At 56.6% G+C, this 115343-nt stretch carries 98 protein-coding genes, 1 tRNA gene and 1 pseudogene (1 of these 100 running past the window's edge); 34 read left to right on the top strand and 66 right to left on the bottom strand.

Translation table 11 applies throughout. The annotated features are described in order from the left end of the window. The 11 genes from R0J87_RS07020 to R0J87_RS06970 all read right to left on the bottom strand — a co-directional run. A protein-coding gene (locus tag R0J87_RS07020) for a VWA domain-containing protein (protein ID WP_498885235.1) crosses the window boundary here: on the bottom strand, nucleotides 1–1260 show its 5' portion. The gene continues 45 nt to the left of window position 1, outside the view; only the first 1260 of its 1305 coding nucleotides appear in the window; it begins with the start codon at nucleotides 1258–1260; the stop codon falls past the left edge of the window. Nucleotides 1261–1275: 15 nt separating this feature from the next. Beyond that, nucleotides 1276–1770: a putative periplasmic lipoprotein gene (locus R0J87_RS07015; protein ID WP_498885234.1), complete on the bottom strand. Its 495-nt coding sequence runs from the start codon at nucleotides 1768–1770 to the stop codon at nucleotides 1276–1278. Between the two features lie 30 nt (nucleotides 1771–1800). Then, complete coding sequence (locus tag R0J87_RS07010; protein ID WP_498885232.1) at nucleotides 1801–2565, bottom strand: hypothetical protein; 765 nt, start codon at nucleotides 2563–2565, stop codon at nucleotides 1801–1803. Between the two features lie 20 nt (nucleotides 2566–2585). Then, nucleotides 2586–4049, bottom strand: a complete 1464-nt coding sequence (locus R0J87_RS07005) for a formylglycine-generating enzyme family protein (RefSeq protein WP_498885230.1) — start codon at nucleotides 4047–4049, stop codon at nucleotides 2586–2588. 100 nt (nucleotides 4050–4149) lie between these two features. After that, a complete protein-coding gene (locus R0J87_RS07000; protein WP_498885228.1) occupies nucleotides 4150–5379 on the bottom strand; it encodes an ABC transporter permease in 1230 nt (409 codons plus the stop codon). Beyond that, nucleotides 5363–6061 (bottom strand): ABC transporter ATP-binding protein, encoded by a 699-nt coding sequence (locus R0J87_RS06995; RefSeq protein ID WP_498885227.1) that lies wholly within the window; start codon nucleotides 6059–6061, stop codon nucleotides 5363–5365. Before R0J87_RS06995 ends, R0J87_RS07000 begins: the two co-directional genes overlap by 17 nt. Nucleotides 6062–6093: 32 nt before the next feature. After that, a complete protein-coding gene (locus R0J87_RS06990) occupies nucleotides 6094–8094 on the bottom strand; it encodes a vWA domain-containing protein (protein WP_498885225.1) in 2001 nt (666 codons plus the stop codon). Beyond that, the gene (locus R0J87_RS06985; protein WP_498885223.1) at nucleotides 8091–9233 is read right to left on the bottom strand and encodes a hypothetical protein; all 1143 of its coding nucleotides are present in this window, start codon (nucleotides 9231–9233) and stop codon (nucleotides 8091–8093) included. Before R0J87_RS06985 ends, R0J87_RS06990 begins: the two co-directional genes overlap by 4 nt. Further along, on the bottom strand, nucleotides 9223–11964 hold the full coding sequence (locus tag R0J87_RS06980; RefSeq protein ID WP_498885222.1) for a putative virulence factor: 2742 nt from the start codon (nucleotides 11962–11964) through the stop codon (nucleotides 9223–9225). Before R0J87_RS06980 ends, R0J87_RS06985 begins: the two co-directional genes overlap by 11 nt. Next, entirely contained in the window at nucleotides 11961–15050 is a 3090-nt protein-coding gene (locus R0J87_RS06975) for a virulence factor SrfB (RefSeq protein WP_498885221.1), read from the bottom strand. The genes R0J87_RS06980 and R0J87_RS06975 overlap by 4 nt, the downstream gene beginning before the upstream one ends. A 30-nt stretch (nucleotides 15051–15080) precedes the next feature. After that, complete coding sequence (locus R0J87_RS06970; RefSeq protein ID WP_498885219.1) at nucleotides 15081–16505, bottom strand: SrfA family protein; 1425 nt, start codon at nucleotides 16503–16505, stop codon at nucleotides 15081–15083. 576 nt (nucleotides 16506–17081) lie between these two features. Here R0J87_RS06970 and ltaE point away from each other — a divergent pair. Continuing rightward, nucleotides 17082–18089 carry a low-specificity L-threonine aldolase gene (gene ltaE, locus R0J87_RS06965; RefSeq protein WP_498885218.1) on the top strand — a complete coding sequence of 336 codons (1008 nt, stop codon included), beginning with the start codon at nucleotides 17082–17084 and terminating at the stop codon, nucleotides 18087–18089. A 16-nt stretch (nucleotides 18090–18105) separates the two neighbouring features. Here the strand turns inward: ltaE and R0J87_RS06960 are convergent, their stop codons facing one another. Both R0J87_RS06960 and fhuB read right to left on the bottom strand, forming a co-directional pair. Continuing rightward, the gene (locus R0J87_RS06960; RefSeq protein WP_498885216.1) at nucleotides 18106–18717 is read right to left on the bottom strand and encodes a LysE/ArgO family amino acid transporter; all 612 of its coding nucleotides are present in this window, start codon (nucleotides 18715–18717) and stop codon (nucleotides 18106–18108) included. Nucleotides 18718–18833: 116 nt separating this feature from the next. Beyond that, on the bottom strand, nucleotides 18834–20816 hold the full coding sequence (gene fhuB, locus R0J87_RS06955) for a Fe(3+)-hydroxamate ABC transporter permease FhuB (protein ID WP_498885214.1): 1983 nt from the start codon (nucleotides 20814–20816) through the stop codon (nucleotides 18834–18836). Nucleotides 20817–20983: 167 nt separating this feature from the next. On the opposite strand from fhuB, the gene R0J87_RS06950 reads away from it, so the two are divergent. The 3 genes from R0J87_RS06950 (at nucleotide 20984) to fhuF (ending at nucleotide 23294) form a co-directional block, all read left to right on the top strand. After that, complete coding sequence (locus R0J87_RS06950; protein ID WP_498885213.1) at nucleotides 20984–21565, top strand: cytochrome b; 582 nt, start codon at nucleotides 20984–20986, stop codon at nucleotides 21563–21565. A gap of 66 nt (nucleotides 21566–21631) precedes the next feature. Then, on the top strand, nucleotides 21632–22399 hold the full coding sequence (locus tag R0J87_RS06945; protein ID WP_498885211.1) for an ATP-binding cassette domain-containing protein: 768 nt from the start codon (nucleotides 21632–21634) through the stop codon (nucleotides 22397–22399). A 121-nt stretch (nucleotides 22400–22520) separates the two neighbouring features. After that, a complete protein-coding gene (gene fhuF, locus R0J87_RS06940; RefSeq protein ID WP_498885209.1) occupies nucleotides 22521–23294 on the top strand; it encodes a siderophore-iron reductase FhuF in 774 nt (257 codons plus the stop codon). Between the two features lie 8 nt (nucleotides 23295–23302). Here fhuF and R0J87_RS06935 read toward each other — a convergent pair whose 3' ends face one another. Further along, a complete protein-coding gene (locus tag R0J87_RS06935; protein ID WP_498885207.1) occupies nucleotides 23303–24958 on the bottom strand; it encodes a multidrug ABC transporter permease/ATP-binding protein in 1656 nt (551 codons plus the stop codon). A 156-nt stretch (nucleotides 24959–25114) separates the two neighbouring features. Here R0J87_RS06935 and R0J87_RS06930 point away from each other — a divergent pair, with 156 nt between their 5' ends. Continuing rightward, the gene (locus tag R0J87_RS06930) at nucleotides 25115–25981 is read left to right on the top strand and encodes a LysR family transcriptional regulator ArgP (protein ID WP_498885205.1); all 867 of its coding nucleotides are present in this window, start codon (nucleotides 25115–25117) and stop codon (nucleotides 25979–25981) included. A gap of 158 nt (nucleotides 25982–26139) precedes the next feature. Further along, nucleotides 26140–27933 (top strand): 7TM diverse intracellular signaling domain-containing protein, encoded by a 1794-nt coding sequence (locus R0J87_RS06925; RefSeq protein ID WP_498885203.1) that lies wholly within the window; start codon nucleotides 26140–26142, stop codon nucleotides 27931–27933. Between the two features lie 21 nt (nucleotides 27934–27954). Here R0J87_RS06925 and R0J87_RS06920 read toward each other — a convergent pair whose 3' ends face one another. Next, nucleotides 27955–28512, bottom strand: a complete 558-nt coding sequence (locus R0J87_RS06920; protein ID WP_498885201.1) for a cytochrome b — start codon at nucleotides 28510–28512, stop codon at nucleotides 27955–27957. 88 nt (nucleotides 28513–28600) lie between these two features. Next, nucleotides 28601–29473: a LysR substrate-binding domain-containing protein gene (locus tag R0J87_RS06915; protein ID WP_404344948.1), complete on the bottom strand. Its 873-nt coding sequence runs from the start codon at nucleotides 29471–29473 to the stop codon at nucleotides 28601–28603. Nucleotides 29474–29614: 141 nt separating this feature from the next. Here R0J87_RS06915 and R0J87_RS06910 point away from each other — a divergent pair, with 141 nt between their 5' ends. Further along, nucleotides 29615–30493 (top strand): DMT family transporter, encoded by an 879-nt coding sequence (locus R0J87_RS06910; protein ID WP_498885199.1) that lies wholly within the window; start codon nucleotides 29615–29617, stop codon nucleotides 30491–30493. Here R0J87_RS06910 and R0J87_RS06905 read toward each other — a convergent pair. The 3 genes from R0J87_RS06905 to R0J87_RS06895 all read right to left on the bottom strand — a co-directional run bounded on the left by R0J87_RS06905 (nucleotide 30476) and on the right by R0J87_RS06895 (nucleotide 33435). Further along, nucleotides 30476–30955 carry an NUDIX domain-containing protein gene (locus R0J87_RS06905; protein WP_498885197.1) on the bottom strand — a complete coding sequence of 160 codons (480 nt, stop codon included), beginning with the start codon at nucleotides 30953–30955 and terminating at the stop codon, nucleotides 30476–30478. The two genes, R0J87_RS06910 and R0J87_RS06905, sit on opposite strands and share 18 nt — an antisense overlap. 128 nt (nucleotides 30956–31083) lie before the next feature. After that, complete coding sequence (locus R0J87_RS06900; protein ID WP_404344945.1) at nucleotides 31084–31869, bottom strand: RsiV family protein; 786 nt, start codon at nucleotides 31867–31869, stop codon at nucleotides 31084–31086. Between the two features lie 117 nt (nucleotides 31870–31986). Beyond that, nucleotides 31987–33435 carry a hypothetical protein gene (locus R0J87_RS06895; protein ID WP_498885195.1) on the bottom strand — a complete coding sequence of 483 codons (1449 nt, stop codon included), beginning with the start codon at nucleotides 33433–33435 and terminating at the stop codon, nucleotides 31987–31989. A gap of 333 nt (nucleotides 33436–33768) precedes the next feature. On the opposite strand from R0J87_RS06895, the gene R0J87_RS06890 reads away from it, so the two are divergent. From R0J87_RS06890 to R0J87_RS06880, 3 genes are all read left to right on the top strand, one after another. Further along, on the top strand, nucleotides 33769–34161 hold the full coding sequence (locus R0J87_RS06890) for a septal ring lytic transglycosylase RlpA family protein (RefSeq protein ID WP_404344943.1): 393 nt from the start codon (nucleotides 33769–33771) through the stop codon (nucleotides 34159–34161). Nucleotides 34162–34384: 223 nt separating this feature from the next. Beyond that, on the top strand, nucleotides 34385–35389 hold the full coding sequence (locus R0J87_RS06885; protein WP_404344942.1) for an NADP-dependent oxidoreductase: 1005 nt from the start codon (nucleotides 34385–34387) through the stop codon (nucleotides 35387–35389). A 278-nt stretch (nucleotides 35390–35667) separates the two neighbouring features. After that, nucleotides 35668–38262: a glucose/quinate/shikimate family membrane-bound PQQ-dependent dehydrogenase gene (locus R0J87_RS06880; protein ID WP_498885193.1), complete on the top strand. Its 2595-nt coding sequence runs from the start codon at nucleotides 35668–35670 to the stop codon at nucleotides 38260–38262. Nucleotides 38263–38485: 223 nt separating this feature from the next. Here R0J87_RS06880 and R0J87_RS06875 read toward each other — a convergent pair whose 3' ends face one another. After that, a complete protein-coding gene (locus R0J87_RS06875; protein ID WP_498885192.1) occupies nucleotides 38486–40528 on the bottom strand; it encodes a TonB-dependent receptor family protein in 2043 nt (680 codons plus the stop codon). Nucleotides 40529–40714: 186 nt separating this feature from the next. On the opposite strand from R0J87_RS06875, the gene R0J87_RS06870 reads away from it, so the two are divergent. Continuing rightward, nucleotides 40715–40888, top strand: coding sequence for a YqaE/Pmp3 family membrane protein (locus R0J87_RS06870; RefSeq protein WP_044629799.1), 174 nt, complete (start codon nucleotides 40715–40717; stop codon nucleotides 40886–40888). A gap of 103 nt (nucleotides 40889–40991) precedes the next feature. On the opposite strand, the gene R0J87_RS06865 is transcribed toward R0J87_RS06870, so the two are convergent. Together R0J87_RS06865 and R0J87_RS06860 are read right to left on the bottom strand one after the other, a co-directional pair. Then, on the bottom strand, nucleotides 40992–41468 hold the full coding sequence (locus R0J87_RS06865; RefSeq protein WP_498885190.1) for a nucleoside deaminase: 477 nt from the start codon (nucleotides 41466–41468) through the stop codon (nucleotides 40992–40994). 29 nt (nucleotides 41469–41497) lie between these two features. Beyond that, entirely contained in the window at nucleotides 41498–42763 is a 1266-nt protein-coding gene (locus R0J87_RS06860) for a dicarboxylate/amino acid:cation symporter (RefSeq protein ID WP_498885188.1), read from the bottom strand. A gap of 200 nt (nucleotides 42764–42963) precedes the next feature. Here R0J87_RS06860 and R0J87_RS06855 point away from each other — a divergent pair, with 200 nt between their 5' ends. Both R0J87_RS06855 and R0J87_RS06850 read left to right on the top strand, forming a co-directional pair. Beyond that, nucleotides 42964–43179, top strand: a complete 216-nt coding sequence (locus R0J87_RS06855) for a TIGR02450 family Trp-rich protein (protein ID WP_404344938.1) — start codon at nucleotides 42964–42966, stop codon at nucleotides 43177–43179. A 222-nt stretch (nucleotides 43180–43401) separates the two neighbouring features. Next, complete coding sequence (locus tag R0J87_RS06850) at nucleotides 43402–43608, top strand: cold-shock protein (RefSeq protein WP_009095703.1); 207 nt, start codon at nucleotides 43402–43404, stop codon at nucleotides 43606–43608. Nucleotides 43609–43715: 107 nt separating this feature from the next. Here R0J87_RS06850 and R0J87_RS06845 read toward each other — a convergent pair whose 3' ends face one another. Next, complete coding sequence (locus R0J87_RS06845; protein WP_498885265.1) at nucleotides 43716–44570, bottom strand: putative RNA methyltransferase; 855 nt, start codon at nucleotides 44568–44570, stop codon at nucleotides 43716–43718. After that, nucleotides 44570–45340, bottom strand: coding sequence for a helix-turn-helix domain-containing protein (locus tag R0J87_RS06840; protein ID WP_498885185.1), 771 nt, complete (start codon nucleotides 45338–45340; stop codon nucleotides 44570–44572). The genes R0J87_RS06845 and R0J87_RS06840 overlap by 1 nt, the downstream gene beginning before the upstream one ends. 134 nt (nucleotides 45341–45474) lie before the next feature. Here R0J87_RS06840 and R0J87_RS06835 point away from each other — a divergent pair, with 134 nt between their 5' ends. Next, complete coding sequence (locus tag R0J87_RS06835) at nucleotides 45475–48957, top strand: acyl-[ACP]--phospholipid O-acyltransferase (protein ID WP_498885183.1); 3483 nt, start codon at nucleotides 45475–45477, stop codon at nucleotides 48955–48957. 41 nt (nucleotides 48958–48998) lie between these two features. Here the strand turns inward: R0J87_RS06835 and R0J87_RS06830 are convergent, their stop codons facing one another. The 4 genes from R0J87_RS06830 to R0J87_RS06815 form a co-directional block, all read right to left on the bottom strand. Next, nucleotides 48999–50768 carry a mechanosensitive ion channel family protein gene (locus R0J87_RS06830; RefSeq protein ID WP_498885182.1) on the bottom strand — a complete coding sequence of 590 codons (1770 nt, stop codon included), beginning with the start codon at nucleotides 50766–50768 and terminating at the stop codon, nucleotides 48999–49001. 198 nt (nucleotides 50769–50966) lie between these two features. After that, the gene (locus R0J87_RS06825) at nucleotides 50967–51494 is read right to left on the bottom strand and encodes a GDYXXLXY domain-containing protein (RefSeq protein WP_498885181.1); all 528 of its coding nucleotides are present in this window, start codon (nucleotides 51492–51494) and stop codon (nucleotides 50967–50969) included. Further along, nucleotides 51484–52557 carry a DUF4401 domain-containing protein gene (locus R0J87_RS06820; protein WP_498885180.1) on the bottom strand — a complete coding sequence of 358 codons (1074 nt, stop codon included), beginning with the start codon at nucleotides 52555–52557 and terminating at the stop codon, nucleotides 51484–51486. The genes R0J87_RS06825 and R0J87_RS06820 overlap by 11 nt, the downstream gene beginning before the upstream one ends. After that, nucleotides 52554–53528 (bottom strand): DUF2157 domain-containing protein, encoded by a 975-nt coding sequence (locus tag R0J87_RS06815; RefSeq protein WP_498885179.1) that lies wholly within the window; start codon nucleotides 53526–53528, stop codon nucleotides 52554–52556. Before R0J87_RS06815 ends, R0J87_RS06820 begins: the two co-directional genes overlap by 4 nt. A 263-nt stretch (nucleotides 53529–53791) precedes the next feature. On the opposite strand from R0J87_RS06815, the gene msrP reads away from it, so the two are divergent. Both msrP and msrQ read left to right on the top strand, forming a co-directional pair. After that, a complete protein-coding gene (msrP, locus tag R0J87_RS06810) occupies nucleotides 53792–54808 on the top strand; it encodes a protein-methionine-sulfoxide reductase catalytic subunit MsrP (RefSeq protein WP_498885178.1) in 1017 nt (338 codons plus the stop codon). Continuing rightward, nucleotides 54808–55425, top strand: a complete 618-nt coding sequence (gene msrQ, locus R0J87_RS06805; RefSeq protein ID WP_498885176.1) for a protein-methionine-sulfoxide reductase heme-binding subunit MsrQ — start codon at nucleotides 54808–54810, stop codon at nucleotides 55423–55425. Before msrP ends, msrQ begins: the two co-directional genes overlap by 1 nt. 70 nt (nucleotides 55426–55495) lie before the next feature. On the opposite strand, the gene R0J87_RS06800 is transcribed toward msrQ, so the two are convergent. After that, nucleotides 55496–56074, bottom strand: coding sequence for an NAD(P)H-dependent oxidoreductase (locus R0J87_RS06800; protein WP_498885175.1), 579 nt, complete (start codon nucleotides 56072–56074; stop codon nucleotides 55496–55498). A gap of 170 nt (nucleotides 56075–56244) precedes the next feature. Between R0J87_RS06800 and R0J87_RS06795 the strand changes: the two genes are divergently transcribed. Both R0J87_RS06795 and R0J87_RS06790 read left to right on the top strand, forming a co-directional pair. Beyond that, a complete protein-coding gene (locus tag R0J87_RS06795; protein WP_498885173.1) occupies nucleotides 56245–57153 on the top strand; it encodes a LysR substrate-binding domain-containing protein in 909 nt (302 codons plus the stop codon). A 298-nt stretch (nucleotides 57154–57451) separates the two neighbouring features. Next, a complete protein-coding gene (locus tag R0J87_RS06790) occupies nucleotides 57452–58816 on the top strand; it encodes a metal-dependent hydrolase family protein (protein ID WP_498885171.1) in 1365 nt (454 codons plus the stop codon). A 39-nt stretch (nucleotides 58817–58855) separates the two neighbouring features. Here R0J87_RS06790 and R0J87_RS06785 read toward each other — a convergent pair whose 3' ends face one another. After that, complete coding sequence (locus tag R0J87_RS06785; protein ID WP_498885170.1) at nucleotides 58856–59878, bottom strand: SO_0444 family Cu/Zn efflux transporter; 1023 nt, start codon at nucleotides 59876–59878, stop codon at nucleotides 58856–58858. A 70-nt stretch (nucleotides 59879–59948) separates the two neighbouring features. Here R0J87_RS06785 and R0J87_RS06780 point away from each other — a divergent pair, with 70 nt between their 5' ends. From R0J87_RS06780 to R0J87_RS06765, 4 genes are all read left to right on the top strand, one after another. Beyond that, nucleotides 59949–60401: a MerR family transcriptional regulator gene (locus R0J87_RS06780; protein ID WP_498885169.1), complete on the top strand. Its 453-nt coding sequence runs from the start codon at nucleotides 59949–59951 to the stop codon at nucleotides 60399–60401. Nucleotides 60402–60437: 36 nt separating this feature from the next. Beyond that, complete coding sequence (locus R0J87_RS06775) at nucleotides 60438–60965, top strand: hypothetical protein (RefSeq protein WP_498885167.1); 528 nt, start codon at nucleotides 60438–60440, stop codon at nucleotides 60963–60965. 82 nt (nucleotides 60966–61047) lie between these two features. Next, nucleotides 61048–61344, top strand: a complete 297-nt coding sequence (locus tag R0J87_RS06770) for a DUF1330 domain-containing protein (RefSeq protein WP_404465346.1) — start codon at nucleotides 61048–61050, stop codon at nucleotides 61342–61344. A 122-nt stretch (nucleotides 61345–61466) separates the two neighbouring features. Then, the gene (locus R0J87_RS06765) at nucleotides 61467–61631 is read left to right on the top strand and encodes a hypothetical protein (RefSeq protein WP_498885164.1); all 165 of its coding nucleotides are present in this window, start codon (nucleotides 61467–61469) and stop codon (nucleotides 61629–61631) included. 16 nt (nucleotides 61632–61647) lie between these two features. Here R0J87_RS06765 and R0J87_RS06760 read toward each other — a convergent pair whose 3' ends face one another. The 6 genes and pseudogenes from R0J87_RS06760 to R0J87_RS06735 form a co-directional block, all read right to left on the bottom strand. Next, on the bottom strand, nucleotides 61648–61797 hold the full coding sequence (locus tag R0J87_RS06760) for a hypothetical protein (RefSeq protein WP_498885162.1): 150 nt from the start codon (nucleotides 61795–61797) through the stop codon (nucleotides 61648–61650). Nucleotides 61798–62308: 511 nt separating this feature from the next. Further along, nucleotides 62309–62785: an NYN domain-containing protein gene (locus R0J87_RS06755; protein ID WP_498885161.1), complete on the bottom strand. Its 477-nt coding sequence runs from the start codon at nucleotides 62783–62785 to the stop codon at nucleotides 62309–62311. 83 nt (nucleotides 62786–62868) lie between these two features. After that, the gene (locus tag R0J87_RS06750) at nucleotides 62869–63858 is read right to left on the bottom strand and encodes a virulence RhuM family protein/type II toxin-antitoxin system death-on-curing family toxin (protein WP_498885159.1); all 990 of its coding nucleotides are present in this window, start codon (nucleotides 63856–63858) and stop codon (nucleotides 62869–62871) included. Between the two features lie 166 nt (nucleotides 63859–64024). Beyond that, nucleotides 64025–64952, bottom strand: a pseudogene (locus tag R0J87_RS06745) (DUF808 domain-containing protein). Between the two features lie 169 nt (nucleotides 64953–65121). Further along, nucleotides 65122–65925 (bottom strand): PhzF family phenazine biosynthesis protein, encoded by an 804-nt coding sequence (locus R0J87_RS06740; RefSeq protein WP_498885157.1) that lies wholly within the window; start codon nucleotides 65923–65925, stop codon nucleotides 65122–65124. Nucleotides 65926–66296: 371 nt separating this feature from the next. Beyond that, nucleotides 66297–66878: a DedA family protein gene (locus tag R0J87_RS06735; RefSeq protein WP_498885155.1), complete on the bottom strand. Its 582-nt coding sequence runs from the start codon at nucleotides 66876–66878 to the stop codon at nucleotides 66297–66299. Between the two features lie 254 nt (nucleotides 66879–67132). On the opposite strand from R0J87_RS06735, the gene R0J87_RS06730 reads away from it, so the two are divergent. Then, nucleotides 67133–67441: a hypothetical protein gene (locus R0J87_RS06730; protein ID WP_498885153.1), complete on the top strand. Its 309-nt coding sequence runs from the start codon at nucleotides 67133–67135 to the stop codon at nucleotides 67439–67441. 33 nt (nucleotides 67442–67474) lie between these two features. Here R0J87_RS06730 and R0J87_RS06725 read toward each other — a convergent pair whose 3' ends face one another. The 4 genes from R0J87_RS06725 to guaB form a co-directional block, all read right to left on the bottom strand. Continuing rightward, on the bottom strand, nucleotides 67475–68587 hold the full coding sequence (locus tag R0J87_RS06725; protein ID WP_498885151.1) for a Fic family protein: 1113 nt from the start codon (nucleotides 68585–68587) through the stop codon (nucleotides 67475–67477). A gap of 316 nt (nucleotides 68588–68903) precedes the next feature. After that, the gene (gene hyoA / locus R0J87_RS06720) at nucleotides 68904–73211 is read right to left on the bottom strand and encodes an NACHT domain-containing antiphage protein HyoA (protein WP_498885149.1); all 4308 of its coding nucleotides are present in this window, start codon (nucleotides 73209–73211) and stop codon (nucleotides 68904–68906) included. 319 nt (nucleotides 73212–73530) lie between these two features. Then, complete coding sequence (guaA, locus tag R0J87_RS06715) at nucleotides 73531–75108, bottom strand: glutamine-hydrolyzing GMP synthase (RefSeq protein ID WP_188637765.1); 1578 nt, start codon at nucleotides 75106–75108, stop codon at nucleotides 73531–73533. Between the two features lie 89 nt (nucleotides 75109–75197). Further along, nucleotides 75198–76667, bottom strand: a complete 1470-nt coding sequence (gene guaB, locus R0J87_RS06710; RefSeq protein ID WP_253506399.1) for an IMP dehydrogenase — start codon at nucleotides 76665–76667, stop codon at nucleotides 75198–75200. A 217-nt stretch (nucleotides 76668–76884) separates the two neighbouring features. Between guaB and xseA the strand changes: the two genes are divergently transcribed. From xseA to R0J87_RS06695, 3 genes are all read left to right on the top strand, one after another. After that, on the top strand, nucleotides 76885–78243 hold the full coding sequence (gene xseA / locus R0J87_RS06705; RefSeq protein WP_498885147.1) for an exodeoxyribonuclease VII large subunit: 1359 nt from the start codon (nucleotides 76885–76887) through the stop codon (nucleotides 78241–78243). Nucleotides 78244–78377: 134 nt separating this feature from the next. Further along, nucleotides 78378–78629 (top strand): helix-turn-helix domain-containing protein, encoded by a 252-nt coding sequence (locus R0J87_RS06700; RefSeq protein ID WP_498885146.1) that lies wholly within the window; start codon nucleotides 78378–78380, stop codon nucleotides 78627–78629. After that, on the top strand, nucleotides 78619–79896 hold the full coding sequence (locus R0J87_RS06695; RefSeq protein WP_498885144.1) for a type II toxin-antitoxin system HipA family toxin: 1278 nt from the start codon (nucleotides 78619–78621) through the stop codon (nucleotides 79894–79896). The genes R0J87_RS06700 and R0J87_RS06695 overlap by 11 nt, the downstream gene beginning before the upstream one ends. A gap of 69 nt (nucleotides 79897–79965) precedes the next feature. On the opposite strand, the gene R0J87_RS06690 is transcribed toward R0J87_RS06695, so the two are convergent. The 4 genes from R0J87_RS06690 to R0J87_RS06675 all read right to left on the bottom strand — a co-directional run bounded on the left by R0J87_RS06690 (nucleotide 79966) and on the right by R0J87_RS06675 (nucleotide 82278). Further along, nucleotides 79966–81003 (bottom strand): DUF3618 domain-containing protein, encoded by a 1038-nt coding sequence (locus R0J87_RS06690; protein ID WP_498885142.1) that lies wholly within the window; start codon nucleotides 81001–81003, stop codon nucleotides 79966–79968. Further along, entirely contained in the window at nucleotides 81000–81428 is a 429-nt protein-coding gene (locus R0J87_RS06685) for a phage holin family protein (RefSeq protein ID WP_498885140.1), read from the bottom strand. The genes R0J87_RS06690 and R0J87_RS06685 overlap by 4 nt, the downstream gene beginning before the upstream one ends. 71 nt (nucleotides 81429–81499) lie before the next feature. Beyond that, a complete protein-coding gene (locus tag R0J87_RS06680) occupies nucleotides 81500–81955 on the bottom strand; it encodes a hypothetical protein (protein ID WP_498885138.1) in 456 nt (151 codons plus the stop codon). Nucleotides 81956–82155: 200 nt separating this feature from the next. Next, nucleotides 82156–82278 carry a hypothetical protein gene (locus R0J87_RS06675; protein WP_404344903.1) on the bottom strand — a complete coding sequence of 41 codons (123 nt, stop codon included), beginning with the start codon at nucleotides 82276–82278 and terminating at the stop codon, nucleotides 82156–82158. Between the two features lie 371 nt (nucleotides 82279–82649). Between R0J87_RS06675 and R0J87_RS06670 the strand changes: the two genes are divergently transcribed. Beyond that, on the top strand, nucleotides 82650–83504 hold the full coding sequence (locus tag R0J87_RS06670; RefSeq protein WP_498885137.1) for an SDR family oxidoreductase: 855 nt from the start codon (nucleotides 82650–82652) through the stop codon (nucleotides 83502–83504). Between the two features lie 84 nt (nucleotides 83505–83588). Here R0J87_RS06670 and argA read toward each other — a convergent pair whose 3' ends face one another. The 3 genes from argA to R0J87_RS06655 form a co-directional block, all read right to left on the bottom strand. Further along, nucleotides 83589–84905, bottom strand: a complete 1317-nt coding sequence (argA, locus tag R0J87_RS06665) for an amino-acid N-acetyltransferase (protein WP_404344901.1) — start codon at nucleotides 84903–84905, stop codon at nucleotides 83589–83591. Between the two features lie 157 nt (nucleotides 84906–85062). After that, nucleotides 85063–86328, bottom strand: coding sequence for an inorganic phosphate transporter (locus R0J87_RS06660; protein ID WP_498885135.1), 1266 nt, complete (start codon nucleotides 86326–86328; stop codon nucleotides 85063–85065). Nucleotides 86329–86337: 9 nt separating this feature from the next. After that, complete coding sequence (locus R0J87_RS06655; protein WP_498885134.1) at nucleotides 86338–87018, bottom strand: TIGR00153 family protein; 681 nt, start codon at nucleotides 87016–87018, stop codon at nucleotides 86338–86340. A gap of 136 nt (nucleotides 87019–87154) precedes the next feature. Here R0J87_RS06655 and R0J87_RS06650 point away from each other — a divergent pair, with 136 nt between their 5' ends. Then, complete coding sequence (locus R0J87_RS06650) at nucleotides 87155–88054, top strand: CYTH domain-containing protein (protein WP_498885133.1); 900 nt, start codon at nucleotides 87155–87157, stop codon at nucleotides 88052–88054. A 42-nt stretch (nucleotides 88055–88096) separates the two neighbouring features. Next, entirely contained in the window at nucleotides 88097–88999 is a 903-nt protein-coding gene (locus R0J87_RS06645; protein WP_404344897.1) for an ion transporter, read from the top strand. A gap of 62 nt (nucleotides 89000–89061) precedes the next feature. Here the strand turns inward: R0J87_RS06645 and R0J87_RS06640 are convergent, their stop codons facing one another. After that, on the bottom strand, nucleotides 89062–89685 hold the full coding sequence (locus R0J87_RS06640; protein ID WP_404344896.1) for an L-threonylcarbamoyladenylate synthase: 624 nt from the start codon (nucleotides 89683–89685) through the stop codon (nucleotides 89062–89064). A 54-nt stretch (nucleotides 89686–89739) separates the two neighbouring features. Continuing rightward, the gene (locus R0J87_RS06635) at nucleotides 89740–90696 is read right to left on the bottom strand and encodes a PHP domain-containing protein (RefSeq protein WP_498885131.1); all 957 of its coding nucleotides are present in this window, start codon (nucleotides 90694–90696) and stop codon (nucleotides 89740–89742) included. A gap of 134 nt (nucleotides 90697–90830) precedes the next feature. On the opposite strand from R0J87_RS06635, the gene R0J87_RS06630 reads away from it, so the two are divergent. Together R0J87_RS06630 and mnmC are read left to right on the top strand one after the other, a co-directional pair. Continuing rightward, entirely contained in the window at nucleotides 90831–91130 is a 300-nt protein-coding gene (locus R0J87_RS06630) for a YciI family protein (RefSeq protein ID WP_498885129.1), read from the top strand. Nucleotides 91131–91288: 158 nt separating this feature from the next. Then, entirely contained in the window at nucleotides 91289–93337 is a 2049-nt protein-coding gene (mnmC, locus tag R0J87_RS06625) for a bifunctional tRNA (5-methylaminomethyl-2-thiouridine)(34)-methyltransferase MnmC2/FAD-dependent 5-carboxymethylaminomethyl-2-thiouridine(34) oxidoreductase MnmC1 (protein ID WP_498885128.1), read from the top strand. Here mnmC and R0J87_RS06620 read toward each other — a convergent pair. The 13 genes from R0J87_RS06620 to ccmA form a co-directional block, all read right to left on the bottom strand. After that, nucleotides 93331–93603 carry a YheU family protein gene (locus R0J87_RS06620; protein WP_062372376.1) on the bottom strand — a complete coding sequence of 91 codons (273 nt, stop codon included), beginning with the start codon at nucleotides 93601–93603 and terminating at the stop codon, nucleotides 93331–93333. The genes mnmC and R0J87_RS06620 overlap by 7 nt on opposite strands. Then, nucleotides 93600–95648: an NAD-dependent DNA ligase LigA gene (ligA, locus tag R0J87_RS06615; RefSeq protein WP_498885126.1), complete on the bottom strand. Its 2049-nt coding sequence runs from the start codon at nucleotides 95646–95648 to the stop codon at nucleotides 93600–93602. The genes R0J87_RS06620 and ligA overlap by 4 nt, the downstream gene beginning before the upstream one ends. A gap of 89 nt (nucleotides 95649–95737) precedes the next feature. Next, nucleotides 95738–97636 carry a cell division protein ZipA gene (zipA, locus tag R0J87_RS06610; RefSeq protein WP_498885124.1) on the bottom strand — a complete coding sequence of 633 codons (1899 nt, stop codon included), beginning with the start codon at nucleotides 97634–97636 and terminating at the stop codon, nucleotides 95738–95740. Between the two features lie 658 nt (nucleotides 97637–98294). Beyond that, complete coding sequence (gene smc / locus R0J87_RS06605; protein WP_498885123.1) at nucleotides 98295–101795, bottom strand: chromosome segregation protein SMC; 3501 nt, start codon at nucleotides 101793–101795, stop codon at nucleotides 98295–98297. Between the two features lie 33 nt (nucleotides 101796–101828). After that, a complete protein-coding gene (gene ccmI, locus R0J87_RS06600) occupies nucleotides 101829–103070 on the bottom strand; it encodes a c-type cytochrome biogenesis protein CcmI (RefSeq protein WP_498885122.1) in 1242 nt (413 codons plus the stop codon). Then, complete coding sequence (locus tag R0J87_RS06595; protein WP_498885120.1) at nucleotides 103067–103537, bottom strand: cytochrome c-type biogenesis protein; 471 nt, start codon at nucleotides 103535–103537, stop codon at nucleotides 103067–103069. Before R0J87_RS06595 ends, ccmI begins: the two co-directional genes overlap by 4 nt. After that, the gene (locus R0J87_RS06590) at nucleotides 103528–104055 is read right to left on the bottom strand and encodes a DsbE family thiol:disulfide interchange protein (RefSeq protein WP_498885118.1); all 528 of its coding nucleotides are present in this window, start codon (nucleotides 104053–104055) and stop codon (nucleotides 103528–103530) included. The genes R0J87_RS06595 and R0J87_RS06590 overlap by 10 nt, the downstream gene beginning before the upstream one ends. Then, nucleotides 104052–106058 carry a heme lyase CcmF/NrfE family subunit gene (locus tag R0J87_RS06585; RefSeq protein WP_498885117.1) on the bottom strand — a complete coding sequence of 669 codons (2007 nt, stop codon included), beginning with the start codon at nucleotides 106056–106058 and terminating at the stop codon, nucleotides 104052–104054. The genes R0J87_RS06590 and R0J87_RS06585 overlap by 4 nt, the downstream gene beginning before the upstream one ends. Before the next feature lie 61 nt (nucleotides 106059–106119). Further along, nucleotides 106120–106629: a cytochrome c maturation protein CcmE gene (ccmE, locus tag R0J87_RS06580; RefSeq protein ID WP_404344885.1), complete on the bottom strand. Its 510-nt coding sequence runs from the start codon at nucleotides 106627–106629 to the stop codon at nucleotides 106120–106122. Next, nucleotides 106619–106873 carry a heme exporter protein CcmD gene (gene ccmD, locus R0J87_RS06575; RefSeq protein WP_498885116.1) on the bottom strand — a complete coding sequence of 85 codons (255 nt, stop codon included), beginning with the start codon at nucleotides 106871–106873 and terminating at the stop codon, nucleotides 106619–106621. The genes ccmE and ccmD overlap by 11 nt, the downstream gene beginning before the upstream one ends. Beyond that, the gene (locus R0J87_RS06570; protein ID WP_498885114.1) at nucleotides 106873–107613 is read right to left on the bottom strand and encodes a heme ABC transporter permease; all 741 of its coding nucleotides are present in this window, start codon (nucleotides 107611–107613) and stop codon (nucleotides 106873–106875) included. The genes ccmD and R0J87_RS06570 overlap by 1 nt, the downstream gene beginning before the upstream one ends. Nucleotides 107614–107627: 14 nt before the next feature. Then, nucleotides 107628–108320, bottom strand: coding sequence for a heme exporter protein CcmB (gene ccmB, locus R0J87_RS06565; protein WP_404345976.1), 693 nt, complete (start codon nucleotides 108318–108320; stop codon nucleotides 107628–107630). Between the two features lie 55 nt (nucleotides 108321–108375). Beyond that, nucleotides 108376–108996, bottom strand: a complete 621-nt coding sequence (gene ccmA, locus R0J87_RS06560) for a cytochrome c biogenesis heme-transporting ATPase CcmA (protein ID WP_498885112.1) — start codon at nucleotides 108994–108996, stop codon at nucleotides 108376–108378. A gap of 261 nt (nucleotides 108997–109257) precedes the next feature. Here ccmA and R0J87_RS06555 point away from each other — a divergent pair, with 261 nt between their 5' ends. Together R0J87_RS06555 and R0J87_RS06550 are read left to right on the top strand one after the other, a co-directional pair. After that, nucleotides 109258–109716 carry a LexA family protein gene (locus R0J87_RS06555; RefSeq protein ID WP_498885111.1) on the top strand — a complete coding sequence of 153 codons (459 nt, stop codon included), beginning with the start codon at nucleotides 109258–109260 and terminating at the stop codon, nucleotides 109714–109716. A 29-nt stretch (nucleotides 109717–109745) separates the two neighbouring features. Then, complete coding sequence (locus R0J87_RS06550; protein ID WP_498885109.1) at nucleotides 109746–110369, top strand: IMPACT family protein; 624 nt, start codon at nucleotides 109746–109748, stop codon at nucleotides 110367–110369. A gap of 97 nt (nucleotides 110370–110466) precedes the next feature. Here the strand turns inward: R0J87_RS06550 and R0J87_RS06545 are convergent, their stop codons facing one another. The 3 genes from R0J87_RS06545 to R0J87_RS06535 form a co-directional block, all read right to left on the bottom strand. After that, nucleotides 110467–111789, bottom strand: a complete 1323-nt coding sequence (locus R0J87_RS06545) for a sodium ion-translocating decarboxylase subunit beta (protein ID WP_404465284.1) — start codon at nucleotides 111787–111789, stop codon at nucleotides 110467–110469. Between the two features lie 12 nt (nucleotides 111790–111801). After that, nucleotides 111802–113604, bottom strand: coding sequence for a sodium-extruding oxaloacetate decarboxylase subunit alpha (gene oadA, locus R0J87_RS06540; RefSeq protein WP_404465282.1), 1803 nt, complete (start codon nucleotides 113602–113604; stop codon nucleotides 111802–111804). Nucleotides 113605–113696: 92 nt separating this feature from the next. Next, the gene (locus R0J87_RS06535) at nucleotides 113697–113954 is read right to left on the bottom strand and encodes an OadG family protein (protein ID WP_498885107.1); all 258 of its coding nucleotides are present in this window, start codon (nucleotides 113952–113954) and stop codon (nucleotides 113697–113699) included. A 127-nt stretch (nucleotides 113955–114081) separates the two neighbouring features. Here R0J87_RS06535 and R0J87_RS06530 point away from each other — a divergent pair, with 127 nt between their 5' ends. Continuing rightward, entirely contained in the window at nucleotides 114082–115086 is a 1005-nt protein-coding gene (locus R0J87_RS06530; RefSeq protein WP_404344876.1) for a tRNA dihydrouridine synthase, read from the top strand. A gap of 180 nt (nucleotides 115087–115266) precedes the next feature. Here R0J87_RS06530 and R0J87_RS06525 read toward each other — a convergent pair. After that, nucleotides 115267–115343: transfer RNA gene (locus R0J87_RS06525), tRNA-Arg, on the bottom strand.

The following is a 115343-nucleotide window of genomic DNA, read 5'->3' as shown; positions in this document are numbered from 1 at the left end:
CAGCATGCTGCTAATCTCAATGGCATTCTGTGAGCTGAATACTTGCCCACCGGTCTGTTCTGCCAAGCAATTTGAGAGGCCGCCTTTAGTAACATCGACGACGTTAATTGTGAGTCGTGGCTGATCTTGGGCAATCTCTGCGGCTACTTGGCACGGGTCTTGTTCGCAACCGTCGGTTCCATCGACAAACGCGATAATGGTGGCATCCCGCTCCCGGCCATCCACTAAACCGGCTGCGGCCACCAAGCTTTCGGCAAGGGGGGTACCATCATAAGCATGTAACGACTGGATACCGGCAATCAGCTGCTCCCGTTGATCCCGACTGAATATGCCTTGTTTGACCGGAACCCCACAGCCTGCATAGGTAATGAGCCCAGTATCAATATCCGGATGAAGCTGGTTAATAATATGAGATACAGAATCCTTGGCGACCTCTAGTCGAGAGGTTCCTGTCTCCAATGATAAGAGACGTTCATTGCCCATATTACGCAGCATCATCTGACGGAACTCAGACAAGCCGAAATACCACTCTTCGTCCTCCTGTGTTGCTGCAATATTGATATTCATCGAACCGGACGTGTCAAAAATCAACACAAACTCTGGCGGCAAGCCCTTCTCATCCTCACGGCAAGCATAAGGCACGGAGCCCACACCGTTCCCAAATCCGCTGGGCCAGTAGCGATCCAAAGGCCAAAGTAGATACAGCAGCCACCCTAGCGCAAGAAGCAGAAGCAGCGGCAACAACCACAGTAGCGGCCTGAACGACCTGCGACGTGACGCCGCTGCCACCGGGGCAGCGGGTGTCGCTATCGGAGCAACCGGCCTAGGCGCTGGAGCCTGCGTAACGCTGGGCGCAGCCGCTTTCACCATTCCAGCTCCCCAGCGAATTACTACTGGTTCGCCATTGAGGCTATAGAGGTGCTTTTTTTCAGCGGGGCCAATCAAGGTTCGCAAGCTTTCGCCAGCGTCCGTATCACCGCGCCTTACCAGTTCATCGGCTAGGCGTACTAGGCTCTGCTGGCGTTGCTCATAACGCTCTAACAAGAGAGATTGCTCGTCTCTTGTTAATGTATCAAACGCTAGCGGCTGTCCCGGCAGTTCCGTCCACCACTCCAACGTATCCCCCTGACCGTTACGCGGTAGGGCGAACATATTGCCGATGCTAGGAGGAAAGTGGCGATGAATTAGCGCCACTTTAGCCTGATAGCTTTCAAAGGTGCCGCCCAGCATTACTTGGGAATCACGCAGAATCCGTTGCATTGTTAAGCGTCCGCCTTATTCGTAGCCCAGGCTTTGCTGAAGGCGGCTTACCTGCTGCTCAAGCTCTGCCAAACGTGCCCTTTTGGCCTCCATCTCAGCTTCATCACGGGCTGGCGCTTGATTCGCGTGCAACTGCTGCTCAATGTCATTTAGACGATGCTGAAGCCCGAGTTCCTCACCGGTACGCGCTTGCAAGCGGGTTAGGAGTGTTTGCAGGGAGCTATTAAGCGCTTGCTGCTTTTCCTGCTGTACACTCAGCTCTTCGCGGGTCGCCTGCTGCTGGGCTCTAATATCTCTATAGACTTGATGAAACAGGGCATTTTCTTCTTGATCCAGACGAACCTGCTGCTCGCGCTGCTCAACCTGGGCACGGTAGGCTCCAGATGTATCACAAGAGAGTTTTGCCACAAGGCTCGCATCACGATTATAGGGATCGCACTGTTCCGGTGTGGTCGCACAACCGGCCAGCAGCACCATGCTGCTGGCAATCATTATGGTTTTAGTCATCATGGCGTTATTCATAATGTGTCGGTCGACCCCTTAGCCCAGAGTGATCGCAGAGCGCATGTTGTAGAGTTCATCCACTTCTTGCTGTAGCGCCAGCACTTGCTGGTTCATGAGATCAATATCCTGCTCGATACGTACCATTTCTGCAGGACTGGCTTCGGCGCGTTCTGCAGCAGCAACTTCTTGATAACCGTCTGCTTTCTTGCGCATATTGGCCAGTTCACGGCGCAAAATATCAATATTGCTATCAATCGCGGCTAACTCACGTTCAGCGGCAGCCTGATCTAATTGCTGGGCTGCCATGTCCGTTTGAATGCGCTCAATACGCGCCTTATCTTCCTCCATCACCTCACGCGCTGTTTCAGTACGTGCGATGACATTACGGGTATCGGCTTGAATATCCGCACTCATTGCCTCTAAGCGCTCGCTGGTATTGGCGTATTCACTGCGACGTTGATCCAGATAAAAGTTGGCCCCCATCGCAACGCCACACGCCCCTAACCCTGCAATAATCATGCACTGAGTGCGGTTGCCTGGATTGGTGATAGCACATCCCAACATGCCTGCGGCAGCACCTGCAGCGCAGGCTTGATAGCCTGAACGGCTAAAAAACTTGGCGTCATTGCCCTGGGTTAACCGCGGATCTGCAGCCGCGCCATTACCGTTACCGGATAGCATTGAGCTTCCCGTCGTGACACAGCCGCTGAGCACTAGCAGACTGCCCGCCACTGCCGACATCATGAGTGCTTTTTTCCAACCTAGCGTGTTGCTCGTAAATGAAATGCGCTTGCTTTGCATAGTACGTTCCCTTGCGTTTTTTAATTAGCCATGGCTTTACAGTTTTCCAGCCAGGCATCGGTGGAGATATGTTGCTGTTGCAGGTAATCGCGCTGGTTTTCCCAGTGCGTGTGTAAATAAGGTTTAAGTTGGGTGAGCTGACGATTACGGGTAATGATTTCTTCAAATACGGCAACTTGCTCTTCGAGCAAGCTTTCCCCGTAAAGCGTGGCTGATTCAACCAAACTACTGGCGTAGTAACGGCTTAATGCCTGTAATCTCGCATCTTGTTCTTCTAAACGCTGTTGGCGCATGCCGCAGCTTGCATCTGCATTGCCAGATTCGCAGTTAATTTGGTAATTATTGTGGAGAAAATCGAGGAAAACGCCGTCATCCTCTAGCTTGGTGCAGAGAAAGCTTCCCAGGTTAAGACTGGCGCGCACGGCTAAGTTACGCGCTTCTTCTTGACGCTGATTACTGGCTCTTAGCTGGTTTTCTAAGTCGCGTAACTGCTCTTGTAATGCAGTGTCTTCAAGCTCGGACGCCAAACTGTTCAGTTGTTCAACTGTTCCAGGGGTTTCTTGAGGCGCATCACTCGTCTCTAGGTCTGCCCCCAGCTCTTGCCAACTGGCTTCAATCGCAGCAATTCGATCCCGCGAGGTCAAGGTAGGCGCCACCAGGGACAGGCGAAAACCTACTTGTCCACTTTGGGCTTGGCCGCTGTCGCGGTAATACGGTTCTTCGCCGCGCAGTGCTGTGCGAATATCACTCTGGGGTGTTAAATAGCTGCCCCCGCGTACAACGAATCCCCCCGCCTGCCCATGCTGTCGATCTAATTTATTGAGGCGAAACGGCTCGAACATCATTTCACCCGCATTACCCAACATATCATGCAGCCCCAACGGATTAGGGTGCAGTAAACCGGCTAGTTGCAGCTGTCCGTTAGCGGACTGCGGGCCTGCAAACCACTCATGACCGTTTAAGCCCTCTGGCATTGGGTATCGGCTATCGCGAAACTCGGCAGCATCGACTTCTAATCCTCCACGGGCGGCATACTCCCACTCAATTTCAGTAGGCAACCGCACAAACCCCAACACGCCATCCTCTTGAGGCAAGACATCTTCGCGGTTCTCACGCAGCCACAGGTTGTAGCGATCCGCTGCCGCCGTTGCATCGAACCAACTCACTGATACCACCGGCAAGCGCAAGCGCGTCGACGGTGACGGGCACTCCTCCCCCATCAAAGCTTCATACTGCAACTGCGTCATTTCGTACTTGGCCAGCAAGTAGTAGCGCGATACCCCTTCGCTCTCACTGAAGTTACCGGAAACGTAAGAGGGGCGGCGCTGCTCGACATACCCCCAACCAGTACCGTCCTGCCCGATATTAATGGGGTAATCATCCAGCGGTCCCGTAGCGGGAATATGCACTTTGCGAAACACCATGGCGCCATCACAAGGCATCGGCAAAATGACGTCGTCTTCTTGGGGCATGGGGTTATACAACCGCTCCTCCCATTCGGCTGAGGCAGTGCCTACCTGAACAAGCAATACAGCCGCGCACCCAGCACGACGCCACCAGTGTCGGGAAACATTTTTAAGAGATTTACAATTCACGCAGACTCTCCGCAGGTTCAATACTGAAAGCACGCAGCATGCCGATAAACGCCACTACGAGGGCAACCAACAACGCCAACAAAAGGGCCATCACGCCGTGCATAAAGGTGATCCGGCAGACAACGTTTCCGGTTGTCGTGCTCATTGCCAAGGCCTGGTTGAATATCTGGCTTCCCAGCCCATAGAGCGCAAGCCCAACCCCGTAAGCTGCCAGTGTTAGCGTGCTGGCCTGCAAGACGATATATCCCGCGATGGCCGGACGATCGAAACCCAATAGGCGAAGCACGGCTAAATCCTTGCGCTTACGGTCAATGTTGGCCAAAAAAGCCCCTAGCATTGACGCTAAACAGCCCACCAGCGCAGTGCTCGCAATGACCCCAAACACAAGCCCCAGCACATGGTTGATAGCCTTGACGTTCTCGATCTCAGCGAGGCGGCTAGCCGTGTCGATATGCTGCGCATTCAACCACTGCTCCAGCTCGGCCACTTGATCGATGTCAGCGGCGTAAAGGCGAGCACGGGCAAAATGCGTTTCCCGCTCGCCTCGCTCCTCACCCGTATCGACACCAACGCCATCAACACGGTAGCCATCGCGAAAATCTTCAAGAGCAATCAGCAGCGGTAGTGCGACAAAGGCAGCCGGTCGAGGAAAGACATCCGCGGGTAAAATACCTTTCACAATGACAGATTGCTGGCCACGCTCTGCTCGGCCACCCAGACGACGGCTGACAAACAAGCTCAGCTGTTCATCGACGCCCACATTTAAACGACGTGCAGCCGACTCACTCAGCACCACCGCTTGGCCTTGAAGGGGGGCAGAAAGCGAAAGGGATGCCAGCAGAGGATCGCCTGCCGCTGTGGGAATAATTTCGGCGTTATCCACAAAGTGGCGGCGATCCCGCACTAAGTCTGCCTGGGTATTGAGTGAGCGTGTCATGCCAATCGCAAAGCCCACCTCAGAGCGGTTACGCAGTCGTTCAAGCCAGTCGGCATCATAACGACCGCTGGAAATCATACGAATTTCCAAGTTGCGAGGGTCGTTAAGTAGCTCTGACTGTAATTGGCTGACAACCCCATGCTTAAGCCCGAACAGCAATAATAAGGGCGCAATCACGGCAACCAGCGCCGCCGCAATACACATCGAAACCTTGCGGTCATGCCAGAGGTCTTTTAGTGCTAACGATGCCAGCAGTCGAAAACGCTCAGTCGCGGGGTTCAAAGACGGTCTCCCCTTTTACCGTGATGGCATCGAAACGCGCCAAACCGAATGTCTGAACGAGATCCCAGTCGTGGGAGACGACTAGTGCAGCGAGCTGTAGCTCTTCCACCACGTCCATAAATAGCGCAAAGAGTCCATGTGCGCTGTGAGGATCTAAGGCAGCCGTGGGTTCATCAGCCAGCAACAGCTGTGGCTCGTGAGCCAGTGCGCGCACAAAGGCGACCCGTTGGCGCTCGCCAATGGAAAGCATGGCCGGACGTTTATCCATCAGCGGCGTTAACCCCAGGCGTTTGACCGCTTGCGTAATACGCTCGCTTTCGCGGGGTAGCCCCTGCAAACGGCGCGGCAGGGCAATATTGTCAGCCACATTTAAGAACGGCAGTAACCCGCCGCTTTGCAGCACAAACCCTAGGTCACGCGCACGAAGCTTTGCCAGTTCACCTTGCTCGTTATTACGCCAAAGCATGGCAACGTCTTGCTGCGATTTTCCCAGCATAAAATGCTCAAGCTTGCTTGGTGCCAGCAGCAGCCCCACCGCTTCTAATAAGGTGCTTTTACCACACCCACTAGGGCCAGTAATCGCCAGGCATTCCCCTGGCGACAAGCATAACTCTGGCAAGCGTATTTTATGTGCTTGCGTGCCCAGACCACGCTGAACCACCATGTCCTGTATTGCCAACATCCTGTTGTCTACCTTAAGTGGTTTTGCCGGTATCAGGGCATCATTTCAAGAGGAACAGGATAGACGTCGTCGCGTGGGTCACTGCCTTCGGCAAGCGAAACCCAACGGTCGACATCTTCGTTATAGCGTTGATAGTGGCGCAGCTTAATACTTAGATTACGAATGAAGCGTTCCTGGGATAACCCATCCCAGCTTTTCCAGGTGGCTTCATCTAAGTTGAGCACTTCGCTCTGATAAGGCAGGTCTTCCAGATACTCTCCCATCAACCCCAAATCGGCCAGCTGCGTGGCTTCGCTTTGCTGCAGCTGATTAGGGTCGGTGCCCATGGCCGCTGCCACCGAACGCAGTCGATCAAACATGTCGGTGGGTGAAATCAAGCCCTGGTTGGCAGCATCCAAAATCTGTGCGACGACATCACTAAGATCGCTCAACTGGGACTTAGTCAGCAGCACTCGCACGTCGGTACTGGGCCGGTTTTGCTGTACTAAGTCGCGGTCGCTAATCCAGGCCTGGAAGACCGGTGGGGCGACACTCCCCGTCTGCTGGCCAAGGTAAGCAAGCTGCATAGCGTGGCCAATAAGGCTTGCATCTTCCAGCAGGCGCTGCTGATCAGGGTCAGTCTCATCAGGATCAGGCTGTTGCGCGTTTAAAGCACTGCCGATAGCACCATCGCCAAGGTAGGCGGCTCGCACTTGGGAGGTGATGGCCTCGGCCAAGGCATCCACCTTAGCGCCGAACGCGTCGACATCCCCCGCTTCCACCGGATAGTACAAAGAGGTATTGGTACCCGCATAGGTCGAAAGGTTAGCGTATTGCGCCTCCGCCCTGGCATGGTCGTTAAAGCGCTCACCACTCGCGGTTTTCAAGTGAAGCGTGTAAATCGCCACCCCCGGATTGGCAGCCTCGAGCCGCACTTGGTCAGCACTTAACCCGGTAGAAGAGCGCTCGTTATCACCTTCAATGGCGCTGGCATCGGTAATCAACACGATATAGCGAGCGCCATATTGGCTCCAATCCACTTCATCGATGGCCTGCATTACTCCGGCGTAAGCATCTTCTTCGAAACCCGGCGTGGAGACATTGGCTTCATGGAGCTTGTCCATGCGCTCCATCAAGTCTTCCCTGCCTTGAACGTCCATCGGGTTGGCATACATGCGGCTGATGTACTCGAGCTCAGGCACACTTTCCACGCTGTCACGATAAGATACCAAGCCAAATTTCACCTGCTGATCGAGGTTTTCCGCCTCGATTCGATCAAGTATCTTGCTTACTGCCTCGCGCGTACGCTCGATATACGGCCCCATGGAAATCGTCGAGTCGATGACGAATACGACGCCTGCGTTGAACTCACGCAGCTGACTAGCTGGCGTATCTCCGGCAGGGTCCGTTTCAGCACCAGCAGGGTCTGGCTCCCCCGCTTTACTCACTGACGCCACGTTCAATAAGCGTGTGCGAAAGCCAGCTTCGGTAAAAACCTCTTCACCTTCGAGTATGGGCAACAAGTAAAACTGTTCCTGAAGATCGACAAAGTACTCCGGCTCCCGTGCCAGAACGGCAGGCACCTCCTCCTCACGATCCAAGGCAGCATGCAAAGGAACGACCTGACTGGATGGCTCGTATTCATCGAGAATGTTTTGGAGGTCATTTCGCTCACGGAAGAACAGCAGGCGCTGACGGTTTGCCGGATTGGTGAATGCCAGCGTTAGCTGCATTTTCCACTCGACGCTACAGTCCGCCGGTAACCAGCCGCTCGTTTCACCATAGCTATCCGGGCCGACTTTCAGCCATTCACGCCCATCAATATCGCTGCGGTCATAAACATAGAAACGGGTAAACGCGGGCTGCAGTTCGCCACCGGCTCCCGCTGTTGGCGTTAACTCACACCCGGGTGTCGTCAAGACACGCTGGTACAGCGTTTGCTTGCCTTCCTGCAGCAGCGGCCGTGGGTCGGCAAACGCTTCAGTGGCACCCAGCCCCATGCCTGATAAGGTAACTGTCGAACACACTAAGATCGCAAGCGTTTTACGGATCATCCGCCCAACTCCTCAAAACGTGCCTGTGCTTCACTATTTTCAGGCTCAATATCGAGGACGATCTGGTACCAATAGCCCGCGGTTTCCGCATCGGCTGCGCTAAAGCAGGTGCTTGCCTGGTGATAGGCCGGGTCGTATTCACGCGCATAGGCCAGTGCAATGGTGGCATCACCAGCGATAGCACGGTTGGCGTATAGCCGCCGCGCTATTCCGCAGTGATTGGCATCGCGTGCGGCTTCGATCACTGTCAGCAGTGCTTCTGAAGTCATGTCTGCTTGGGAACAGCCTTGAACAAATGTCAGCTCATCCTGCTCACCTAGCGCTTCTACCGAGCATGCCATTGCCGGGCCAGCCAATGATTCAGCACTGTTTTCATCAGCACTTGCATCGGCACTGGTATCAATCGTTTCGTCAATGCTCTCTTGTACGCTTTCTTCAGAGGAAGCTTCGGTTTCTTCTTCACTAATGTCGCTGTCTTCTTCCTCGGTGCTCTCTTGGGTGACCGGTTCGGCTCCTACACTATTGGCATTATTGCTGAACCAATACCAGGCACCGAATGCCACGGCGGCAAGAAGCAATAGCCCGAGCAGTAAAAACAGCAACGGCCCCCGTTTGCTTGTTTGAGACGGGGGGGCCGCCACCGGTGCAGGTTCAGGGGCGGGCTCAGGCTCATGCTCAGGTGGCACTTTTACTTCAGGTTCTGGCACTGGTGCCGGGTCGGGCGTTTTTTCCACAACAGAAGGTGAATGCAGCGCAGTATTAGAACCCGCAGACGGCATAGAACCCGCAGCACTAGACGGCATCAGGCCGCGTGCTAGCCGTATCACCCCTTGGGCTTGTACTCCCTGAGCATCCTGCAGTGTCAGCTGATATTGGGTAGATCCAGAGAGTTCCAACAAAGGGTCAATAATCGTGCCGTCGAGTACTACCTGGAGAAACTCGCCACCAGCTTCTTCCAGGCTCGCCACGTCAAACGAATGTGGTTTGGTACTCCAGGTTTTGCCTGGGTGCAGAAACTGTTGATCCTGGCTCTCTTGAATCGTCAGTTGCAGTGTCGTTGTTGCTCCTTCCCATCCCTTGAGCAGTAAACGGCCTTGCCCCGGCGTACCGGATTCCAGCGGACGCAGTTCAACCCGCATGGGTCACCTCCGGTTGGCGAAACGTTGACAGTACAGCACCCAGGCGCTCGTTTTGTTCCATGGTAATTTCCCGTCCGGCGGTATGGCCCGCATTTTCCTGCGTCACGATACAAAGTCCTGAAAGCCAGTCGGCCAAGTAAAGTACGGCTTGATTAACCGGTTGAGGTGCTAGATGTGGCAGCTCACCCGGCAAAATGGGGGAGTTTGGCAAAAACAACTTTTCTTTTTTACCCGCTAGGCTGTTAGGACGCTGGTCAACCGGCACATTCTGATACCCCAGCCAAGCAATAAAGTCGCGCAGCACTAGCTGGGCGGCTAAAACTTGACGCTCTACCAACTGATCACGTTTAGCACTACTTTGGGCACGTCTAAGAAGCGCTTGGTCTAAACGCTGCTGTAGCTCCATACGATTAGCGGCTGTGATCAGCTCGTCGGTCAGCGACTCAACCACGGCTTTTTCTAACCCCAACAGTTGAAGCAACGCCTGCCGCCCGGGTATTTCTCGCAAATGAGCCACCCACGCCTGGAAAACCTTGCGCGCGAAGCGGTGATCCGCACCTTGCAACACTGGCGCGTTATTGGCAGCAGGAGCGGCCGCGGCATCATCATCAAACGGAGAGCCAGCCGAGAAGGGGTCATCATTCAGGCTAAAACCGCTATTGCAGTAGAGGCTATCGGCCTGTTTGGCTTCTTCGTTATTCGCTTCGCCTTCTGCGGCTGGCACTCCATCTTCTTCACTGTCGCTCAAGTACAGGTCGCGGACTGCTTGCTGGGGTAGTTCCAGCTGGTGCTGCAACTCACCCAGGGTTGCCAGGCGTTGCCCCAGGCTTTGCCACAACAGCTTGGCGGCCTCGCGCTTTTTAGCCACTTCGCCGCTGCCATCGGTGTGATGAAGAGGAGCCAAGCGTTTTTCAACCAAGCTGGCCAGTGTTTCCGTTAACTGCTTTTCGATACTGGCCAGCTTAAAATCCAAGGTGGCGATACGGCCCAAGTACTGGCTAATACGCTTGATGCCGCCATCGTTAAGCGCCAGCATCGCCTCCCAAGCCTCTCCAGGCGCATGCACATGTTTTTTAACGCTGGCATTCTCCGCAAAGGTAGAAGCCATGCGTACAAGAGGCGTTGCACAGTCAGCGTTAATACTTAGCTCTTCGTTATCACGGCTATCCAGGAAAGGAACGGGGAGCCGCGGCTTGCGCACTAAAAAGGTATTATTGAAGGGTTCTCCCGGCGCCCACTGGCTCATCCAGTCGTACTGACCAAAGCGCTCCAACAGGGTCATCTTAATTAACCCTTCCCACCCTTCGCGCAGCTGGCTTTCCGTCAGGTTCAACGCGCCACTGATACGCTTATCAAACATCGTCAGCGTCCAGATTAGCCCCGGTGCTTTACCCGCGCGGTCTTGGCTGCTGACGCCTTGGGTCTTTTCAATCCAGCGCGTTAACACCGGGCCAACCGAGGTCACGTCACTTTGTTTATCCGAGCTCGTACACACCACCAGGGCATTCATTTCCTGGCTGTCTGTATAGCGTTCAAATAGGTAGGCCACCTTGCCGCGCAATACTAGCTGAGAAACAGGATTACCCCCTTCGCTACTGGCTTGACTGGCAGCTTCGGTAACGCTCTTCAGGCTGAGGCGGCCGCGATAGCCGGGGAAATCCAGCAGGTCGACTTTTTCAACGTGAGGGTCTTGGGTTGGCTCAATCAGCGGGAACGTTAGCTCTGCCGTCAACGCGGCTAACTGGGCTACCGATACCGCTACCGCTTGGCCGGGCGCTTCCTGCATTACCGGGCGCACCTCCAAGCTATGGTCATCGACACTCCCTAAACGCTCGAGAATATCCACGTTCATAATGCTGTCACGCTGGCTGTAGCCCTCGCCTTCGGGGGTCACGAGACACGTCAGCGGCGCATAAACGGTAGGGGCGTTGCCAAGGCGGCGCAGGGTGGACGCCAACTGCACATAGAGGCGAGTAAGCTCTTCTTGCTCGCCCCACAGCAGGGAAAACAGATCAGCACGCTGTTCGCAGGAGAGGCGCGGCGCTAATTTGAGAACCCGCGGCCAATAGCGCGCTTCCAGCTTGCTAATCGATTTTTTAAAGCTACCCGTGAGGTAGTCCCATAATGACACTACATCATCACCGCTTAACCCTGACTGTGTATCTGCGGCAATGTCGACGCCTTCGAACGGTCTGAGAATACGCTCGATACGCGCTTCATCTAGCTCATAGTGCAATTGTTCATGATCGAAATCGTTGAACCATGCATTGGCCAAAATCTTCGCAACCTCAACCTCACGAAATAGGCGAAGCTCTACCGGGGTATCGGCCGGCCCGCTAGTGGCCGTGCGACTGAAGCGGGTCACTAGTCCCGTCGCTTCTTTCCCTCCGCCAACAGGATTCACGTGCTCAATGAAGTCAAGACGCTTACCACCGTAATCGGTTTCCAGCTTGCCGTTGTGCCCCGCAGCCAGTGCCGAAATCAGGTACGACTTACCCGCTTGTGAAAGCCCAAAAAAACCGATGGTCATGGGAGTGCCTGCAGCACGCCCCAGGCTAGATGCCAGATTGCGCGATTTGTGCAATTCCAGGATCAAATTATCAGCTTCACTGTCCAGGCGCGGGGCATTGCCACGCACGTTTTCGATCCACTCGATGGCCTGACCGGCACCGGCGTGCACAGCTTCCCAGCCTTGGCCCAGTTGGTGTTGTTTAGCCGTCAGATTGCTCATTTGCGCTTCACACTCCCGCTGTCAAGCCAATAATTGGAATCCCCTAGACCCGCATCAATCATGGTATTGAGCTGAAGATCAATATCTGATTTGCTAAATGGCCTTTTGGTATTGGAACTAACTCGGCTAACTTTTAGCTCATCACTGATCAGGCCGGCTTTGTCTTTTTTATCGACGACTTTAAGTTCCACTTCGACCACCGGCTGGCTGCCGTTTCCATCATTCACCGCGGCTTTTCTGTAATTATCCTTGCCATCCTGAGTCAGCTCTAAGGTATAGAGCGGTGAGGCTACCCAGCGCTCGGCATCCAACTGACGGTAACCAAGTCGCACAATGCCCCCGCGCAGCTGTACTTTTGGCGCGTCGTCTTCTGGCAGCTCAATCGCCGTGCCGTTTTCATTGGCTTTGATGTCACGATAAACCACGTCATCGCTCTTCATGACGTTGTTGTTATCAATCGAGCCTAGGTGGCGAATGAGTGAATACGGCTTTAGCTCCTGGGTACGGAAGTAAAAGCTGGGTAAGTCTAACTGATCACACAACAGGCACAGCATGGCACCGACCGCCGCGGTACTCTTAGGGTCATCGATCTCGCCATTGCAATGGAAGGGGTACCAGTTACCGGTGCGATAGTTCTGCATAGGCAAAATACGCCCTGGGGGCAGCGGCAACATCTTGCGTAAAAACGCTTGGATACCGGGTAGCCGTGACGGACGACCCGTTAGCAGCAACATGTCGCAGCTATATTGATGGATCACCTCACACAGGGCGCCAAGAGTCTTGCCAATGTTAATGCCATCGCCCAGGAAGGCTTTGTGAACGAGAGGCAAGTTAAACGTTATGGGTGTATCCATTAGCTCAAACGATGAGGCGTTACTGTTTTTCACGTCACGTCGTACGGCTCCATGCACATACTCTCTAACCGCCTCGCTTGCCGCGTGATCTCCTAAGAGCTCTCGGTACGTGGCGGTGATAATGTGCGGATTCTCCTCGCTTTCTTTTTCTTGAGGATCAAACTTTTCGTAGTAGCTCAGTAGCTTCAACCCCAGTGGTGTGAAGACCTGCAAATTGAGCTGCTGACGTAATACTTGGTTCTGAGCACTCAGGCTTTCCCCACCTAACAGCTGCGACATCATGGCATCTGGAGAAGATACCCCTGCCCGCCGGAGCGCCTCCTCAAAGCTTTTCAGTATGAAGGTCTGGATGACATCAAGCAGAATGTCATCCCCGGCAATACGAAAGCCGTCTCGAAAGCGTTGATCGGGCACGATATGCACATTACTGCTGTTGCCACCCCCTTGATCTCTCGCAATACGATAATCAGTGATCACTAAATCAGTAGTGCCCCCACCGATATCAATACTGGCAAGGGTTATACGGTCGCGCTGCTGTTTTTCTGGGCGTGATAATGTATCGAAAAACTCTTCAGGATGGCCTGCAAAGTTTTCGTTGATTTCGGTATACAGGTACACCAGCTGACCGCAGGTGGCCTCGTCCCACTCCACTCGAATCTGTGGCAAAGGGGGGATCGGTGGAGCTGCCTCAAGCTGCTCAGGTTCCCCAAATGGGTCATCCTCACCTTGATACCACCCCATACCCTGCCAAATCAGCCCCACCGCTTCACGCATACGCTCATCCAGGATGCTGCGCTCTGCAAGCGGCATAGCCGGGGGCACCGTCAAAATAATGGAGCGTAGGCGGCGAGGAACATCAATATTGCCCTGGCGAGAGCGCTGGGCCGGGCTATTGATCTGCATCAACGCCTGTGCCAGCACCTCCGAAAGCATGAAGGTCATCAAAGAGCTGCGGGAGTAGTGCGGCTTGAAGACCGGCAAATCATCCTCTTCACCATCACGCATCACCGCATAGATCGCTTTACCGCGCTCATTGATAAGGTTCGAAAAAGGAGCGGCCGTGGCGAAGGGTTCTTTATCCGCTTTTACATAAGCACTATTAAAACGCCAGCCATGCGTATAGCGGCTGCCGTCCCACAAATAACGCTTAGGGCTTGACAGCCCAGTGGAGCCTTCGGTACCGCGACGGCGACTAGCCAGACGACCCGCTTCCCCGCCTACTCTTGCGATGGTGGGCCAGCGAAAAGCATCATGGCGGCCGCTTTTAACCGAAAGGTGGTCTTTACCGAAGAAGGTTTGAGAAAACTCGACACGGCTTTCAAAAGGTTCGTTGTAAACGTACTCTGGATCGACTAAATCACGTAGTTCCAGCACATAGTTCTGCTTTAATCCAGAGCCCGACTGCTCGTGGTGTTCAATTAAAATACCGCACGTGCGCGAGTTCCCTACATCCAGAACAAGATCTACATCTATAGGCGTTTTCTGGCTGGCGTCTTTTCCTACCAAGCGAACTTCTGGCACGCGTACCTTGGGCTTTCGCTGCGTGCGCTCGGCGGGAATCGGTTTCCATAACAGACTCAGTAGGTTCAAATAGTGCGCCTGAGGATGCAGCGCCTTAATGTCATCCTCCAGCTCGTTCTGATCCATTTCAGGATGACCTTCCCGATATAGATCGTTGAGCCACTCTTTAACCCACGCCAAGTCCATGAACCAACCCATTTCATGGGGGGTTAAAGCAAGCTTGAACAACTCTCCCGAACGCACATCTTCTTCGTTGGGCGCTAAGTACGCGGTACCCTCACGTTTGGGCATACTCCGCGTATCAAACGCGAGCGTTAAGCGGTGGGTATGGCCATCAACATCGGGGGTGTCTAGCGCAACCAAGCGCAGGCGCGCCCAGTTGCTGGGCCCCTCATCAAAACGGTGCGGCGGCATGTGTCGAAAAAACGGTATCGGCACCCATTGGCGATCCAACAACGCCAAGCTCGACTCCATATCCATATCGAGATACGGCTTATTCACCCGCTCAACTTTGTTAGGTTCCGGCTCATAAAAAGTGGTGCCATCTTCCTCATTAGTGAGCAGGCGTACCAAGAGGTCATCCGCCAATTTGGCAAACTCACCGCCGGTTTCCTTACGAGGCTCAAGCGTCAGGGCAAAATCTAGAAACTGAACGCCGGTGTCGTTGATCAACGGCACAACGTCTTGGAACTGAGTAACTTCAGGCAACATGTCGCAACTCTTCTTTCAACTATTCCGCAGTTATTCGTTGTCTTTCCACATTTGCATGGGAAAGGTCTCGTTGGCGTAGCTGACAGCACAGTCGGCCATGTCAGTGGCACCCTGCTCGCAAAGCACTTGGGGCATATCGTAAAGGCTGCCATCTTCACAGCTTGCCTGACCCTGACTTTGGATTGAAAGTGCGCCCCCCTGCATTGCCGCATCGATTGGGCCTGTGCAGGTAACCCCACCTTGACGTAACTGCACCTGCCCCCTGCCCTCTTCAAATTCATACGAGACACGTAATGGACGTCCTGTCTCGCTATCCATGACGCCCGCTGCACGCCAGTTACCATTTAGAAACTCAGCGGGGCCATCCGCCGCCTGAGAAGGAATCGTAAGCGGCTCAAACGATGCCGGTGGAGTATCCGGTAACATTTCTTGCCCCAGCTCAGGTGGCGCCATCGGCGTTTCGGGCTGATTGTCGGGTAGCTCACTTACCGGCCCTTCGCCCTCAGGCAGCGATGGCGTTTCAGGCATACCGGCTTCCGGCTTGCCTACGTCAGCAGCACCACTATTATTCACACCACTACTAGACCCTCCCCGCCATCGCGGGCTGGAAAGATCAGGCATGGAAAACGCCGGAAAACGCAGATCGGGTATCGTAGGCATACGTAAATTGCTCACGCCCACGTCAGGTGCTTGAAAGTCAGGTGTTTGCACATTGCCAGTACCAACGCCAGGCAAGTTGGCGTTGGGCGTGCAACTGCGCAGCCCAAAGAAACCCAGAAGAAGTAGCAACGGCAACAGGAGAGCTAACGGCCACCAACGTCGCCACCAGGGTCGTCGTTCTTCCAATACGGGGGCTGGTTCAACAGCAGTTTCAACCGATGGCGTTACCGCGAGCGGTATCGCAGGCTTCGGGATAGCAGTGGCTGCTGGAGCAGGATCCTGCGGATAAAGAAAATGTAAGGGGTCGGTAGACCGCTTGGCATCCGGATGTTCAAACCCCCAAAAGGTAAGTACCGGCGTGCCATTGACTAGATAAACGTAGTCTTGATCAGGAATTCGAATGACTTGTTTGAGTAATTTAGCAAGCACACCGCGATCATTATGGGCCCCATCTGCTTTGGCCATCGAAGCGTCACTGAAGCTTTTTAGAAAGGTTTCAAATTGACGTAACTCTTGCCGGGCGGGTGCTCGCTCTTCTTCACTGGCCGCACTCCACGGGATAACATCGCCTTCAATTGCGCTATACCAATCCAGAAGCTCACCCTGTTGATCGCTCTGGGGAATGGCGAGATAACGCTCCATATTCGGAAAGTCAGGCGCTTGAGACTTCCGTTTCAGTGATTCGCGTCGGATAGACTCACGAAGTTGATGAGCCGAGCGAAAGACAGGTTGCCCAGTCTCTCCTAATGCTGAGAACTGCTCACTTTTACCGCTGCGTAGTAATACGCCCTGCATACTAGAACCCTTGAAATTTTATTTTACATACAGAACGTGTAGACACTCGTTGAAGAATTATGCCACTTTCTCTAGCGTTAAAAGAGCGTATAACTGCATTCCAAAAAATGCTGTTTTAACTCATGAGAGTCAGTGCAGTTTGATGCTATTTTCGCGTTCTATTACTTAGATTATGAGTGACATTTTTTATAACTCCACGGACATTGAGCTTATGAGGACGACCACCCTACGCTGACCATGTTCCCATTAAATCAACCTCAAAAATCTAGCAAATAGTAACTAAATATTTTTAGTAAATAAATAGCCTTTTTCCTTGCAGGAGCTAGTAAAAATTTGGGTTCACCATACGCATAACATGGTTTTGAATTGTAACCACCTATCAGAATGTCAAAAAAAACCAATCTTTACAAAATGATAGATATGTCAAGAGAATAATAAAAATTGCTCTTCACTAACAATTTTATGCCTATAGGAGCTTGCCACACCCTAGAGGTAGGCAGTACAAAGCTGAATGACGCGCGTTGAGTAATGAGTATTCATTGCTGTATAAATTGCCCCCTGTCAGGGAAAAATCATATGATCGACTTACGTAGCGATACGGTGACACGCCCTACCGCCGCCATGCGAGACGCCATGATGTCAGCACCGCTGGGCGATGATGTGTGGGGCGACGACCCAACGGTGAATGCCTTTCAAGCCACGCTGGCCGAGCGAGCGGGTAAGGAAGCCGCGCTGTTATTCCCCAGCGGCACCCAGAGCAACCTGGTGGGATTGATGGCTCACTGTGAGCGAGGCGATGAATATATCGTGGGCCAGAGCGCCCACACCTATCGCTATGAAGGGGGCGGTGCCGCTGTGCTGGGCAGCATTCAGCCGCAGCCGATTGAAAACGCCCCAGACGGCAGCCTACCACTCGAAAAAATCGCCGCCGCCGTAAAAGCCGACGATTTTCACTTTGCTCACACCCGGCTCTTGGCGCTGGAAAACACCATTGGCGGCAAGGTACTGCCGACCGAATACGTTCAGCAGGCCACCGCGCTTGCACGCACACACGGGCTGGCCACTCACTTGGACGGCGCCCGGCTCTTCAATGCCGCTGTCGCAACGGACACCTCACTAAAACAGCTCTGTCAGCCCTTCGATAGCGTTTCACTGTGCTTTTCAAAAGGGTTAGGCACGCCGATGGGCTCGGCACTGGTGGGCTCTCAGGCATTGATCGACCGCGCTCGGCGCTGGCGTAAAGTAGTGGGAGGCGGAATGCGTCAAGCAGGCATTATTGCTGCCGCCTGCCAGCACGCGCTGGATCATCACGTAGCAGATTTGGCACACGATCACCGCCGTGCGGCCAGCTTGGCAGAAGGCTTGGCCGCCTTTCCCGCCATCGAGGTGACCTCACAGGCTACCAACATGGTGTTTGTGCAGATCGACAAAGCGCATATCGCGCCGCTGGCCGCTTGGCTTAAAGAGCATGGCGTGCTGATAGAGCTGCTCTACGCGACGCGTATGGTAGTGCATCGCGATATCAGCGACAGCGATATTGAACAGGTATTACATATCATCAAGCGCTACTTCGATCAGGCTTAACCGGGCGATTCGTCCCTTACAAAAGCGCCGAGCCAAGCGCGAGGTGCACCGTGATGGCGGCCATCATCAGGCCAATCAGCCCATCGATGGTGCGCCAAGCGCCGGGGCGAGAGAGCCAGGGCGACAGCGCCGCGCCGCCCCAGGCCAGCAAGCTAAACCAGAGAACCGACGCCGTTGACGCCCCGGCGACGAATACACCGGCGCTTTCCTGCTGGGCACCAATGGCGGGAATTAACAGCAGCGTATCGAGATAAACTTGCGGGTTAAGCACCGTGACTGCCAGCGTCGCCAGTAACACGCCGCGCAAGCTGCGCGCTTTGGCACTGTTGGCTTTTAAACCTTCGCGGCCGCTGGCAGCGCGCCATAGTGCTTGTGCGGCCAGCCAGCTCAAAAACAGCACGCCTACCCAACGCATGGCTTCCATGGCGTTGGGCATGGTGAGCAAAAACGCACTGGCACCAAACATACCCGCCGTGAGCAGGATGATGTCCGCGCTCATACACAGCCCCGCCGACCACCAGTGATACTCGCGACGAACGGCCAGCCCCAGCACATAGGCGTTCTGCGCCCCAATCGCCATGATGATACCGCCGCACACCACTAAGCCCGTTAGGTAGCTTTCCAACATCGCCGCTCGCCTTATGCTTGAGTTAAGAAGGCGCTAGAGTAAGGGAAGGCTCACATAACGAAAAATCATCTTGCTAATGGTGCATTAGCACAGCTTATACATACTTATATAAGTGCTTATAAGCGCCGTAGCCCCCACATAAAGTAGGCCCCACCGATCAGCGAAGCCACTAGGCCTGCGGGAATCTCATAAGGGAACATGATTTGTCGGCCTACCCAGTCGGCCAGCACCATCAACAGCATACCAATCAAGGCAGCGCCTACTAAGTGCTGGCGGGCGCGGGAGAAGCCCATTAGCCGAGCCATATGCGGGGCCAACAAGCCAATGAAGGAGAGCGGCCCCACCACTAGCGTGGCGCAGGCGGTAAGCAGAGCGACCAGCAGTAACAGCGCTAGGCGCGCACGGTTCAGACCAATGCCCAGCGAACGCGCTGTGGCGGTACCCAGCGGCATGATATCTAGCCAGCGGGTGAACGGCAGCGATACCAACGCAAGTCCCGCCGCAATACTGCCCACGAGCAGCGCGCTGCCTACATCCACGTAATAAGTAGAGCCTGCCAGCCAAGCAATAACCTGCTGGCCGCGCGGGTCACCGCCCGCCAGCAGCACGCTGCGCACCGCATCGAACAGCGCGCTAATCGCTACGCCGCTGAGCAGTAAACGCTCAGGCACAAAGCCACTCTTACGGTTGAGCGCTACCAGCACCAACAGCGTCGCCAACGCCCCCAGCGTTCCTATCGCTACCAGCATGGCATTGCTGGGGGCGGGGAGCAGGTAGATTCCTAAAATCAGCGCGATGGCGCAGCCACCACTGATACCCAGCACTTCGGGACTCGCCATAGGGTTGGCCGAAAGGCGCTGCAGAATAGTGCCCGCTATTGCCAGCATCAAACCGCTGGCCGCTGCCGCCATTACGCGCGGAAAGCGCCACTCGATCACGCCCCAATTCGTCGGGGCAATGATGCTCCAGCCGTTGGCACCCTGCCCCACTAAATGGCCCGCTACCATGGCCGCCAATAGCGCCAGCAGTAGCCCTATCGCCAACCGATGTGGCGCGGCGTGGCGCGTGATCGCCACGCCGGTTGCTTGGGGAGGACGGTCGCCCTGCAGTTTAAGGCGCGGAATTAACCACATCAGCAGCGGTGCGCCTAAGGCGCCCGTCACGGCCCCGGTGGGAATCAGCGTCGCCACCATGCCGGAAAAGCGCTGCAGTAATAGATCCGTGGTGGCCAGCAGCACGGCGCCTAATAACGTCGACCAGAGCAAGCGCGCACGCAGCGTGCGTGCTCCCGCCATACGCACGATATTGGGGGCCGCTAACCCAATAAAACCGATGATGCCCACCACGCTCACCACGCTACCGGTAATAAACACCGCCAGCCCTAACCCGGCAAAGCGCAAATGCTTCAGCGAAATCCCCAGGCTTTTGGCGCTGGCGTCATCTAACTCTAAAACCGCCAAAGGACGCAGCAACAGCCACGCCGCCAAGCCACAAATGGCCAGCCTAGGAGCCAGCGACGCCACGCCATCCCAACCATTTTGTGCCAGGGAGCCAGCACCCCAAATCAGCAGCCCCGCCAGGGTTTCATGGTTGAACAGCAGCAGGGCTGTAGAGAGCGCTCCCAGGTAAAGATTGACCACCAACCCCGCCAGCACCACCGCAATGGGTGCCAGCCCGCGCCGCCAAGAGAGTGCAAACACCAGCCCCATAGCGGCAGCGCCACCCAGCAGCGCAATCCATTCACCGCCTATCGCAAGCACGCCGGGGGCCAACAGCGTGGCTGCCATCAGCGCCAAGTTAGCGCCCGAGGCAACGCCCAAGGTAGTGGGCGATGCCAGCGGGTTGCGGAGTACTTGCTGCATCAGCACCCCAGCCAGCGCTAGACCGCCACCGGCTAATAGCGCAATGGTAAAACGCGGCCACCAAGCAAAGTGCAGCAGCAGCTCATCGACGTTATCGAGCGTGGGAAACAGCAGCGCCTGAACGCTCTGCGCGATACCGCCCTGCTGCTGAAGGCTCAGCACCAGCAGCACCATTAAGGGTAAACTTAGCAGTAAGCAGGTTTGAGCGGGGGAGCCGCCACGGCGCATCAGCCTCATGACAATATTCCGTCAGCGACGACAGCAGAGACACGGGCAGGCATTGTCATTGGCGTGACCTTGGCAAACGGAAGGAGTTGGAAAATACATCAAAGAACGAGATTCTAAATGATAAGTATTCACACTACAATCTTGCCCACCGTCCACTACCCATAAGCCTCATCGTTATGAAAGCAGCTCCCCACTCTGCCGCATTGTCTAACACCTGGTGCGATACGCCTGAACGTTACGGCCTCGTCAGCCGTCTACTGCACTGGCTCACTGCGCTGTTAGTACTTACTCAGTTTTTTGTCGTGGCTATGTGGCGAGTGTTCGGCGAAACGAGCGTGACGTTCATGCTGTCACGGTTAGCACCACATGGAGCGATCGGCTTGCTGCTCCTAATCATCACCTTGGTGCGTCTGGCATGGTGGTTCAGCCAGCGTGGCCAGCGCCCATCGCAGCCGCAAACGGTACGTGGCCGACTGGCTCGTAGCGTGCACGGTTTGTTTTATGTGTTGTTAGTGCTGATATCCAGTCTTGGGTTAATCAGGAACTACGCCGGCGGCTGGCCACTCAAGGTCTATGGCATTGAAGTGATTCCTGGTGCCGATAATGACATCCCAGCGCTTATGCTGCCTGCCGACCTGCTACACAGCCCTCTCTCTTGGCTACTGCTCCTGCTGGTGGCCGGTCATATCGTGATGGCCATCGCACACAAACGCCTGCCGCGAATAACAAAAGCAGCCCTCATCACGAAACATTTCTAAATGATAACTATTAACGATACAATGCGTTTTTCATTAGCGCGATGTCGGCTCGGCCAGGAGTGACGCATGTTTAACGTTCAGGGTGCTACCTTCTCCATTAACGGCAAGCCCCTTCTTCAGCCAATCCACCACTCCTTCGAAGAAGGCAAGGTGTATGGCCTGATTGGTCATAACGGCTCTGGCAAATCGACACTGATCAAGCTGCTAGCGCAACAACAGCCTGTCAGCGAGGGCGATATTCACTTTGATCAACGCCCTTTACAGGCGTGGGGCAACCGCGAGTTTGCACGCCAGGTCGCCTACCTGCCCCAGCATCTACCCAGCGCCGAAAACCTTACCGGCCGTGAACTAGTGGCGTTTGGGCGGTACCCCTGGCACGGCCTGCTGGGTCGACATAACCAAACAGACAAAGACGCGATTGAACGCGCCATTGCCCTCACCCACACGGAAGCCTTCGCCGACCGCTTGGTAGATACGCTTTCAGGCGGTGAACGCCAACGGGTGTGGCTCGCCATGCTGATCGCCCAAGGCAGCCGTTTTTTACTGCTGGATGAGCCGCTGGCAGCGCTGGATATCGCCCACCAAATGGAAGTGTTGGCGCTGATTCGTAAGCTATGCGACGAGCTAAATTTGGGCGTGATTATTGTGCTACACGATATCAATATGGCCTCGCGCTACTGCGATGAACTCATGGCGCTTCACAGCGGCCGCCTGCTGGCTCACGGCACGCCCGATGCCCTGATGCAAAACACCACGCTGGAAGCCATTTACGGGCTACCCATGCAGGTCATTCAGCACCCAAACGGTGGGCACCGCATTGCCGTGGCTCAATAATCGCCATTAGCGAGCGGTAGCCTGAAGAAGAGTCGTTCTCAATTAACTCTTCAACTGATAAGCATTATCGCTTATGCTGCCACCCTGCCCTCGTGCTCTTATCACGTCTTGGAGTTCGGTTATGCCTCTCGCCTTGCGCCAGCCCGACACCGCCATGCCACTTACGCTCGCTGATTGCTATCAGGGGCCGCTTGAGCACTTTACGCCGCCATTGATCGGTGGTGCAGTGCCGCATGGGGCGATCAAGGCATCTCGTTGGCGCAACGCTGCACTGCTCGAAGAAGATATGGCGCGCTACGCCAGCCGCTACCCCGGCGGAGATAAGCGAGCCATTGCCTCGCTCTGGTCGAAGTGGCACTTCAGCACCGTCACCATCCCCACGCTGACCGCTCATCTACTGCTGAACCGCGACCTACCCGTCGGGCTGGACGATCTTTATGTGATCCAAAATGAAGATGGCTGCGCTCAAGGGCTTTGGCTGCCCCATGAAGGCGAGCGCTTTACCACGCAGGACACCACCGAGCGCTTTACCACGCTCATTGAGCAGCACTGGGCACCGCTCATCGAGCGTCTATCGGCCATTTCCGGGGCTGCACCACGGGTGTTTTGGAGCAACGCTGGTGGCTACGTGGATTACTACGTCAATGCCCTGGCAGCGCATCCGTTGGTTAACCAAAAAGCCCTGGCCGCCACTCGCGCGCTGCTGGAATCGCGTACTCTGAACGGGCAGCGCAACCCGCTGTTTGAGCCAGTGCGCACTTACCAGCCCAGCGGTAGTGAAGAGGTCAAGCGGGTGCGCAAGCTCTGCTGCCTGCGCTACCTGCTCGATGAGTTTGACGTGTGCGGTAACTGCCCGCTGGAAGGCTGCGACCGCCAGGCGCGTCGCAAAGGATAAGCTGCTCATTACGAGCTGATCTGCGCCACTGCATCTTCACTGGCCTGTGCCCGCTGCTCACCCGTTAGCTCACTCAACTGCCCCTTGGACATCTCCAATAAGCGGTCCGCATGGACGAAGTAGCTATCGTCGTGGCTAATGGCAAACACGGTTTTGCCCATCGCTTTCAAGTGGGGTAACAGTTCACGGTAAAACAGCCGCCTGAACTGCGGGTCCTGGTCCGCCGCCCACTCATCCAGCAGCAAAATATCCCGCTCTTCGGCAATCGCCAGCAGCAGTGCCAAGCGCTTGCGCTGCCCTTGGGAGAGCTGCGTATTCACCACCCGGTCATCTTGCCATTCAAGCTTACGCTGCATCTGCAGCCGCTCAAGCCAGGTCGCGACCAGTACCGGGTCGGCCGCTTTGCCGCCCGGCCCCATGGCTTGGTCGAACTGGTGGAAATCGGTAAAGACGCTGGCAAAACGCGCCCGAAACGCAGCCCACTCTTGCGGGCTAAGTTTCTTGCCATCCACACTAATTTGGCCACTTTGCGGGCGATAAAGCCCTGAAAGCAGGCGCGCCAGCGTTGATTTACCGCTGCCGTTGCCGCCAATCAGAAATACCTGCTCGCCACGCGACAAAGTGAGATTGAGCGGCCCCACCTGAAAGCCTTCGCCCCCGGAGGACGGCGTGTAGCGATACACCACGTTGGTGAGCGTTAAGCGCTGCCAGCCGTGGAAACGATCTTCCACATCAAAGCCCGACTGGTACTCGGCCAGCTCCAGGCTTGCCAGTTTATCGAACGCCACCTGGGCGCTGATTAACGTGGGCCATGCGCCTACAGCCTGAATCAAAGGCGTGCGTAAAAACAGCAGAGTTAAAGCAAAGGTGGCCGCCACCGCCGGGCTTGCCCAGCCCAGCACGTTGGCCATAAAGAACACCACGCCAATGGCGCCAAGCATCATGATGTTGGACCAGTTATTGGCGCTGAGGTGGTAGGTGTCTGCGCGAATAATATGGTGGCGGTACGCTTTTGCGTTATCCGTGTAGGATTCATCAAAAAAGCGCCGCGCGCGGTCACGGTTAAGCGCCAGCTCTTTGCGGCCCTCTATCGCCGATTGATAATCCTTATAAAGCCGATCCTCGCTTTCGCGCACCTGATGAAAGTGGCGATACACCTTCGATACCAGCACCCAGCCAACGCCCATGGTGAAGGCCATCCACAGCACGGTGATCACCACCATCTGCGGCGAGAGCCACGCAAGGTACGCCACTGAGGCCAGCGTGAGTACCACGCCCTGCACCAGCTCAGGTAAGCGCACAAAACCAATAGTGATATTGCGCACATCGCTGGAGAGGCTTGCCAGCAGCGTGGCGTTTCCAAGCTGCTCTAGGCGTTCAATATCGGTATCCAGAATCCGCTTCACCAGCCGGGAGCGCAGATCAAAGACGAAGTAGTGGCCCAGTAAGGTAAGCGCTAGCTGCGTGCCCAGCGTGACCGCCAGCAGCAGCGCTAATAGCCCTAAAAATTGGGGCAATGCGGAGAGGGCACTGCCCGCTTCGATCAGCCGCTGGTTAATAAACGCAATCACACCCACCCCAAGCCCGGCACTCACCAGGCTTAGCGCCAGTGCACCTAAAAACGGCCAGCGGTAGTGACGAAATACCACCCGCAATAATTCCATGATGCATTCCCTTTACGCATAGGCGGTGAATTGTGACGCACTTGCCTGCCAAGTCAAACAAAGAGACTGATTTTCATTTACGCATCATAACCTGCATGTCTTTACTCGCCGTTGCGGTGTTGATTAACTGCCATTGCCAACAACGGAGAGAACGCCATGGTGGATTACAAATTACTGCATGCCCTGGCCACCGTGGTGGAGTGCGGCGGCTTTGAGCGGGCAGGCGATGTGATGGGCCTATCGCAATCGGCTATTTCGCAGCGAGTGAAAGCGCTAGAGATCCGCCTGGGCCAGCCGGTGCTGGTGCGCCATCCGACACTTTCCCCCACCCCTGCCGGCCAGCGATTACTTGCCCACTACCAGCAGGTGCAGCTCTTGGAGCGCGATCTACACGATGCCCTTCCCTCCTTAGAGAAAGCCGCGCCAAGGCTGCGCATTGCCGTGAATGCCGATAGCGTGGTGACCTGGTGGGCCGATGCCGTGGCGGATATCTGCCAATCGGAAGAGGTGCTGCTGGATTTGGTCATTGAAGACCAGGACGTAGGCTTAAAACGCCTGCGTGATGGCGATGTTGCCGCCTGCCTATGCGCCACCCCCCACCCAATTGCCGGTGCCCGCTGCTTACACGTGGGGGATATGCTTTATCAGCCACTAGCATCACCAAGCTATGCCGCACGCTTTTTTCCGGAAGGCCCGAACGCAGAGGCGTTTCAAAAAGCCCCCGCTATCGTCTTTGGCCCCCACGACCAGCTACAGCACCAGTTTTTGGCCCAGTGCGGCTACCAGGGGCACTTTCCCTACCATTTGTGCCCTTCGTCAGAGGGCTTCGTGCGTTTGGCCATGGCGGGCATTGGGTACGGCATGATTCCAAAGCGCCAAGCTGCTGAACAGTTGCAAGCAGGCCAACTGGTGAGTATCGCGCCGGGGCACGGATTAACCGTACCGCTCTACTGGCACTTTTGGCGGCACAGCGGGCAGCTGATTCAGCGGTTAACGGAAAGGCTGAACCATCTCACGCTTTAGCAGCATTCTCATCCGATGGGTGCAAAAGGAGGCTACACTCAGATTGGCTTTTTATGATCAACACCCGCTTATCGGGGATGATTAACAGCAAATAACTAACACCCACGTGAGTGTTCAGGGTCTCCTGAGCGGAGTAAAAAATCACAAAAGCGAACACTATGGATGCTCATTGTTGGTTAAAACGCTTTCTGCCCAGCCTACTGATCGGACTATTAAGTTGGTGCTCACCAGCGAGTGCTTTTAATACTCTGTCCATCACTCCCGAGCACGACCATTACTCGCTAAACGAGGTATCGCAGTTCTGGCATACAGATACACCACTCATGCTGCGCGATGTGCTGGCACAGGCGCCGAAGTTTCAACCGGTTGAAAGCGCGTCAGAGCTGCATTTTGGCTATACCCAAAGCAATACCTGGCTCGCGACTCGCCTGCATAACGCTTCACCGCGCCCGGCCACTTGGATGGTCAAATTCGAGTACCCCTTTTTAGATCATGTCACGCTGTACACCCTGCGCGAACAGTTCAGTGACGTACAGCATAGCGGGAGCGCAGTTCCTATTGCGGAGCGTGCGTTAGCCCATCGCCAAGCCGTGTTTCCCCTCTCGCTAGCTGGAGGGGAGACCGTCACGCTCTACAGCAACGTGGCGGCAGCAGGCAGTAAGGTCTTGAACTACAGCCTCATGACGCCGGAAGCGTTTTACACCCAAAATGATCGCCATAACTTTTGGCTCGCTACCTATTTCGGCATGCTGCTGGCCCTGAGTATGTACAACCTATTACTGTTTTTTGGCCTCAAAGAACGCGTGTTTCTTTACTACTCTCTGTTTGCCTTTGGCTTCACACTGGCGATTTTAACCTTTAACGGCATCGGCACGCTGATGTTCTGGAGCTTTCTGGGCGAGCACACGGCACGGCTGGTAGCGATTGGATTTACGTTTGCATCGGCCATGGCCACGCTGTTCGCGCAGAGCTTTCTCAATACGTGGCGCTATAGCCCACGCTGGCACCGAATGCTTTCAGGGTGCCGTGTTATCTACTGGCTGGCTTTGTTGGCTGCACTGCTGCTGCCCATACAGTATGCCCTGCGCTTGATGGACCTAGTCGGCTTTAGCGCGTCGCTGCTGCTTCTGATATGTGGGATTTACTGTAGCTGGCGGCGAGTCCCCAGCGCCCGTCTGTTTGTCGCTGCTTGGTCCATCTTTCTACTCGGTGCGGCGGTGTTTGCGCTGCGTAACATGAGTGTGCTGCCTGCCAACTTCGTTACGCTTCATGGGATTCAGATCGGTTCTGCCATTGAGATGCTGCTGCTCTCCTTTGCCCTAGCGGCACGGTTTAACAAACTGAAATGGCAAAAAGAGCGCGCCCAAGCAGACACTGTGGCCATGCTCAAGAAACAAGAGGCGGCATTGGAAGCTAAAGTCGCCGCCCGCACCCAGGCTCTGGAACAGCTTGCTAACCACGACATGCTGACGGGGCTACTCAACCGCCATGGATTAGTTCGTTACGCAGAGGCGGCACTGGCACACAGAAACAGTCAGCAAGACCCACTGGCACTCATTATGTGTGACCTAGACCGCTTCAAGCCTATTAATGACAAATACGGCCACGAAGCAGGCGACTTTGTGCTTCAGCAGGTTGCCAAACGGCTGGAGCATCTGGCGCGAGAGGGGGATCATTGTGCACGCTTTGGGGGGGACGAGTTTATTTTGCTACTGGAACATGTTCAGCAGCCCAGCATGCTAGAGGATATATGCGGCCGCATTGCCCAGGCTGTTAGCGCGCCGATTAAACTTCCTAACGGCGCGCTCGTGCAGGTGGGGGTAAGTATGGGCGTTAGTCTCAGCAGTGACGAAAACAGCACGCTCGCTCACTTACTCAGAGACGCCGACCAGCAGATGTACGCTGATAAAGCACGCCAAACCAACCGCTTTTATGGCTGTGGTTCGGCGTGACAGTGATAAACATTTGCGGCATTAATCAAATAGACTCATGCGCTTCATCACGTTATCGCGTTTGATACGCCAGTGAAACAGCGCGCCCGCAACGTGTAGCGTAATTAACACCACCAGCGCCCAGCCTACGCGCTCGTGCCACATAAAGAGGGTGTCGGAGAGCGCTTCGTTTTTACCCAGTAGCCCCGCCAGGTGCCACTGGAAAAACTCAACCGGAAAACCACCCGTGGCGGTGGCCGCCCACCCTAACAGCGGCATCACCACCAGCCCTGCATAGAGCAAATGGTGCACGCTGGTGCTGGCAATACGCTCGAACGCTTTTAAGGGCGGATCGTGATCCGGCACTACAAAAGCAACCCGGGTAATAATGCGCAGCGTCATTAACAGCAAAATCGTGACACCCAGCGTCTTATGGCTGGTGTAAAGCACGTTGGTCAGCGTGTTCCCAACCAGCGCTACAGTGCGCTCATAGCCTAAAAAACCAAGCGTTAGGCCACTCGCTAGCGCCAACAGCACCGCCAATGCCACCAGCCAGTGCAGTACCCGGTGTGGATAGATATAGTGATCTAGCTCGTGCATTCAAAACTCCCTGACCCAGTCGCCGTCACCATCAGCTTAGTGCAGCGACGCCGCGATAGAAAAAATAATTGTTAGGTAACGCCCTACCTTATAACGCTTCGCTGGGAGCCGCTAGCTGTTCACGAATCAATTCTCCCAGCCGGCGAGCGGGCTCTGAAGGCCGGTGCGGCGCGCGGTGGAGCGCCAGCTCAATCATCGGCAGCGCGGGCAGCCCGCTACTCTCATCCAGTGGGCGCAGCGTCGGGGTGAGCATACTCCTAGTTACAACCACCACGGCCAACCCGGCCGTCACAATCGGCGCTAGCCCCGCCATGGATTGGCTAGTGTAGGCCACCCGCCAGTCTCGCCCAGCGGCTTGCAGCGCCTGCTCGGCTACTTCGCGGAATACATCCGCCCCTGGGGTGTAAAGCGCCAGCGGAATGGGGTCGCTCAATGATGGCTGCTGATGAACCCCCACCGCCCACACCAGCGGCTCGCGGCGAATCACATCGCCCCCAGGGGAATTACGCTGGCGCGTCACCAGCGCCAAATCCAGCTCCGAGGCTTTCACCTGCTCGACCAAATGAGCGCTAGTGCCGCACTTTACGGTTAACCCCACCGCCGGATAGAGCTGGTGAAAGTAGGCAAACACCGAAGGTAGCAGCGAGGCGTAATCCTCAGGAATGCCGAGGGTAAGATCTCCGGTAATCTGGCGGGCCTGCATATCGCTCCAGGCCTCGTCGTTGAGCGCCAGCAGCCTTCGCGCGTGGGCAAGTAAGCGCTCACCCTCTGCGGTAAAGCGCAGCCGCCGCCCATCTCGCTCGTGCAGGCTCACCGCTAGCTGCGCCTCTAACCGCTGTAGCTGCATGCTCACCGTAGACTGCGTATAGGCCAGCCGTTTCGCGGCGGCGGTGACGCTGCCGGTATCCGCAATCGCGACCAATGTTCTTAGCAGCGTTAAATCAAACGTGGGCGCGCGCATACATCACCATTGTTGATGATATTGATCATAAAAGATCGTTATCTTGATGAGTGGGTGATGAGTATGCTGCGCGGCATAGGATCATTTCAAGACTTGATCCTCTTCAAAGTTTGGATCACTGAAGGCTCCAGGAGGCGCGTCATGCATCCCATTCACTCCCCAGTAGTCGTATCCCCGAAATTCAGCGTCTGCGCCGCCTTGGTGGCGGTAACGCTGTGGAGCATTGCGCCGCTGCTGGCGGAGCTTGCCCGTGCCGCCGCTCCTTTACAGCTAACCGCACTTACGCTGTTGGCAGGTGCTCTAACCACGCTGCCTCTGAGCCGCCGAGTGTCGGTAAAAACGTGCTCACTAGGCTGGCAATTAAGCGTATGGCTGGGTATTCCGTTGCTGATTGTAGGGGCCGTTAGCAGCTACTTTATTGGCATGCGCTTAGCGCCCGCTGCCGAAGCAGCGCTAATTACCTATACGTGGCCAGTGCTGTTCGTTTTATTAAGCCAGTGGAGCCGCTGGGGGCGTTTGCAGTGGGCAAGTGTGGCAGGCGCACTCATTGCCTTTTCAGGTGCAGCAATCTTGTTACTGCCCCAAGCACTCAACGGTGGCTTTGGCGGCGCGGCTTCCGGCTATGGCTTGGCCCTTCTGGCCGCCTGCTGCTGGGCGCTCTATTCATGGCTAGGTCAAGCAGCCCCTATCTCACTCACACCGCTGCTGCCGCGTTTATTGCTGATTGCCTGCGCAATCACCTGTATCGCTAGCTTTTGGTTTGAAGGCAGCGTGTCGCTACCCCGTGGCGAAGCGCTAGTGGCAGGCATCGCCCTAGGCTTGGGGCCTTACGGCATTGCCATGGTGGCGTGGGATAAAGCGCTATGCTTTGGCCAAGCAAGCTTAGTGGGCAGTTTGGCTTATGGTGTGCCTATCTTAGCGGCCTTACTGCTTGTGCTGGCCGGGGTGAGCGTTTTTGACTGGCGGCTCCCCACTGCCGCTCTACTGGTGGTCGTGGGCTGTTTAAAAGCGGGCCGTTGAAGTCGGCATCATCCTTTCGCTGAACAGCACGCTAGCCAGAAGTTCTGGCAGCCAGGAAGGCGAAAACGCATCGTCACCGGCCTGCTGCATCTCAGCAAGCGGCCACCACTCATAGCAAGGGGTTGTACCACGACTGTCGGCCAGTAAAAGCTCTGTCTGCGCGCACGCCTGCGCAGCATGCTGAACATCAGGGCAGCGCACCAGAAAAAAGCGCTCTTCACCGGGTTGGCCTGCTGCGTCTATTGGCTCACGCTGTCGCAGTAACGGCCCCAATGGGCAGGTGAGCCCGACTTCTGCAAAGAGCAGACGTATGGCGGCAGCAGGATAATCTTCATCGTGGGCCAGCTCACCGCCCAGGAGTAGCCAGCGGGCAAGCGACTCATCGCGTTTGAGCAGCAGACGCCCCTGTGGGTCAACGACCAGCAGCTGCACCTGTCGAGTAAGTTGCGTATCAAGAGTCATAAGCGATCCATGCCTATTGGTAAACGAAAAAAGCAGCCCCCGGCACATCACGTGTCGGCGGGCTGCTTTTCAGCGTAGTTGATAACTGAAGATTTGTTTCAAGCCATTAGGCACAGTGCCCTGGCCCGTTATCGACCCAAGTAGCGAGGCTTAGCAACACCTTCCAGCGCATCAAGCGGCAGAGTGAGTGTGGGCTGGCCTGCCGCATAAGGGGCAATTTCGTAGACGTTGTAGGTCACTTCCCAGTGATTCTCCAACGGAGCAATATTGCGACTCTTGCTGAGCGGCCAGTTGGTCGCAAACTGCTCATCAAAGTCCATCTCATTGATCCAGCGCTGATGTGCCTGTGCCAGCAGCGCATCGAAGGCTGCCCCCTGCCCGTCTAGCAGCATCTCTTCAGGCTCGACGATGCGGCGCTCGCGTTCATCAATGACCATGTATTCCGTCAAAGGTAGCCCGTGAGCTTGGCCTGCATGGTAGACATAGCTGTTGAGTTCGATCACCAGCAGGTCGTTGTGACGCGCGTGCACGGTCGCTTCCAAGAGCGCTTCGCTGGTCATGTTGCCGGGCGCGGTGCGGTTATCTTCTTCTGCCAGGGCGAGGAAACGCTTGGCATAAGCGTCCCAGTTCTCTGCGGGCTGAGCGGTCTCTTCACTGATCGACATGCCCAGGGTAAGCAAGCGGGTTTGCAACGCGTCGCTGAGTGCAGGGGCCTGGGGGAACTCCAGAGCTGAAATAGTCACCGTTGAGCACTGATCACCTTGGCAACCAGCCGCCACGTACTGCTTTTCAACCGCAAGCGAGGCCAGTGCAAACGGCTCTGAGGGCGATTTATCAGCGGCCAAACAGCCGCCTAACAGTAGCGTTCCGGCGAGTGATAGCCCCACTCCTAGCGTTTTGAACGTGCGTAGCATCTTAACCTCCTTGTGAATCACTCTCCCTGATGAGGCGAGTGGATCATCGTAGAACGGCAACGCCCCTGCCGCGTGGCAGGGGCGTTGTTGAAAACAAGCCGACACTTCTCGGTGCGTTTAGGTGTCCGGCTGCATTTCGGTGGGCTCTGCGCTCACCTGCAGTTCGAACATCCCGCTGCCGCTGGCACTAAAGCCACGCGCGCTCACGGTATAGGTGCCGGGCAGCAGCGCCTGCTCTAGGCGAGCATTAGTGCCACCACCGCTGTCGTCATCAGTATAGGACACGCCTTCACCGTACAGTTCAAGGTAAGTATCAAAGTCGTTAGAACTCATGCTCAGCGTGACAAGGGAGCTTTCCTCTAGCGTGAGCTGATAGGTGAGCGCTTCACCGCTGTACCAGCCGTTGAGCGTTTCATCTGGGGTGAGCGCGCCCTCGTTGCGTAGCTCGACATCGTTCGGCAGGTCACGCGGCTCAATGGCGAGAGTGAACAGCCCGCTGTCGGTGCCGTAAGCAGTTCTAGCCGTTAGCTGATAAGTGCCCGGCGCGAGAAAATCCGCAATCCGCGCATCCAAATTACCGGCACTATCGTCATCTTCGCGGTAGTAGCCGTTGGGGCCTTCCAGCACTAAATAGGCATCCACATCGCTAGAGCTCATATCGATTTGATACATGCCCGCTTGGTCAATCTCTAGCTGATAGGTAACATCTTGACCGCTATACCAGCCGCTCAGCGTTTCGTTGGGCGCAACGGTGCCATCATTACGCAGATTGCCATCACCTGGCAGCTCACGTGGCTCGGCCGTCAAGGTGAACAGGCCGCTGCCGTCGCCAAAGGCGGTACGTGCGGTCAAGGTGTACTCACCCGGGGCGAGGAAGTCGGAAATACGCGCGTTTAAATTACCCGCGCTGTCATCATCTTCGCGGTAGTAATCATTAGGACCTTCCAACTCTAAATACGCATCGAACTCATCGGCGCGCATTTCGATCTGGTACATGCCCGCTTCTTCGATGGTCAGTGTGATCTCGCGCTCGGTAGTATCAAGCCAACTATCCATCGGCGTGCCGACGGTCATGGCATCCGCGTCGCTCAGCTCGATGGTGCGACTGTTAACGTTGAAGGGACCATAACTATGGGCATCAACACCGCTGACCACCACGATATAGTCGCCACTCTCTTCGATACGGTGGCGCACCGTGTCCGCGTTGGCCAATAGCTGCAGTTGATCGTCGTAGAGTGCCACCACGCCTTGCAGCGCACCGCTCAAAGAGATCTCTAACAACGCTTCTTCATCTAGGCTAATCGCGTAGCGCGTAAAGCGACTGCCATCCTTACCATTTAACTCGCTGGCGGAGGTGATTTCACCGCGGGTTCGTTCACCAAGCGTCAGGTAGTCCAGCCCTTGCAGCGCGGTAGGCGTGGTGTCCTGCTCGGCTGCCGGAGCGGTTTCCGCGACAGGCTCTTCAGTGGCTGAAGCAAGGACGGGCAGCGTTTGAGCGGCAACATAACCAACGGCAGCGCCGCCCACTGCCACAATCAAAAGGGTAAGAGTAGAAGACTTAGCCATGGGTGCATCCTTGTTCATTGGCGAAATAGTGATGGGCAATAGAGTGCTGTAATTGCGTTGATGAATTATATGGTGCTTAACGAGTTAAAGTGAGCGTTTGATGAAAAATACTGCAGCGCACAAATATCATCATTAACTGGCTTCATAAGGACGGTATAACTCACTGAAACGCAAGGGCATACCGGTATGTGGTAAAAAGCTAAATTATGCGGTCAATTGCGCCGATCTTCTTAAAGCTTGCCGACTCGTATATCGCAAGCTACTATCCTTACGCCTATCTGGCACCTCATCGATGAATGTGGAGTCCGCTTTACGAACCACTGAGGTACTCCTATGGGAGCCCATAAACGTATTATCCGAACGAGCTGTTTGGCTGTATTACTCCTGCTTTTCACCGCAAATCAGGCAGTTGCCAGTCAAACAGAGTCAAATACAGAGTTACAAGCAGGCGTCGCCTCGTTTTACAGCGATCGCTTTCAAGGGGCCACCACCGCAAGCGGCGAGCCCTTCGACCAACAGGCACTCACGGCAGCGCATCCAAGCCTACCGTTTGGTACCAAGGTGTTGGTTACCCGCCCGGATACCGGGCAAGAAGTGGAAGTACTGATTAATGATCGCGGTCCGTTTGTGAAAGGACGCGTTATTGATCTCTCTAAGCGGGCAGCGCGTGCGCTAGGAATGATTCGCCGAGGCACGGCACCTGTGATGATCACCCTGGTAGATTAACGGATAACACATCCGCAAGCGTGTGATACCCCTTAAACGATCAGCGTTGCAACGGTTGCAACACTTGCTGAGTAAAGCGGCCCTTCCCGGGCCGTTTTTTTATGCGCCTTTTTATGCACCTGTTGTTTGATGATCTTTTATTAGCCCAGCGAACTTGCAAGCGTGCTAATGGTCTCTACCCTGCAAGGAACGATATTTTTTTATTTCAATGCAGGAGGCAGCGATGCAATCTCGTTTTTATACGCTCACCAACTACCCGACCGGTTTGCCCAAACGCGAGCTTTTTTCGCTGGAGAGCCAAGAACTCCCCGAGCTAGAAGAAGGCGAGGTACGCATTCGCAATCACTGGCTGTCGGTAGACCCTTACATGCGTGGCCGCATGACCGGCGTGCACACTTACGTAGCACCTTTTGAGCTAGGTAAGCCAATGGAAGGCGGCGCGATTGGTGAAGTCATCGCCTCTAACCATCCCAAACTAAAAGAGGGCGATAAGGTTAGCCACATGGGCGGCTGGCGAGATATTGCTCAACTGCCGGGAGATAGCGTTACCGCATTGCCTAACCACGACGTGCCCGACCAAGCCTACCTAGGCGTTCTTGGTATGCCCGGCATGACCGCCTGGACAGGCCTTAACCTGATTGCCGAGTGCAAGCCGGGCGATAACGTTCTAGTGAGTGCCGCGAGCGGAGCTGTCGGCTCACTCGCGGTGCAGCTAGCAAAGGCGAAAGGCTGCCACGTAGTAGGCATCGCAGGCGCTGCGCATAAGCTTGCTTGGCTGGAGTCGCTAGGCGTTGAACCAGTCAGCTATCGTGACCGCAGCGCGCAAGAGTTAAGCGATGCCATCAAACTCGCCAGCCCCAACGGCATCGACGTCTATTTTGAGAACGTAGGCGGTATCTGCCTGGAAGCCGCGCTTAGCCAGCTTAATGAGGGCGCACGCATTGCCGTGTGCGGCATGATCGATAGCTACAATGCCGAAGCGCCCACTCCAGGGCCTAATAACCTGTCACAGCTGGTGGTTCGCAAAGCCAAAATGCAGGGCTTTATTGTGGCCGATCACTGGGCCAGCTATGGCTACTTCTTAAATGAAATCGCTCCTCAGGTGGCTGATGGCAAGCTGGACTATAAAGAGACGATCAAAGAAGGGCTTGAAAGCACGCCAGACGCCTTTTTGGCGCTGTTTGAAGGTGGCAATACCGGCAAAATGCTGGTGAAGCTATCCGATTAAGCACTGCTGCTGTTAACGAAGTTACGCTAGGTTAAATCTGACACCTTTCCCAGCTTATCTGTCTGAGCCGCGCTATGTTGAATAGCGCGGCTTTTTTGTTGATAGAAATAATTAGCCAGCAAATCATTAGACCAAAAGCGAATTGATTATTAAAATTACGGGCAATCAATGTGTGTTTTAACCCATCGGCGCTGCCGATGGGTTAGGGCACGTTGTGGAGCCGCTGCTTTGATGTTTATCAAAGCAGCATCAACTCGTTGTAAATAGGGGTTTACCTCATGGATGAACACACACGTGCTCGCGGCAAATGGCCAGCCCTAGTGCTGGGCCTACTGCTGGCGCTGGCTGGCGTAGCACTCACAGCAGGTGGCATTAAGCTGCTCATGCTGGGCGGTAGCGCTTACTATGCCATCGCTGGTGTTGGCATACTCGTAACAGCGCTACTGCTGGCCCTGCGCAAAGGCGCGGCACTTTGGCTGTATGCCCTCATTTTGTTCGCCACCCTAGCGTGGGCACTTTGGGAAGTAGGCCTAGACTGGTGGCAACTGGTGCCCAGGGTCGCCATTCCCTGCCTCATCGGCATTATTTTGCTGCTGCCGTGGTGGCGCAAACCACTCAACTCGCGCGGTGGCAGTCTAGCGCTCATGGCCAGCATTGGCGCGGCTATCATCGTCGCTATCGCCAGCCAGTTTAGCTATCCAGGCACCATCGAGGGCAGCATCGAGTCCGCCAATAACACCGAGGCGGTCAACCCGGCCCTGGTCGCAGGCGACGACTGGCCTGCCTACGGCGGTACCAATGCTGGCACCCACTACTCGTCACTCGACCAGATTACGCCCGAGAACGTTGGCAAACTGGAAGAGGTGTGGCGCATTCAAACCGGCGATGAACCCGGCCCCAATGCCCCGCCGGAAATCACTAACCAGAACACGCCGCTGAAAGTAAACGACAGCCTGTATATCTGCACGTCGCATAGCCGTGCCATGGCGCTGTCACCGGAAACCGGCGAAACCCTCTGGGAGTTTGACCCCAATATCAGCACCATGGGCGCAGACGACTTCTCCGGTTGGGCCCACATGACCTGCCGCGGCCTCGCCTACTACGATGCGTCTAACTACGATGCCGCTAACTACGATTCTTCTAACGACGAAGCCTCGAACGACGACGCTGAAAATACAGACAGCAGCGCTAACGATGGCACGACGCCTGCGGAAAACGGCGCGGCCGCCACTCGCGTGCTGTTTGATGACGGCAGCCAGTTCGACCTGGACCTGGCCTTCCTGCTCTTCATCAGCGGCCTCGGCGACAGCCCGGCGCTGGCATCCGATGAAGGTGACGCTTCTGAGATGATTAGCGCCACGGACGTAATGTGCCCGCGCAGGCTCTACTTGCCCACTGCCGATGCCCGCCTGATTGCGCTGAATGCCGACACCGGCGAGCGCTGCGAAAGCTTTGGTAACAACGGCGAAGTGGATCTCACCAATAACATTGGCGAGTTCTCCCCCGGCGGCTACTACTCCACCTCTCCAGCCACGGTAACGGAAGACCTGGTCATTTTGGGCGGCCACGTTACCGACAACAGCTCCATCGACGAGCCGTCCGGCGTGATTCGTGCCTTCGACGTGCATACCGGCGAGCTGGTGTGGAACTGGGACAGCGGCAACCCAGACGATACCGACCCGCTTGAAGAGGGTGAAACCTATACCCGCGGCTCTCCCAACGTGTGGGCACCCATCAGCGTCGATGAAGAGTTGGGGCTTGTGTATCTACCCATGGGCAATGCCACCCCGGATCAGTACGGCGCTGACCGCTCTGAAAACGATGAAACCTACAGCGCAGGGCTCGTAGCTCTGAATTTGAACGACGGCCAAGTGGCCTGGGTCTACCAGTTCGTTCACCACGACCTGTGGGATATGGACACCCCGGCTCAGCCGGTTCTGATCGACTTGGCAACTGAAAACGGCACCCAGCCCGCCGTGATTCAGCCCACCAAGCAGGGCAGCCTCTATGTGCTCAACCGGGAAACCGGCGAACCCATCGTGCCGATCGAAGAAGTGCCCGCACCGCAGGGGGCTATCGAAGGCGACTGGACCGCAGAGACGCAGCCGCGTTCGGCGCTGAACCTGCTGCCACCGCCGCTCACCGAGCGGGATATGTGGGGCGCGTCACCGTTCGATCAGATGATGTGTCGCATTCAGTTTCGCTCGCTGCGCTACGAAGGCCAGTACACGCCACCCTCCTTGGAAGGCAGCATCGTTTATCCGGGTAATGTGGGGGTAATGAATTGGGGTGGCGTTGCGGTCGATCCTGAGCGCCAGGCGCTGTTTACCGGCGCGAAGTACCTTGCGTTTGTTTCTACGCTGGTGCCCCGTGACCAAGTGCAAGAGGGCCAAGGTTCCGCCAGCGAGCAGGGTCTACAGCCCAACGAAGGCGCGCCCTATGCGGTAGAGCTAGGCCCGCTGCTTTCAGTACTGGGCTTACCCTGCCAAGCGCCCTCCTGGGGCGACGTGACCGGTATCGACCTGCAAGCGTCGGAAGTGGTGTGGAAACATCGCAACGGTACCACCCGCGACAGCATGCCCTTTGGCCTGCCGATTGGGTTGAACGTGGGCGTTCCCGCGCTGGGCGGCCCGCTGACCACCGCTGGCGGCGTCTCTTTCTTGAGCGGCACGCTGGATCAGTACCTACGCGGCTACGACATCACCACGGGTGAAGAGCTGTACAAAGCGCGCTTACCCGCCGGAGGCCAGGCCACGCCGATGACCTATACCGGCGCCGACGGCCGCCAGTACGTGGTGGTCATGGCCGGTGGTCACGGCACCTTTGGCACCAAGATGGGTGATTACGTGATTGGCTACGCGTTACCGGAGTAACTGCTAGCTCTATGAAGTCAGCTAGATAGAAAACGGGCGGCCATTGGCCGCCCGTTGTCATTAAGGTCATTCACTCACTTAAGGTGAGACGATCTGAGTAGCCCGTAGCGGGGGTCTTTCGCCATGGATGGCGAAAGTAGCGTCCAAGGAGGGATTCACAGCGCCCCCGCCTAGGGTTACTCAGATCGTAGGCACATCAAGCGATAACATCGATTTTTTCTGATTAAAAACTCAACTCTACGCCACCATAAACGCTGCGCCCTGGGGCGGGTTCGTAAAAGCGTCCAAAGGTGCCGTTCAAGCGCACATTGGAGTAGTGCTCTTCATCCAGTAGATTTCGCAGGCCTACATAAGCGCTTAGCCGAGTCTGTTGGCTCAGCTGCCAGCCGTCGCCCACCCGCAGGTTCACCAGCCAGTAGCTATCCACCGCCGTCTCGTTGGCGTTATCGGCCACCAAGTCACCGACGTATTCGGTCTCCAGCGTGGCGAAGCGCTCGTCGAGGTTCTCCCACGTTAGCTGGTTCACCCAGGTTTGTTCCGGCAGGCCAGGAATCCGGTTGCCATCGAAGCGCTCAGAGGGGGTGGCAAACTCATCGAACTCGTAGCGCGCCAGGGTCAGCGCACTGTTTAAGCGCCACTGGTCGGCCAGTTGCCACCCCAGCGCCAGCTCGACACCATCACGGTTGGTATCCCCGGCGTTCTGGTAGAACGTGCGGCCGCCTTCGTCGTAGGGCACCAGCTCATCGCGCACGCGGACGGAGAAGAGCGCTACATCGTAATCCAGCGCCAGCGGCTCGATGTAACCACGCAGCCCCACTTCACGGTTCCAGGCTTTTTGCGGCTCTACGCCTGGGTTGAAGCCACCGCCAGCAGGGTTGGCAAACTCAGAGAACGTCGGCGTCTCAAAGGCAGTACCGGTATTGATATACGCCTGATGTTGCGGGCGGTAGCGGTAGCTCAGCCCGGCAGAGCCGCTCCATTCGTTGAAGGTGCGCTGGCCACTCTGGTCGCCGTCGGCGGCAAAATCGTCGTCGACATCAAGATCGACTCGGTCAAACCGCGCGCCCAACGACAGCGTCAGCGGCTCCGACAGCGCTAAATCCCCCTGGGCAAACACGCCAGTGGAGGTCGCGGTTTGGGTTTCATCGGCGAGCGGCTCGCCCACCGCCCCTTGGGGATTTACATCGTTGCGGAAGCGGTCATCTTTCTGGCGTGCGGCATCCACCCCAACGATGTAATTCAGCGGCAGGCTGCCTAGCGTTACCTCGTGGTGATACTCGGCGCTAGCACCCATGTAATCACGCTGATAGCCCAAGCGGCTGCTGCCCACAAACGGTAGCTGTTGCTCAAAATCCCGCTGAGCGATAAAGCCTTTCAGGTATAGTTCACCCTCCCCTGCGGACAAATCCTCGTATTGCAGGCCGATCAACTGCTGGTCGACGGTTTGACCAGCATCCAGCGCCAGCGAATTCGGTGCGGCTTGGTCGCGCCCTTCGGCCACCTCGCGGGCGTTGAGCGCGCCGGGGTCTTCCGAGCGGGGGTTATCCAGCAAGTTGATGATGGCGGTGAGTGCCCGATCGCTGCCCAGCTCACGGCGCAGCTTGGCATTGAGCAGATACTTCTCGGTAGAACTCTGCTCCCGGTAGCCATCTACGTTCAGCGCAGTGAGGCTGATATGGTGCGACCAATCCCCCTGCACGCCGCCATTTTGCAGCGCCACTTTCTGGTAGCCATCGCTACCGGCACCCATGCGCAGCCGAGTGCCGGGGTTGTCGCGTCCATCGGCGGTGGTAATGTCGATCACGCCACCCGCAGCGTTGCCGTAGAGCACCGATGACGGCCCGCGAATGACCTCAATGCGCTCAGCGCTATCCAAATCAATCGCATCTAGCTGGGCCTGCCCATCCGGCAGCGTGTAGGGAATGCCGTCCACCATCACCGTAATGCCTCGCACCCCAAACGGCGCACGGGCACCAAAGCCGCGAATCGAAATACGCTGCCCCTGGGCAAAATTATCGCGGTTCTGCAGGAAAACACCCGGCACCCTGTTGAGCGACTCATCCAAACGCACCCGCTGCTGGCCTTGGGCAATGGCGTCTTGCTCTATCGTCGAGACCGCAGCAGGCGTGGCGTAAAGCTCACGCGCTAAACGCGGTGCGCTGACTTCTACGGTGGGCAGTACAGCTTCCGCATCAGTTTGTGCCCATACGGGGGCGGCAAAAGCGGTGCTGAGTAACAATAATGAAGGTGGGAGATAGCGCGTCATGGCATCCTTTCCAAGGAAAAATCCCAGTGAATCATCAGTGAACGTTCAACGTTATGACGTTCATCGGGGAACAGCTACGTAAAATGGTAGTCATATGATGGAGTGACTAATTAGCCAAGTGTAGGGATAAGTTCTACACTGGCGGCTGGGCAACATTATACTAACGGTGTAAGCAAAGGAGGCTACATGGCGTTTACCGCGACTGACCCGATCAAGATGATTTTTGCAGTTATCTTTCCCCCGCTAGGGGTGTTTTTTGAGGTCGGTTTCAAAGGACACTTTTGGCTCAATATCCTGCTGACGCTCTTTGGCTTCATTCCAGGCATCATTCACGCCTTCTACGTCATATTGAAGCACTAGCCTCTCTCATTGCGTAATCTCTCATTGCGTCATTAGTTTAACAAACGCCGCCTTGCTTTGCGCAAGGCGGCGTTCTCGTTTAACCCTGGTTGAAAGGGCGTAGCTATTTGCCATGCAGGCGGCGATGCAACGCGTGGACTTGCTCGTCCAACCCTGGCACCGGGCCATCTACCGCAAGCCCAGGCACTACCTCGTTGATTGGTAGCGTAGCCACTGGTGGCGGTGCCACGCCCCACTCGGCCAACCACTTCCCTAGCTGCTTGGTCGAGCTGACGTAAACGATCCGCCCCAACCCTACCCAGCCATGGGCCGCCGCACACATGGGGCAGTGCTCACCCGAGGTATACACCGTGGCGGCCGCGCGCGCTTCCGGTGACAGGTGATTGGCTGCCCAGCGGGCCAGCGCAAATTCAGGGTGCTGCGTGGCGTCGCCTCCAGCAATACGGTTGCGGTCTTGCGCCAGTATTTCGCCCTGGGCGCTGACTAATACGCTGCCAAAGGGTTCATCACCGGCGTTGAGCGCCTCTTCCGCCAGCGCCACGGCGCGTTCTAAGTAGCGATACTCATGATCGTAAACCATGCTGATCTCCCCTATTGTCTGAATACGGATTAACCGTTCTCCACCGCGTGGCCGCCTTCTTCATCAGGCGCTTCAGCTAGCGTATGCCCTTCACTTCGGGCAATCACGGTCGTGCCGACCAAGTCGCCCGTGACATTCAGCGCCGTTGCCCCCATGCCTACCAACGCATCGATGGCGGTTAATAGCGCCACGGTTTCAATGGGCAGGCCTACTTGAGCAAACACGGTGGCAATCATGATAATGCCCGCCCCCGGCACCCCAGCCGTGCCTACCGTCACCAGCGTGCCGATCAGCACAATCTGCACCATGCTCATCAAATCCAAAGGCGCGCCAATCACGTTGGCGGCAAACACTGCTGAAATGGCAATACGGATGGCGGCACCGTCCATATTGAGCGTTGCTCCCAGCGGCAGGCTAAAGCCATAAATGCTTTTCGGGATGCCTAAACGCTGCGCGGCGTTAATCGTGACAGGCAGCGTGCCGGAGCTGCTTTGTGTTGCAAACGCGGTGGCCATCGGCGTGCGCGCCTCACCAAAAAAGCTGCGCAACTTCACGCCAAACAGCAGCATCACCGCGCAGTAGATCAACAGCTGTGCGCCGAGTGCGATGTACAGCACCATCACCATGTCACCCAACGAAAGAAGCGTTTCCATCCCCTGCTGGCTCACCGTTTCAGCAACGATGGCAAAGACGCCAATGGGCACAAAATGCAGCACCCCCGACATTACCTTCAGGGTCACCTCGTTTAACCCTTCAATAACTTGATAAAGCTGCTCGCCAAGCGCGTGCTGCTGCTCGGATTGGCGCATTTTCAGCAGCGCAATCCCGAACACCAGCGCGGTAAAGATGATGCCCAGCATATTGAGTTCGGCAAAGGCGGCCACGATATTGCCCGGCACGATATTGAGCAGCGCATCGACCACGCCGGGATTCTCGGGTACCGAGAAGCTCGCGCTGTCGTTGAGCGTCATGCCGCTGCCTGGGCTAAATAGCGTTGCCACGGTTAGGCCCACCACAATGGCGAATGCAGAAGAGGCCAAGTAGTAAATAAACACCTTGCCGCCAACGCGCCCGGCACTGCCTTCCCGCGACTGATTCACCCCTACCATGAGTGTAAACAGTACAATGGGCACGATGAGGAAGGTCAGCAGCCGCAGTAATAAATCACCCAGCGGTGCCAGCCAAACGGCCACCCAGTCACCGCCCACAACACCCACCAGCACGCCCATCAACAGCGCGATGGTGACGCGCAAAATGAGTGACGCTTGAAGGTAGCGCTTCCATAAATATGTCATTGAATGCCCTGTTGGTTTAAATCAGGTTGATGTAAATCAGTGGTAAAACCACGTCATGGAGCATCATCACGGGTTGCCAAACCAGCGTGATGTTTGTTTGAACTCCATCACGCCGATGAAATAGCTTAGCATGGCGTCTCTGGCGACTTTAGCTAGGGCCGAGTGCGTGCCCCTCCTCAACGCCACTGACCGGAGCCACCATGAATACGATCAACCCCAACAAGCTACATCACAGTAAATGGACCGCCGTGACGCCACGCAATAAAGAAAAACACTTTATCGTGACTAAACTACTGCGCGATGAAGAGGAGAACGTGGTGGACGTGGTGCTGGAAGCGGTTCACTCCCACCGAGAAACGACGCTGGCATGGCAAGCGTTAAAAGACGATAGCACCTGGAAAATGGGTTGGAAGTAGTGAACCTACCACTCCCTGCCCTAAGAAAATAAATGCAAAAAGGTTTTGACCTAGGCTAAGAAGCATGACACTGTAGCGTCAGTTGGTTAGCAAGCAGCATGGTTTCAGAAGTGTACGATCTTTTTCGGCAGCCTGATATTGTATTCCTTGTTTCACCCGCTACTTCATCTGGGTAATACCAGGAATTTTATTACGGCGCATTAGCGCGAAAGGATCTACACAATGGCAACTGGCACAGTTAAATGGTTTAACGACACCAAAGGCTTCGGTTTCATCGCTCCTTCTGACGGTGGCGACGACCTGTTTGCACACTTCTCTGAAATTCAGTCTGACGGCTTCAAAACCCTTCAGGAAGGCGCTAACGTCTCCTTCGACGTTACCCAGGGTAAAAAAGGCCTCCAGGCTTCTAACATCAAGCAAATCTCCTAAGTCCTATCTTTTTAGATAGCACTGAAAAATTTGCTAGAACCCTCACCCACTAGGTGAACGGTTCGAACAGAAAGGCCCGCCTCGGCGGGCCTTTCTGCGCTTGGGTATTAAATCCTCTCCCATACGATCAGTTGAGCATCAATAGTCAGCGTTAGCTGCTCCAAGTTAGCTGCTCGCTCGCGCCCCTCCGCACTGGCACGATACAAATGCGGCGTCATGGTCAGCAAATCGTGGATAACGTCTGCCCCTTCTAATGAAATAGCGTAGCTAATCTGCTTGGAAGCTCGGTGAGCAAACCCTTCCGGTACATCAGGCGCTTTCTCACGTGCAGGTTTTAAGGTGGGATAAATAATTTCCCGTAGCTCGCGCAGGTGCTCCGGCCCCGCTTCTACTTGCAGCAGCTGCCCGCCCGGCTTAAGCACGCGTGCAAACTCTCCGTATACCGGAAAGCCAAACATACACAGCACGCTATCCAGCGTTGCCGACTGCACCGGCAATTGGGCGTTACTGCCCACTACCCAACGGCTGATCGGTGCGTGCTTATCGTCTTGCTTCGCCGCCGACTGCACAGCCCACTTCGAAATATCCAGCCCCATCAGTGAAAGCGCCTGCGCGTCTGGCAGCTGTTGGGCCAACTGGCGCAGGTAGTAACCCTCACCACAGCCTGCATCCAGGCAGCTGTACGTTTCTGCCTGCTCACAGTGGCGCATCACCGCCTGGCTAAGCGCCTTTGCTATAGGCGCATAGTCACCCGCCGCCAAAAAGCGCTGGCGGGCTGCCACCATAGCTTTGCTGTCGCCGGGGTCGGTGGAGCGTTTCTGCTGTACAGGTAGCAGGTTGATATAGCCCTGTTTCGCCACATCGAAACTGTGGTTTGACGCACACCGCCAAGTGCCGCCTTCCAAATGGAGCGGTTCGCCGTCTAACGGGCAGGCCAGGGCCTGAAAAGGGGTACGATGGATCACAAAGAAGTCTCGTTGGGGCGTTTGTTGGACATAGCTGCGCGGGACACGTCTTTAAACAGCGTGGATTGCCACTGGCGAACCGCCAGCACCGAGGTGGTGCCAAAGCGCTGATGAAGGGGCAGGCTGCTTTCCCGTTCGCATAGGGAGTGAAACTCGTTCGCCAGGCGCTGCATGATTTGCTGCCATTCGGCGCTGCCCGCCTGGGAAAGCAAGCCATTCAACACCATGAGTTTTTCGGTGTCGCGATCAAAGCGCGACTGGAAAAACTCGGTGGCAATATGCTGCTGGAAAAACTGCTGGATCGGCCCGCCAGGACGCCAGCGAAAATTAGCCGCCACGCGCTGGCGAATACGATTACCCGGCAACAACTCGATCAGCTTTAACTGCTCAAGCGTGATCAGATGGCGGATACACTGCGCCTCGCTCAGCCGATACTGGTGGTGAATCTCTTCGAAGCGGTAGCCATTAATCACGCACACTGCGACCAAAAACAGCTCGCGGTCATCGACGATACGCTGCTCTTGCGCTTGGGTCAGCTCTTGCACCCGCTGCTCGTCGGCCTGCATGGCGCTGATCAATTCGGCGAATTCCAGGTTAAGCTGGTCGCAAATCACCTCTAGGCGCTCTAAGGTAACGTGCTTATCGGCGAATAACCGCTTCACCGAGGCTTCGCTAAGCCCAAGCCAGCGGGCAACATCGGCATAGGTGTAGCCTTGGGCGCGCAGTTGGCGCTTCAGCGTATCGACCAGCGCACTTGTTTGGCTCACAGGGCCTCCGACGCTTAAAAGTAGCGTATAACGATACCGGAAAGCCCATATAACTCAACTTGAACGGTGAGCGTTGCAACACTCACCCCGTTTGCCGACAGTGCGTTAACTTTCGGCGACTAAGGCGACATACCATGCAACCTTTGCTGCGCATCGCGGGCGCTTGGCCCTACTTGATGGCCATCTTTCTCAATGCCTTCGTAGATCTCGGGCACAAAATCGTCATTCAGAATACGATTTTCAAAAGCTACGATGGCGCGACCCAGGTCGTGCTTACCGCTCTGGTGAATGGGCTAATTCTGCTGCCGTTTATTCTCCTCTTCAGCCCGGCAGGCCATATTGCCGACAGCACTCCCAAAGTACGTGTGCTAAGGCTCTCCGCCTGGGCTGCGGTGGCGGTATCGCTGGGGATCACGGCCGCTTATTATCAAGGCTGGTTCTGGCTCGCCTTTGCGATGACGCTGCTGCTGGCTATTCAGTCTGCATTCTACTCACCCGCCAAGTACGGCCTGGTAAAAGCGCTGTTTGGTAAACCCCGGCTAGCTGAAGCCAACGGGCTAGTGCAGGCGGTTACCATTGGCGCGATCTTGGCCGGCACGGTGGCGTTTACCGCCCTGTTTGAACACTGGGTCACCCCCAGCGCCAGCACGCCCAGCGACCTACTGCGCCATATCGCCCCGCTGGGCTGGCTACTGGTGCTTAACAGCGGCCTGCAGGTCGTCGCCCTCTATCGGCTCAAACTGGATGAAGCACAGCCTGCGGCTACCCCGCTCACCTGGGCACGCTATCGCAGCGGCACTGCGCTAAAAGAGAATCTACGCATTCTTGCCCGCCAGCCGGTGCTGCGGCTCTCCATCATTGGGTTGGCGACGTTCTGGTCGGTGGGGCAAGTGCTGCTGGCCGCCTTTCCCGCCTATGCCAAAGAGGCGCTCAGCATTGAGAACACGCTGGTGCTGCAAGCCATTCTCGCCGCCAGCGGTATCGGCATCGCTCTCGGCTCGCTGTTAGCCAGCAAGCTCTCCCGCAACCGTATTGAAACCGGGTTAATTCCGCTGGGTGCTGTCGGTGTCGCCGTCGGGCTTTGGTGCCTTCCTCTCCTCACCACGCCCACCAGCCAAGCGCTCAACTTTGTGTTCATCGGCATGATGGGCGGGCTATTTATCGTGCCGCTCAACGCATTGATTCAGTTTCATGCGGCGGATCACGAGCTAGGCACCGTGCTGGCCGCCAATAACTGGATCCAGAACCTTTCGATGCTGGGCTTTTTGATGCTCACTGCGCTGTTCGCGCTGGCGGGGGTCGATAGCCACTACCTGCTGCTGTTGGTCGCCAGCGTGGCGATGGTGGGCGGTGGCTACACCATTTTCAAACTGCCCCAGAGCTTAGTGCGCTTCATTCTCAGCTTCCTGCTTACCCGCCGTTACCGAGTAGACGTTCACGGGCTGGAAAACCTGCCCGCCCAAGGCGGCGTGCTGCTGCTGGGCAACCACATTAGTTGGGTAGACTGGGCCATGGTGCAAATTGCTAGCCCGCGCCCGGTACGCTTTGTGATGCTGAAAAACATCTACCAGCGCTGGTACCTACGCTGGTTCTTTAAAGCGCTGGGCTGCATTCCCATTGAGCGCGGCGCAGGGGCCGAGAACGCGCTGGCCGCCGTGGCCGAGCAGCTCAACGCAGGGGAAGTGGTTTGCCTGTTTCCCGAAGGAGCGATTAGCCGCAACGGCCAGCTGGGCGAGCTGCGCCGAGGCTACGAGCGCGCCTGCAAACACGCCCACCCAGACGTGCGCATCGTGCCGTTTTACCTGCGTGGCCTGTGGGGCAGCCAATTCTCCCGCTCGTCTAGCAAACTCAAAGAGCTACGCAATGCGCCGCTGCACCGCTCGGTGGTAGTCGCCTTTGGCAAACCGCTGCCCAAAGACACCTCCGCCGACGTACTCAAACGGCGTATTTTCGAGCAGGCGACCCACTCGTGGCAACACGCCATGGAGGAACTGCCTTCGCTGCCTGAGGCCTGGATCAACAGTGTCAAACGCAGCCCAAGCGCCCCAGCGTTGGCCGACGCCTTGAGTCGCCCACTCAACGCAGGCCAAGCGCTCACCGCTAGCCTGCTGCTCGCCAAGCGTTTTCGCCACCGCAGCCTCAACGAATCGACGCTTGGTCTACTGCTGCCTACCAGCACTGCTGGGGTATTAGCCAATATGGCCACGCTGCTCGCGGGTAAAACGCTGGTGAATTTGAACTACACCGCCAGCCAAGCTGCCCTTGCCTCTGCGCTGCAGCAAGCCGATATTCGCACCGTCGTCACCGCGCGCCGCTTTGTGGAAAAGCTGAGCCAACGGGGGCTGGCAGTGGAATCGCTGCTGGAAGGCAAGCAGGTCATCTATTTGGAAGATCTACAGGCGGGGATCTCCCGGTTTGAGCGCGTCAGTACATTTCTTGCCGTGCGCCTGCTGCCCGCTTGGTTGTTACAAGCGCTGTTCTACTATGGCCGGGATGCGGACGCCACGGCGGCCATTCTGTTCTCCAGCGGCAGCGAAGGGCAGCCCAAGGGCGTGATGCTGAGCCACCGCAACCTGATGGCCAATATCAAACAGACCTCCGACGTGCTCAATACCCAGCACGACGATGTGGTCATGGCCTCGCTGCCACTCTTTCACGCGTTCGGCTTTACCGTCACCCAGCTACTCCCATTGATCGAAGGGCTGCCGCTGGTCAGTCACGCCGACCCCACCGATGCCCCAGGTGTTGCCAACGCGGTGGCCAAGCATAAAGCCACCATTATGTTCGGTACCTCCAGCATGCTGCGCCTGTTCAACCGCAGCCCAAAGGTACAGCCCGCCATGTTGGCAAGCCTACGTGTTGTGGTGGCCGGTGCCGAGAAACTGGATGACAGCGTACGTGAAGGGTTTGCGCACAAATTCAATAAGGCGATTTATGAAGGTTACGGCGCGACAGAAACCGCCCCCGTGGCGGCCGTTAACCTACCCGACGCCGTCGGCGTTCACTACCAGCAGGTTCAAAAAGGCAATAAGCCTGGCACCGTGGGTATGCCGCTTCCCGGCACCAGCATTAAGGTCGTCGATCCTGAGAGCTTCGAGGAGCTACCCACCAACGAGCCAGGCATGATTGTGATTAGCGGGCCACAGGTGATGCAGGGCTATCTCAACGACCCCCAGCGCACCGAACAGGCCCTCAAAACCTTCGACGGCCAGCGCTGGTACGTTACCGGCGATAAGGGGTTTATTGATGAAGATGGCTTTTTAACACTGATCGACCGCTACGCCCGTTTTGCCAAAATCGGCGGCGAAATGGTCAGCCTCAGCGCCGTCGAAGCCGCGGTCAGAACGGTCGTCGACGACTCCGACATACCGCTGATGGCCGTCAGCCTGCCCGATGCAAACAAAGGCGAGCGCATCGTCCTACTGAGCGAAGCAGCGCTAGACGCCAAAACGCTCAAAACCGCCCTGCGCAGCCACGGCACGCCCGCGTTAATGATTCCCAGCGACTGGCTCACCGTGGAAGAGATACCTCGTCTGGGGTCAGGAAAAGCAGACTTTGCCGGCGCGAAACGGCTTGCCGAAGCGCAGCTGGCGGCTGACGTCCGTCTATCACCTTAGTAAACAGGGCAGCGGCCTAGCCGCTGCCCTTTCTGGTGAACTTACTCAGCGCTGCCGTCCGGTGCGTCACTTGAGTCGTTTGACTCACCGGTTTGTCCAGTCGCACCTTTCTGTTGGCCGCTTGATTGTCTGGCATGCTCACCACGCGCAATATCATGATGGCTAATCACCACCACGTCGCGGGGCCACCATTCCGGGTGTTCGTCGCGGATATAGGCCATTAACTTCTCACGCACGTTCATCTCAGCGGTCCAGCCTGCCATGGGGTCGGAAGTCATTAAGTAGCAGGTGACCGTTTGCGCATGGGCGGTTTGGCCGGTGACGTAGCAGAGCAGTTTATGGTGCTCAATCACGCACTCTTCTTCCTTGGCGAAATCTAGAAACTTCTCGCGTACCTGGGAGATATCCGCGCTCAGGTGCAGGGTTAACTCCATAAAGCGATACATTTTGGTGCTCTTCACCGAGAGGTTTTCAAACGGCTTGGAGGTGAAGTACGTGACCGGCACGATCAACCGCCGCTCATCCCAGGAGCGTAGGCGGATGAAGGTGTAGAAAATCCCTTCCACATAGCACCACTGTCCTTCAAAGATCACCAGATCGCCAATGCGGATGGGCTTGGCCAGCGAGAGCTGAAACGATGACAGGATATTACCCAGCACCGTCTGCCCTGCGATGCCCACCAGCACCGCCAGCACACTGGCCGAGGCCAGAATGGAAAGCCCCAGGGATTCAAACAGCTGGATTTGCCCCAGCACATACACCGAAACCGCCACCACGGTGATTAAAATAATCACCCGGCGCAGGGCGTAGAGCGAGGTTAGCAGCCGGCGCTTGTCTTTGGGTTTGGTATCGTCAATTTCCCCCACCAAGCGGCGGGTCATGCGCAGCATAATGGTATCAACCAGCCGCAGCGCAATGGTGCCTGCGCCCCACGCCATGATACTAATCAGTAGCACCCTGAACGTTGTGGTCGCTACCGCTGAAAACGACACCACGTAATCCAGCAGCATCTGGGTGACCAACGACATCACAATCATCGCTACCGGCACGCCGATTTGATCGGCAAAAATAGTGGAAATACCGGGAGGCAGAATGCGCGCAATAAGGCCTACTAAGTAGTAGGTCGCGATACCCGCGACGCCAATCGTGATCAGAAAAATAGGGATCGCTAGCCACTCCCAGATTTTCAGCACGCCAAACGACGCTTTGAACCGTTCAGGAATGTAGCTCTCTAGCATGGAGGGGCCATACTCTTCATACAGCGCAGGAATTGATGAGACGCTCTCCGGCATAATGAGCCATATGGGGTCTTCTTCGCCTACCCGATAGCGTCCTAGCCGCACATCGTAGGCCTGCCCCTCTATTTGCAGCGCGGCCAGCTCAATGTTGCGCCGTGGCTCGCCAGCCAAAGGGTTTTGACCAGAAGGATCTTCAATGGCGGCATCTTGGCGACCCGGCAGGTTAGAGGCGTTCAGCCACTCACCTCGTCGTAATACCTCCGCCAGTTGCTTGGCTAGCTCCGTACCCCGCGCGGGCTGTTCGCTAGGGTCGATATCAGCTAGGTTCAACAAATGCGCCGCATCGGCGTAATTTTCATCGTCGGTGAAATTCAAAAAGCTGCGGATGGTTTCCCTAGGCGACATGCGTTTCGCCTCTTCCGGCACCTCATCCAACCCTGCGTTGATCGCATCCATGGTGAACCAACGCGGGTCCTCGCTCTCATCGCCTTGCGTTTGCGCCATGCCAACGCTAGAGAACAGTAGCGTGACGACCAGCACACCCCAAACGGGCCACGAGCTGTAATTTTTCATACTTGCCTTATTCAGTAAAAGTGAGCCAATACCCGCCATCAACCAACGGCTTGTGCCGCCCGCCCACTTAAATCAGTGGGCTATCCGTGTCGATGGTTGGTCAAAGTACAGACCACGTTACCTTATCCGGCAAGCAATAGCGGCTCTAGCGCTTGTTGGCGTATGGAGGAGGCAAGAAATAACAGCTTAGTTTTTCACTCAGTTTTCCAAATTGCCTAAGCGGTTAAACGCTTCGTCATACAGCGCGGTGAGCAACAGCTCGCCCTCTTTATCGACGCGAAACTCGCCGTAATGGGCCTTCTCATAGCGCTCAGCGTGGCCCTCCTGAAAGAAGAAGGCGTTGGTGGCAAAGCGCGCCTGCCCATGGCGCAGGCGAAACTTTAAGCGCCGCTCATCCGCGTCTAGCGGTGTGCCATCGTCTATTCGCTGGAAGTGAGCAACTCGAGCGCTATCAACACGGACGACCACGTCACCGTTCATAGAGGTTGGGAGATTTTCAGCGCGCTGATATAGCTCGCTTTGCAGGCGGTTCGCCAGGGCAAAGTTGAGCGCCATATAGTCGCCCTGCATTAGGGAGCGGGGGTCGACCGGGGCCAGTTCCAGGTAAACCACTTCCCCTTCCTCGATATGTCGCTCCTTCTGCCAAATGGCGTTGTTGACCACGACCAACACCGCCAGCGTGGCCAGCATCACCACCCATCGAAAACGCCTAACGCTAGCGGCCATGGTGTTCACCTCCTTTTGTTGTCGCTAAGCGCCAGCGTTGCAACCCCCAACGCAGCGCTAACAGCAGGCTGCCCAGCACATACAGCAGCGCTGCCTTATGCAGTAGCGAGATATCTAACCAGTAGTAATAGGCGCTGACCGCCGCCAGCAGCAGAAGTATGCCACTGGCCATTAACACCCGATGGCTAATCGCAACGCCCAGCAGCAGCACCGCGATGCCGCTACTCAGCCCAGGCGCAAAATAAGCGAGCACCGCCACCAGCAAGGCAGCGCCATACGCCGCCCACATCACACTGCTTGAAGGCGAGTGGCGGCTCAGAGCCGTGTATGCCACCCATAACAGCGCCACGCCTGCCAACGCCGTACTGATGCTGCGGCTGAGCATCGGGGAAATCGCATCAATTTCAACAAAGTGGCCTAGCCACAGCGCCTGCCCCGCATGTGCAAAGCCTTGCAGCATTAGCACGCCCACTAACAGGCCCACGCCCCAGGCATGCATATCACTCAGGCGCTCTGGCCAGCGAAACTCGTTCAACCACAGCCCCACCAGCGCTAATACCGCAAAGCCACTAGCCACCTGCGTAAACCCGCTGGCGGCAAGCGAAAACTCCAAGGCAAGGCACGCCAACACCACGGCCACAAAACGGTGAAGGCGGCTTGGCATCCCCCATGCTAAGGCCATTTGCATGATCACCAGTGCCCAGCCCAAGTCCACAGAAAAGCTAAGCGCATCCGCTAGCGGCCACGCGATCAACAGCTGCCCCGCCAAGCTAAACGCCAGCGCCATATGTTCCATGACATCGCTATCGGGTGAACGTCGCAGCAGCGCATACGCGCCTAGTACCATTAATCCGCCGACCAGTAGTGCCGCGAGCGGGCTTTCCAGCACCCACACCACGCCGGTGGCGATAAACCCCAACAAAAACAGCGCGGCCAGCCAGCCGGAAAGCGCTTGAACGCCGCGCACGAACCAGGGCATAGCATGCGTGGCAGTGGCACGCTCATTCAGGGCCACTCCCGCTTGCGCGAGTGCTTGCTTCAACGGTGAATATTGTTGGCTCATTGGTTAGCCTCACGGTGTAGGCATTTTAGCCACGCCACGGCTGCCGCTCCTAGCGCAAATACCGTCCCGGCAACGATCAGCAGTCCGCCTACTTCGCCTTGCCCCTCCCACATCACCAAACGAGCCATGCAGAGCGTCAGCACGGCGATAACCGATACGCAGCCACCCGCCAGCATAAACAGATCCAACCGCCACCACCGGTAAACGCCATACAGCGCAGCCAACCAAACGGGGTAAAGCAACGCGCTTGGCGTGACGCCAAAGGTGAACCCAGCCACCCAGCTCATCATGAGCAGTGTGATCGGTAGGCCACTGCCCAGCGCCAGCACGCGTATTGCCCAGCGCCCTGGCCACGCTCGCCGTTGTGCGCCCCACTCCCACACCGCTTGCGCCGCCACGTTGGCTACCCAAAGCCCCCATAAGCCCGACTCCCCAGCGAGGAAGCGGCCATTCACTCCCCAGCCCCATACGCTAGCGTGAAGCCATATCGCCAGATTCCCCACGCCTAACCATACCAGCCAAAGCGGGCTAAAACGCGCCGCCCATACCCACGGCAGCCCCAAGACGGCCCAGGCAGAAAAGAGCTGCCACGGGTCTGCGCCGGTTTGGTACACCTGCCCCACCAGCGCCAGCAGAACGCCCAACAGCACAAAGGCAGCCGTGAGCGATACCCGGCTAACCCAAACATTCGCAGGCCGCCAAACCGCTACGCCCACCGCTACCAACAACACCGCCTGCACCAAGCCAAAGCGCAACCAGTGGCCCATCGCCACCCAGTGGTACGCCACGAAAAACAGCACAGCAAAAGCCAGTGCCAAGCCGCCTAGCCACAGCAGCAGCCTATCCAGCTGTGCCGCCCAGGCGCGGGGCGTAGGATGCAGGCCCGCCACGCTCACGGCCTTGGCTACTTGATCAGGTGAGATAACGCCTCGCTCAATCAGCGAGACGAGTTCACGGCGGTTTGTGGTCACAACAGTTCCTTGTGAAATGGGCACTAACGAAGCACGGAGTCAGGTACTAATCATAAGCCTAGTGGGCAATATTGACGTGATGTAGTCGACGTGACTTCTCACTGGTTCATGCGGCGAGTCCACGAAATCAGTGCCGATGTCTTACAAAAGATCATAATAGTGGTAATGCCGTGTAAGTTTTGACGAACTTTGCGCACCAATAACCATCGAATTTTGGCGATCCCACCGAACAACTCATCATTTCCTTACTTATGAGGCCCCCTATGCTTATAAAAATTGCTAAACCAAGCGACCTACGAGAATCCGATATCACACCCGAATCTATCTACCTCTCTAGGCGGCGCTTTATGGGCGGCATGGTGGGTCTAGGTGCAGGGCTGGCACTTTCTAGCCAGGCACAGGCCAATGCGGATTACTCAGATGTCCCTGCCGGCGAAGGGCCTGCCTGGTTAAAGGACAAAATCAGCGATACTCAGTGGCGCGCGGTAACTCCTAGCAACCCCGAAAAAGACAAAATAGCCCCTTTCGATGATGCCAGCGGCTATAACAATTTTTACGAATTTGGCACGGGCAAAAACGACCCAGCTCGCCGCGCAGGCAGCCTACAAACCGAACCCTGGAGCGTTGTTGTTGATGGGGAAGTTAATAACGGCGGACGCATCGCTTTGGAAGACTTCGCTAAGCCTTCTCAGTTTGAAGAGCGCATTTACCGCCTGCGCTGCGTAGAAGCGTGGTCGATGGTCATACCATGGCTAGGTATTTCCCTCGCCGACGTGATCAAACGCGCCGAACCCACTAGCAAAGCCAAGTACGTACGTTTTGAAACGCTGGTCGACCCTGACCAGATGCCTGGGCAGCGCTCTTCATTTTCGCTGATCGACTGGCCCTATGTGGAAGGGCTGCGCATGGATGAAGCCATGAATCCACTCACCCTTCTGGCCCTGGGCATGTATGGCCGCGAATTGCCCAACCAAAACGGTGCACCTTTGCGCCTAGTGGTGCCATGGAAATACGGTTTCAAGAGCATTAAATCGATTGTGCGAATCTCATTGGTGGAAGAGCAGCCCGTCAACTCCTGGCAGCTGATTGCACCCAATGAATACGGCTTCTATGCCAACGTAAACCCTGACGTTGACCACCCCCGCTGGAGCCAAGCGACCGAGCGTCGCTTACCTAATAGCCTGTTTAGCACCAATACTATCGACACATTGATGTTCAATGGCTACGCCGATGAAGTGGCCGACATGTACGCGGGGTTAGACTTGAGGACGAATTACTAATGCCTGCACAGCGCATCTGGCTAACGTGGCGGATCGGTGTATTTTTAGCGGCGCTTGGGCCGCTTATCTTCTGGAGCTGGCAAGTGGCTAATAACGCTGCCGGCCCAGAGCCTGGCCGTTACTTGCTGCTGAACCTTGGTATCGGGGCACTGTGGCTGCTGCTGCTGACCTTGAGCTTAACCCCGCTAACAAAGCTCACCCGCTGGAAAGGTTTTGCCCTAATACGCCGCCAGCTTGGGCTATGGACACTCGCTTACGCTGTTTTACATCTGCTTAGCTACGCCTTATTTATCTTAGGGCTGAACTGGGCGCTGTTAGGCAGTGAACTGGTCAAGCGACCTTATATCATCGTCGGAATGATCGCGCTGATCGGGCTCGCCGTACTGGGAGCGACTTCAAACCGCTGGGCCATGAAACGCCTTGGCAAACGTTGGAAGCCGCTGCATAAATGCTCGTATGTCATACTGGGATTGGTATTAATGCACTTTTTTTGGGTAGTGCGCGCAGATATGAGCGAGTGGGCCATTTATGCAACGGCCGCAGCGCTGATCATGGCCACTCGGCTTCCACCGATTGCACGTACTTTACCGAAACTTCGCTATCGGCTGAGCCGCTAACAGTGTGACTCAACACACATCATCGTCAGCCTGATGCTATGCAATAAATTACGCACTCACCTCGGCAGCATCAACCAAATACGCGTTGCAGGTGAGTGCGGTAAGCGGCTTTATCACGCTCTACATTCGGTACCTTCATTACGTCATTGGCAATAAAGGTCGGCTGAGCCGCAAGACCAATAAACTCCTGAGACTTGTGGAACGGGAAGTACACGCCATCCACCCCACGGCCTTCAAAGAAGTTACCCGGCTCGTCGAACGCTTCAATCGGCGCGTTCCAGGTCAGCGACAGCATGTAGTGGCGGCCTTGCAGCAGGCCGCCGCTACCGTACTGTTGTGTCGGGTCTTGACGAGTGCGTCCATCGCTGGCGTACAGAGCGCCATGGCCTTCAGTGAAGACTTCATCAATGTAGCGCTTTACGGTCCAGGGGGTGCCCATCCACCAGCCGGGCATTTGGTACACAATGCTGTCTGCCCAAAGGAAATTTTGCACTTCGGCGGCGACCTCATAGCCCTGCTCGATGACCGTTTCGCGCACTTCATGGCCCAACTCTTTCAGCGTATCCACCGCCACGGCATGCAGGGTATTGTTGAGCTCACCGCCAGAGTGGGCAAAGGCTTTACCGCCATTGATTAACAGTATTTTCATTACTTAAACCTCACCGAGTATCGTTGTTGCCCCGCGTACCAAGGGTAGGCAGGGCATTAAGTGGCGAGCATTGTGCAGTGCAGAGCAGCAAAGAAAAACCAAACATCTAGCAAGAGACTTTTGCGCTAAAATCAACAATTAATCTTTTATTAAGGCTCCTCAAACCAACAATGAAAAGCACTCTGGAAGAGCAGCAAGCGTTTGTCACCGTGGTGGATTGCGGCTCAATTACCGCGGCTGCCGAACGGTTGGGCATTACCGTGTCAGGCGTCAGCCGCGCGCTAAACCGCCTGGAGCAGAAGCTCGGCACGACGCTGCTGCGCCGCACGACTCGCCGTTTGGAACTCACCGAAGAAGGAGACACCTTTCTTAGCCACTGCCGACGCATCCTCGCCGCCGTGGAAGAGGCGGAAGAGGCTCTGCTCGACCGCCACGACCAGCCCAAAGGCAGGCTGCGGGTTAACGCCGCGCCAAGCTTTATGCAATATGTCATTGTGCCGGTCATTAGCGAATTTCGCGCCCGCTACCCTGGCATTACCCTAGAGCTGGATACCCATGACCGCTTTGTGGATTTGCTGGAACAGCGGGTAGATCTGGCCATTCGCATTGGCGCCTTGGAGGACTCCTCGCTACACGCCCGCCCTCTTGGCCATAGCGCACTGCGGGTGCTGGCCAGCCCCGCCTACTTAGCCCGCCACGGCACGCCCCAGCAGGTAGAAGAGCTTGCCCGCCACAGCCTGCTAGGCTTTAGCCAGCTTGATCACTTAAACCACTGGCCGCTGACCTGCGCCGATGGTAAGCACTTACATATCGCGCCCACCCTCGCCGCATCCAGCGGGAGTACGCTGCTAGAACTCGCACTCAAAGGGGAAGGAATCGTCTGCCTGGCCGATTTTATGACCCGCGCCCCCCGGCAAAGCGGCACGCTAGTAGAAGTACTGCCTGACCACACCGAACTCGTCACGCAGCCGATTAACGCGGTTTACTACCGCCAATCCACACTTTCCCAGCGTACCCGGCTGTTTATGGATTTTCTGGCAGAGCGGCTGCCGCGACAATACACCAGCGACCCAGACTAATCATAAGCCCTGCCATACTCCCTACCATACGCCCTAGGCCTTCTGCCTAAACTAGCTCTCCACTGTTTTCTCATGGGTGATGATCACGATGTAAACATACAGCTTTCTTGCTTACCGGCACTCACTATAGTTTATTAAGTATGATCGCCCTTAGCAGATGAGAGACCGTTTTATGCCCGCCGCCAAGACATTCCACGCCCCGTATCTACACGCTCCTCTGCCTCATGGGCACGCTTCTCATGGGCCCGGCGCATGCTGCTGTGGCTCCCCCATGCTGCAGCAATTTCATGAGCGGGTTATGGCCGACCTCACGCGCCGCCAAGTGCTGGGCGGCACCGCTGCGGTGATGGCGATGTTTGCCGGGCTTAGCGTGCCCTCGGTGGTGAGTGCGCAGCCGCGTCAAGCCAACGGCCCGCTGCTGCTAACCAACCTGCAGCTGTTTGATGGCAGTGGCAGTGAGGTGCAAAGTGGTGTTTCAGTACGTATTGAAGAGGGCCGGATTCACTCCATTCTCCCCGCCGATGCCGCCGCCGAAGGGGCGGAAGTCTTCGATTGTGGCGGCAGGCTACTGATGCCGGGACTCATTGATGCTCACTGGCACACCACGCTGGCGGCCATTACCCAAACCACCGCCATGACGGCTGATGTGGGCTACATTCATCTGGTGGCGGCTCAAGAAGCTAAGCGCACGCTGATGCGGGGCGTAACGTCAGTACGTGATGTGGGCGGGCCTTCGTTTGCGCTGCAACGCGCCATTAACGAAGGCATTGTGGATGGCCCGCGTATCTTTCCCGCCGGGGCGATGATTTCCCAAACCTCAGGGCACGGCGATTTCCGCATGCGCCACGAGATCCCACGGGGCACGAACACACCGCTCAGCGAGCAGGAGCGCCAAGGGGTAGCCGCGATTGCCGATGGGGAGGATGAAGTACTGCGACGCACCCGTGAGCAGCTCATGTTAGGAGCTTCGCAAATCAAACTAATGGCCGGTGGCGGCGTGGCTTCGCTGTACGACCCACTCGACAGCACCCAGTTTACCGAGCGCGAACTGCGGGCGGCGGTAGACGCTGCCAACGACTGGGGCACCTATGTGATGGTGCATGTGTACACCCCGAGAGGTATACAGCGGGCGCTACGGGCAGGCGTCAAATCCATTGAGCACGGCCAACTGGCCGATGAAGAAGCCGCCCGCATGATGGCAGGCGAAGGCGCATGGTGGAGCCTGCAGCCGTTTTTACAGGACGAAGACTCCAACGTTTACCCCGACGCCGCCCGCCGGGAATCACAGCGGCAAGTGGCAGAAGGCACGGTGCGCGCCTATGAACTCGCTCAGCGCTTTGATATTAAAACTGCCTGGGGCACTGACATTCTGTTTAACCCGCAAAACACGCCCAACCAGCTGCGCCAGCTCGCCAAACTCACCCGCTTCTACGACCCGCTCACCGTGTTGGCCATGGCCACCGGCCGCAATGGCGAGCTGCTGGCACTCTCGGGCCCGCGCACCCCCTACCCCGGCACATTAGGCAAGATCGAACCCGGCGCCTGGGCAGACCTATTACTGGTAGATGGCGACCCCAGCCGCAATCTCGATTTTCTGCACGACCCAGAGCAAAACCTGCGGATGATTATGAAAGGCGGGCGCATTTATAAAGACACCCGCTAAACTCGTTTTAAAACCCCAAGATTACAACCCCAGCTAAGGTTAAAACCCCAGTAAACGGCGGCGCAGCGGCCTAATAGCTACCAGCGCCAGCGCTGCCAAAGCCAGCCACTCTAACCAGAGAGGCAGTAACTCTTGCACCTGGCTGGCCTGCTCCACCGGGTTCCAACCGGCCACGCCAACGGCCACATCAAACAGCCAGCCCACCAGCACGGTGACGACCAGCACGCTGGCGAGGTACACGGCCAGCGCCGCATTACCTAGCTCGCGGCGCAAAATGGCGAGTGTGGCAAGACTGGTAATCGGCCCCGCTAGCAAGAACACCAGCGCCATTCCTGGAGAGATACCGGCTAATAGTAGCCCCGCGGCCACAGGCGTGGCGGCAGCCGCACAGATGTAGAGCGGAATACCCACCACCGCCATCAGCAGTAGCGCCCCAACCCCGCCTGAAAATTGCGCCAGCGTATCCGGCGGCACCACCGTGACCAGCACGCCCGCCAGCAGCAGCCCGGCAAACATCCACGCGCTGATATCATCCAGCAGATCGCTAAACGCATAGCGCAGCCCCGCTTTTAGGCCGCCAGGTTCGCCGGTTTCGGCGTGGTGATCGTGGCAGCCATGCGACGAACAGCAGCCGCTCTTAGCGACAGGTGCAACCGCCTCTGCTTCGCGGGTAAAGCCCACCAGTAAGCCCGTCACGATGGCCGTCACCAACGCGCCAACAACGCGCACCACCGCCATCAGCGGGCCAAGCAGCACACTGGTGAGCAGAATCGAGTCCACGCCTACACCAGGCGTACTAATCAAAAACGAGGTGGTCGGCCCACGTCCTGCGCCGCCCCGGTGCAGCGCAATCGCGGTAGGAATCGCCCCGCAGGAGCACAGCGGCAGCGGCATGCCAATCACCGCCGCCCGCACGATGCTGCCCAAACCACGCCCGCCCATCCAACGCTGCAGCAAGCGCTCTGGCAACCACGCCTTAATCAGCCCGGCAATCACTAGCCCCAACAGCAGCCACGGGGCCGCCGTTAGCGCTATTTGAAGCAGTTCGTTTATCAGCGTCATCTCGTCACCTGCTTGTCCACGGTGGGAATAAGGACTAGCCTAAACCCTGTCATCGTTACAGGGTCAAGCAATGACACACGCCTATCGCATCGGAGAAGTGGCCACCCGCACTGGCTGTTCGCCGGAGAGTATTCGCCATTATGAAAAGCTCGGCCTGCTGCCGCCTCCTCGGCGCGGAGAGCAGGGCTACCGCCGGTATGATCAAGCGGCGCTAGAGCGCATCAGCTTTATTCGCCACGGTCGCAACCTGGGGTTAGACCTGCACAGCATTCAAGAGCTGCTAACGCTTTCTGACCACCCCGACACCGACTGCAGCGCCGCCGACGATATCGCCAGCCGCCATTTAGCCCACCTAGAGACGCGCATTGCCAAACTGCAGGCATTAGCGGACGAGCTGCGCCAGGTGGTGCACCAGTGCAGGGGTGGTAAAGCCGCCGACTGCCGTATCATTCAAACGCTATACGAGCACCAGCCCACCAGTGGCAAGACAACGTGTGGGGGCCGCCCATATCCACTAAGGTAATGATATTCAGTCGTTAATCGTCAAAAGGAGCAGCGCATGATTGAGACAAAGGAAGAACTCGACGCGATTAGAAAGTCGTGCCAAACGATGGTGACCAAAAGCGCCGGCTTTTCGGCGGGCACCGCGATTATCCCTGTGCCAGGACTGGATATTGGCTCAGATGTCGCCATTCTGATGCGCATCATCCCCAAAATTAACAGCAAGTTCGGGCTAACACCGGAGCAGATCGAAAGCCTGGACACCGAGAACAAGCTGTTTGTGATGACCGCCATTTCCAACACCGGCAGCAAACTGGCAGGCAAATACATCACCCGAAACGTGATTATGACCCTACTTGGCAAGATGGGGGTAAAGGTCGCCGCCAAGGGCACCACCAAGTTTGTGCCCCTTATTGGCAGCGCCGTGGCAGGCGGGATCAGCTTTACCGCCATGAAATACATGGGCAACAGCCATATTGACGATTGCTACCACATCGCCCTCGCCGCGCTAGAGAACCGACAGCTTGAACACTTGGCCGAAGCAGAGATCGTTATAGAAGCGGACGACTCTACTAACGCCAATTAACCCCATAGTCACGCTTCATATGGCAGTGCTTTTTGACGGTGGTATGCTTTAGCGACTTTTCATATTGCGCTAGGAGAAAGGAATGCCCGCTTATATCGTTCTGACCCGTGAACACACCCACGACAACGATGAGATGCAGCGTTACAGCGAAAAAGCCAAAGCCGCCCGCGAAGGCCACGACCCGCAGCCGCTAGCGTTTTACGGCGATTTTGAAGTGCTAGAAGGCAGCGCGATGGAAGGCGCTGTGATTCTGCGCTTCCCCGACATGGCCGCCGCCCGCGCCTGGTACCAAAGCCCCGCCTACCAAGAAGCCCGCAAGCACCGCTTCCAGGGCGCTGATTACCGCGTCTTCTTGGTGGATGGCATCGAAGAGGCTTAATGGGCAAAGCCCCCGCTGCTCTAAGCGGGGGTTAAAGGACTGCTTATAGTGACTGGTCGGCATGATGTGGTGCTTGCTAGCTGCTACAATAAAGCATATTGATCAACGCTAGGAGCGTGGTAATGGTTCGTAAAACCCACACAGGTAAGGTCATCGTTTCTCGCGAGCGTATTTTACGTGCAGTGGCTAGCTCAAGTGCTATCGAGACAGGCGAACGTGCAGAAGTTATTGAGAACCGCCTCAAGTCACGTCCGCGTCTTTTCACTAAATTAACCTTGGCTCTATGAGTTAATTCACGCGCTCTTACTGCATATCCAATACATCGCGAATCAAACGTTCAACAAACTGATAGTCACCGTCTCGCCCAGCCTGAATCTCCTTGAAATAGTACTCTTTATGTTCATTCCACAAGCTGTAATCCAGTGGCTGAGCCCCCGCCTTGGTGGCCATCACATCTAGCAGCAAGCGTGAGATACTGAGAATCGAACGCTGTTATCAACCGATGGATCTGCATCGGTGATGCAAATCTCATGTTCGGTTTGGACATATCTACGGTTCTATACTGACCCGCCCAACGGTATACATTACCTAGCCAAGCTCTGTGCCATTGGCAAACCTTCTGGAAATCTATCATTTCAGGAAAAGAGTCAAAAACCTGAATATAAAGAGCCTCAAGCAGCTCCGTTTCTGCAACGTTCATATCTGCCGGGTCAGTAATGCGAGCAAGATTCTCCAACACCTTATTTTCTGAACCCGGCTGGTACTCGCTTTCGCTACCAGAAACATCATAACGACTCTTACGACTGACCTTTTCGCTGACATACGGCTTCGTATGAGCATACTGTAGCGGACATCCCTTACCAAACAGTACGCTTTCAAAATCAGTGATGGAGAGGATCTATTCGACTCACATCCTGAGCCGAATAGCCTCTATATTCGGCTCAAACCTCCTTTCGCTGCTCATTCACCCCAGCAGCAGATCATGCTCGATGGGGATAAACTCGCTCGCGGCGTTGATAAGCGAGGCAGCGGTGAGCTGGGGCACGCCGTACACCTCGACGCGTTTGCCGTGCACCTCGCGAATTTTCTGGGCTAGAAGATCGAAGTCGCCATCGCCGGAGACCAGCACTACCACATCCGCTTTCTCGGCGTATTCGATGGCATCGAGGGTGATGCCCACGTCCCAGTCGCCCTTGGCGGAGCCATCTGCGCGCTGAATGAAGGGCTTGAGCCGGACATCAAAACCAATCGAGCGAAGGATATTCTGAAACTCACGCTGCTTGGCGTCGCCCTTATCAATGGCATAGCAGCGGGCGGCCACCACCTCCCGGTTGGCCGTTGCCTTGGCCCAGAAACGGCGATAATCGAAGTGTTTGCCGTAGGCCTCGCGCACGGTGTAATAGACGTTCTGGGTATCCACGAAGAGAGCGACGCGTGTCATGGCAAGGGGCCTCGGCAGTGAGTGTGCCACCATGGTACGCGATAACCGATACGCGCGACCTTAGCAGCCCAGTATCAATAGCTTCATTCTTCTTTCAGCAGTATGAAATGCTCAATCAGCCGAATCATCAACGTTTTCTGATCGGGTAGACTTTCAGCCACTAACAGCGCTAATGCGACAAGCGTATTATCGTTGATCAGTTGCTCAACGGGCCGAGCTAGCAAAGCTGCGTTGCGACGCAAGTACCATAGAAACAGAAACGACCCACAGCGCTTATTTCCATCGGCCAGAGGGTGATTCTTGATCACAAAGTAAAGCAGGTGCGCCGCTCGGGTGGCCACATTGGGGTAAAACAGTTCGTCGCCAAAGCCTTGCTCAATGGTGGCAAGAGCTGAGGTCAAACCATCACCCCGCACCTGCCCAAACAGTTCGGTTGCTTCGCCTTTAGCGATTAAGGTCTGTTTTAACTCGCCAATAGCTTTCAAGGCTTCTTCCAACTCAAGTGAATGCATACCGGGCTGTTTGATGTTTAGCTCGGTCAATTGTTGCTCGTCGTAGCCTTGCAGCAGGCTCCAAGAACGAGCGTAATCGCTAATCACACGAGCAACCGCTTCGCCTTCTGTTGAAACCAAGCCTTGATTGGTCAGGGTTCGGCTGAGCAGATTCACCGCCTGCTCAAACTCTATGCCACGCTCGGTTAGACGGCGCTGGTTGAGGGTATAGCCTTGCACCAAGTAGTCTTTTAATACTTGAGTTGCCCACTTACGAAATTGCACACCACGCTGAGATTTCACGCGGTAGCCAACTGAAATAATCACATCTAAGTTGTAGTACTCAACCTGATAGATCTTACCGTCAGCGGCAGTTGTTGCATTTTTTGCAACAACTGGCTCCCTTTCAAGCTCACCTTCAAGAAAGATGTTGCGAATATGGCGAGATATCACAGACTTATCCCGACCGTATAGATTAGTCATCTGATCTAAACTCAGCCAAACGGTCTCTTGCTCCAGCGTCACCTCAAGGTGGGCTTGGCCATCTTCGCTGGTGAATATCTGTATTTGCTGGTCATTCATGAGTGTTGCCTCCCAGGTTTACATAAAGCGCCTTGCACTCCAAAGCAAGCAGCACTCAATCCAGCAGTGGTCACCTTTGCATATTAAAAGAGACTCCAGCGCGCCCGCCCTCAGGTGGTTAAGTAAACCTTAGCACAAATACTGGCCATTTATACAGTAAAAATTACTACCGCTTGGCAGGAACGAAACGCAACACCCCCACCACCACCGAGCCCACCAAAAAGCCAATCACCGCCGAGCACAGCGTATTGAAGCTCCAGCCCAGCGTACCTCCCAAGGCGCCGGTGGCATCGCGAATGCCTAGCTCAATATGATGCACCCACTCATAGGGCGCGTTGAACCAGCCCGTTCCCTCGGCTCCCAAATTTACCATCAAGATATGCCCACCTACCCACAGCATGGCGATGGTGCCCACCACCGAGATGGTCGCCAGTACCTTGGGCATGGCCGTAACCAAGCCACGGCCCAGGGCTTGTACGCCCGAATGGTCTCGCTGGGCAAGCTGTAGGCCAACATCGTCCATCCTGACCAGCAGCGCCACCACGCCATACACCAAAACAGTGATCACAAACGCGACCACGACCAAGCTGGCTAGCTGTGACCAGAACCCCTGATGAGACACCGTCGCCAGCGCAATCACCATAATTTCAGCAGAGAGAATCAGGTCGGTGCGGATGGCACCACTCACGATCTTCTTCTCGGCTTCCGGCCCTTTTTCGACTGCGGGCTTTTCATCGTCATGCTGGCCAGAGAGCTTATGCCACACCTTCTCCGCGCCCTCAAAAGCCAAGTAGGTGCCGCCTATCATCAGGATGATCGGCAGTAGCCCGGGCAGAAAATGATTCAGCAGCAGCGCCGCCGGTAGGATAAAAATCAGCTTGTTGCGGATAGAACCCAGCGCGATCTGCTTCACAACCGCCAGCTCACGCTCTGCCACTACCCCGTGCAAATATTGCGGCGTCACCGCCGCATCATCCGGCCGCCTTCGCCGTCGCACGCCCAGCGGCGGCGCTCACATCGTCCAGTGATGCTGCGGTCAACTTCGCCAATGCGGCAACGTCGTCCAGTAATCCGATTAAACCGCCAATGGCCATGGGTGCTTCCTCCGTGAATAAGCATTGCAGACAGTAAAGCACACGGTGGCTGGGGCGGGCGGACTCTTTTACGCCAAGGGCAGTGTCGTTTCGCTCCCTTCATGACCTACCCTCACTGCGTCTCTTCGAAGAGTGGCCTTCGAGGGAGCGCGCTATGGAGTGAGGAGCACTACGCTAGGACGGAATTTTCAGGCAGCGTGATTTGCCCCATTAGATAAGGCGCAACGCGGCCTTTAATCATCACGCGCTCGCCTTCTACAACGCAGCTCAGCGCACCTTGGCGCGCCCCACCCTGGCGGGCAGTCAGTGCTTGCTTACCTAAACGCGCTGCCCAGTAAGGTGCGAGCGACGTATGCGCCGAGCCGGTCACCGGGTCTTCTTCCACGCCGACCTTAGGGCCAAACCAGCGAGAGACAACATCCACATCATCGCCTTTCGCAGTAACGGCTACACCACGCCCTGGCAGCTGTTTAAGCCGCTGCATATCCGGTGCAAGGCGATCAATCACACTCGCCTCTTCAACTACCACCACAATGTCATCCGAGATCAACAGCTCCTCAATCTCGATACCGCCCAGGGCAGCGGCTACCTCTGCATGCATGTTTAGCGGTGCGAGCGTTTTTGCGGGGAAATCCATCGCCAGCACATCGCCTTCACGGCGAACGGTCAGTACACCGCTTCTGGTTTCAAAGGCCACCGCCTCGGCCACCACGCCCAAGGCATGGAACACCACCCAGGCCGCCGCTAAGGTGGCGTGGCCGCACAGATCCACCTCCACCGAAGGCGTAAACCAGCGCAGGTGATAGCCCGCTTCCGTGGGTACGAAAAACGCGGTTTCGGAAAGGTTATTCTCCGCTGCAATGGCCTGCAGCAGCGCATCATCCAACCACGCCTCCAGCGGGCACACGGCTGCCGGGTTGCCTTCAAAGGGTTTTGAGGCAAAGGCATCTACTTGGTAGAGGTCGATGTTCATGGGTTATCCCAAAGCAAATAAAAGAATCTCATCAAGATATCGTAGAAACGTGCATGCAGGTGAGGGTTAGCAAAGTCCAGCAGACGGCAAGCACGCTGAGCCTCCCTATTAGCGGGAATAGCCTTCTAGGCATTGCCTTTGCGACGGTGGCCCTGGTTATGATTGTCACGGCGCGCTTTGCCGAACGTTTCGCAACGCGCTGGGGAATTACAGGCTGTGCCTTGCGTGGCGCGCTGTAAGACTTCAGCGACATGGCCGCTGATCGCCTATACCGGTGGAATGGCAGCGCTGACTCTAGTGTTGCTCACCGGCCTAGCGCGTGCTTAAGCATAAACGTAAGGGTAATACCGTTTCTGGCGGAGGCATCGAGCTCAATCGCGCGTCGTTAAGCGCTGAGCTCGTCTCCGCCTGGAAGCCATCACGGCCACTACCGCGATGCAAAGGGCAACGGCAACACCCGCCCACACAAAATGGGAAAGGCCGCTTAATCGCTCAAACAGTGGCGCAAGGGCCTGACCAAACATATAACCGAGCGTGACCCAGGCCATCGCCCAGAGCAACGCTGAAATAGCATTGAGCAGGATAAATCGTGGCCATGGATAATCGGTCGTGCCAATCGTCACCGCACCGGCCATGCGTAGACCGTAAAGGAAGCGCAAGGAGAACGCGAAAACGTCCGGGTGGGCGTTGAACGTGGTCACTACACGCCCACCCGCTGCGCTACCCTGAACCGAGCGAACGATAGCGCTATTGCGCCCGCCATGCCCAAGCAGGAAGAACACTTGATCCGCCACGAAAGAACCCAATGCCAGGGCGATGATAGCGGGCCAAACGCCGATCAAGTGCTGATGAGACATGATGCCGCCCAGCATCGCGATGCCCTCGCCCTCCAAGCTAGCCCCCACGAACAAGCCGAAGCTGCCATAATTCGCCACCAAATGCTCAAGCGTCATTTGCGTTCATCCATAAAGTTACCCCGGAGCCGTGGGCGGCACGTAAACGCCATTTTTATAGCGGTTCGGGATGATGCGGAGGGTTGAATAGGGCTTTTTAGCGGCAGGCAGCTTATTCAATCTGCGAGAGGCATTCAACAGCAACGCACGCAGCCCACACCCATCAGTGCAGCTAAACCAGCAACCCGTTATTATCCTGCTAACTACTTTGCCTACTGGCATCATGCACACCACACCTACTCACTGGGCACGCTATGCATAACCTATGGATTCCCGTCGTCGCCATTTTCATCGTTGCGGGCCTGATATTCGGTGGCCAAGCCTACTCCGAGGCCCAGCGTGATGCGCACATTGCCGCAAGCATATCGCAACACCTTGGCAGCCAAACGCAAGCCGACATCTCGCATTTAAAGCGCGTCAACAAGGGCTATGGGGTTTGCGGGGATTATCACCTTGCCAACGTTGAGCATGGCCACTTTTACTACAACAGCGCCACCGAGAACCTAGCGCTAGGCACCGATGCGCCGCTGTACCAAGACAACTGCGATAGAGTTTCTGACTAACGCCTTGGAACCTATCGTTCTCAAAAGAGAACCCTAACCCACCTCCACGGAGTAACGCGTGCTGCGCCCGCCGCCGGGTAGCTTGGAAAGGCAGCCTTTCTCCACCAGTTCTGCCAAATCACGCGTGGCGGTGGCTTTACTCACCTTGGCAAGCGACTGGTACTTGCGGGCATTAATACCTTGCGCAAACTCCTCCCCTGCGGTGTCCAACAAACGGTTCAGCACCTTAATTTGCCGCTCGTTCAGTACCGTAGTGGCATGGCGCTGCCAAAAGGTGGCTTTCACTAACACACGATCAATTCTTAACAGCGCCTGCTCAAGCGCCTCTTTCAGCGTATCGAGGAACCACAACAGCCAAGGCGTAATATCGAGACTGCCCTTCTGGGTGTTTTCGAGGTAGTCGTAGTAAGCGCTTCGTCGCGCCATGATCGCCGCACTTAGAGAGTAGAAGCGCACCGATTGCCGCTCTGACTGCGCAAGCGCCCGGTCGGTGACTGCGCGGGTGACGCGCCCATTGCCATCGTCAAAGGGGTGCAAGGTAACCAACCATAGATGTGCAATACCTGCGCGCACCAATGCATCCAGCCCCTGCGGTGGATGGTTGAACCACGTCAGAAACGCATCCAATTCGGCTTCCAACTGTTCACGGGGCGGCGCTTCGAAATGAACAGTAGGCCGATCAAGCCGCCCCGACACCACCTGCATGGGATGATCACCGCGCAACTCGCCCACCCGTACCTGACTCATCAAGCCAGGGCCTTGCACAAACAGCATGGACTGCCACAGGCACAACCGCTCATGGGTAAGTGGCTCATCCAATTGATGCGTGGATTGCAGCAATAGCTCAACCAACGCCTCGGATTCTGGGGTTGTTCTGCCAGACATACCGGCCTGCTCGATGCCCAGCTGGCGAGCCACGGAAGACCTTACAGAGCCAACATCCAAACGTTCGCCTTCAATTTCGCTGGTACGAATCGCGTTCTGGATCAGCGCATCCATCTCCACATCCAGATCCGCCTGCCCAGGCGCTGCCTCGGTTTTACCCAATACGCGCCCCTGTAGCAGCCGCACGGCATCTAACGTAGGCCGCAGCGCGGATTCGTCCCACTCAAAATGCGGCCAATGTGGCTGTTCCCAGATATACATGAGCCGATTGCCCCGCCTATTCAGATCATATTATGAGCCGATTATGGCGTTTATTTGGCTCACGTGCCAACCTACAGCACTCTTATATGGTTAGCACTATATGAACACAAGGCAGACCTAAGAGCTGCTCCGTGGGTTCATTACGTTCTACAAGGTCTAGTGAAGCGCTTCTTTCGATCTCAAAAGAGTGCATCTGACTCCATCGCTTCGAAGCTTTATGCCAAGCGAGTGTCGTAATGAGTCGTGGAATTTAGTAAATACCAGGCAGAGAAATCAAAAATTAGTCAAAATCGGCATTAGAAGTCTCTCTTAACATTCAAGCCTTAGCCTGAGACTCAATAGGCAGCCTAGGGCGTAAATCAAGAAGGTGTACATGTATATAGACTCCACTTCCCAAAGCCTGTTGTACTCTGTCAGCCTCTGCAGTTAGCAACGCCAACAACTCCTCCACTTTAATCATGCGTTTCTCAACTGGATGTTGCCATTGACGGTCTTTCGTAAGAGTAACCAGCAAAGCTCCAGATTTACTATGTTCCGCCGCCATATATTTTCTGAGCAATTGATCTTCAATTGTATTTAGCAGCTCTTTCGCCGAGCGCTGTGCGTTACCCAGTTTGAGTTCAATCACAGCTTCATGCTTTGAAAGAACTGAGCGCAGACGTATATCAGTTTCCTTTTCGTCCGCTGTTACCGCCTCTTGATCAACGGTGTAAAGTGAATTGGCAGCACGCCTAAGTTCGCGCGCAATTACTCGACGCATTATTTTTTCATCTGATATCAACGCCCAGGCTTCTCTTGGTGAATCGTCGTGCAATAAAAGGTCATCAAGATCAGATAACCGATCCTGCAATAAAGCAAACATGGCTTCATTCGTTGAGGCAGGCGCTTCCCCGCTACGATCAAGCGCTACCATTTGAACCTCATCAAATGCGTCAGCATCAATCTCTTGCGCCCAACTTTCTTCTGCCACAGCCAAAATGCGATCTTTGAAATGAGCGCACAAAGGATCTGCGGCCATCTCGAGCTTGGTAGCAAAGCCCTCCTCGCCTTTCGCGTTGAGTAATGCCGTTACAATGCTATTGCGTGCCTGTTCCGCGTTGTCTCGAGTATCCGGTGAATAGGACCCTTCGTGGTGCGCATCGTCTTGTATTCGAACGTGGCGATAGGCCAAACGAAGAAGCCTCAGCAGTAGTTGTGGCGTGAACCGTTCGTCACCCAAACCAATTCCGTCTTGGCGATCACCAAAGAGGCTGGCCAGCCATGTCACAGCGTCTGATCGCTCAGATGGTTCAACTATCTCAATCTGATCCGCCAGCTTTTCGACACTCGTCTGCGGATCAATTCGCATTAAGGTCGACAACCAAACAAGGCGCAGCGAAAACGGCAATTGTTGTTCCAATCTTTGTAGTGCCCGTTCTTGAAGTCTCTGAATTTCCGCAGCATCGCCATGCTTCAAGATAACCCGTGTGACTTGCCGAACCCTTTCGGTCAATCCGGTCGTGTTATCGGTGCCATTAATCCAGTCCCCACCGTCATCTAGCCAGGATTCTAGTCGTGGTAAAAATAAACTGGCTACCCTCTCAGGCGCATAATCAATTCCTTGAAGTAGGCTCGAATGTCCACGCTCACCTGACGGCCGGTTCAGCTCCCACGACAGTTCATTTCCAAGCGTCCGGTCCACAGCGTTTGGGTGCGTGTCTACGAGACCTTCTATCCACTGAGGCAGGCCGTTCAGTTCAATCAGAGCGTACCGCGCGGCTAGCTCGGCTTCGGCATCGCCGAGTTTAGCTGCCCAGTCGGGGGCCTCCGCTTCGGCGTAGATCGCGGCCAGACCAAGTTGCCAACGTACAAGAAATGTATTGCGCTCGCCTTCGGGCCTTTCGCTGGGAAAAGTTGGGTGGTCATCACGCCAGATCTTCATCAGCACCCGGCGAAGCTTGTCGGCCGTTTCTTGATTAAATTGCTCTTCAATGAATCGCCGGTTCCAGCCTGACGATCGACTGTCTTCACCATCATGACTCATGGCGCGCCACAAGTTCCAAGCAGTGTTCCAGCTTTGCTCCGTCGAAAATGCGTTTTCAGGCTGATTGGCAACTTCTCGCCAGAACTGAACCCAGCTCGCGCGGCTCTTGGCTTTTCGCCGCTCTTCTTGCTTCTTTCGTTCAGCCTGCTTCTTTTCCCAACGACGATGCTCTTTGTCGTGCTTCGATGGTTTCAGCGAGTCGTCAAGTCTTTGCACGAATGAAGGTTCATCCACTACTAGAGGCCTAAGTCCTTCAACGTGTTTTTTCCATGTATCACGATCCGGCGACAGACGGATGGCTGCCTCCAAGAGCATTGCGCGTTCACCCGCATCTCGGGTTGCGTCGCCTAGCGCGTCGCTCACCCAAGGCAGATCTCGATCCGGTCTTAGCTGGACGGGACCATCGCGAATTATGATCTGTGCGAGCCGTCTCCAAGGGTCTTTAATTTCATAGAGTGACTGAATCAAAGCGTCCTCAACCCAGAAGAGACGCGCATTATGCTCTGCGTTCAGATTGCTCAACCGCTCGCGAAGGGACTTGATTGGCTCATCGTCGCCATAATCCCGATGGTGTAATCGCAATGCGATTACACCAGCATGCAGCCAATGATCGTCTTGGCTTATATCTAAGCCTAGTTTACATGTTGCTGCGAGTGCTCCGCTAAGATATGGCCGATCACTAGTAATGTGTGGCCACTCTTTTCGCCATTTAATCCCCTCTGATACTAGCGCAAGGAGACTACCACGAAGTTCCTCAAGGTCAGTGAGATCAAGAGACGCTCCTGCTATCAGGTGTGGAAGTTGCCAGCTAAAATCGCCTGTACTTCGCTTCTGTCGCTTTATCCATCGAAGGGTTCGACAAAGCTGCTCTATCGACATGTACTTTGGGAAAAGGCGTAGTACGGCACCGCGCGAAACTCTGTCAGGCCAGAGATCATCAGAATCAGCTATACTTGCAGCAATTCTCTTCAATCTCTCGTCAGCAAGGGCTACTAATGCGTCAATGGATGTTATGCGCTCGACTGCGGGTGCTGCAATGTCCTGAGCGATATCGAATACGATGTCGGAACAAGCTTCTATCCGTCCCGCCTCGATAAGACTGATGAGGACGCCCCGCACATCCGGACTCTCTACTCCGTCACGCCAAATCCTGTCAATTTCATCTGCCAACTCTTTCGATGCAAAACGATGAACCTGAATGTGCGGCACTTGGAGGCCTCTCCAGCCACCTTGGCCATAACGGTTAGCGTAGGCGCGAAGAGCTTGATTTCTCTGTGTTTGCATTAGCGACTCTGGGTCGCCTTCGTCCAGAAGCACTGCAGGTTCATTGTCCCGCAAGAGTTCAAATATCCCGTCTTCTTGCAAAGCTAGCCAACCCACCACTGGTCGCTTGGACGGGCGCACTATTGTCTTACCTTTGGTCTCCGCGAAGAGAAGGCGTTTAAGGGCTCGAAACGGCATGCCTTTTCTTCGAAATGCTATCAGCCGCTCCGCAGCAAGATACTCGGCAACAGAGCGGTGATGGAAGCGCACCCGGCCATAAGAAGCGAAGCCAAATAGCGGACGCTCGAGCAGTGCTTTTCGTTCGTTCGGTTGCCAATCGGATAGGATGATCGCGGGATCTAGAGCGGCCTCCTCATCAAGAGCGTCAGACGCTGCACTATGACGAATTGTTAGACGACGTGTCATCTGAACAGCAAGCGCGAGTCGGCTAGCTCCCTCAATTGCCTTATCAACAGACAGTTCCGCCGGTTCAGGTCTGTCATCGCGAGGAAGCAACTTCACGTGAACATTCGTGGCAACCTGGTCTCGATGTGTTCGAATGCGCTTGTGCTCACGCCAGTCTGCGCACAGTTCAATGAGGTCCTGAGGCCTGCGTGCAAACTCAAGAGCATTGCGCCGTCGTAAATCTTTAAAAAGAAGATCGGGATCGCTCACTTCCTGATGTCGACAAAAATCGACGATCTGCTCGTCCGACAACGGCATTAAGGCTACAGACCGCCAATCGGGCAATTGATTCTTGCTTCTGTTGTCGTGGTGCTTCTGATGCTCACGCATTGCAATCTTCGCAAATGCCTCTTCACCTGAATTTGAAGACGGCGCATAAGGAACAGGTAATACATTGTGGACCAGCTGTTCGTCGAAGGGTATGGGTCGTGTAGTGATGACAATCCGCGCTCGGTGAAGCTGATTTCCGATGCACTTTTTCAGTCGTTTGAGCGCACGTTCAAACGTACCCAACGTCAATTTTAGCTCGTCAATCGAGTCCAGAAAAAATGTCGCCATCTCGGTCTGTGAGGCAAGCCAAGCGTCTAGCCGGGCTTCCTCATCCGCATCTACCAGGCTGCGAAATTCTTCAGTCGCTAACGCAGCCAATTCAACGAAGAATGCAGGCTCTCCCGCAGCCCAAAGACGCTCCGACTGTTTACGGCATTCGTAAGTTTTCCCTGCGCCCGCCTCGGAAATTATCAGTACACGTTTAGAATGCAGCAAATCATTCCAGGTAACGCCTCGAGCCCAGCCCAAGCCAACTAAGAATGACTGCTGGTCAGCCTCAGTAATTTTCCCATCAGGAATGTCTTTAAAGGTTCTTTTTATCATTATTGCTAATGCCACCTCTGAACTGTGAACTGATCACTCTCGTATCTAATGTCCTCGGTTACAGCCTCGACCTCTTGAAAACCCAACTCATTGAAACGCATTAGCTATATAGAAAGCCACTCAATGACGCGGCATAACAGCTCCTACAAGCTTATAAATTGTTGTACAGGATCATGGAGCCACTACAGACAGAAAAACACTATGATTGGTTATGCAGAGCACTCTGAATTCACCTACACCAAAACACAAAAAGCCCGCATATACACGGGCTTCCTGAGTGTTTATTGCCAACCGCTACTAGTCTATGCAGAACGTATAATCACTCCCACTCAATCGTAGCAGGCGGCTTGCTGGAGACATCATAAGTCACCCGCGAAACCCCTTCCAACTCATTGATAATACGGTTGGACACCTTCTCCAGCAACTCGTAGGGCAGGTGCGCCCAGCGGGCGGTCATGAAGTCGATGGTTTCGACGGCGCGGAGCGCGATGACCCATTCGTAGCGGCGGCCGTCGCCTACTACGCCAACCGATTTCACCGGCAGGAACACGGCGAAGGCTTGGCTGGTTTTTTCGTACCATCCGGCGGCGCGCAGTTCTTCGATGTAGATGGCATCCGCGTCGCGCAGAATGTCGGCGTACTCTTTCTTCACTTCACCGAGAATCCGCACGCCCAGGCCGGGGCCAGGGAACGGGTGGCGGTAGACCATATCGTAGGGCAGGCCGAGTTCCAGGCCGAGTTTGCGCACTTCGTCTTTGAACAGTTCGCGCAGCGGCTCGACGAGCTTCAGCTTCATGGTTTCCGGCAGGCCACCCACGTTGTGGTGGGATTTGATCACGTGCGCTTTGCCAGTTTTAGAGGCAGCGGATTCGATCACGTCCGGGTAGATGGTGCCCTGGGCCAGGAACTCCACGCCTTCAATTTTGCTGGCTTCTTCATCGAACACGTCGATAAAGGTGTTGCCGATGATTTTGCGCTTGGCTTCCGGGTCTTTCTCGCCTTCCAGCTTGCCGAGGAACAGCTCTTCGGCATCTACACGAATCACCTTCACGCCCATATGCTTGGCGAAGGTTTCCATCACTTGGTCGCCTTCGTTCTTACGCAGCAGGCCGTTATCCACGAACACGCAGGTAAGCTGGTCGCCAATCGCTTTGTGCAGCAGCGCGGCTACTACGGAAGAGTCGACACCGCCGGAAAGGCCTAGCAGTACGTGGCGGTCGCCTACTTGCTCGCGTACGCGCTGTACTTGGTCTTCGATGATTTGCGCGGGCGTCCACAGCTTTTCGGCTTTACAGATATCCAGCACGAAGTGCTCAAGAATCCGTTGGCCTTGCAGGGTGTGGGTCACTTCCGGGTGGAACTGTACGCCGTAGAACTGCTTCTCTTCCCAGGCCATGGCCGCAATCGGGCAGCTCGGGGTAGAGGCGGTCACAGTGAAGGTGTCGGGGGCTTTGGCGACTTTATCGCCGTGGCTCATCCATACATCCAGCAGCGCGTTGCCGGTGGCGGCGTCTACGTGGTCTTTGATGTCTTTAAACAGCGCGGTCTCAGCGTCGATTTGAATCTGGGCATAGCCAAACTCACGCTGGTTAGAGCCTTCTACCTTGCCGCCCAGCTGCTCGGCCATGGTTTGCATGCCGTAGCAGATACCAAACACCGGCAGGCCCATTTCGAACACGCACTGCGGGGCGCGGGGGGAATCCAGCTCGGTGACGGATTCCGGGCCACCGGCCAGGATGATGCCATTGGGGTTGTATTCGCGAATCTCTTCTTCGGTGATATCGAAGGCGCGGATTTCAGAGAATACGCCGATTTCGCGAACCCGGCGGGCAATCAGTTGGGTGTACTGGGAGCCGAAGTCGAGAATCAGGATCTTATGGGCGTGAATGTCACTCATGGCGGAGCCTCTATAACGCGGAACGGGCCGCATTGGCTAAAAAGCAAGCGGCGGGGCAATGCCCGCCGCCGTGTAACTTAATGCGCTGGTTAGCTCACCCGGTAGTTGGGGGCTTCTTTGGTGATCTGCACGTCGTGAACGTGGGACTCGTTAAAGCCAGCGCCGGTGATTTGTACGAATTCCGGCTTGGTGCGCATTTCTTGAATATCGCGGCAGCCGGTGTAACCCATGGAGGCGCGCAGGCCGCCCATCAGCTGGTGGACGATAGCGCCCATCATGCCTTTATAAGGCACGCGACCTTCGATGCCTTCCGGTACCAGTTTTTCGGCACCGGCATCTTTGTCTTGGAAGTAGCGGTCGGCGCTGCCTTGGTTCTGGGACATCGCGCCCATGGAACCCATGCCGCGGTAAGCTTTGTAGGTACGGCCTTGGTAAAGCTCAACTTCACCCGGCGCTTCTTCGGTACCGGCCAGCAGGCCACCTACCATTACGGCGCTTGCGCCAGCGGCAATGGCTTTGGCCAAGTCGCCAGAGAAGCGTACGCCGCCATCGGCAATCAGCGGAATGTCGAACTCTTTCAGCGCTTCGGCCACGTTGGAAACGGCGGTGATCTGCGGTACGCCAACGCCTGCCACAATACGCGTGGTGCAGATGGAGCCGGGGCCAATGCCTACTTTCACGGCATCTGCGCCTGCTTCCGCCAGCGCTTTGGCAGCGGCGGCGGTGGCGATGTTGCCGCCAATCACTTGAATCTCGGGGAAGTTCTCTTTGATCCAGCGAACGCGGTCAATCACGCCTTGGGAGTGGCCGTGGGCGGTGTCGACGATAATCACGTCAACGCCTGCTTCTGCCAGTGCCGCTACGCGGTCCGGGGTTTCCGGGCCGGTGCCTACCGCTGCGCCTACCAGCAGGCGGCCGTCACTATCTTTAGCGGCCATCGGGTAGGTGCGGGCTTTTTCGATATCTTGGAAAGTCACTAGGCCGCGCAGATGGAAGGCGTCATCGACAATCAGCATTTTCTCGATGCGGTGTTCGCGCATCTTGGCTTTGCTGGTTTCAAGGTCGGTGCCTTCTTTCACTGTTACCAGCCGCTCGCGGGGAGTCATAATGTCGGCAACGCTGTCGCCCACGTTGGGCTGGAAGCGCATGTCACGCTCGGTCACGATGCCTACCAGGGTTTCACCTTCCACCACTGGGAAGCCGGAGAAGCCGTTTTCGCGCGCCATGGCCAGCAGGTCTTCCAGCTTGGCTTTGGGGCTAACGGTGACCGGGTCTTTAACAATGACGCTCTCGTGCTTCTTCACCTTGCGCACTTCAGCGGCCTGTTGGGCCATGGTCATGTTCTTGTGAATGATACCGATGCCGCCTTCCTGAGCCATCGCAATTGCTAGACGCGCTTCGGTCACGGTGTCCATTGCAGCGGAAAGCAGGGGAATATTCAGAAAGAGATTGCGGGTCAGGCGGGTTTTGAGGCTGACATCCTTTGGCAGAACGTCGGAGAAGCCGGGAACGAGGAGTACGTCATCGAACGTAAGCGCTTCTTGGGCCATACGTAGCATAGCGGCAACACCCATTGAGAAGTGGGAAGATGGGGCGTGAAAAGTTAATCGCCTATTATAACGTTTTGAGGGCCGCCCCAGCAATGCAGAGTCGCGGTTAGACTTATACCAATTGCTAATGACGTAGGTGGCGTGGCGGTCATATGCGCCGCTTGCGAGCACCCAGTGCCTCGTTTGAGGTATCGTGTCACCGAAGAAATGATCATTAAGGCCACCGATGGAACCGACAAGCACGTCCCCCGCCCCCAAAGCGCTCTCCGTGAGCCAACTCAACCAGCGCGCCAAGCAAACCCTGGAGCGCGATGTGGGGGAAGTGTGGGTAGAGGGCGAGCTTTCTAACGTCTCCCGCCCGGCCTCGGGGCATATCTATTTCACTCTGAAAGACGACCGGGCGCAGATCCGCTGCGCGCTGTTTCGTCAGCGGGCGCGCTTTGTCGCCGCCCCCATGCGCGATGGCGACCAAGTGAAGCTACGCGGGCGGGTCTCGCTGTTCGAGCCACGAGGCGATTACCAGCTCATTGCCGAAGCGGTGCAGGCCGCAGGCCTAGGTGAGCTGCTGGCGGCTTATGAGCGTTTGAAAGCGCAGTTGGAAGGTGAAGGCGTGTTTGCCAATACGCGCCCCCTGCCCTTTCCGCCCCGCAAGATTTTGATTTTAAGCTCCGCCACCGGGGCAGCTATTCGCGATGTGCTGGCTGTGCTGGCCGCCCGCTGGCCGCTGGCGGACGTGACGCTGATTCCCGTACCGGTTCAGGGCGCAGACGCCGCCCCGGCGATGATCTCGGCGCTCGGCTTACTCAACCGGCAGGCGCGGCTAGACCCCGAACAAGATGTGGTGCTGATCACCCGTGGTGGCGGCAGCCTGGAAGATCTCTGGGCGTTTAATAACGAGCATCTGGCGCGGGCGATTTTTCACTCCCGGCTGCCGGTGATGTCGGCAGTGGGCCACGAGGTAGATGTCACCCTAGCGGATTTTGCCGCCGATATGCGCGTCCCTACTCCATCCGCCGCGGCTGAACGGCTAGTGCCCGACCAACACGCTCTAAAGCGCCAGCTTGCTCAAGCGGAGCAGCGTTTGCACCGAAGCATGCAGGCGCGGTTAGAACGCGATAGCCAGCGGCTAGATACCCTGCGCGCCCGCCTTCGCCACCCCGGTGAGCAGTTGGCTCGCCAGCGCCAGCATCTCACCACGCTGCAGCAGCGCCTTACCCGCGCTATGCAGCAAACGCTCGCCCAGCAAAAAGCCCAAGTGGCCCAGCTCACCCGCCGCCTCGCCAGCCAAGATATGGCACGGCTACACCGTGCCGAAAGCGAGCGTATACACAGCCTACAGCGCCGTTTGGCCAGCGCAATGCAGCGCATGTTAGAAGCGCGGCAAGCACGCCTGCAAAGCGCCGCCCGCGAGCTGAACGCCGTCAGCCCACTGGCCGTACTCGGCCGCGGCTACGCCATCGCGCAAGATGAGCAGGGCCAAGTCGTCCGCCGCGCCGAAGACACCCAGCCCGGCCAACTGCTCAAACTGCGTCTGGGCGAAGGTCGCCTCAACGTCGAAGTAAAACGGCGCTACAAGAAGCATTGAATTACCGCTCGGTAATCATTAGACCCCTTTAAATACAGCGATAGCAAAAAATTACCGTTCGGGAATATTTTGCCAGCAAGGTCATTGCCTTTCGGCTATTCTTACCGAACGGTAATTTACGAGAGGCACTCGCAATGGCGACTTCAACTCCTCCTGCGACCCTAGTACGCACCTCACAAGAACTAGGCGCGCTGATAAAACAGGTGCGCCAATCCCAAGCGCTACTGCAAAGCGACGTGGCAGGCCTTGGCGGTACCGGTAACCGTTTTATTGTCGACCTAGAACGCGGCAAACCTACGCTTCAACTGCAGAAGGTGCTCGATACACTCGACTTGATGGGCTTAGAGGTCGTGGTTCAGCGTAAGGGGCAGCTGCATGAGCGCTGATAAAGAGGCTCTGGATCTTTACTGGAAAAACCAACGTGTTGGGCGGTTATTTAATGAGCAGCCCCTGCGCTTTCAGTATGACGACAACTGGCTAACGTCGCCTGAGGCGCGCCAGCTTTCACCACGCCTTCCAATAACAAAACCTGTGCATAGTAGCGATGATGTACTGGCGTACTTTGAGAACTTACTGCCCGAAGGAGAGTTGCGTCGCCACATCGAGCTTAGTCATCATACGACAACGGTATTTGGCCTATTAAAATCGGTAGGTGGCGACACCGCTAGCGGCTATCTATTGCTCTCGGAAGGGGAAAAGCCCCAACCTGCTAGCTATCGCCCGACCAGCTGGGAAAACATCAACACACTTTTATATAGCGGAGCGCAGAATGAGCTTTCCGAGCAGCTTGTTCACCATGCCCGTATCTCGTTAGCAGGCGCCCAGAATAAGCTGCTGCTAATGGTCGATGAACATGGCAACCCAGCTATCCCAAAGGGCGCCGCTCCTTCTAGCCATCTATTAAAACCCGATATTAGAGGTTTGAACGGTGTTTGGTGCTCTGCCCTGAATGAAACGCTGTGCATGCAGCTTGGGGCGGCACTTTCGTTAGAAGTGGCCGAGACTACCTTCCAGCCAGATACACGCGCTTGCCTGATTAAGCGATACGATCGCGTAATGAACCATAAAAACGGTCAATTAGAGCGCATCCATCAGCTAGATTTTTGCCAGTTAGCAGGTACCCCTTCAACGCTCAAATATGAAAGTGACGGAGGGCCAAATTTACTCACTTGCCGACAGCTCCTACAGCAGGTCGGCGTGCCTGCCAGTGATCTGCAACGCTTTATTCGATGGTTTTTTTACAACTTGTTGATTGGTAATAACGACAGCCATGCGAAAAACCTATCTATCCTCCATACCCCAGGCGGGGTCAGGCTGGCCCCATTTTACGATTTAATGTGTACCACGATTTACAGCGGTTTATCCAAGCGCTTTGCCTTTCAGGTTGATGGTGTCGATCATCCCGGTAGCATTGAGCGCCAGCAGTTGGAATCTCTCGCCAAAACACTCGGCTTCAAGCCTGCTTATTTCCTTCGCCTGGGACTGCAGCTTGCAGACGAAACCCTCGTTCACTTACCGAACGCGGTACAGTGCCTTTCACAAGTTGCACAGCCTGGCAATGAGCAGGTAATGCTTGAACGCTTATCCCAACGTATTGCCTCTAATTGCCAAAAAATGGCTCGTCGTTGGAAAGCCGACTCAACGTTGAAGTAAAACGGCGCTACAAGAAGTAGCGCCGTGGCATGGGTGATGAGAGGAACGGGGAATGAGCGGGAGTAACCGCTATGGCAGCGGCGGTTTGCGCGTTTCCGAGGTTGGCGTGGTGGTATTCGCCCCATGGGTCGTGGGATTGGCGCTGGTGGGGTTATTAGCGCTGTTGGCGGTGTTAGTACCTGCGCCCTGGGTGTTGCCTGATGGCGTGCTAGAGCCCGCTAACCCCGGCTCGTTATGCTGGGTGGGGTTATCATCCTCTTTATGCCCCTGTTCGCGCTGCTCATGGGCGTGCTGTTTGACCGATTCCGCTTTGTCGTGAATCGCGTGCTGCGCTTTATCCACTTCCGCCTCGCCCATTTTGGTCGCTTGATCCATGGCTTGGTTGCGGTACTCGCCCAGGGTTTCATTCTCTTTGCGCGTCATGGCGCTCATGCTGGCAAGCGCCGCCCCCAGAGCAAAGCCTAGTGCGCCAACCACCAGCGGGTGGTCTTGAATAAAATCGGAGGAGCGGTCGCTGGCGTGGTGTGCGCGCTCTTTCATGTGGTCCATCCGGTCATGAACCCCCTGCTGAGCATGCGCCATGGAATCGTGCATACGACCTCCCATTTGATGTGCTGTATCGCCAACATGTTGCGCGGCACCTTGGGCACTATGACCAATATGGCGAGCACGCTCTTTAATGCCGTGACGATGCTCTTCTGAATCGCTGCGCGGGTCGTGCTGCCCGGCACTGAAACGAGATGGGTGCATCACTTCATCAGGATGCGGTGGCGTGGCATGGGCATCGGTGGCATAGCCGTGATTAGGGCCATAGGCATGGCCACTTTGCGGCTGACTTTGGCTGAGCATTAACCAGCCAAGCCCTGCGCCAGTGAGCAGCGTCGGCACCGGGTTTTGCTTTACGGTGGTGCCTAAGTTGGCAAAAAACTCATTGGCCCCGCCGTGGCGCAGGTAGTCGTAAGTGCTATGCAGCCACTGCTCTGGCGAAAAGCGCTCTTCGATTTGATGCAGCGTGGCGTCTAGCCGCTCGCGAGATTGATGAATCTCTTTTTCGATCTCGTCCAGATCACGCTGTGCCTGGCTGTGTGAATGATCATGCTCGCTCATTTCACCTCCTCCTTGACGTGCTGCTGGTGCTGCTTGGCCATCGCTTTATCGGTGCGCAGGCTATTCATGGTGCGGTTCGGCATCAGCCCTTGGGCGTTGAGGCTCTTTAACCCAGCCTTGAGCATCACCACGCCAATCAACGTGACCACGGCACCTACCACCACGGCCGATAACCAGGGTCGCGTTTCAGGTGGCAGCACCCCGTTTAACAGCATCACCAGCGCTGCCAGCAGGGTTAAAAACCCGCCAAACAGCACGGCACCCGCCGTGGCAATGGCTCCTAAGCCTGCCATCGCTTGGTGGGTTTTTTCCGACATTTCGGCTTTAGCGAGCGCCGCCTCGCCGCGTACCAGGGCGGTCACTTCGTTAAGTAACGTGGATAACAGCGTGCCCATTGAGCTGCTTTTTTGGCTATCTGATTCCATTCTTAATCTCCCGCTTCCTGCATGAAGAGTGATGTAAGCGCTTGTTTAAAGAGATTGCTTAAAGAGATTGATTAAAGCGTTTGGTCAGGAACACTAGCTTCAGAAGACGCGGCAGGCGCAGGTGCTTTATCGGGGGAACTGCGCAAAAAGCGCGTGACTAAAAAACCAGCGGCAATGGCACCACCAATAAACATGGCAGGCTCGCGGCGGCCATAATCTTCAGCAGCACGGCAGAGGCTGTTCAGGTCTTTATCCCGCAGGCGTTGAGAAAAGCGCTCGGTTTGGTCAGCGAGCTTTCTAGCCTGTTCCGAGCAGAAGGGTTGCTGCTGGCGGTCAAATTCATCCGCCGCGTTTTTTAGCACCGTACCCAGGGTATGGGTGTGATTGGCGGCGTTTTCACGCTGGCGTTCATAAACGCTTTCGGCCTGTTCGCGGGCGGCGTCTTTGATTTCATCAGCACTTTGCTGGCCTTTTTGCTTCAGTGTTTCGTGGTCAGTGGTATCGTGATGCGGTCCTTGATCATTCATGGTGACGTTCTCCGTGTCAGTGAAACCTCATCAGAACTATAGCGAGCATCCGGCCCCTTTCAATTTAAAAACACCGAATTAACGAATAGCCCTACTTATTTCAATAAACATTAAGAACAAACTCACGAAAACATCAAAAGCTTCCTATCGACAAACTAAAAAAGGCGCTAACGATAGCGCCTTTTTAATATCACTCTTACTTATTTCTTTTCTGATTTTTTATTGGTATCCGTATTAACGTGGTGCGTATCGGGCATCGGGTTTGCGTCATCATGATGGTCGTCACGCTTATCTTTCTTCTGGTCGTCTTTATCAGGGGACATAGTACCTCCTACTCCTTGGCGGTGGTCGAGACATTACTGGGATAAAGCCTCACTCACTATAGCTGCTGCAGGGGTTCTTGCCATGGTGCGCAATCCGCCTAACATCATCACCACTTACTTACGTTTAATCAAAAACCATTTATAACAATCACTTAAAAAAATAAGCAGGAGCAATCTCCTATTGATCGTCTGTTTAAATAGCCTTTATTAATTCTCGCTATTCCAGGTTACTGATGCGCCCGCACCATTTGCTCTACCCTTCGCCTTTGGTCTACGTTGAAAGCTCGACATTCGGCAGCTAGCCGCCTGAGGAGACGGGCAGCCCTGCCAGTTAATCGAAGCGATTCGTGCACACAAAGGAGTGACCGCACATGAGCGACCAACAGCAACCCCCACAGCACCAGAACAAGCAGCCCGGCGATGAACACGCCATGCGCCCAGAGCCGGAGTACATTCGCGAGCGCTATCGCGGCGCTGAAAAACTGCTCGATAAAGTGGCCATTATTACCGGCGGCGACAGCGGCATTGGCCGCGCTGTGGCCGTGCACTACGCCCGTGAAGGGGCGGATAGCGTGATCGTGCATCTCAAAGAGACCAAAGATGCCGAGGAAACCAAGCGGTTAGTGGAAGCAGAAGGACGCCGCTGCCTGGTGTTGAAAGGCGATGTGGCCGCCCCGGCGTTTTGCCGCGAGATTGTGAAGCGCACCCTGGATCACTTCGGCAAGATCAACATCGTGATCAATAACGCCGCTGAGCAGTACGACTGGAAAGATATTACCGAGATCCCCGACGAGCAGCTGCAGCGCACGTTCCAGACCAACATCTTCAGCCACTTTTACCTGACCAAAGCCGCGCTGCCCCATTTGAGTGAGGGCGATACGATCATTGCCACCTCCTCCATCAATGCGTTCAAGGGCAACGACACGCTGATTGATTACACTGCCACCAAAGGTGCTATTCAGGGCTTGGTACGTTCGTTGGCAATGTCGCTGATGGATCGTGGGATTCGCGTCAACGCCGTGGCCCCAGGGCCTATCTGGACGCCGCTGATACCAGCGAGCTTTGAAGAAGATAAAGTAGCGGAATTCGGTAACCAAGTGCCGATGAAGCGCCCCGGCCAGCCTAGCGAAATCGGCCCGGCGTATGTCTACTTGGCCTGCGAAGAGTCGTCTTACATGAGCGGCCAAACACTGCACTTAAATGGCGGCGTGATACTCAATACCTGAGCAGCCTTCCGGGGCGGCGTAGCCGCCCCAACCTACCGCTCACCATTCACCTTTTTCTACTCACCTTTTTCCACTCACTAACGCTTACCCCGCCAAATTTTTCACCAGCACCTTAGATTTACGGGCGTGGTTATAGGCTTCGCGTTTTAAAGGCGGTAGGTCTTCAAGGCTTGCGGCGCGGAAGCCGCGCTCTACAAACCAGTGAGCGGTGTGGGTGGTGAGTACGAACATTTCGGAAAGCCCGCGCTGGCGTGCCCGACGCTCAAGGGCTTCCACTAGCCGCTCGCCGCGTTCGCCGCCCCGGTAGTTGCCGTGAACGGCAACACAGGCTAACTCACCTACGGTGGTTTCAGGGAAGACGTGTAGCGCCGCGCAGCCGATCACCATGCCATCCCGCTCAATCACCATGTAGTCATCAATCTCGTGCTCTAACCGCTCTCGCGAGCGGGCTACCAGCATACCGCGCCGCTCTAGCGGCTCTAGCAGCTCTAGCAGGCCTGCCACATCGTTCAGCGTGGCGGGGCGCAGCTGTTCGTAGCGGTGCTGGGTAATCATGGTGCCCACGCCGTCACGGGTGAACAGCTCGCCCAGCAGCGCGTCGTGATTGCGCCACGAGAGCAAGTGAGTACGTGCGACGCCTTCGCGGGCGGCAGTGCAGGCAGCACTTAAATGCCGCGCCAATTCGCTGCCTGGCACGGCATGCTGCAGGCGTGGCTCGGCTTCAAAGGGGGAAAGCTGACGCAATAGCGCGCCCTGCTCGTCCTCCAGCCCTTCCGATTCGCCCAGCAAAATCAGCTTATCGGCCTTTAGGGCCACGGCGGCGTGCTGGGCCACTTCTGAGGCGTCTAAATCGAACACTTCACCCGTGCTGGAAAACCCCAGCGGCGGTAGCAGCACTAGCGAGCCTTTTTCCAGCAGCCCTTCAATGGCGCTGGCCCGCACCCGGCGCACTTCGCCGCTGTGGTCAAAATCCACTCCTTCACGTACGCCAAGCGGCTTGGCGGTGACCAAGTTGCCGGAAATCACGCTAAGCTCCACGCCGTGCAGAGGCGTGCTGGGCAGGCCAAGGGAAAGCCGTGCTTCCAGCCATAGCCGCTGGTGCGCCGCGACCTGCTCAACGTGGGCCATCACCGCACGATCCGCTACCCAACGGCCATCCACCCGGGTGGGCTCTACGCCAGCGGCTGTTAATGCCTCGTGCACCTGGGGGCGAATACCGAACACCACCACCAGCCGCACGCCCAGCGTGTGCAGCAGCGCTAAATCTTGGATGAGCTGCTCCCCTCGGCCAGACGCCATGGCTTCGCCCTCAATCAAGATGACAAAGGTTCGGCCTCGGTGCGCATTAATGTACGGTGAGGCGTTACGAAACCAATCAACAAAGGGGAAACGAGTATCCAAGGGCCGCTCTCCGGCAGCAGGTGAGTGAAAGTAACCACGCTTACTTTAACAGAGCATAAAAAACAGCGGCACCTTCTATTGCTACGATCTCTGATAAAGACCGGCCGCAAAGAAGATGCCGCTGTTACGCTGGGTAAACCAAACCCGCTGGGCTTGTTTAGCCAAACATGCCTTTAAACATAAAGAAGAACAGAATGGCTAAGCCCGCGCCAGCAGGCAGAGTAATCAGCCAGGACATCGCAATAGTACCGATCACGCGCAGGTTAAGCGCCGCCATACCACGGGCAAGCCCCACACCCAGAATCGCACCGACGAGCGTATGCGTCGTAGAGATCGGCAAGCCGGTACCCGAAGCAAGCACTACCGTAGTCGCAGCAGCCAGGGTGGCCGCAAAGCCACGGCTAGGGGTCAGTTCTGTAATGCCGGTACCTACCGTGGCAATCACTTTATGGCCATAGGTGACCAAACCCACCACGATACCGCCGCCACCCAGCACCAATACCCACCACGGCACCAAGGCAGAGCCTTCAATCTCGCCGCCGGTTTGCACCACGCTAATCACCGCTGCCAGGGGGCCAACGGCGTTCGCTACGTCGTTCGAGCCGTGGGCAAAGGCCATCGCACAGGCGGTGAAGATCATGAGTACGCCAAACGCGCGCTCCACATTGGCGTAGCCAAAGTGGTCGTTGGCATTTTTCTCAAACTTGATACGGCGCAGCATCAGCATACCAATCGCCATAATCACCAGCCCCAGCAGAATCGACAGCAGCAGGCTTTGATTAAAGGTCAGGTCCAGCCCCACATGGGAAAGGCCTTTGGTAAGCGTCACCATCGCAACGATAAAGCCGACCAAAAACACATAGCCCGGCACATAGCGCTTGGCAGCGGTAAACGGGTTATCGTTTTCAAAAATCAGGTGGTGAACCGATTTAAACAGCACGAAACCGATGGTGCCTGCCAGCAAGGGCGAAACCACCCAGCTCGCGGCAATCGTGGTCACAGCGCTCCAATCAACGGTCGAAGCACCCAGGCCTGCTACCGCAAAGCCCACAATCGCGCCCACGATGGAGTGCGTAGTGGACACTGGCCAACCTTTTATAGAAGCAATCAGCAGCCACGTGCCAGCAGCCAGCAGTGCGGCCAACATGCCATATACCAGCAGCTGCGGATCTTCTTGCAGCAGTTCTGGATCGATGATGCCTTTGCGGATGGTGTTGGTTACCTCACCACCCGCGAGCCATGCGCCTAGGAACTCAAAGACAACCGCAATGAGAATGGCTTGTTTGATGGTGATCGCTTTCGACCCCACCGAGGTTCCCATCGCGTTGGCAACGTCGTTTGCACCGACGCCCCACGCCATGAAGAAGCCAAACAAACAGGCCAGAATGATAAAAATGTCACCGTGCTGGGCAATAATCTGCATGAGTATCCCTTAGCGTGCGGTCAAAATCTGCAGGCGGCTACCGACGCGTTCAGCGCGATCAGAGACTTCACCGACCCACTCGATGATCTTATAGAGAAAGATCACATCCACCGGCGGCAGCTGGCTCTCGAGATCAAACAGCTGACGACGAATCGCTACCTGCTGGCTGTCGGCTTGGTGCTCCAGGGTATGAAGCTCACGAATCATGTTCTGCATCACATCAGAGACATTGCGACCAAAGCCAGATTCGAGCAGGTCTTTCAGCTCTTCAAGCGCTTGGCGCGCCTGAGCCACGCAGGCCACGCTCGTGCGCATGTAGTCGCGCATTGGCTCAGCAAGCTCATCGGGCACGCGCATTTTACGGCCCAGCATAATGCCGGTAATGTCGCGTACCTTGTTGGCAATTTTGTCCTGCACGCTGATCAAATCAAGCAGGTCCGAGCGCGATACGGGCAGGAACATAGTGTTGGGCAGGTTCAGCCGCAATTCTGTTTTCAGGGTGTCGGCGTCATGCTCTAAGCGCGTGACGTTCTCGCGCAGTTCAGCCGCCGTGTCCCAATCACCGGCAAGTGTTGCCTCAAAGAACGGCAGCAGTTGGTCGGCGCATTCATTGGCCTTGACGATGTGGGCCAGCAGCGGCTGGAATGGCGAGCGGCCAAACATCGCGGAAAAAGGGTTGGAGGTTACCATATAGCCTTTAGCCTGTTTTCGGGGAGCCTGGAAATGGCGGGCGTCAGTATAAAGAGTGCGCCCGCCGCCGTCATGAAAAGTTCATAATGCCATCAAAATTTAACCAAACTGTCACAACAATGAGGTGGCGATTGTCATGAAAAATACGAATGAAATGCCAGCGCCAACAGAAATAGAGCTGAAGCTGGCGCTTTCGCCCGCACAGCTTGGTGCCCTGCTACGTCATCCTGTGCTGGTTGACGCGCCACAGGAAAAACAAACGCTTACCAATACCTACTTTGATACGCCCGACGGTCACCTAGCGACTGCAAAAGTTGCCGTACGGCTGCGCCGGTTAGATGGGCGCGTGCTGCAAACGGTCAAAACAGCAGGCCACGGCGGCGGCGGGCTCTCCAGCCGACAAGAGTGGGAATGGCAAGTTCCTGAACACACCTTAGACGCCACCACGCTAGCGAACCTACCTCCGTTTCAAGCGGGCTTGGCAAACACCCTCTCCCAGCTGCTCCCTACGCTGAGCACCGACTTCACTCGCCGCAGCTGGCAGCTGCAATGGGAAGGTAGCCACATTGAACTGGTGTTGGATGAAGGGGAGATTGTGTGCGGTGAGGCGCGTGCGCCGATTTGTGAAGTGGAGCTTGAGCTTAAGGCAGGCGACCCCCAGGCCCTGTGGTCGCTGGCAGGAGCGCTTGCCCGTAGCGTGCCCCTGCGCCCCTCCGATAGCAGCAAAGCGGCGCGGGGCAATTCGTTGGGTAATCAGCAGTGGCTGCTGCCTGATGCCCAGCACCCTGCGGAATGGCTCCACCGCGCCACGGTCGCGCTGGATGCCTATCACGATAGCCACAACGTTGAACACTTAGCAGCGGCACAGCAGGCGCTAGCCACATTGGCCAAGCACCCTGAGCTGGATGACGCGAGCCGGGCAGATGCCGCCGTGCTGCCAACGGCGTTGGATAGCTCAGGCATGCCGAGTACCGACTATGGCGTAGCTGCGTTAACGTTGGCCCATCGCTTGGCCCACGAAACCGCGCTACGCTAAAGACGTTTTCACGACCCCTTAAGCCCACTTCAGGATGACGCGATGAGCTTTCCACTCACCCCTGGTGCCGAAGGACTCCGCGCCCGGCTGTTTCATATTATTTTTGAGTCCGATACGCCGGGTGCCAAAGCGTTCGATATCGCCTTGATCATCGCGATCATTTTGAGCGTTGCGGTGATTTTATTGGGCAGCATTGAGATCTATGCCGAACGCTACGGGCATATTTTTTTCTATATCGAGTGGGCCTTTACGCTGCTGTTTAGCCTGGAACTGCTGGTGCGGCTCTACTGCCTGGAACGCCCCACGGTTTATTTGAAAAGCTTTTATGGCATCGTCGATTTGGTGGCCATCATCCCTACCTGGCTGGTGCTGCTGGTGCCGGGTGCCCATGGGTTGGTGATTGTACGAATTTTACGCATTTTGCGTATTTTCCGTATTTTGCGGCTGATGGAGTTTGTCGGGGAAGGCCGCCTGCTGCTGGATGCGCTCAAGCGCAGCCTGCGCCAAATCCTGCTCTTTTTCAGCAGTATCTTGATGGTCGTGACGCTGTTTGCCGCGCTGATGTATACCATTGAATCGCCCGAGGCGGGCTTTACCAGCATCCCGATGTCGATGTACTGGGCCATCGTCAGCATGACCACCGTGGGCTATGGCGACATTGTCCCCGCTACCTCGCTGGGTAAATCGATTACCGTCATCTTGATGCTGATTGGTTACTCGATTATCGCCGTGCCTACCGGGGTATTTTCCGCCCAGGTGATTCGCTCTATTCGTGAGGACCGTTATTCAGAAGAAGCCTGCCCCGGCTGTGGTCACGACCGTCATGAAAAGCGCGCACGCTACTGCCTGCGTTGCGGCACTTGGCTGGATGAGAACAGCGAAGACCCGCGCAAAAAAGCGCACAAAGAGAGCAGCGACGATGAGACGCCAAGCGAGGATAAATAGCGCCTCGCCGATACGAAAACGGGGGCGCTAAGCGCCCCCGTGTGAGTAGTGCTCAGCTAACGCTACTCTTGAAACGGCGTTACATCGCCACGCCCTTCCCGCACGATTTTGGGCGGAAGTTCACGAAGATCAATCACGCTCGTTGGGTCAAGGTGGCAGGCACCGCCATCAATAATCAAATCCAGATGGGCACCAAAGCGCTCGCGAATCTCCTCGGGGTCGCTCATCGGCAGCGCCTCGCCAACCGGAATCAGCGTCACGCTCATCAGCGGCTCACCCAGCGCTTCTAGCAGCGCGTGGGTAATGCGGTGGTCAGGCACCCGCACACCGATAGAACGGCGCTTAGGGTGCAGCAGCAAGCGCGGCACTTCGGTAGTGGCATCCAAAATGTAGGTGTAGGGGCCGGGCGTGTGGGCTTTTAGCAGCCGGAACACGGCGTTATCCACTTTGGCGTAGGTGCCAATTTCGGAAAGGTCGGAACACACCAGGGTGAAGTTGTGCTTATCATCCAGCGAGCGCAGCCATTTAATCTTCTCGATGGCCTTTTTTTCGCCTAAATGGCAGCCCAGCGCGTAGCCTGAATCCGTGGGGTAAGCCACCACCCCGCCCTTGCGAATAATCTCGGTGGCTTGATCGATTAGCCGCTTTTGCGGGTTTTCCGGATGAATCTGAAAATATTGGCTCATCGCTTACTCCTGCCCGTAGGCATCTGTTAGCTAAGGTTTTTAGCGATATCACTTTTAGCTTAGCTGATTCAGCGGCTTAGCACCCAGCATACCGCTCGGGGCATCGCGCAGGTGGGCTAAACGGGGATGCTGCCAAATGGGCGGCGCAGCGGTACGGGGCACCGGGCTCATGCTGCCAGGCGCGGCATGGCTGCCGGGGAAGTGGAAATCACTGCCCAACGAGGCGTATAGCTCCCGCTCTACCAACTGGCGCGCTAAATCGCGGGTGGCGTCTGGGTTTTGCTGGCCGCTGACCAGCTCTACGCCCTGCCCACCTGCGGCCATAAAGGTATCCATCAACAGGCCGCGCTTGCGCCGGGTAAGCCCGTAGCGCAGCGGGTGGGCCAGCACGGCCACTCCGCCAGATGCCACTACCCAACCCACTGCTTCGCTAATTTCCGGCCAATGGGCTTTAACATCGCCTTTTTTACCACTGCCCAGGTAGCGCTTAAACGCCCCGGCCCAATCGGCCACCACACCTTCTGCGACTAACGCCCGGGCAAAATCAGGCCGCCCCAGCGGGCGGTCGCTGCCCGCCTGGGCGCGGGCTTTTTCCAGCGCATTGGGCAGGCCCATTTTTTCTAACCGTTCGGCAATCACTTCCGCACGTTTGATACGCGCCTCTCGCTGCTGCTCAAGCCCTTCGATCATCGGCCCTTGCAGTCCACCGGGCATTAATGCCACCACGTGAATATTAATGCCCTGCCAACGGGTGGATAACTCGCACCCCGGCACCAGGCAAAGCCCTGCCTGCTGGGCGGCGTGGCTCGCTTCTTCCACGCCATCCATGGTGTCGTGGTCGGTGAGCGACATGTGGGTCAAACCACGTTCAGCGCATAAGGCCACCAGTTCAGCAGGAGAAAGCGACCCGTCAGACGCGGTCGAGTGCATGTGCAGGTCAACCGAATAACGCTGGTCGGCATCGAACACGTCGGGAAGTTTTGAGACAAGCGCATTAGGAAGTAGTGGCATTAGCATGACGCCGTGTGGCGAGTTTGTCAGAATAGGCGTGTAGAACACGAATAGGCTCGCCATGGTGCGCGCTAACCGGGGTGCGGTCAATGCTATGGCCGATACGTTGCCCCTGCCTTCAAGGAGTTATCCCCATGCTTTATGCCATTATCAGTGAAGATGTTGCTAACAGCTTAGAGCGCCGTTTAGCCGCCCGCCCTGACCACCTCGCAAGGCTTGAAGCACTGCGCGATGAGGGTCGGCTTATTCTGGCAGGCCCGCACCCGGCCATTGATTCCGACAACCCCGGCGACGCGGGCTTTAGCGGCAGCCTTGTTGTGGCAGAATTCGACAGTTTAGAAGACGCCCAAGCCTGGGCAGACGCCGACCCATACATCATCGCTGGGGTCTATGCCAAGGTAATTGTTAAGTCGTTCAAAAAAGTTTTGCCTTGACCCTTAGGGGCGAGTGTGGAGGGTCCGCCCGCTTTTTCACAGAGCCTGTGGAAAACTCTGTGAAAACCCGGCGGACGCTTTTCTATAAGCCAGAGATAGCGCCCCGATTAACAAATTGATCATTTTTTAACCAACCATTCATCACCACGGATGCTCGCGTGACTCAACGCCCTGCCCAACCCCCAAGTTCCCTGCCACCCCTCGCGGCATTAACGGCCCCAACGCTCTCTTGGAACGATACGTCTCCCCATTCTGACGTTTTCGACGACCTCTATTTTTCCAGGGAAGATGGCCGCGCAGAAACCGAGCACGTTTTCTTAGGGGCCAACCGGCTTCCCGAGCGGTTTGCAGCTTGGCAGGAGGCGCGGGCCTTTGTGATTGGCGAGACAGGCTTTGGCACCGGGCTAAATATGCTCTGCGCCTGGGCCTGCTTTGAGCAGCTCGCCCCAAAAGGCGCACGGCTACATCTGTTATCCACAGAAAAATTTCCCCTCGACCGGGAAGCGCTTACCCGCGCCCTGAGCGCTTGGCCGTCGCTGGCCGGTTATTCACAGGTGCTGTGCGCGCTATGGCCGGAAGCGGTAAGCGGCATCCACCGCTTGCACCTAAGCGAGCGCGTCACCCTCGACCTGCACTTTGGCGACACCACCGAACGGCTGAACCTGTTGGAGGGCCAAGTGGATGCTTGGTTTTTAGATGGCTTTGCGCCCTCTAAAAACCCAGAGATGTGGCAGCCCGAGCTTTTTGAAGCCATGGCGGCCCGTTCACGCCCCGGTGCCACCTTTGCCACGTTCACCTGCGCAGGCATCGTCAAGCGGGGGCTGAAAGCGGCGGGATTTCACTGGAAGAAAGTGCCTGGGTTTGGCCGCAAGCGGGAGATGCTAGCAGGGGGAATTGAATCTCCCGCTGAGGATTTACGGCGCAGCACAACGCCCTGGTTCACGCCGCCTGCCCACTATGAAGCCAAGCACGTGGTAGTGATCGGCGCAGGGATGGCGGGCAGCACCGTGGCGGCAGCGCTGGCTAAGCGCGGCAAGCAAGTAACGGTGATTGAGCGCGATGCCCCTGGCGCGGGCGGCTCTGGTAACCGCCAGGGGGCGCTCTATGTGAAGCTGGCAGTAGAAACCAACCACCAAAGCCGTGTTTACCTAGCCGGGCTGCTATACAGCCAGCGCTGGTTTGGCCAACTGGCCGCCGCTTTTCCACAGGAGCCGCCGCTCTGGCAGCCTTGTGGCGTGCTACAGCTCGCGCTCAGCGATAAAGAGGCAAACCGCCAGCAGCGTTTTCTGGCCAATCATCCGCTGCCGGAATCGGTCGTGTCTGCACAGAGTGATGCGCTGAGCAGCCTAGCTGGCGTGCCGGTCTCTGCGGCCCACGGGCTATTTTATCCCCAGGCGGGCTGGGTTCAGCCCAAAAAGCTCTGCGAACAGCTACTGCAGCACGCCAATATCACCCTACGGCAGGGCGACGTCACCGAGCTGCAAAAAGCCCAGCAAGCCCAGCAAGCCTCCCAAACGGCGCAGTGGCAGGTCACGCTGGCCAGCGGTGAAACGCTGCAGGCTGATCATGTGGTAGTGGCCACGGCATCCCTGGCTAACCAGTTTGCGCAAACCGCCGAGCTGCCGTTGCAGCAGGTGCGCGGTCAGGTCAGCGAGCTAACGCTGCCAGCAGGCACGAAGGTGCCCACTAAAGTGGTGTGCGCGGGAGGCTATGTATCACCACCAATGGATAACGTGCTGACCTTTGGCGCGAGCTTTGTGCCCAATAACGCCACGACGCAAGTGGTCGAGGAAGAGCACCAGCGCAATATCGATGAGCTACGCCAGGCACTCCCAGAGTGGGTTGCTGCGCTAGAGGCAGCTGGCGTTACGTTAAGCCCAGAGGCACTGCAAGGCCGGGCAGCGGTACGAGCCGCCAGCCCCGATAAAACCCCTTACGCTGGGCCGGTGCCCAACGCGGCGGCTTGGCAGATGGATTACGCAGTACTGCGTAAAGATGCCTCGAAAGTGCCGCCTGTTACTGGCGAGCACTATCCAGGGCTGTGGATATCCACCGCCCATGGCTCACGGGGGCTGGCCAGCGCGCCGCTGTGTGCGGAGGTTATCGCATCGCGCATTTGCGATGAGCCGCTACCGCTTGAGCAGCCGCTTATTGATCATCTACATCCAGGGCGGAGAGTCATTAGCGCGCTGGTGCGGGCTCAGTAGTCGCCCTCTTCTTCGTCATCCGCCAACTCTCGCCCAAAGGAGCGCCATTGGGCGAGAGTCATCACTTCGGTCATCTCAAGCTCTAGATCATGAGCAATGATCAGCTCATGACGGTCCAACTGCTGCCTGAGTTCGGCCACCCAGCCGCTCATGCCTTCGCCGGTGTCGGTGGTGTCGTAGCCTTGCCGGGTTACAAACGCTTCCAGCAGCGCGGTTAAGGTTTCTGGCGGCAGCATCCGCGCGGGCACTTCGATAAATCGGCTCATTCGCTTTGCTCCCAAGCGGCTAAACGATCAATAAAGGTGGCTTCGTCGATCACTTCAACCCCCAACTGCTCGGCTTTGGTGAGCTTACTGCCTGCAGCTTCGCCCGCCACCAGGCAGGTGGTTTTTTTAGAGACGCTGCCCGCTACTTTGGCCCCCAGCGCCTGAAGCCTCGCCTTGCCTTCATCGCGGGTCATGCTCTCCATGGCACCGGTCAGCACCCAGGTTTGGCCCTCTAACGGCGTGGGGCCTTGGGTGACTTCTGACTCTTGCCAGGTAATGCCCGCCTCGATCAGCGCTTGCAGTGTTTCCAGGTTGTGGGGCTGGCGAAAAAACGTGTGGATATGCTTGGCGACAATGGGGCCTACGTCATTCACCGCTTCCAGCGCCGCTTGATCGGCATCTTGTAGCGCTTGCAGCGTGCCGAAATGGTTGGCGACGTTAGCGGCCGTGGCTTCACCCACCTCACGAATGCCCAGCGCGTAGATAAATCGCGCCAGCGTGGTCTGTTTGGCTTTTTCCAGGGCGTTAACCAAATTAGTCGCCGACTTTTCGCCCATACGCGGCAAGCTCTTTAGCTGCTCTACGCTTAGATGGAAGAGATCAGCAGGCGTTTTTACCCACTCCTGATCCACCAGCTGTTCAATCAGCTTCTCGCCCAGGCCGTCGATATCCAGCGCTTTACGGCTGGCAAAGTGTTTCAGCGCCTCTTTGCGCTGGGCAGCGCAGTAAAGCCCACCAGAGCAGCGTGCCACGGCCTCGCCTTCCAGGCGTTCGATATCCGAGCCGCACACTGGGCAGTGGTCGGGGAAGGTAATTTCACGGGCATCCGCCGGGCGCTTCTCTTCATCCACCCGCACCACTTGTGGAATCACATCCCCTGCGCGGCGAATGGCTACCGTATCGCCGATCATCACGCCCAAGCGCGTAATCTCATCGGCGTTATGCAGCGTGGCGTTAGAGACCGTCACTCCTGCGACGGTGACCGGCGCAAGGCGCGCCACCGGCGTAATCGCTCCAGTGCGGCCTACCTGAAACTCCACATCGTTGAGGGTCGTGACTTCTTCTTGAGCGGGGAATTTAAACGCCACCGCCCAGCGGGGTGCACGGGCCACAAATCCCAGCTCCCGCTGGTGGCGCAGGTCGTTGACCTTAATCACCACGCCATCAATGTCGTAGCCGAGCTGGTCGCGTTTAGCGCCTAGCTGCTCGCAGTAGTCGGCTACCGCGCCGGGGCCGTACATCGTGGTTAACTCTGCACTAGTGCGAAAGCCCCAATCTTTGAGTCTTTCCATTTGCCGACTATGAGTTGGCAGAACGCTATCATCCAAGTTAGCCATATCGATTCGGGCTACTTGATACGCATGAAACTCTAGCGGGCGAGTCGCCGTAATGCGCGGGTCTAGCTGGCGTAGGCTGCCAGCCGCAGCGTTGCGCGGGTTGGCAAATACTTTGCTGCCTTCTTCTCTGGCACGCTCATTGAGCGCTTCAAAGCCGGAGTGGCGCATAATCACTTCACCGCGCACTTCCAACAGCTCAGGCACGCTTTTACCCATGAGCTTAAGCGGCACCGAGCGCAGGGTACGCAGGTTAGAGGTAATGCCTTCCCCTGTGCGGCCATCCCCACGGGTCGCACCGCTGACCAACACGCCCTGCTCATACACCAGCGATACCGCTGCGCCATCCAGCTTCGGCTCGCAGCTAAACTCAATCTCTTCTGCCTGACACTCCAAGCGCTCCGCCACGCGTTCGGCAAACGCCACAATATCCTCACGACTAAAGGCATTATCCAGCGAGAGCATGGGAATGGCGTGGGCCACTTCAGGAAAGCCCTCTGCCGGAGCGGCACCGACTCGCTGAGTGGGCGAATCAGGGGAAACTTGATCGGGGTGTTCGCTCTCTAGCTGCTTTAAACGCTGCAGCATACGATCGTAATCGGCATCCGTTAACGTTGGCTCATCCAACACGTAGTAGCGGTGATTGGCGTCATCCAGATCAGCGCGTAGTTGGCTAATCTCTTCCAGCAGGGTGGGGTCAGGCTGACTCATTCAGAAGTTCCGAAGATAAATAAAACAGGTATTTAGTAACAAAAACACCCGCCTTCTGGGGGAAGGCGGGTGTTCGCGCAACGCGGCGTTTAGCGGGCCTGCATATGGCGATGCAGGCGGTGGCGACGCTCAAACTCATGAACACGCTGCCGCGCAAACTCAATGGTTTGTGCCGTCATCACACTACGGTTTTCATCTTTTAGCTCGCCGCCCATGTGGCGTACCACCACCATAGCCGTTTCCACCATCGCCTCAAAGGCAGCCGAGCTATCTACTGCACCGGGCAGCGGCATTAAGAAAGTGATCCCTGGCGTTACGAATTCATCCATCTCTTCAATCGGGAAAGAGCCGGGCTTCAACACGTTCACCATAGAGAACTGCAGCTCGCTATCCGGGCTTTCCGTTTCAAAACGGTGGAACACACCCATAGTGCGGCTGTAACGGAGCCCGCAGGCCATCATCAGCTCGAGCAGCTTGCCGCCATCAAAACCATCTGGGTCTCGCGACAGCACGCTAATCACGATCATTTCATCAGCGTTGCCCAGCGTTTCTTTGGCATGTTCACCATTCACATCGTGGCGAAGGGCTTTTTCCAACGTAGGATGCGCGCGCACCACATTATCCTGCGCCGCGATCTCGTCTTCATACTCAACGTCATACTCGTCGTCAAACGCCTGATAATGCTCTTCATAGCGGCTGGCACGGCTGTCTTCATAACGGTCAAGATCAGGCTCAGCGGGCATTGCCTGCATGGCTTCACGCTTAGCGGCGGCTTCACTAGCAGCCTCATCGCGGGCCTGGGCTTTCTCTTGGGCAATGCGCGCTTTTTCAGCTTCGGCGGCCTGTTTGGCTTCGCGGCGCTGCTCGGCTTCTAGCGCTTTACGCTCAGCTTTTTGCTTGGCGGCTGCTTCAGCTCGCTTGGCTTTCTCGGCTTTTTTGATGGCTTTCTCTTGACGGCGCTCAATAATACGGCGCTTAAAGGAACGGCCAATGCCTTCAAAATCGACTAAACGATACTCGTCGATCTCATCGTCATCTAGCTCGTGATCGCCTGCCGTGTCGGCGCGCAGCTGGCGGCGCTTGGGCGCATCAGACGCATGCTTGGCAAATACAGCATCTTCAGGCTCCGCACGCAGTACTGGCTCTGGATCAAGCGTCGGAACGGGCTCTTCAGCAGGCGCTGTATCCACTTTAGCCGCCACGGGCTCAGGTTCAGTTGCTAATTCAGGCCGTGCTTCTGGTTCTAGCTTAGCTTCTGGTTCTAGATTAGCTTCTGGCTCGCGTTTAGCGGTTGATTCAGCCTGCATAGAGGGTTCCGGCGCTGTTTCAGGCTCCGGTGTCAGCGCTGAGGTTAGCTCTGGTTCTGGCTCGGGCACTGAGTGTTGTGGCTGCGGCTGTGAAGCTGGTTTGACCGTTTCAGCCGCTGGCGCTGGCGCTGGGGCAAGTGTTGCAGAGACAGCGGACTTCGGTGTTGGCCGTGTTGCCGACACCGGCGTTTGTTCTGCTGGCTGGGTAGGTTCTTTTGCCACTTCCGCTTCACGCTCAGCTGTCGCAAAGAGGCTAGGCTCGCGACGCGGCGGCTCACTTTTCTCTGCCACCGCATCGTTTGAACGCAGGGCTGCTGTCTTAGGCTCCGCACGTTCTGCTGAGGGTGCAGATTTGGTGGTCGCTTTTTTAAACGAGCGGCGGAAATCCGACAGCACCTTGGAAGGCCCAGGATGCTCTTGGCGCTCTAATTTGGGCTTGTTACCAAGCCCGCTGTAATCTGCAGGCTTGACCACCCGAGCGCCGCCGTTAGGCAGTTCCCAATTGATTTCGGCTTCTTTCGCCTCGTCGTCTAACTCTTCTAGCTTGGCGGTGGGTAAATCCTTTACCGCTTGGTCTAGCCGGGGTACACGACGCTGACGCTGGAGCCTTCGCACACCGTCGACAACGATCAGCGAAACCAGAGCCAGTCCTAGAATGATTAACCACTCTCTTAATTCCATGTCGAGCATTCCATGGGTCATCTAACCGGTTACTTAGGCGAAGTACGAGGCACAACGCCAGAATATGGGAACCTTCTTATGAATCGATATTTAGCCTCAAGCATAGCGCGGTTGCTACGAAAAGGGCCAATTTTTGCTAATTTTCACACGTTTGAGCAAGTATGAGGGCTTTTTAGGCGAATTTTTCGACCTTATCAACCATCAAAAGTGCCATTTCCGCGTTAATTCATTCTCTGCGGCAGGTGGCTCAGCGCAAAACCCCGTGCGCTGCCTGTCCCTGCTTAGTTCACCTTATTTAAACGTTATGCTAGTGAATGTTTTTCACTATCGCTAGTTTCTTATTAACCCATGACTGCTTAACGACCAGCGTCTAGCGGTAAGGTCTGAGACTAACTTGCCAAGGCTGTCGCTGCACCAAAACGATGCCCGCAGCGGGACCTTGGCAACAAGCTACTGTTCTCAAAGCGTTTCACGCCTAAAGGCTTAACGAAGCCTTTCTTTTACCTAGCGCCTGATCCGCGCAGTAAACACATTGTGTGAAGCGCTCAACGCAAATAAGGAAACTCCTGGGAAGTCGCGTAAGGGCTTTCACAAGAGCTTTCACAAGAGCTGTCATAAGATCTGTCTAAGAGCTTTCTTTTATGGCAACGCGTACGCGCTACTCAACCAGCTCAGCGGCCTCATCAATACCCACGGAAACCAAACGCGAAACGCCGGGCTCTTGCATGGTGACCCCCATCAGGCGCTCGGCGGCTTCCATGGCAATCTTGTTGTGGGTGATATAGATGAACTGCACGCTTTCGGACATCTCTTTCACCAGCTTGGCGTAGCGGCCAACGTTGGCGTCATCCAGCGGAGCGTCGACCTCATCCAGCATACAGAACGGGGCCGGGTTGAGCTGGAAGATGGCAAAGACCAGCGACAGCGCAGTCAGCGCTTTTTCCCCACCGGATAGCAGGTGAATCGTGCTGTTCTTCTTACCCGGTGGGCGGGCCATGATGGCCACGCCGGTTTCCAATAGGTCGTCTCCGGTCAGCGTTAACCAAGCGGCACCACCACCAAATACGCGTGGGAAGAGGGTTTGCAGACCAGTGTTCACCTGATCGAAGGTTTCACGGAAACGCACGCGGGTTTCTTGGTCGATCCGCTTAATGGCACGCTCCAGCGTTTCGAGGGCTTCGGTAAGCTCCGCGTGCTGGGCTTCGAGGTAGTTACGCCGCTCGGCCTGTTGGTCATACTCTTCTATTGCCGCAAGGTTGATCGCCCCCAGGCGGCGGATTTTTTCCGAGGTGCTTTCCAAGCGCTCTTGCCACGCAGGTTCGCTGGCATCGCTGGGCAGCGTACTGGCGAGCGCATCGGCATCGTGGCCCAGTTCCGCTAACTGCTCATCCTGGGTCGCTGCTTTAAGCGCCAGCGCCTGCACGTCCATGCGGCGCTGCTGGAGCTGTTCGCGGCTCTGCTCCAGATTGCGCTCATGCTGCTGGCGGGCTAACTCATCGTTGCGCAGCTGCTCGGCCAGCGCCTGTGCCTGCTGGCGCGTCTCGTTGAGCCGACGCTCCTGCTGTTCGCGTTGATGCAATAGCTCTTCAAGCTCTTCTGCGGCCAGCTCGTCGGGTTCGACCAGCATTTCACGGGACTCTTCCAGCTCAGCAATACGCAGAGAGAGGCGCTCTTCGGTATCGCTTGAGCGGGACTGCTGCGCACGCAGGCTGTCGCGTTCGGCTTTTAAGCGCTCACGTTCCAAGGCCAGCGCCTGCTGCCGCGCTTTGAGCGGGGCATGCTGTTGGTTGAGCTGCTCGCGCTGCTCACGCTGGCGGTGGCGCTGTTCGGCGCTGGTTTCGCGGGCTTCTGCGGCGGTTTCCAGTTGCTCCATAGCCGTGTGCCAACGAGCGCGCTGCTCTTCTAAAGTAAGCGTTAACTCCGCCTCATCTTCTTGCAGTTGCGCCAGTTCGTCGTCCAGCTCCGTGGCGCGGCTGGAGAGATGCTCAAGGCGTTGGGCAAGCCGCTGCTCTTGCACTGCTAGCTGTTGGCGGGTGGCCGCGTGGTCGCGCTCCTGCTCCGCCTGCTGCTCACGGGTCAGTTCTAACGTTTCAATCGTCTCGTTGGCGGCTTCGCACTGTTCATCTAAGAGTGCTAGCGCCTCTTCGGCCCGCTCACGCTCTGCGGCCAGCTCCTCAAAGCGGCGACGCGTCACCAATAGCGCATCGACACCCTCGCCGTTCGACTGCTGGTGCAGCCAACCGCGACCGCGCCATACGCCGTCTTGGCTAACCACGCTCTCACCAACGGCAAGCATAGGCAGCAGCGCTTCGGCCGCCTCGGCGGTATCCACATAGTGAATACTTGCTAACCACTCCGTTAGCGCGCCTGCGCCTTTCACCAAATCGCTGAGGCGATTGCCTGCGCCTGCCGTGGCTGTGGAAGGCGGCGCTTGATCAATCAAGCACCACTCCGTCGCTAGCGCTTCGGGCAGCGCGTTTAGCTGATGGGCGGCTACCAGTCGGGCGTTTAACCAAGGGGCGAGTAGCCAGGAAATAACCCGCTCCCAGCCTTGGCTGACCGAAATGGCTTCACCCAAGCGGGGTGCAGCGGCGAGGCCATGAGCGGCTAGCGTTTCGCTTAGCTGAGGGTCGTGGTCAGCCAGGGCGGCATCCATCAGCGCCTGCAGCGAGGCAAGTTCGCCCTGCTGCTGGCTCAGCGCAGCGCGCTGCTCATCGCGGCAGGTTACCGCTTGCTGGTAGGCGCTTTTGGCACCGCTGTAGCGCTGCTGCCACTGCTCACGCTCCACTTGGAAGGCATCGGCACGTTGGTCGGCTTCTTCCAGGCGGGCTTGGTATTCGGCGTGCTCGTTTTGTAGCGCGGTCATGTCGGCCAGCTCGCCGCGCTGCTGGCGGCGGCGCTGCCCTTCTGCCTGCAGGCGGGCAATACGTTGCTCTAAATCACGCAGTTGGTCTTGGCTACGGTCGGCATCGCGGCTGGCCTCGCGCCAGCGGTTTTCGGCGTCGGCCCACTGCTGTTCGGCGGCTTCCAGCGCTGGCGTTGCGTCGGCCAGGGTTTGCTCGAGCATTTCGAGCTGCTCTTCCAGCGCTTCATGCTCGGGCAGCAGCTCCTCAAAGCGCTCGTCGATCACAGTGAGCCGCTCCTGGTCGCCCTCGCTGACCTGGCGCTGCTCGTCAAGATCCCGGCGCGCGGTGGCAATATCGTTGGCCAGCTGCGCTTCGCGGCTTCGGCGGTGGGCCTGGTCTTGCTCTAAGCGGGCAATGCGCGTGGTGGTTTCATAAAACTGCTGTTGGTGGCGGTCCAACACTTCGGCCAGCTCGTCGTGCTGTTCGCGGGCCTGCTCTAGGCGGGTTTCGCACTGGCGCACGCCAAACACGTCTTTCTCGACGGCAATTTCCAGCTCGCGGACACGGCTCTCTTGGTGAGACTGTTCGGCCCGCAGGGTGCGGCCACGCAGCAGCGCCAGCTCGCCTTTTAAGCGGTACTCCTGCTGTTTGAGCTCTTGGTAACGCTTGGCGGCTTCCGCTTGGCGCTTGAGGCGTTCGAGCTGTTTATCCAGCTCTTCGCGAATGTCGTCCAGGCGCTCCAGGTTCTCCTGAGTACGGCGCATGCGGTTTTCGGTTTCCCGACGGCGCTCTTTGTACTTGGAGATCCCCGCGGCTTCTTCGAGGGTGGCACGAAGGTCATCCGGGCGCGCTTCGATCAGCCGCGAGATCATGCCCTGGCCGATAATGGCGTAGGAGCGCGGGCCTAGGCCGGTACCCATGAACAGGTCGGCGATATCCCGGCGGCGGCACTTCTGGCCGTTGAAGAAGTAGTTAGACTGACCATCCCGAGTCACCAGGCGCTTGACGGCAATTTCAGCGTACTGGGCGTATAAACCGCCCATGCCGCCATCGCGGTTATCGAACTTCAGCTCGATAGATGCCTGCCCCACCGGCTTACGCCCGGTAGAACCGTTGAAGATAACGTCGGCCATGGATTCGCCGCGCAGGGTTTTGGCGGAGGACTCCCCCATCACCCAGCGTACGGCGTCGATAATATTAGATTTACCGCAGCCATTCGGCCCGACGATGGCCGTCATATTGCCATCGAAGGGCACGGTGACCGGATCAACAAAGGACTTGAACCCAACAAGACGAATAGAGGTTAAGCGCATTGCGACCCTTAGCGGCGGTGGCTTTCGTGGGATTTATTCAAAAACACGATTAATAACGACATCAGCCGTATTGTCTTCGTTGATGGCACCTACGCTGACGCTCTCCAAGTCGCCAAACAGGTCGCCCGGCTGCGGCGTGGCCTGCCCAGAGGCAGATACGCGCACTACCAAGCGCGCTTCGCGCACCTGGGAGATTTGCGCTTGCGGCGACATGGCGGCGGTATCGTCCAGCACCACGGTCATGGGCAGCTCAGAAACCTGCGCGCGGATCACTGCCAGCGGCGGCAGCTCGCCGTCGATATCCCGTGCGGTGATAAACACCGTGGCGTCGTCATTGACGTTGTCTACCAGCGCCTCATCCAAGGAGACGTTCACCCGCACCCCTTGGCCCTGCGCCGCTGCGGGGGCCTCCGGCGTTACGCCCATGCGCTCTTGGGCAACGCGAATGCCATCACGCAGCGACTCAGCCGTTTCCGGATCTTCGATGTTAGCAACAGCGCGACGCCAGCGGTCAATGGCCGTTTCATAGTCACCGTTATCGAAGGCGTAGATGCCCAACAGCCCCAGCACAGTGGGCTGACGGGGGTCTAACTCTAGCGTTTCATCCACTAACGCTTGAACATCAGGAGTTAGCTCACGCTCAGCCATGAAGAAGCGGAGCTGCGCCAGCTGGGCGAGCAGCGGTGGAATACGCCCTTCAATGGCAATCAAGCGCTCCAGCGCATCGGCGGCTTTTTCGGGTTGGCCAGTATCGCGGTAGAGCGGAAACAGCGAGCTCCACACGTTGGGGTTGTTGGGCTGACGCTCGGCCTCGGCCTCCATGCGCTCTAGGAACATCGCCATCGAGCCTTCTGGGTCGTTGCGAACCTCCTCTTGGATGGCGTAGAGCGTCAGGTCGCCTTCTGCACCATTCTGCTGGTACCAGAAGGTGCTGGCCCCCACCACGGCAACCATGACCAGCGGCACCACCAGTCGTCCAGCGGTCACGGTTTTTAGCGGGCGCTTAGTTTGGGTGGCAGTGTCTTCCAGCAGGCTGCGCTCTAGCTCTAAACGGTCTTCGTTAAAGCGAGCGTCGTCGATATCACCCCGCTCGCGGGCAGCCTCCAACGAAGCCAAGCGGCGTTGGAAAATCGCTACGTTCTGTTCAGCCGAGGTGTCATTGGCTTCGAAATGATCGAGCTGGTCACGCAGGGTACGGGCACCGCGCATGGGGGCAATTAATAGCCACAGCGCAGGCAGTAACAGTAAGGCAATCGCTATCCAGAGCGGTGTCATGAAGACCTCTCGCGGTTAATCAGGGCATCCAAGCGGGCGCGCTCTTCTGCGCTCAACGCTTTCGCAGACGCATTGCGGCGGGCGCGTACCATCAGCACGACGACCAGCATGCCTAGCACCACCAACCCAATGGGTAGCCCCCACAGCAGGTAGGTGCGGTTTTCCAGGCGCGGGTTGTAAAGGATGTACTCCCCAAAACGCTGCACCATGTGATTGATAATTTCGATATCCGACTGACCGTCTTGAAGCAGCTGATAGACCCGTTCGCGCATGTCGCCAGAGATCGGCGCGTCAGAGTCATCGATAGCCTGGTTTTCGCACAGCGGGCAGCGCATGGAGGCCGTGAGGTCACGGTAGCGCTGCTCCATCACCGGGTCTTCAAACTCGCGGAGTTCAATGCCTGCCGCGACAACGCTGCCCGCCAGCGTTAGCAAGACAGCAGCGAATATCCAACGCATTAACGCCATTTTCCCACCTCCGGCAGGATGCGCTCGCGAACGTCTTCAGGCGATACGTAGCCTTTATGGTGGTAACGAATGACCCCGTCGGCATCCACCAAAAACGTTTCCGGTGCGCCGTAAACGCCGAGATCAAAGCCCAGGCTGCCTTCAGGGTCGAAGACGTTCACTTCAAAGGGGTCGCCAAACTCGCTTAAAAACTCCAAGCCTTTCTCGCGGGTATCCCGGTAGTTGATGCCCACCATACGGATGCCGTTATCAGCGAGTTCTAACAGCTGCGGCATTTCCTGCTTGCAGGCGGGGCACCATTCGCCCCATACGTTGACGAGCGTGACCTCCCCTGTCAGCAGCGATTGATCCACCTGACGGTTGGCATCTCGCAACGTGGTGGCTTCGAACGCAGGAAAATCCCGCGCCATCAGCGCCGAATCCCGTTGAGAAGGGTCGCGCCCCAACCCCTGATAAAGAAACAGCGCGATGCCCACAAAACCGATGGGTAAAAGAAGCAGCAGCAGGCGTCGTGTCATACCGTGGCCTCCTGTGACGGAGCTTGATCAATACGTGAGGATGCCGGTTGGCGAGCGGCTGCGCGGCGGTAGCGTTTATCCGCGACGGCCAAGATGCCGCCGAAGGCCATGAGCAGGCCGCCTAACCACAGCCAGCGCACAAACGGCTTGTACTGGACGCGCATGGCATAGCTGCCGTCGCCCAGGTCTTCACCCATGGCCACATAGAGGTCGCGGAACAGACCGGGACGCAGCGCGACTTGGGTCATGGGCATGCCGGTGGCGAGATAGAGGCGCTTCTCCGGGCGCATTACAAAGCTGCGCCCATCTTCCCCGTGCTGTACCTGAATGATCGAAGTATCGGCCAGGAAGTTCGGGCCGCGACGGTTGGTGAGTTCCGTCATGGTGAACTGGTAGCCCGCCACTTCCACGGTGGAGCCCGGCGACATGCGTACGTTGCGTTCGATGTTGTAGTTCGAGACGACGGCAACGCCCACGATGGTCACCGCAATGCCCACGTGGCCCAGCACCATTCCCCAGTAAGAGAGCGAGAGCTTACGCAGCCCGGCGACAAACGAGCTGGCGTGGCGGGTCTTGTCGAACAGGTCGCGCACCATTGGCAAGACGATCCACAGCGCAGAAATAATGCCCAGCGACACCCACAGGTTCCACTCGCCGCCGTATAACAACGGCATGGCAATTCCCAGCACGATGGCAGCGGCCGCCGCGAGACCTAGCTTACGCCACAGCTCCCGGCCACTCATACTTTTCCAGCGCGCAATGGGCCCAAGCCCCATGAAGACACACATCACCACGGTGAGCGGCACAAAGAGCGCATTAAAGTACGGAGGGCCCACGCTGATTTTACCCAGGCCCAACGAATCCAGAATCAGCGGATACACTGTGCCCAAGAGCACCGTGACGGTCATGATGACCAAAATGATGTTGTTGATCAGCAGCAGCGAATCCCGCGAGAGCCAGTTAAAACCGACCTTATGGCTCACCCGCGGCGCGCGCAGGGCAAACACCAGCAGTGATAGCGTGACGTTAATCGCCAGCAGCATCAAAATGAAGAAGCCACGCGAGGGGTCGTTGGCAAAAGCGTGCACCGAGGTGAGGACGCCAGAGCGCACCAGAAAGGTGCCCATCAACGATAGCGAGAACGTCGAGATCGCCAGCAGCACCGTCCAGCTTTTGAACGAGCCGCGTTTTTCGGTCACCGCCAGCGAGTGAACAAGTGCCGTACCCGTTAACCAAGGCAATAGCGAAGCGTTCTCCACCGGGTCCCAGAACCACCAGCCGCCCCAGCCAAGCTCGTAGTAGGCCCACCAGCTGCCGAGTGCGATTCCCACGGTGAGAAACGCCCAGGCCACGTTGGTCCAGGGGCGTGCCCAGCGGGTCCAGGCGGCGTCTAAGCGCCCGCCCAGCAGGGCGGCAATCGCGAAAGCAAACACCACCGAAAAGCCCACATAACCCATGTAGAGCATCGGCGGGTGAACCACTAAGCCAAAATCCTGCAGCAGCGGGTTCAAGTCCGCGCCATCCTGCGGCATGTTGGGCAGCAGGCGTTCAAAGGGGTTGGAGGTCATGAGAATGAAGAGCAAGAAGCCCACACACACCATGCCCATAATGCCCTGCACCCTGGCCACCATGTCGCGGGGTAAGTCGCCCGAGAAGACCGACGCCGCATAACCCCAGCCCGCTAGCATTAAGCTCCACAGCAGCACCGAGCCTTCATGGTTTCCCCACACCGCGCTGAACTTGTAGTACCAGGGCAGCAGCGAGTTGGAGTTATTAGCCACGTTGGCGACACTGAAATCATCCAGCATGTAGCTGGCGGTTAAACAGACGTAGGCAATGGCCACGAACAAGAATTGGCCGGTGGCCATGGGTCGGCCATAGGCCATCCACAGCGGGCGACGGGTCGCTGCCCCAGCAAGCGGCATTACGGCCTGGACAACCGCCATTAATAGCGCAATGACCAGGGCAAAGTGGCCAATTTCAGGAATCATTTTGATTAGCATGAGCGCTCCGGATTCGCATTAGGCTTTATCGCTTGGGTACGGTGAAAGTAGCGATACGCCGTTAATAGTCACTTGCTTGTGGAACGCCCTGCTCTTCTAGGCGCTTGCCCACTTCGGCGGCTTTCGCTTGAAAGTCGGCCGGGGAGTAGCCTGCTTCTTCCAGTGCCTGTGCCACTTCGGGCGGCATGTAGTTTTCATCATGGCGTGCCAACACCTTGTCGGCGTAGAGGCGGCCATCTGCTTGTAGCTCACCCACCACCACAACGCCCTGCCCTTCGCGGAACAGGTCCGGCAGAATACCGCTGTAGTAAACCTCTAGATCATCCACGTAGTCAGTCACCACGAACTCAACATCCAGGCTTTCCGGGTCGCGGGACACAGAGCCCTCTTTGACCATGCCACCGGCGCGAATTTGGCGCTCCATGGGGGCATCACCTTGGGCAATTTGTACCGGGCTGAAAAACAGATTGATATTGGCGCGCAGCGCATAAAGGGTAAGGCCCACCGCAATGGCGGTGAGCGACAGCAACCCTAAGATGACAAACAGCTTCTGTTTACGTTTAGGCGTCATGGTGAACGTCCTTCTGAGCAGAGTTAACTGGCTCTTGCGGGGGCTGCGCGTGCGATGGCTGAGCGTTGCGCTGGGCATTTTCACGACGAACCCGGCGCTTTACCACGTTCAGTAGCTGGCGGCGTTCCTGACGTGCGTGCCACACGATCACTAGCATCAACAGCGCAGTGACTCCCCAGGCAGCCCACACGTAAACCGCGTGGCCGCCCATGGCAAAAAATTCGTTTAGCGAGGAAAAGGCCATTAGTTCGCCTCCTCGGCAAGTTCGCGCACCCAGCGCTTATTGGCTTCACGACGCAGGATTTCGCTGCGCGTGCGCATCAGCGTTAGGGCAATAAAAAAACTGTAAAAGCCCAATACCATGATCAGCAGCGGTGCCCACATGTCCATGGTCATGGCAGAGCGCCCTGTAATCGTGAAAGTGGCGGGCTGATGAAGGGTGTACCACCAATCCACTGAGTACTTAATAATCGGAATATTGATCACGCCAACCATAGCCAGCACCGAGGCTGCCCGAGAGCCGCTATCGCGGCTGCTAAACGCACCGCGTAAGGCGATCACGCCCAGGTAGAGAAACAGCAGAATCAGCATGGAAGTAAGCCGTGCATCCCACATCCACCAAGTACCCCAGGTGGGTACGCCCCACACGGCCCCTGAAAACAGCGCCACAAAGGTCATCGCGGCACCCAGCGGGGCCATCACGGTGGCGGCCATATCCGCTACCTTGATTTTCCACACCATAAACACCAGCCCGGAGACCGCCATGGAAACGAAAATAGACTGAGCTAAAAACGCCGCAGGAACGTGTACATAGATAATTCGAAAGCTATTGCCCTGTTGATAGTCTTCAGGTGCAAATGCCAGACCCCAGATGGTGCCCACCACCAGCAGCAGCGCTGCGGCCACCCAGAAGATCGGCTGCAGCTTGGCACTGATGGCATAAAACCACTTGGGTGATCTTAGTTTGTTGATAAAGGCCCACATGGTGTTCCCGTCCTCTAACCGTTAATGCTGATGCGTAGCGATGCGGCGATTGCCCAGGGCGCTAGCATTAGCGCAAGTGCTAATAACGCCCCTAAAATCGCCAGGTGCGCGGCAATGCCTTCGCCAAAAATAGCGGCCTGTACCGCACCTGCGCCGAAAATCAGTACCGGGATATATAGCGGCAGTACCAGCAAAGAGAGCAGTACGCCCCCACGGGCTAGCCCTACTGTTAACGCTGCGCCAATCGCGCCAATCAAGCTTAAGCTGGCCGTACCCAGCGCTAGCGAAATCGCCAGCACGGCATAGCTTCCTGCAGGCAGTGACAACATGATGCCCAGCAGCGGTGCCATCAGTGCCAGCGGCAAACCTGTTAACAACCAATGCACCGCCACTTTGGCCAACCCCAACGCCGCTAGGGGCTGAGGGGCCAGTAACAGCTGCTCCAGGCTGCCATCGTCATAATCGCTACGAAATAGGCTATCTAGCGACAGCAGCGCTGCCAGCAGCGCTGCCACCCATAAAAGCCCTGGGGCGATCGTGGAAAGCAGCTCTGGGTCCGGTGAGATACCAATAGGAAACAGGGTAATCACCAGCGCAAAGAACACCAACGGGTTTAGCACTTCGCCACGGCGACGCAACATCAGGGTAAGGTCGCGTTTGAGGGTTGCCTTTATGGCCACCATCAAACCGCCCTGGGGTGCATGCATAGCCACCTCTGGGGTGCTCAGTTGAGCGTGTGAACGTTGCAACGCTGTCTCCTTCTTACCCCAGCTGGATACGCCTAAGCACGGATGACTCGGTTAACGCATGGTGGGTCGTCACAATCACGCAGCCGCCCGACTGCGCATGCGCTACCAGCTGCGTCTCTAATGCCGCGACACCTTGGCGGTCAATCGCCGTGAAGGGTTCATCCAGTACCCAGAGCGCGCGCTGGGTGAGCGTTAATCGCGCCAACGCCACACGCCGCTGCTGGCCGGCTGAAAGCTGCCCGGCGGGAATATCCTCAAAGCCAGCCAGTCCAACACCAGCAATCGCTGCCTCGCGTGCGGACTCACTGCCTTCTTCACCGCTAAGCGCTTGATACCAAGCTAAGTTCTCAAGCGGTGAAAGGCCTGCTTTCACGCCGGGGGCATGCCCTAGATAGAGTAAATTTGCGAGAAAATGTTCACGGGCTTGGCGCATGGGTTCGCCATTCCAGTAAAGCTCGCCACGGTAATCGGTTAATTGGCCGGAGAGTATTTTCAGCAGGGTCGTCTTGCCGCTGCCGTTGGGGCCTTCAATGCGCACGATCTCGCCGCTTTGAATATCGAGATCGAGCCCTTCAAACAGCCAACGGTCGTCACGTTCACAGGCCAATTGTCGGGCTTGCAGGCACAGGCTCAAAAGACACTCCAGGCACATTGATTTTGGGTCGAACTCTACACGGAAAGGCCCTTTCCCGCCAGTCGCGCTCTGCGGTCTTGGGTCGCAGCGTGACTTCGCTTAACGCGCACTTAAGAAACCCAGGGGTAAGACAGCACTAGCACTGTATGCAAAAACAGGCTTATACTGTAACCACTGTATGAATAGCCATACCAGAATAAAACCACAGCTATTGACTCAATCAAACGCCTTGGCAACGGGCGCTGCATGGGAGAACACACTATGACGATTTGCCTACCCACACAGGTAACGTCTCACGTACCTTCTCACGTACTTTCTCACGCCACCTCGCAAACTCCATCTCAGCCGATGGCGCTACATGCGTCACGGCAACGCGTAGCGCCTTTGCACACTCGCCAAGCATCCACGCCCCACACCGTTACCCGGCGCAACACGTATGCGCTGCGTATTCGCGGCGACCGAATGCATAACTGCAACCTCTTCGATGGTGATGTGATTATTATCCATCGCCACCAGCACGACGCCCACCAAGAAACCGCCGTGGCTACCATTAATCAACGGGAAGTGGCGCTAAAACAGCTCTCGATTAGCCGCCTAGGCATTCACTTATGGCCTGAAGATGCAGCGATGCCCGAAGTCTTCCTGCATAATTGTGATATCCAGGTGCTGGGCATGGTGATGGGCGTGGCTCACCACGCGACTGAGACCCGGCATCATTAACAGGTTACCCACTCTGCCGGGAGCACTATTTGCGTTATCGAGTCCCTGATTTAGCCCCTGACACATGGCACACCGCCGAGATTGACGTTGAAAAGAGCCAGTTTCTGGTTTGGATGTGCCATGCACCCGACACGGCAGCCTTTGACGCCTTACTGCAGGCCGCCAAAGCCGCCCACCCTAACGCTAGCCATCACTGCACCGCATTTGTGGCAGGCCCACCTGGTGAGCAAACCCATATCGGCTTTTCTGATGATGGCGAACCCGGCGGCACGGCCGGTCGCCCCATGTTTCAGGCGCTGCAGGGCAGCCAAATAGGCCAGATTGGCTGCGTGGTGATTCGCTACTTTGGCGGCACTAAGTTAGGCACAGGCGGTTTAGCACGGGCCTATGCTCAGGCAGTCAACGCAGGGATTGAAACGCTTCCCACCCGCGATGTTGTTGAGCGAGACAGCTACTGTTTTAGGGTCAGCTTTGCCCAAGAGGCACAAGCCCGCGCCTGGTGCGACGAGCAATCATTGCCAGTTGAAGAAGCAAACTACGATGGCGAAGGCGTTAGCTTGACCATTGGCTGGCCTAAAGATACAGCGCTGGAAATCAGCGGATTGGAGAACCGTCTAAAAACGACGATTGAGATACAGCAGACCAGCTCCTAGCGCGCATAAAAAACGCGGTTTACGCGAGTCGTTACTCGGTAAACCGCGTTTTCACAGGGGCGAGACAGCGCTTATCCCCGGTACTTATCCTAAGTACTTATCCCAAGTACTTGATCATGACCCCTGCCGCTACCGCTGAGCCAATGACACCCGCGACGTTCGGGCCCATGGCGTGCATCAGCAGGAAGTTATGCGGGTTAGCTTCCAACCCTACTTTATTGGCCACGCGCGCCGCCATCGGCACAGCGGAAACACCCGCCGCGCCAATCAGTGGGTTGATGGGCATTTTGCTGACCAGATTCATCAGCTTCGCCATCAAGACACCGGCGGCGGTACCGATACCGAAAGCCACGATCCCCAGGCCGAGAATGCCCAGCGTCTCAAACGCCAGGAAGCTCTCCGCCATCAGCTTAGAACCCACCGACAGACCCAGAATGATCGTGACGATATTGATCAGCGCGTTTTGCGCGGTATCGGAGAGGCGCTCCACTACCCCACACTCACGCATCAGGTTACCGAAGCAGAACATACCCAGCAGCGGCGCTGCGTCCGGCAGAAACAGCGCGACAGCAATCAACAGCATCAGCGGGAAGACCACTTTTTCGAGCTTAGAGACCGGACGCAGCTGCGTCATGGTGATCTTGCGCTCTTTTTCAGTGGTCAACAGACGCATGATGGGCGGCTGAATCAGCGGCACCAGGGCCATATACGCGTAGGCGGCGACCGCAATGGCCCCCAGCAGTTCCGGCGCAAGCACGCTGGAAACGTAGATGGAGGTAGGGCCATCCGCACCGCCAATAATACCGATGGCCGCGGCCTGATTAAGCGAGAAGTCCATCACGCCCATCGACGTTAGCAGCACCGCCCCAAACAGCGTCGCAAAAATGCCGAACTGCGCAGCGGCACCTAAGAACAGCGTGCGCGGGTTGGCCAACAGCGGGCCAAAATCGGTCATCGCCCCAACGCCCATAAAGATCAGCAGCGGCGCAATGCCCGACGCAATGGCAACGCGATAGAAGCTATAGAGCATGCCATCGTTATAACCCACGTTCATGGCAACATCTTTAGCTGCACGCAGCTGATCCGGCGCTGCCGAATCGTGCGCGATGGCCTTCAACGTCTCACGCCAGCTCTCAACCCCTACCAGCGGATCTAGCGTTGCGCCCAGCGCTGCCGCAACCTGCTGCAGCACAGCAGGCTTCGCCACTTCAATGGCTTGATCCAACGCCGAAATCGCCAGCCCCGCTTCTGGAATATTGGCGAGAATGCCGCCAAAGCCAATCGGTACCAACAGCAGCGGCTCAAACTTCTTGTAGATCGCCAGATAGAGCAAACCCAGCCCCACCAGGATCATGGCCGCCTGGCCAAGCTCCAGGTTGTAAAGCCCGGAGCCCTCCCACAAGGTGATTAATTTATCCATTCCCGAATGCCCTTAAAGCTCAATCAGCGCGTCGCCAACGGAGACGCTGTCGCCTTCGCTGACGTTCACTTTCGATACCGTACCGGCGCTGCTGGCACGCACTTCGGTTTCCATCTTCATGGCTTCAAGAATAATTACCACGTCACCTTCGGCTACTTGATCGCCTGGGCGAACATTCACCTTGAAGATATTACCAGCTAGCGGTGCATCGATGCTTTCACCGCTTGGCGCTGGGGCGGCCGCCTCAGGCTGTGCAGCGGGCTGCTCCTGAATATCGCCAATCTCTCCACCTTCTGAAACTTCCACCACGTAAGCTTTACCATTGAGCTTCACGGTGTAGGTTTCCGGACCACCGGCAGGCGCAGGCGCCGCGGCGGGAGCCTCTGCCTTAGCTGGGGCAGCTGCCTGAGGCGCCTCGGGCGCTGGCTCAAAGGCGTCTTTGTTGTCGCGGTTTTTAAGGAATTTCAAGCCAATTTGCGGGAACAGCGCGTAAGTCAGTACGTCATCAACCTCTCGCTCATTTTCAGCGAGGCGGATGCTGTCAGCGCTGGCTTTCTGCTTCAGCTCAGTGGCGAGCTTGTCCATTTCAGGAGCAAGGTTATCTGCTGGACGGCAAGTGATCGGCTCACCGCCTTCTAACACGCGCTTTTGCAGTTCAGCGTTGAAGGGTGCCGGGGCAGAGCCGTATTCGCCTTTCAGCAGCGCCTGTACCTCTTTAGAGATCGACTTGTAGCGTTCGCCCATCATGACGTTCATGACCGCCTGGGTACCTACAATCTGCGAGGTCGGCGTCACCAGCGGAATAAAACCGAGGTCTTCGCGTACGCGGGGGATTTCGCCCAGCACGTCGTCCAGCTTGTCGCCAGCGCCCTGCTCTTTTAGCTGGCTTTCCATGTTGGTCAGCATGCCGCCGGGAACCTGGGCCACGAGGATGCGCGAATCAATACCGCGCAGCGAGCCTTCAAAAGAAGCGTACTTTTTGCGCACTTCACGGAAGTAGCCGGCGATATCTTCCAGCAGCTCCAGGTCTAGCCCAGTGTCGCGGTCGGTATCTTTCAGCATGGCAACTACCGACTCCGTCGGGCTGTGGCCATAGGTCATCGACATAGAGGAGATGGCGGTATCGACGTTATCAATCCCGGCTTCAACGGCTTTCAAAATGGTCGAGGTAGACAAGCCTGTGGTCGCATGACAGTGCAGGTGAACCGGAATAGAGAGCTCTTTTTTCAGACGCGTGACCAGGTCATACGCCGTGTACGGCGTGAGTAGCCCCGCCATATCCTTGATAGCCAGAGAGTCTGCGCCCATTGCGGCAATGGTCTTAGCAAGATCTACCCAGCTATCCAGGGTATGTACCGGGCTTACCGTGTAAGAAATGGTGCCCTGCGCATGACCGCCCACCTGACGGACGGCCTTGATGGCGCGTTCCAGGTTGCGCGGGTCGTTCATGGCATCAAATACGCGGAACACATCAACGCCATTAGTTTTGGCGCGCTCAACAAACTTATCGACCACATCGTCAGCGTAGTGGCGGTAGCCCAGCAGGTTCTGGCCGCGCAGCAGCATCGCCTGAGGTGTGTTCGGCATGGCCTCTTTGAGGGCGCGAATACGCTCCCACGGATCTTCCCCTAAATAACGGATACACGCATCGAAAGTCGCACCGCCCCAGGTTTCAAGAGACCAGTAGCCGACTTTATCCAGCTTTTCGGCGATAGGAAGCATGTCATCTAAGCGCAGACGCGTAGCAAACAGCGATTGGTGCGCATCGCGCAGCACAACATCAGTGATTCCCAGAGGACGTTTTGTTTCATTCATGGTCGTGGCTCACAGTTTAGCGTTATGGATTTGTAGTAAATTTAACAAAAAAATAGCAATTAGAGCGAAATAGGCACACGAAAGCGTGCGTCTTACAAACGGCGCGACGAGCGATAACGATGCACTGCAGCACTAATCACTGCGACGACTTCGTCATTTTGACCGTTACTGGCGGGAGTTTTCGCACTATTTCGGCCTGTAGGCGCTGCCACCGGAGCAGGCTGAAAGCGGTCGATCAGCTTTGACATCAGCGTCACGCTAACAACCAAAATAGTAAGAAAAACAAAAACAAAGCCCATACCCAGGCCCATTAAAGCAAGCCCTTCTTGGAGCAAGTCTGACCCCTGCATAGCGTGCTCTCCTTGTTTTGTAGAGTTATTGGCACACCAAACGCCTCTAACGGCGCTTGGCGCAATAAGGGTAATACACTAACCTGCCACATCCAGGATAGAATGCAATCGCGCCATAGTGGAAGTCATGGTTGTTAATTTACTACATAAAGGCAAGATCGGTCTCGCACCGATGGAAGGCGTCATCGACGCGCTCACCCGCGACCTGCTCACCCGTCGGCCCGGTTTCGACTGGTCCGTCACGGAATTTGTCAGGGTGGTGGATACCCGCCTTCCCCCACGCGTGTTTTATAAACACTGCCCAGAACTGACCGAACGCCCGGTGGCAACACCGAGCGGCGTCCCTGTTCATCTACAGCTCCTAGGCTCTGCTCCACAGGCACTGGCTGATAACGCACGCCAAGCGTTGGCACTAGGGGCCATCAGCGTTGATCTGAACTTTGGCTGCCCTGCCAAACTGGTGAACCGCCATGATGGCGGCGCTTCGCTGCTGCGCCAACCTGACCGCGTTTATCAAGCCGTGAAAGCGGTCGCAGAGGCGCTAGATGGCGAAATACCCGTCACCGCCAAGATTCGCTTGGGGTTCGCCAATCGCCGCCTAGCGGTGGCCTGTGCCCAAGCCACCGAAGCGGGCGGCGCGGCGCGCCTGGTTGTCCACGGACGCACTCGGGATGAAGGGTACCGCCCACCGGCGCACTGGGAGTGGATTGGCAAAGTGCGCCACCACGTTTCCATCCCGGTGGTGGCCAATGGCGATATTTGGACGCTGGAAGATTACTGGAAAGCTCGCACGCTATCTGGCTGTCGCGATGTGATGCTGGGGCGTAGCGCATTAGCGGACCCCTGGCTTGCCCCGCGCATTCGCCATTGGCAGCAAACCGGCGAACGCTTGGCGGAAACCACCTGGGAAATGCGCGCCAGCGTGCTGCAAGAGTATGCTGCCCTCCAGCGCCAGCATCTTCCTGATCGCGTGGTCGTGTCACTGGTGAAACAGTGGCTTGCACAAATGCGTCAGGGCAATGCCGAAGCGAACCAACACTTTCAGCGTCTGAAACGCCTCACCGACCTCGACACGCTTTTAGATAGCCTGGTACAGCAAACGACAGCTACCAGCCCTTACGAGACCGCCTGAGGCCACACAGACCCATCCAGCGCTGCCTTTTACTACCGCGCCTAAACGCCAGCCAAAAAAAAGCGCCCTTCCGCAAATTGCGGGGGCGCTTTACACGATCGCAAGACTAACGCGCGAGCCACGATAGTCAGGCTAGAAAGCAGAAAACCCGCTCTCCTATGAGAGCGGGTTTTTAGAATCTGGCGCGCCCGGGAGGATTCGAACCTCCGACCCCCTGATTCGTAGTCAGGTACTCTATCCAGCTGAGCTACGGGCGC

The sequence above is a fragment of the Halomonas sp. SIMBA_159 genome, assembly GCF_046536035.1.
In the GTDB taxonomy this organism is placed as follows: domain Bacteria; phylum Pseudomonadota; class Gammaproteobacteria; order Pseudomonadales; family Halomonadaceae; genus Vreelandella; species Vreelandella venusta_A.
This window is presented reverse-complemented; position numbering and strand designations above follow the sequence as displayed.

Coding starts and splice junctions, on each gene's coding strand:
- R0J87_RS06890 (WP_404344943.1), top strand. CDS start 33,769: ATGGGAGCCCATAAACGTATTATCCGAACGAGCTGTTTGGCTGTATTA.
- R0J87_RS06975 (WP_498885221.1), bottom strand. CDS start 15,050: ATGTTGCCTGAAGTTACTCAGTTCCAAGACGTTGTGCCGTTGATCAAC.
- R0J87_RS06800 (WP_498885175.1), bottom strand. CDS start 56,074: ATGAAAATACTGTTAATCAATGGCGGTAAAGCCTTTGCCCACTCTGGC.
- R0J87_RS06835 (WP_498885183.1), top strand. CDS start 45,475: ATGCAACCTTTGCTGCGCATCGCGGGCGCTTGGCCCTACTTGATGGCC.
- R0J87_RS06770 (WP_404465346.1), top strand. CDS start 61,048: ATGCCCGCTTATATCGTTCTGACCCGTGAACACACCCACGACAACGAT.
- R0J87_RS06820 (WP_498885180.1), bottom strand. CDS start 52,557: ATGAGCCAACAATATTCACCGTTGAAGCAAGCACTCGCGCAAGCGGGA.
- R0J87_RS06755 (WP_498885161.1), bottom strand. CDS start 62,785: ATGACACGCGTCGCTCTCTTCGTGGATACCCAGAACGTCTATTACACC.
- R0J87_RS06775 (WP_498885167.1), top strand. CDS start 60,438: ATGATTGAGACAAAGGAAGAACTCGACGCGATTAGAAAGTCGTGCCAA.
- R0J87_RS06865 (WP_498885190.1), bottom strand. CDS start 41,468: ATGGTTTACGATCATGAGTATCGCTACTTAGAACGCGCCGTGGCGCTG.
- R0J87_RS06780 (WP_498885169.1), top strand. CDS start 59,949: ATGACACACGCCTATCGCATCGGAGAAGTGGCCACCCGCACTGGCTGT.
- R0J87_RS07015 (WP_498885234.1), bottom strand. CDS start 1,770: ATGATGACTAAAACCATAATGATTGCCAGCAGCATGGTGCTGCTGGCC.
- R0J87_RS06620 (WP_062372376.1), bottom strand. CDS start 93,603: ATGAGCCGATTTATCGAAGTGCCCGCGCGGATGCTGCCGCCAGAAACC.
- R0J87_RS06570 (WP_498885114.1), bottom strand. CDS start 107,613: ATGTGGGCCTTTATCAACAAACTAAGATCACCCAAGTGGTTTTATGCC.
- R0J87_RS06690 (WP_498885142.1), bottom strand. CDS start 81,003: ATGAGCGAGCATGATCATTCACACAGCCAGGCACAGCGTGATCTGGAC.
- R0J87_RS06880 (WP_498885193.1), top strand. CDS start 35,668: ATGGATGAACACACACGTGCTCGCGGCAAATGGCCAGCCCTAGTGCTG.
- R0J87_RS06700 (WP_498885146.1), top strand. CDS start 78,378: ATGGCGACTTCAACTCCTCCTGCGACCCTAGTACGCACCTCACAAGAA.
- R0J87_RS06895 (WP_498885195.1), bottom strand. CDS start 33,435: ATGGCTAAGTCTTCTACTCTTACCCTTTTGATTGTGGCAGTGGGCGGC.
- R0J87_RS06990 (WP_498885225.1), bottom strand. CDS start 8,094: ATGATCCGTAAAACGCTTGCGATCTTAGTGTGTTCGACAGTTACCTTA.
- R0J87_RS06850 (WP_009095703.1), top strand. CDS start 43,402: ATGGCAACTGGCACAGTTAAATGGTTTAACGACACCAAAGGCTTCGGT.
- guaA (WP_188637765.1), bottom strand. CDS start 75,108: ATGAGTGACATTCACGCCCATAAGATCCTGATTCTCGACTTCGGCTCC.
- smc (WP_498885123.1), bottom strand. CDS start 101,795: ATGCGCTTAACCTCTATTCGTCTTGTTGGGTTCAAGTCCTTTGTTGAT.
- R0J87_RS06930 (WP_498885205.1), top strand. CDS start 25,115: ATGGTGGATTACAAATTACTGCATGCCCTGGCCACCGTGGTGGAGTGC.
- R0J87_RS06695 (WP_498885144.1), top strand. CDS start 78,619: ATGAGCGCTGATAAAGAGGCTCTGGATCTTTACTGGAAAAACCAACGT.
- fhuF (WP_498885209.1), top strand. CDS start 22,521: ATGCCTCTCGCCTTGCGCCAGCCCGACACCGCCATGCCACTTACGCTC.
- R0J87_RS06875 (WP_498885192.1), bottom strand. CDS start 40,528: ATGACGCGCTATCTCCCACCTTCATTATTGTTACTCAGCACCGCTTTT.
- ccmD (WP_498885116.1), bottom strand. CDS start 106,873: ATGGCCTTTTCCTCGCTAAACGAATTTTTTGCCATGGGCGGCCACGCG.
- R0J87_RS06590 (WP_498885118.1), bottom strand. CDS start 104,055: ATGACACGACGCCTGCTGCTGCTTCTTTTACCCATCGGTTTTGTGGGC.
- R0J87_RS06995 (WP_498885227.1), bottom strand. CDS start 6,061: ATGTTGGCAATACAGGACATGGTGGTTCAGCGTGGTCTGGGCACGCAA.
- R0J87_RS06825 (WP_498885181.1), bottom strand. CDS start 51,494: ATGGCCGCTAGCGTTAGGCGTTTTCGATGGGTGGTGATGCTGGCCACG.
- R0J87_RS06530 (WP_404344876.1), top strand. CDS start 114,082: ATGGTTGTTAATTTACTACATAAAGGCAAGATCGGTCTCGCACCGATG.
- R0J87_RS06675 (WP_404344903.1), bottom strand. CDS start 82,278: ATGTCCCCTGATAAAGACGACCAGAAGAAAGATAAGCGTGACGACCAT.
- R0J87_RS06740 (WP_498885157.1), bottom strand. CDS start 65,925: ATGAACATCGACCTCTACCAAGTAGATGCCTTTGCCTCAAAACCCTTT.
- R0J87_RS06935 (WP_498885207.1), bottom strand. CDS start 24,958: ATGGAATTATTGCGGGTGGTATTTCGTCACTACCGCTGGCCGTTTTTA.
- ligA (WP_498885126.1), bottom strand. CDS start 95,648: ATGAGTCAGCCTGACCCCACCCTGCTGGAAGAGATTAGCCAACTACGC.
- zipA (WP_498885124.1), bottom strand. CDS start 97,636: ATGGAATTAAGAGAGTGGTTAATCATTCTAGGACTGGCTCTGGTTTCG.
- R0J87_RS06585 (WP_498885117.1), bottom strand. CDS start 106,058: ATGCTAATCAAAATGATTCCTGAAATTGGCCACTTTGCCCTGGTCATT.
- R0J87_RS06685 (WP_498885140.1), bottom strand. CDS start 81,428: ATGGAATCAGATAGCCAAAAAAGCAGCTCAATGGGCACGCTGTTATCC.
- R0J87_RS06750 (WP_498885159.1), bottom strand. CDS start 63,858: ATGAATGACCAGCAAATACAGATATTCACCAGCGAAGATGGCCAAGCC.
- R0J87_RS06855 (WP_404344938.1), top strand. CDS start 42,964: ATGAATACGATCAACCCCAACAAGCTACATCACAGTAAATGGACCGCC.
- ccmI (WP_498885122.1), bottom strand. CDS start 103,070: ATGACACCGCTCTGGATAGCGATTGCCTTACTGTTACTGCCTGCGCTG.
- R0J87_RS06980 (WP_498885222.1), bottom strand. CDS start 11,964: ATGAGCAATCTGACGGCTAAACAACACCAACTGGGCCAAGGCTGGGAA.
- ccmE (WP_404344885.1), bottom strand. CDS start 106,629: ATGACGCCTAAACGTAAACAGAAGCTGTTTGTCATCTTAGGGTTGCTG.
- xseA (WP_498885147.1), top strand. CDS start 76,885: ATGGAACCGACAAGCACGTCCCCCGCCCCCAAAGCGCTCTCCGTGAGC.
- R0J87_RS06545 (WP_404465284.1), bottom strand. CDS start 111,789: ATGGATAAATTAATCACCTTGTGGGAGGGCTCCGGGCTTTACAACCTG.
- R0J87_RS06830 (WP_498885182.1), bottom strand. CDS start 50,768: ATGAAAAATTACAGCTCGTGGCCCGTTTGGGGTGTGCTGGTCGTCACG.
- R0J87_RS06660 (WP_498885135.1), bottom strand. CDS start 86,328: ATGCAGATTATTGCCCAGCACGGTGACATTTTTATCATTCTGGCCTGT.
- R0J87_RS06870 (WP_044629799.1), top strand. CDS start 40,715: ATGGCGTTTACCGCGACTGACCCGATCAAGATGATTTTTGCAGTTATC.
- R0J87_RS06950 (WP_498885213.1), top strand. CDS start 20,984: ATGAAAGCAGCTCCCCACTCTGCCGCATTGTCTAACACCTGGTGCGAT.
- R0J87_RS06640 (WP_404344896.1), bottom strand. CDS start 89,685: ATGAGCCAATATTTTCAGATTCATCCGGAAAACCCGCAAAAGCGGCTA.
- ltaE (WP_498885218.1), top strand. CDS start 17,082: ATGATCGACTTACGTAGCGATACGGTGACACGCCCTACCGCCGCCATG.
- oadA (WP_404465282.1), bottom strand. CDS start 113,604: ATGAATGAAACAAAACGTCCTCTGGGAATCACTGATGTTGTGCTGCGC.
- R0J87_RS06795 (WP_498885173.1), top strand. CDS start 56,245: ATGAAAAGCACTCTGGAAGAGCAGCAAGCGTTTGTCACCGTGGTGGAT.
- R0J87_RS06630 (WP_498885129.1), top strand. CDS start 90,831: ATGCTTTATGCCATTATCAGTGAAGATGTTGCTAACAGCTTAGAGCGC.
- R0J87_RS06785 (WP_498885170.1), bottom strand. CDS start 59,878: ATGACGCTGATAAACGAACTGCTTCAAATAGCGCTAACGGCGGCCCCG.
- R0J87_RS06635 (WP_498885131.1), bottom strand. CDS start 90,696: ATGCCACTACTTCCTAATGCGCTTGTCTCAAAACTTCCCGACGTGTTC.
- guaB (WP_253506399.1), bottom strand. CDS start 76,667: ATGCTACGTATGGCCCAAGAAGCGCTTACGTTCGATGACGTACTCCTC.
- R0J87_RS06655 (WP_498885134.1), bottom strand. CDS start 87,018: ATGGTAACCTCCAACCCTTTTTCCGCGATGTTTGGCCGCTCGCCATTC.
- ccmB (WP_404345976.1), bottom strand. CDS start 108,320: ATGCATGCACCCCAGGGCGGTTTGATGGTGGCCATAAAGGCAACCCTC.
- R0J87_RS06645 (WP_404344897.1), top strand. CDS start 88,097: ATGAGCTTTCCACTCACCCCTGGTGCCGAAGGACTCCGCGCCCGGCTG.
- R0J87_RS06910 (WP_498885199.1), top strand. CDS start 29,615: ATGCATCCCATTCACTCCCCAGTAGTCGTATCCCCGAAATTCAGCGTC.
- R0J87_RS06555 (WP_498885111.1), top strand. CDS start 109,258: ATGACGATTTGCCTACCCACACAGGTAACGTCTCACGTACCTTCTCAC.
- R0J87_RS06905 (WP_498885197.1), bottom strand. CDS start 30,955: ATGACTCTTGATACGCAACTTACTCGACAGGTGCAGCTGCTGGTCGTT.
- R0J87_RS06920 (WP_498885201.1), bottom strand. CDS start 28,512: ATGCACGAGCTAGATCACTATATCTATCCACACCGGGTACTGCACTGG.
- msrP (WP_498885178.1), top strand. CDS start 53,792: ATGCTTATAAAAATTGCTAAACCAAGCGACCTACGAGAATCCGATATC.
- R0J87_RS06985 (WP_498885223.1), bottom strand. CDS start 9,233: ATGCGGGTTGAACTGCGTCCGCTGGAATCCGGTACGCCGGGGCAAGGC.
- R0J87_RS06960 (WP_498885216.1), bottom strand. CDS start 18,717: ATGTTGGAAAGCTACCTAACGGGCTTAGTGGTGTGCGGCGGTATCATC.
- R0J87_RS06650 (WP_498885133.1), top strand. CDS start 87,155: ATGAAAAATACGAATGAAATGCCAGCGCCAACAGAAATAGAGCTGAAG.
- R0J87_RS06970 (WP_498885219.1), bottom strand. CDS start 16,505: ATGCAGGGCGTATTACTACGCAGCGGTAAAAGTGAGCAGTTCTCAGCA.
- hyoA (WP_498885149.1), bottom strand. CDS start 73,211: ATGATAAAAAGAACCTTTAAAGACATTCCTGATGGGAAAATTACTGAG.
- fhuB (WP_498885214.1), bottom strand. CDS start 20,816: ATGAGGCTGATGCGCCGTGGCGGCTCCCCCGCTCAAACCTGCTTACTG.
- R0J87_RS06730 (WP_498885153.1), top strand. CDS start 67,133: ATGCATAACCTATGGATTCCCGTCGTCGCCATTTTCATCGTTGCGGGC.
- R0J87_RS06680 (WP_498885138.1), bottom strand. CDS start 81,955: ATGAATGATCAAGGACCGCATCACGATACCACTGACCACGAAACACTG.
- R0J87_RS07010 (WP_498885232.1), bottom strand. CDS start 2,565: ATGCAAAGCAAGCGCATTTCATTTACGAGCAACACGCTAGGTTGGAAA.
- R0J87_RS06915 (WP_404344948.1), bottom strand. CDS start 29,473: ATGCGCGCGCCCACGTTTGATTTAACGCTGCTAAGAACATTGGTCGCG.
- R0J87_RS06790 (WP_498885171.1), top strand. CDS start 57,452: ATGGCCGACCTCACGCGCCGCCAAGTGCTGGGCGGCACCGCTGCGGTG.
- msrQ (WP_498885176.1), top strand. CDS start 54,808: ATGCCTGCACAGCGCATCTGGCTAACGTGGCGGATCGGTGTATTTTTA.
- R0J87_RS06885 (WP_404344942.1), top strand. CDS start 34,385: ATGCAATCTCGTTTTTATACGCTCACCAACTACCCGACCGGTTTGCCC.
- R0J87_RS06900 (WP_404344945.1), bottom strand. CDS start 31,869: ATGCTACGCACGTTCAAAACGCTAGGAGTGGGGCTATCACTCGCCGGA.
- R0J87_RS06945 (WP_498885211.1), top strand. CDS start 21,632: ATGTTTAACGTTCAGGGTGCTACCTTCTCCATTAACGGCAAGCCCCTT.
- R0J87_RS06860 (WP_498885188.1), bottom strand. CDS start 42,763: ATGACATATTTATGGAAGCGCTACCTTCAAGCGTCACTCATTTTGCGC.
- R0J87_RS06765 (WP_498885164.1), top strand. CDS start 61,467: ATGGTTCGTAAAACCCACACAGGTAAGGTCATCGTTTCTCGCGAGCGT.
- R0J87_RS06925 (WP_498885203.1), top strand. CDS start 26,140: ATGGATGCTCATTGTTGGTTAAAACGCTTTCTGCCCAGCCTACTGATC.
- R0J87_RS06670 (WP_498885137.1), top strand. CDS start 82,650: ATGAGCGACCAACAGCAACCCCCACAGCACCAGAACAAGCAGCCCGGC.
- R0J87_RS06535 (WP_498885107.1), bottom strand. CDS start 113,954: ATGCAGGGGTCAGACTTGCTCCAAGAAGGGCTTGCTTTAATGGGCCTG.
- R0J87_RS06725 (WP_498885151.1), bottom strand. CDS start 68,587: ATGTATATCTGGGAACAGCCACATTGGCCGCATTTTGAGTGGGACGAA.
- R0J87_RS06735 (WP_498885155.1), bottom strand. CDS start 66,878: ATGACGCTTGAGCATTTGGTGGCGAATTATGGCAGCTTCGGCTTGTTC.
- R0J87_RS06595 (WP_498885120.1), bottom strand. CDS start 103,537: ATGGCGTTAATGCGTTGGATATTCGCTGCTGTCTTGCTAACGCTGGCG.